General features: G+C 62.1%; 111 protein-coding genes and 1 tRNA gene (2 of these 112 running past the window's edge). 69 read left to right on the forward strand and 43 right to left on the reverse strand.

The annotated features are described in order from the left end of the window. Positions 1 to 233, reverse strand: the 5' portion of a protein-coding gene (gene kynU, locus AC2FMM_RS02755) for a kynureninase (protein ID WP_496795733.1). Its footprint begins 961 nt before the window's first position; 233 of the gene's 1194 nt are visible here — the first part of the coding sequence; its start codon is at positions 231 to 233; its stop codon lies off the left edge, out of view. A 200-nt stretch (positions 234 to 433) separates the two neighbouring features. Between kynU and AC2FMM_RS02760 the strand changes: the two genes are divergently transcribed. The 6 genes from AC2FMM_RS02760 (at position 434) to AC2FMM_RS02785 (ending at position 7095) form a co-directional block, all read left to right on the forward strand. Beyond that, positions 434 to 883 carry a methyltransferase family protein gene (locus AC2FMM_RS02760; protein ID WP_496686059.1) on the forward strand — a complete coding sequence of 150 codons (450 nt, stop codon included), beginning with the start codon at positions 434 to 436 and terminating at the stop codon, positions 881 to 883. Positions 884 to 1013: 130 nt separating this feature from the next. After that, positions 1014 to 2582 carry a Re/Si-specific NAD(P)(+) transhydrogenase subunit alpha gene (locus AC2FMM_RS02765; protein ID WP_496795734.1) on the forward strand — a complete coding sequence of 523 codons (1569 nt, stop codon included), beginning with the start codon at positions 1014 to 1016 and terminating at the stop codon, positions 2580 to 2582. A 13-nt stretch (positions 2583 to 2595) separates the two neighbouring features. Then, positions 2596 to 4050 carry an NAD(P)(+) transhydrogenase (Re/Si-specific) subunit beta gene (locus AC2FMM_RS02770; RefSeq protein ID WP_496795735.1) on the forward strand — a complete coding sequence of 485 codons (1455 nt, stop codon included), beginning with the start codon at positions 2596 to 2598 and terminating at the stop codon, positions 4048 to 4050. A 98-nt stretch (positions 4051 to 4148) separates the two neighbouring features. Continuing rightward, the gene (locus AC2FMM_RS02775; protein ID WP_496795736.1) at positions 4149 to 4505 is read left to right on the forward strand and encodes a VOC family protein; all 357 of its coding nucleotides are present in this window, start codon (positions 4149 to 4151) and stop codon (positions 4503 to 4505) included. Positions 4506 to 4611: 106 nt separating this feature from the next. Continuing rightward, on the forward strand, positions 4612 to 5889 hold the full coding sequence (locus AC2FMM_RS02780) for a DUF3422 family protein (RefSeq protein ID WP_496795737.1): 1278 nt from the start codon (positions 4612 to 4614) through the stop codon (positions 5887 to 5889). 69 nt (positions 5890 to 5958) lie between these two features. Beyond that, a complete protein-coding gene (locus AC2FMM_RS02785; protein ID WP_496795738.1) occupies positions 5959 to 7095 on the forward strand; it encodes an MFS transporter in 1137 nt (378 codons plus the stop codon). 7 nt (positions 7096 to 7102) lie between these two features. Here the strand turns inward: AC2FMM_RS02785 and AC2FMM_RS02790 are convergent, their stop codons facing one another. The 3 genes from AC2FMM_RS02790 to AC2FMM_RS02800 all read right to left on the reverse strand — a co-directional run bounded on the left by AC2FMM_RS02790 (position 7103) and on the right by AC2FMM_RS02800 (position 10876). Continuing rightward, on the reverse strand, positions 7103 to 8074 hold the full coding sequence (locus AC2FMM_RS02790; protein WP_496678899.1) for an ABC transporter permease: 972 nt from the start codon (positions 8072 to 8074) through the stop codon (positions 7103 to 7105). Continuing rightward, on the reverse strand, positions 8067 to 9074 hold the full coding sequence (locus tag AC2FMM_RS02795) for an ABC transporter permease (protein ID WP_496678900.1): 1008 nt from the start codon (positions 9072 to 9074) through the stop codon (positions 8067 to 8069). Before AC2FMM_RS02795 ends, AC2FMM_RS02790 begins: the two co-directional genes overlap by 8 nt. Before the next feature lie 95 nt (positions 9075 to 9169). Beyond that, positions 9170 to 10876: a peptide ABC transporter substrate-binding protein gene (locus AC2FMM_RS02800; RefSeq protein WP_496686066.1), complete on the reverse strand. Its 1707-nt coding sequence runs from the start codon at positions 10874 to 10876 to the stop codon at positions 9170 to 9172. A 283-nt stretch (positions 10877 to 11159) separates the two neighbouring features. Between AC2FMM_RS02800 and AC2FMM_RS02805 the strand changes: the two genes are divergently transcribed. From AC2FMM_RS02805 to AC2FMM_RS02820, 4 genes are read left to right on the forward strand one after another with little or no spacing between them, the layout of a single operon-like run. Continuing rightward, positions 11160 to 12980, forward strand: coding sequence for an ABC transporter ATP-binding protein (locus AC2FMM_RS02805; RefSeq protein WP_496795739.1), 1821 nt, complete (start codon positions 11160 to 11162; stop codon positions 12978 to 12980). Between the two features lie 5 nt (positions 12981 to 12985). Further along, on the forward strand, positions 12986 to 14152 hold the full coding sequence (argE, locus tag AC2FMM_RS02810) for an acetylornithine deacetylase (protein ID WP_496795740.1): 1167 nt from the start codon (positions 12986 to 12988) through the stop codon (positions 14150 to 14152). Positions 14153 to 14207: 55 nt separating this feature from the next. After that, positions 14208 to 15371 carry a M20 aminoacylase family protein gene (locus tag AC2FMM_RS02815; RefSeq protein WP_496795741.1) on the forward strand — a complete coding sequence of 388 codons (1164 nt, stop codon included), beginning with the start codon at positions 14208 to 14210 and terminating at the stop codon, positions 15369 to 15371. A 26-nt stretch (positions 15372 to 15397) separates the two neighbouring features. Further along, positions 15398 to 16561 carry a M20 aminoacylase family protein gene (locus AC2FMM_RS02820; protein ID WP_496686073.1) on the forward strand — a complete coding sequence of 388 codons (1164 nt, stop codon included), beginning with the start codon at positions 15398 to 15400 and terminating at the stop codon, positions 16559 to 16561. A gap of 39 nt (positions 16562 to 16600) precedes the next feature. On the opposite strand, the gene AC2FMM_RS02825 is transcribed toward AC2FMM_RS02820, so the two are convergent. Further along, a complete protein-coding gene (locus AC2FMM_RS02825; RefSeq protein ID WP_496795742.1) occupies positions 16601 to 17911 on the reverse strand; it encodes a 3-deoxy-D-manno-octulosonic acid transferase in 1311 nt (436 codons plus the stop codon). A gap of 1 nt (position 17912) precedes the next feature. Then, positions 17913 to 18920, reverse strand: coding sequence for a GTP 3',8-cyclase MoaA (gene moaA / locus AC2FMM_RS02830; RefSeq protein ID WP_496686078.1), 1008 nt, complete (start codon positions 18918 to 18920; stop codon positions 17913 to 17915). A gap of 91 nt (positions 18921 to 19011) precedes the next feature. On the opposite strand from moaA, the gene AC2FMM_RS02835 reads away from it, so the two are divergent. Continuing rightward, the gene (locus AC2FMM_RS02835) at positions 19012 to 19425 is read left to right on the forward strand and encodes a hypothetical protein (RefSeq protein WP_496712978.1); all 414 of its coding nucleotides are present in this window, start codon (positions 19012 to 19014) and stop codon (positions 19423 to 19425) included. On the opposite strand, the gene AC2FMM_RS02840 is transcribed toward AC2FMM_RS02835, so the two are convergent. The 3 genes from AC2FMM_RS02840 to glmU are packed head-to-tail and all read right to left on the reverse strand — an operon-like array spanning position 19413 to position 23286. Then, positions 19413 to 20099, reverse strand: coding sequence for a DNA alkylation repair protein (locus AC2FMM_RS02840; protein WP_496795743.1), 687 nt, complete (start codon positions 20097 to 20099; stop codon positions 19413 to 19415). The two genes, AC2FMM_RS02835 and AC2FMM_RS02840, sit on opposite strands and share 13 nt — an antisense overlap. Positions 20100 to 20105: 6 nt before the next feature. Next, on the reverse strand, positions 20106 to 21929 hold the full coding sequence (glmS, locus tag AC2FMM_RS02845; protein ID WP_496678917.1) for a glutamine--fructose-6-phosphate transaminase (isomerizing): 1824 nt from the start codon (positions 21927 to 21929) through the stop codon (positions 20106 to 20108). Between the two features lie 4 nt (positions 21930 to 21933). Beyond that, positions 21934 to 23286 (reverse strand): bifunctional UDP-N-acetylglucosamine diphosphorylase/glucosamine-1-phosphate N-acetyltransferase GlmU, encoded by a 1353-nt coding sequence (glmU, locus tag AC2FMM_RS02850; RefSeq protein ID WP_496795744.1) that lies wholly within the window; start codon positions 23284 to 23286, stop codon positions 21934 to 21936. 133 nt (positions 23287 to 23419) lie between these two features. On the opposite strand from glmU, the gene AC2FMM_RS02855 reads away from it, so the two are divergent. From AC2FMM_RS02855 to AC2FMM_RS02865, 3 genes are all read left to right on the forward strand, one after another. Beyond that, positions 23420 to 24091, forward strand: coding sequence for an HAD-IA family hydrolase (locus AC2FMM_RS02855; protein ID WP_496712982.1), 672 nt, complete (start codon positions 23420 to 23422; stop codon positions 24089 to 24091). 40 nt (positions 24092 to 24131) lie between these two features. Continuing rightward, on the forward strand, positions 24132 to 25322 hold the full coding sequence (locus tag AC2FMM_RS02860; protein WP_496795745.1) for a DegT/DnrJ/EryC1/StrS family aminotransferase: 1191 nt from the start codon (positions 24132 to 24134) through the stop codon (positions 25320 to 25322). A 157-nt stretch (positions 25323 to 25479) separates the two neighbouring features. Continuing rightward, positions 25480 to 26643 (forward strand): isovaleryl-CoA dehydrogenase, encoded by a 1164-nt coding sequence (locus AC2FMM_RS02865; protein WP_496795746.1) that lies wholly within the window; start codon positions 25480 to 25482, stop codon positions 26641 to 26643. A gap of 51 nt (positions 26644 to 26694) precedes the next feature. Here AC2FMM_RS02865 and AC2FMM_RS02870 read toward each other — a convergent pair whose 3' ends face one another. Then, positions 26695 to 27300 (reverse strand): OmpW/AlkL family protein, encoded by a 606-nt coding sequence (locus AC2FMM_RS02870; protein ID WP_496740896.1) that lies wholly within the window; start codon positions 27298 to 27300, stop codon positions 26695 to 26697. A gap of 205 nt (positions 27301 to 27505) precedes the next feature. On the opposite strand from AC2FMM_RS02870, the gene AC2FMM_RS02875 reads away from it, so the two are divergent. The 30 genes from AC2FMM_RS02875 to AC2FMM_RS03020 all read left to right on the forward strand — a co-directional run bounded on the left by AC2FMM_RS02875 (position 27506) and on the right by AC2FMM_RS03020 (position 56228). Further along, the gene (locus AC2FMM_RS02875) at positions 27506 to 28969 is read left to right on the forward strand and encodes an AMP-binding protein (protein WP_496795747.1); all 1464 of its coding nucleotides are present in this window, start codon (positions 27506 to 27508) and stop codon (positions 28967 to 28969) included. After that, positions 28959 to 29759 carry a hypothetical protein gene (locus AC2FMM_RS02880; protein WP_496712990.1) on the forward strand — a complete coding sequence of 267 codons (801 nt, stop codon included), beginning with the start codon at positions 28959 to 28961 and terminating at the stop codon, positions 29757 to 29759. The genes AC2FMM_RS02875 and AC2FMM_RS02880 overlap by 11 nt, the downstream gene beginning before the upstream one ends. Beyond that, complete coding sequence (locus AC2FMM_RS02885) at positions 29756 to 31360, forward strand: carboxyl transferase domain-containing protein (protein ID WP_496686102.1); 1605 nt, start codon at positions 29756 to 29758, stop codon at positions 31358 to 31360. Before AC2FMM_RS02880 ends, AC2FMM_RS02885 begins: the two co-directional genes overlap by 4 nt. Before the next feature lie 13 nt (positions 31361 to 31373). Further along, the gene (locus AC2FMM_RS02890; RefSeq protein ID WP_496795748.1) at positions 31374 to 31790 is read left to right on the forward strand and encodes an ASCH domain-containing protein; all 417 of its coding nucleotides are present in this window, start codon (positions 31374 to 31376) and stop codon (positions 31788 to 31790) included. Between the two features lie 5 nt (positions 31791 to 31795). Further along, positions 31796 to 33727, forward strand: coding sequence for an acetyl/propionyl/methylcrotonyl-CoA carboxylase subunit alpha (locus AC2FMM_RS02895; RefSeq protein ID WP_496795749.1), 1932 nt, complete (start codon positions 31796 to 31798; stop codon positions 33725 to 33727). A gap of 56 nt (positions 33728 to 33783) precedes the next feature. Continuing rightward, a complete protein-coding gene (locus AC2FMM_RS02900) occupies positions 33784 to 34638 on the forward strand; it encodes a hydroxymethylglutaryl-CoA lyase (protein ID WP_005984063.1) in 855 nt (284 codons plus the stop codon). A gap of 9 nt (positions 34639 to 34647) precedes the next feature. Further along, on the forward strand, positions 34648 to 35436 hold the full coding sequence (locus AC2FMM_RS02905) for a crotonase/enoyl-CoA hydratase family protein (RefSeq protein WP_496712997.1): 789 nt from the start codon (positions 34648 to 34650) through the stop codon (positions 35434 to 35436). A gap of 187 nt (positions 35437 to 35623) precedes the next feature. After that, positions 35624 to 35989, forward strand: a complete 366-nt coding sequence (locus tag AC2FMM_RS02910; protein WP_093964903.1) for an NADH-quinone oxidoreductase subunit A — start codon at positions 35624 to 35626, stop codon at positions 35987 to 35989. Continuing rightward, complete coding sequence (locus AC2FMM_RS02915; protein WP_093964904.1) at positions 35980 to 36513, forward strand: NuoB/complex I 20 kDa subunit family protein; 534 nt, start codon at positions 35980 to 35982, stop codon at positions 36511 to 36513. The genes AC2FMM_RS02910 and AC2FMM_RS02915 overlap by 10 nt, the downstream gene beginning before the upstream one ends. Before the next feature lie 12 nt (positions 36514 to 36525). Beyond that, the gene (locus tag AC2FMM_RS02920; protein WP_496795750.1) at positions 36526 to 37131 is read left to right on the forward strand and encodes an NADH-quinone oxidoreductase subunit C; all 606 of its coding nucleotides are present in this window, start codon (positions 36526 to 36528) and stop codon (positions 37129 to 37131) included. Continuing rightward, complete coding sequence (locus AC2FMM_RS02925) at positions 37132 to 37305, forward strand: NADH dehydrogenase (RefSeq protein WP_068347518.1); 174 nt, start codon at positions 37132 to 37134, stop codon at positions 37303 to 37305. Between the two features lie 213 nt (positions 37306 to 37518). Next, positions 37519 to 38733, forward strand: a complete 1215-nt coding sequence (locus AC2FMM_RS02930) for an NADH-quinone oxidoreductase subunit D (protein WP_496678951.1) — start codon at positions 37519 to 37521, stop codon at positions 38731 to 38733. Further along, positions 38733 to 39881: an NADH-quinone oxidoreductase subunit E gene (locus tag AC2FMM_RS02935; RefSeq protein WP_496795751.1), complete on the forward strand. Its 1149-nt coding sequence runs from the start codon at positions 38733 to 38735 to the stop codon at positions 39879 to 39881. Before AC2FMM_RS02930 ends, AC2FMM_RS02935 begins: the two co-directional genes overlap by 1 nt. Before the next feature lie 32 nt (positions 39882 to 39913). Then, the gene (locus AC2FMM_RS02940; RefSeq protein ID WP_496678937.1) at positions 39914 to 40141 is read left to right on the forward strand and encodes a DUF5337 domain-containing protein; all 228 of its coding nucleotides are present in this window, start codon (positions 39914 to 39916) and stop codon (positions 40139 to 40141) included. A 6-nt stretch (positions 40142 to 40147) separates the two neighbouring features. After that, on the forward strand, positions 40148 to 41446 hold the full coding sequence (nuoF, locus tag AC2FMM_RS02945; protein ID WP_496678939.1) for an NADH-quinone oxidoreductase subunit NuoF: 1299 nt from the start codon (positions 40148 to 40150) through the stop codon (positions 41444 to 41446). A 5-nt stretch (positions 41447 to 41451) separates the two neighbouring features. Then, positions 41452 to 41868, forward strand: coding sequence for an MAPEG family protein (locus AC2FMM_RS02950; protein ID WP_496678940.1), 417 nt, complete (start codon positions 41452 to 41454; stop codon positions 41866 to 41868). Then, positions 41868 to 42245, forward strand: coding sequence for a hypothetical protein (locus AC2FMM_RS02955; protein ID WP_496713554.1), 378 nt, complete (start codon positions 41868 to 41870; stop codon positions 42243 to 42245). Before AC2FMM_RS02950 ends, AC2FMM_RS02955 begins: the two co-directional genes overlap by 1 nt. After that, positions 42242 to 42748 (forward strand): DUF5333 domain-containing protein, encoded by a 507-nt coding sequence (locus AC2FMM_RS02960; protein WP_496678944.1) that lies wholly within the window; start codon positions 42242 to 42244, stop codon positions 42746 to 42748. The genes AC2FMM_RS02955 and AC2FMM_RS02960 overlap by 4 nt, the downstream gene beginning before the upstream one ends. Positions 42749 to 42751: 3 nt before the next feature. After that, a complete protein-coding gene (nuoG, locus tag AC2FMM_RS02965) occupies positions 42752 to 44737 on the forward strand; it encodes an NADH-quinone oxidoreductase subunit NuoG (RefSeq protein ID WP_496795752.1) in 1986 nt (661 codons plus the stop codon). A gap of 237 nt (positions 44738 to 44974) precedes the next feature. Then, the gene (gene nuoH / locus AC2FMM_RS02970) at positions 44975 to 46012 is read left to right on the forward strand and encodes an NADH-quinone oxidoreductase subunit NuoH (RefSeq protein ID WP_496686123.1); all 1038 of its coding nucleotides are present in this window, start codon (positions 44975 to 44977) and stop codon (positions 46010 to 46012) included. A 2-nt stretch (positions 46013 to 46014) separates the two neighbouring features. Further along, positions 46015 to 46509 carry an NADH-quinone oxidoreductase subunit NuoI gene (gene nuoI, locus AC2FMM_RS02975; RefSeq protein ID WP_496795753.1) on the forward strand — a complete coding sequence of 165 codons (495 nt, stop codon included), beginning with the start codon at positions 46015 to 46017 and terminating at the stop codon, positions 46507 to 46509. Further along, a complete protein-coding gene (locus tag AC2FMM_RS02980; RefSeq protein ID WP_496713560.1) occupies positions 46506 to 46928 on the forward strand; it encodes a carboxymuconolactone decarboxylase family protein in 423 nt (140 codons plus the stop codon). Before nuoI ends, AC2FMM_RS02980 begins: the two co-directional genes overlap by 4 nt. Beyond that, positions 46925 to 47527, forward strand: a complete 603-nt coding sequence (locus tag AC2FMM_RS02985; RefSeq protein ID WP_496682814.1) for an NADH-quinone oxidoreductase subunit J — start codon at positions 46925 to 46927, stop codon at positions 47525 to 47527. The genes AC2FMM_RS02980 and AC2FMM_RS02985 overlap by 4 nt, the downstream gene beginning before the upstream one ends. A gap of 4 nt (positions 47528 to 47531) precedes the next feature. Next, positions 47532 to 47837: an NADH-quinone oxidoreductase subunit NuoK gene (nuoK, locus tag AC2FMM_RS02990; protein WP_171096971.1), complete on the forward strand. Its 306-nt coding sequence runs from the start codon at positions 47532 to 47534 to the stop codon at positions 47835 to 47837. Positions 47838 to 47843: 6 nt separating this feature from the next. Continuing rightward, entirely contained in the window at positions 47844 to 49970 is a 2127-nt protein-coding gene (gene nuoL / locus AC2FMM_RS02995; RefSeq protein ID WP_496794535.1) for an NADH-quinone oxidoreductase subunit L, read from the forward strand. Continuing rightward, complete coding sequence (locus AC2FMM_RS03000) at positions 49970 to 51511, forward strand: NADH-quinone oxidoreductase subunit M (RefSeq protein ID WP_496682807.1); 1542 nt, start codon at positions 49970 to 49972, stop codon at positions 51509 to 51511. The genes nuoL and AC2FMM_RS03000 overlap by 1 nt, the downstream gene beginning before the upstream one ends. A gap of 15 nt (positions 51512 to 51526) precedes the next feature. Next, complete coding sequence (nuoN, locus tag AC2FMM_RS03005) at positions 51527 to 52969, forward strand: NADH-quinone oxidoreductase subunit NuoN (RefSeq protein WP_496686131.1); 1443 nt, start codon at positions 51527 to 51529, stop codon at positions 52967 to 52969. Positions 52970 to 53023: 54 nt separating this feature from the next. Then, positions 53024 to 53773, forward strand: coding sequence for a biotin--[acetyl-CoA-carboxylase] ligase (locus AC2FMM_RS03010; protein WP_496795754.1), 750 nt, complete (start codon positions 53024 to 53026; stop codon positions 53771 to 53773). An 11-nt stretch (positions 53774 to 53784) separates the two neighbouring features. Next, on the forward strand, positions 53785 to 54564 hold the full coding sequence (locus AC2FMM_RS03015) for a type III pantothenate kinase (RefSeq protein ID WP_496686135.1): 780 nt from the start codon (positions 53785 to 53787) through the stop codon (positions 54562 to 54564). Beyond that, a complete protein-coding gene (locus AC2FMM_RS03020; RefSeq protein ID WP_496795755.1) occupies positions 54561 to 56228 on the forward strand; it encodes a ribonuclease J in 1668 nt (555 codons plus the stop codon). The genes AC2FMM_RS03015 and AC2FMM_RS03020 overlap by 4 nt, the downstream gene beginning before the upstream one ends. Before the next feature lie 7 nt (positions 56229 to 56235). On the opposite strand, the gene AC2FMM_RS03025 is transcribed toward AC2FMM_RS03020, so the two are convergent. Next, positions 56236 to 56937, reverse strand: coding sequence for an NUDIX hydrolase (locus AC2FMM_RS03025; protein WP_496686140.1), 702 nt, complete (start codon positions 56935 to 56937; stop codon positions 56236 to 56238). Positions 56938 to 56961: 24 nt separating this feature from the next. Then, positions 56962 to 57360, reverse strand: a complete 399-nt coding sequence (locus AC2FMM_RS03030) for a DUF983 domain-containing protein (protein WP_496686141.1) — start codon at positions 57358 to 57360, stop codon at positions 56962 to 56964. A 219-nt stretch (positions 57361 to 57579) separates the two neighbouring features. On the opposite strand from AC2FMM_RS03030, the gene AC2FMM_RS03035 reads away from it, so the two are divergent. From AC2FMM_RS03035 to AC2FMM_RS03050, 4 genes are read left to right on the forward strand one after another with little or no spacing between them, the layout of a single operon-like run. Then, positions 57580 to 58047, forward strand: a complete 468-nt coding sequence (locus AC2FMM_RS03035; RefSeq protein ID WP_496795756.1) for an EF-hand domain-containing protein — start codon at positions 57580 to 57582, stop codon at positions 58045 to 58047. A 6-nt stretch (positions 58048 to 58053) separates the two neighbouring features. Next, positions 58054 to 58671: an RNA polymerase sigma factor gene (locus AC2FMM_RS03040; protein WP_496795757.1), complete on the forward strand. Its 618-nt coding sequence runs from the start codon at positions 58054 to 58056 to the stop codon at positions 58669 to 58671. Beyond that, on the forward strand, positions 58655 to 59014 hold the full coding sequence (locus AC2FMM_RS03045; RefSeq protein WP_496795758.1) for a hypothetical protein: 360 nt from the start codon (positions 58655 to 58657) through the stop codon (positions 59012 to 59014). Before AC2FMM_RS03040 ends, AC2FMM_RS03045 begins: the two co-directional genes overlap by 17 nt. Beyond that, positions 59011 to 59484 carry a periplasmic heavy metal sensor gene (locus AC2FMM_RS03050; protein WP_496795759.1) on the forward strand — a complete coding sequence of 158 codons (474 nt, stop codon included), beginning with the start codon at positions 59011 to 59013 and terminating at the stop codon, positions 59482 to 59484. Before AC2FMM_RS03045 ends, AC2FMM_RS03050 begins: the two co-directional genes overlap by 4 nt. A 5-nt stretch (positions 59485 to 59489) precedes the next feature. On the opposite strand, the gene AC2FMM_RS03055 is transcribed toward AC2FMM_RS03050, so the two are convergent. Then, positions 59490 to 60884: a diguanylate cyclase domain-containing protein gene (locus AC2FMM_RS03055; protein WP_496795760.1), complete on the reverse strand. Its 1395-nt coding sequence runs from the start codon at positions 60882 to 60884 to the stop codon at positions 59490 to 59492. A gap of 87 nt (positions 60885 to 60971) precedes the next feature. Here AC2FMM_RS03055 and AC2FMM_RS03060 point away from each other — a divergent pair, with 87 nt between their 5' ends. The 5 genes from AC2FMM_RS03060 (at position 60972) to AC2FMM_RS03080 (ending at position 65352) form a co-directional block, all read left to right on the forward strand. After that, positions 60972 to 61256 carry a DUF3572 domain-containing protein gene (locus tag AC2FMM_RS03060; protein WP_496686154.1) on the forward strand — a complete coding sequence of 95 codons (285 nt, stop codon included), beginning with the start codon at positions 60972 to 60974 and terminating at the stop codon, positions 61254 to 61256. A 26-nt stretch (positions 61257 to 61282) separates the two neighbouring features. After that, complete coding sequence (locus AC2FMM_RS03065) at positions 61283 to 61972, forward strand: HAD family hydrolase (RefSeq protein ID WP_496795761.1); 690 nt, start codon at positions 61283 to 61285, stop codon at positions 61970 to 61972. A 122-nt stretch (positions 61973 to 62094) separates the two neighbouring features. Then, a complete protein-coding gene (locus AC2FMM_RS03070; RefSeq protein WP_496795762.1) occupies positions 62095 to 63654 on the forward strand; it encodes a trimethylamine methyltransferase family protein in 1560 nt (519 codons plus the stop codon). Positions 63655 to 63775: 121 nt separating this feature from the next. Then, on the forward strand, positions 63776 to 64363 hold the full coding sequence (locus tag AC2FMM_RS03075) for a heme NO-binding domain-containing protein (RefSeq protein ID WP_496795763.1): 588 nt from the start codon (positions 63776 to 63778) through the stop codon (positions 64361 to 64363). Next, entirely contained in the window at positions 64363 to 65352 is a 990-nt protein-coding gene (locus AC2FMM_RS03080) for a diguanylate cyclase domain-containing protein (protein WP_496795764.1), read from the forward strand. The genes AC2FMM_RS03075 and AC2FMM_RS03080 overlap by 1 nt, the downstream gene beginning before the upstream one ends. Before the next feature lie 12 nt (positions 65353 to 65364). Here AC2FMM_RS03080 and AC2FMM_RS03085 read toward each other — a convergent pair whose 3' ends face one another. The 8 genes from AC2FMM_RS03085 to AC2FMM_RS03120 are packed head-to-tail and all read right to left on the reverse strand — an operon-like array spanning position 65365 to position 72813. Next, positions 65365 to 66060, reverse strand: a complete 696-nt coding sequence (locus AC2FMM_RS03085) for a CbiX/SirB N-terminal domain-containing protein (RefSeq protein ID WP_496795765.1) — start codon at positions 66058 to 66060, stop codon at positions 65365 to 65367. 60 nt (positions 66061 to 66120) lie between these two features. Further along, on the reverse strand, positions 66121 to 67053 hold the full coding sequence (locus tag AC2FMM_RS03090) for an AEC family transporter (protein WP_496795766.1): 933 nt from the start codon (positions 67051 to 67053) through the stop codon (positions 66121 to 66123). 52 nt (positions 67054 to 67105) lie between these two features. Then, entirely contained in the window at positions 67106 to 67912 is an 807-nt protein-coding gene (locus tag AC2FMM_RS03095; protein WP_496742780.1) for an MBL fold metallo-hydrolase, read from the reverse strand. Continuing rightward, positions 67909 to 68724: a TatD family hydrolase gene (locus tag AC2FMM_RS03100; RefSeq protein ID WP_496795767.1), complete on the reverse strand. Its 816-nt coding sequence runs from the start codon at positions 68722 to 68724 to the stop codon at positions 67909 to 67911. The genes AC2FMM_RS03095 and AC2FMM_RS03100 overlap by 4 nt, the downstream gene beginning before the upstream one ends. Continuing rightward, positions 68721 to 69842, reverse strand: coding sequence for a DNA polymerase III subunit delta' (locus AC2FMM_RS03105; RefSeq protein ID WP_496795768.1), 1122 nt, complete (start codon positions 69840 to 69842; stop codon positions 68721 to 68723). The genes AC2FMM_RS03100 and AC2FMM_RS03105 overlap by 4 nt, the downstream gene beginning before the upstream one ends. Further along, entirely contained in the window at positions 69839 to 70480 is a 642-nt protein-coding gene (gene tmk / locus AC2FMM_RS03110; protein WP_496686178.1) for a dTMP kinase, read from the reverse strand. Before tmk ends, AC2FMM_RS03105 begins: the two co-directional genes overlap by 4 nt. Next, positions 70477 to 71643, reverse strand: coding sequence for a D-alanyl-D-alanine carboxypeptidase family protein (locus AC2FMM_RS03115; RefSeq protein WP_496795769.1), 1167 nt, complete (start codon positions 71641 to 71643; stop codon positions 70477 to 70479). The genes tmk and AC2FMM_RS03115 overlap by 4 nt, the downstream gene beginning before the upstream one ends. A 15-nt stretch (positions 71644 to 71658) precedes the next feature. After that, positions 71659 to 72813, reverse strand: a complete 1155-nt coding sequence (locus AC2FMM_RS03120; RefSeq protein WP_496795770.1) for an SPOR domain-containing protein — start codon at positions 72811 to 72813, stop codon at positions 71659 to 71661. A gap of 205 nt (positions 72814 to 73018) precedes the next feature. Here AC2FMM_RS03120 and AC2FMM_RS03125 point away from each other — a divergent pair. Next, positions 73019 to 73108 (forward strand) — tRNA-Ser (locus AC2FMM_RS03125). Positions 73109 to 73487: 379 nt separating this feature from the next. On the opposite strand, the gene AC2FMM_RS03130 is transcribed toward AC2FMM_RS03125, so the two are convergent. The 3 genes from AC2FMM_RS03130 to AC2FMM_RS03140 are packed head-to-tail and all read right to left on the reverse strand — an operon-like array spanning position 73488 to position 75807. Further along, positions 73488 to 75167: a recombinase family protein gene (locus AC2FMM_RS03130; protein ID WP_496795771.1), complete on the reverse strand. Its 1680-nt coding sequence runs from the start codon at positions 75165 to 75167 to the stop codon at positions 73488 to 73490. Continuing rightward, complete coding sequence (locus AC2FMM_RS03135; protein WP_496742773.1) at positions 75164 to 75580, reverse strand: DUF2924 domain-containing protein; 417 nt, start codon at positions 75578 to 75580, stop codon at positions 75164 to 75166. Before AC2FMM_RS03135 ends, AC2FMM_RS03130 begins: the two co-directional genes overlap by 4 nt. Next, the gene (locus AC2FMM_RS03140) at positions 75577 to 75807 is read right to left on the reverse strand and encodes a DUF3489 domain-containing protein (RefSeq protein WP_170404272.1); all 231 of its coding nucleotides are present in this window, start codon (positions 75805 to 75807) and stop codon (positions 75577 to 75579) included. Before AC2FMM_RS03140 ends, AC2FMM_RS03135 begins: the two co-directional genes overlap by 4 nt. Positions 75808 to 76205: 398 nt before the next feature. On the opposite strand from AC2FMM_RS03140, the gene AC2FMM_RS03145 reads away from it, so the two are divergent. Genes AC2FMM_RS03145 through terL form a run of 3 tightly spaced genes read left to right on the forward strand, consistent with a single transcriptional unit; the run spans position 76206 to position 79486 of the window. Further along, entirely contained in the window at positions 76206 to 77600 is a 1395-nt protein-coding gene (locus AC2FMM_RS03145; protein ID WP_496795772.1) for a site-specific DNA-methyltransferase, read from the forward strand. Beyond that, positions 77593 to 78024, forward strand: a complete 432-nt coding sequence (locus AC2FMM_RS03150) for a DUF5681 domain-containing protein (RefSeq protein ID WP_496795773.1) — start codon at positions 77593 to 77595, stop codon at positions 78022 to 78024. The genes AC2FMM_RS03145 and AC2FMM_RS03150 overlap by 8 nt, the downstream gene beginning before the upstream one ends. Further along, complete coding sequence (gene terL / locus AC2FMM_RS03155) at positions 78011 to 79486, forward strand: phage terminase large subunit (protein WP_496795774.1); 1476 nt, start codon at positions 78011 to 78013, stop codon at positions 79484 to 79486. Before AC2FMM_RS03150 ends, terL begins: the two co-directional genes overlap by 14 nt. Before the next feature lie 314 nt (positions 79487 to 79800). Here the strand turns inward: terL and AC2FMM_RS03160 are convergent, their stop codons facing one another. From AC2FMM_RS03160 to AC2FMM_RS03170, 3 genes are read right to left on the reverse strand one after another with little or no spacing between them, the layout of a single operon-like run. Beyond that, positions 79801 to 80109 (reverse strand): HNH endonuclease, encoded by a 309-nt coding sequence (locus AC2FMM_RS03160; RefSeq protein WP_496795957.1) that lies wholly within the window; start codon positions 80107 to 80109, stop codon positions 79801 to 79803. 12 nt (positions 80110 to 80121) lie between these two features. Continuing rightward, complete coding sequence (locus tag AC2FMM_RS03165; RefSeq protein WP_170340456.1) at positions 80122 to 83172, reverse strand: efflux RND transporter permease subunit; 3051 nt, start codon at positions 83170 to 83172, stop codon at positions 80122 to 80124. Between the two features lie 3 nt (positions 83173 to 83175). Then, the gene (locus AC2FMM_RS03170; RefSeq protein ID WP_170368199.1) at positions 83176 to 84435 is read right to left on the reverse strand and encodes an efflux RND transporter periplasmic adaptor subunit; all 1260 of its coding nucleotides are present in this window, start codon (positions 84433 to 84435) and stop codon (positions 83176 to 83178) included. 312 nt (positions 84436 to 84747) lie between these two features. Between AC2FMM_RS03170 and AC2FMM_RS03175 the strand changes: the two genes are divergently transcribed. From AC2FMM_RS03175 to AC2FMM_RS03195, 5 genes are all read left to right on the forward strand, one after another. Beyond that, entirely contained in the window at positions 84748 to 86142 is a 1395-nt protein-coding gene (locus AC2FMM_RS03175; RefSeq protein ID WP_496795775.1) for an adenylate/guanylate cyclase domain-containing protein, read from the forward strand. A 68-nt stretch (positions 86143 to 86210) separates the two neighbouring features. Next, positions 86211 to 87470, forward strand: a complete 1260-nt coding sequence (locus AC2FMM_RS03180; protein WP_496795776.1) for an MFS transporter — start codon at positions 86211 to 86213, stop codon at positions 87468 to 87470. 40 nt (positions 87471 to 87510) lie between these two features. Next, the gene (locus tag AC2FMM_RS03185; protein ID WP_496795777.1) at positions 87511 to 88644 is read left to right on the forward strand and encodes a patatin-like phospholipase family protein; all 1134 of its coding nucleotides are present in this window, start codon (positions 87511 to 87513) and stop codon (positions 88642 to 88644) included. 127 nt (positions 88645 to 88771) lie between these two features. Next, positions 88772 to 89611: an SLC13 family permease gene (locus AC2FMM_RS03190; RefSeq protein ID WP_261391906.1), complete on the forward strand. Its 840-nt coding sequence runs from the start codon at positions 88772 to 88774 to the stop codon at positions 89609 to 89611. Beyond that, positions 89542 to 90504 carry an SLC13 family permease gene (locus AC2FMM_RS03195; protein ID WP_496795778.1) on the forward strand — a complete coding sequence of 321 codons (963 nt, stop codon included), beginning with the start codon at positions 89542 to 89544 and terminating at the stop codon, positions 90502 to 90504. Before AC2FMM_RS03190 ends, AC2FMM_RS03195 begins: the two co-directional genes overlap by 70 nt. A 1-nt stretch (position 90505) precedes the next feature. Here the strand turns inward: AC2FMM_RS03195 and AC2FMM_RS03200 are convergent, their stop codons facing one another. The 3 genes from AC2FMM_RS03200 to AC2FMM_RS03210 all read right to left on the reverse strand — a co-directional run bounded on the left by AC2FMM_RS03200 (position 90506) and on the right by AC2FMM_RS03210 (position 94891). Then, positions 90506 to 91960, reverse strand: a complete 1455-nt coding sequence (locus AC2FMM_RS03200; protein ID WP_315901672.1) for a GntP family permease — start codon at positions 91958 to 91960, stop codon at positions 90506 to 90508. After that, entirely contained in the window at positions 91957 to 93039 is a 1083-nt protein-coding gene (locus tag AC2FMM_RS03205; protein WP_170368202.1) for a patatin-like phospholipase family protein, read from the reverse strand. Before AC2FMM_RS03205 ends, AC2FMM_RS03200 begins: the two co-directional genes overlap by 4 nt. Before the next feature lie 79 nt (positions 93040 to 93118). After that, a complete protein-coding gene (locus AC2FMM_RS03210; RefSeq protein ID WP_170462261.1) occupies positions 93119 to 94891 on the reverse strand; it encodes a hypothetical protein in 1773 nt (590 codons plus the stop codon). A 534-nt stretch (positions 94892 to 95425) separates the two neighbouring features. Between AC2FMM_RS03210 and AC2FMM_RS03215 the strand changes: the two genes are divergently transcribed. Both AC2FMM_RS03215 and AC2FMM_RS03220 read left to right on the forward strand, forming a co-directional pair. Further along, complete coding sequence (locus AC2FMM_RS03215) at positions 95426 to 95866, forward strand: hypothetical protein (RefSeq protein WP_496795779.1); 441 nt, start codon at positions 95426 to 95428, stop codon at positions 95864 to 95866. Positions 95867 to 95935: 69 nt separating this feature from the next. After that, positions 95936 to 96796 carry an SDR family NAD(P)-dependent oxidoreductase gene (locus AC2FMM_RS03220; protein WP_170340473.1) on the forward strand — a complete coding sequence of 287 codons (861 nt, stop codon included), beginning with the start codon at positions 95936 to 95938 and terminating at the stop codon, positions 96794 to 96796. Between the two features lie 103 nt (positions 96797 to 96899). Here AC2FMM_RS03220 and AC2FMM_RS03225 read toward each other — a convergent pair whose 3' ends face one another. The 13 genes from AC2FMM_RS03225 to AC2FMM_RS03285 form a co-directional block, all read right to left on the reverse strand. Continuing rightward, complete coding sequence (locus AC2FMM_RS03225) at positions 96900 to 97346, reverse strand: hypothetical protein (RefSeq protein ID WP_496795780.1); 447 nt, start codon at positions 97344 to 97346, stop codon at positions 96900 to 96902. A 406-nt stretch (positions 97347 to 97752) separates the two neighbouring features. Next, positions 97753 to 98784, reverse strand: coding sequence for an FAD:protein FMN transferase (locus tag AC2FMM_RS03230; RefSeq protein WP_170404250.1), 1032 nt, complete (start codon positions 98782 to 98784; stop codon positions 97753 to 97755). 43 nt (positions 98785 to 98827) lie between these two features. Next, positions 98828 to 100156: an ethylbenzene dehydrogenase-related protein gene (locus tag AC2FMM_RS03235; RefSeq protein ID WP_170340479.1), complete on the reverse strand. Its 1329-nt coding sequence runs from the start codon at positions 100154 to 100156 to the stop codon at positions 98828 to 98830. Between the two features lie 94 nt (positions 100157 to 100250). Next, positions 100251 to 102050: an ammonia-forming cytochrome c nitrite reductase subunit c552 gene (locus tag AC2FMM_RS03240; RefSeq protein WP_496795781.1), complete on the reverse strand. Its 1800-nt coding sequence runs from the start codon at positions 102048 to 102050 to the stop codon at positions 100251 to 100253. A gap of 94 nt (positions 102051 to 102144) precedes the next feature. Further along, positions 102145 to 102795 carry a cytochrome c3 family protein gene (locus AC2FMM_RS03245; protein WP_170340483.1) on the reverse strand — a complete coding sequence of 217 codons (651 nt, stop codon included), beginning with the start codon at positions 102793 to 102795 and terminating at the stop codon, positions 102145 to 102147. A 10-nt stretch (positions 102796 to 102805) separates the two neighbouring features. Next, on the reverse strand, positions 102806 to 103201 hold the full coding sequence (locus tag AC2FMM_RS03250; protein WP_170340485.1) for a CBS domain-containing protein: 396 nt from the start codon (positions 103199 to 103201) through the stop codon (positions 102806 to 102808). Between the two features lie 2 nt (positions 103202 to 103203). Beyond that, positions 103204 to 103386, reverse strand: coding sequence for a hypothetical protein (locus AC2FMM_RS03255; protein ID WP_170340486.1), 183 nt, complete (start codon positions 103384 to 103386; stop codon positions 103204 to 103206). Between the two features lie 4 nt (positions 103387 to 103390). Next, a complete protein-coding gene (nqrF, locus tag AC2FMM_RS03260; protein WP_170340487.1) occupies positions 103391 to 104617 on the reverse strand; it encodes an NADH:ubiquinone reductase (Na(+)-transporting) subunit F in 1227 nt (408 codons plus the stop codon). A 1-nt stretch (position 104618) separates the two neighbouring features. Continuing rightward, positions 104619 to 105227, reverse strand: coding sequence for an NADH:ubiquinone reductase (Na(+)-transporting) subunit E (gene nqrE, locus AC2FMM_RS03265; protein ID WP_170340489.1), 609 nt, complete (start codon positions 105225 to 105227; stop codon positions 104619 to 104621). Continuing rightward, positions 105224 to 105904 carry an NADH:ubiquinone reductase (Na(+)-transporting) subunit D gene (locus tag AC2FMM_RS03270; RefSeq protein ID WP_170340491.1) on the reverse strand — a complete coding sequence of 227 codons (681 nt, stop codon included), beginning with the start codon at positions 105902 to 105904 and terminating at the stop codon, positions 105224 to 105226. The genes nqrE and AC2FMM_RS03270 overlap by 4 nt, the downstream gene beginning before the upstream one ends. A gap of 25 nt (positions 105905 to 105929) precedes the next feature. Continuing rightward, complete coding sequence (locus AC2FMM_RS03275; protein ID WP_170340493.1) at positions 105930 to 106712, reverse strand: Na(+)-translocating NADH-quinone reductase subunit C; 783 nt, start codon at positions 106710 to 106712, stop codon at positions 105930 to 105932. After that, on the reverse strand, positions 106709 to 107923 hold the full coding sequence (locus AC2FMM_RS03280) for an RnfABCDGE type electron transport complex subunit D (RefSeq protein WP_170340495.1): 1215 nt from the start codon (positions 107921 to 107923) through the stop codon (positions 106709 to 106711). Before AC2FMM_RS03280 ends, AC2FMM_RS03275 begins: the two co-directional genes overlap by 4 nt. A 5-nt stretch (positions 107924 to 107928) precedes the next feature. Next, entirely contained in the window at positions 107929 to 109272 is a 1344-nt protein-coding gene (locus AC2FMM_RS03285; RefSeq protein WP_170404241.1) for a Na(+)-translocating NADH-quinone reductase subunit A, read from the reverse strand. A 414-nt stretch (positions 109273 to 109686) separates the two neighbouring features. Between AC2FMM_RS03285 and AC2FMM_RS03290 the strand changes: the two genes are divergently transcribed. From AC2FMM_RS03290 to AC2FMM_RS03310, 5 genes are all read left to right on the forward strand, one after another. Next, positions 109687 to 110109 carry an ion channel gene (locus AC2FMM_RS03290; RefSeq protein WP_496795782.1) on the forward strand — a complete coding sequence of 141 codons (423 nt, stop codon included), beginning with the start codon at positions 109687 to 109689 and terminating at the stop codon, positions 110107 to 110109. 298 nt (positions 110110 to 110407) lie between these two features. Beyond that, entirely contained in the window at positions 110408 to 110926 is a 519-nt protein-coding gene (locus AC2FMM_RS03295) for a Na+/H+ antiporter subunit E (RefSeq protein WP_170368208.1), read from the forward strand. Positions 110927 to 110930: 4 nt separating this feature from the next. Continuing rightward, a complete protein-coding gene (locus tag AC2FMM_RS03300; protein WP_170340502.1) occupies positions 110931 to 111203 on the forward strand; it encodes an MrpF/PhaF family protein in 273 nt (90 codons plus the stop codon). Beyond that, positions 111193 to 111492, forward strand: a complete 300-nt coding sequence (gene mnhG / locus AC2FMM_RS03305) for a monovalent cation/H(+) antiporter subunit G (protein WP_170340504.1) — start codon at positions 111193 to 111195, stop codon at positions 111490 to 111492. Before AC2FMM_RS03300 ends, mnhG begins: the two co-directional genes overlap by 11 nt. Further along, on the forward strand, positions 111480 to 111555 hold the 5' end (the start) of the coding sequence (locus tag AC2FMM_RS03310) for a Na(+)/H(+) antiporter subunit B (RefSeq protein ID WP_170340506.1). It continues 200 nt past the right edge of the window; the window shows 76 of its 276 coding nt (coding positions 1–76); it begins with the start codon at positions 111480 to 111482; the stop codon falls past the right edge of the window. Before mnhG ends, AC2FMM_RS03310 begins: the two co-directional genes overlap by 13 nt.

Raw genomic sequence — 111555 nt, forward strand, 5'->3', positions numbered from 1 at the left:
GTGCCGGGCGCGGCGCCGATCAAGCGGCCGATCCGATCGCCCAGGTCGGTCGGCATACCCATCCATCCGGCCTTGTTCCACCCGGTGATCAGCATCTGGCCCCATTCCTCGGTCAGCATTTTCTGCACCTTTGAGGCCGCCGCCTTGGGCAGAGGGCCCAGCGAGTTGCCGTCCAGATACAGAACTCCTTCCGGCAGGTTGAACATGGCTTTGGTGGCGGCGAAATCGGTCATGCTGGATCCCTAGGGTTTTTCTTCTTCGATCTGGGGGTATCGGATCGACGCTGGACTGTCCATGATCGGGTGGTCAGGGGTCGATGGCCCGATTTCGGGTTGCGACACCTTGGGGTTTTGCCATCCTGTTCTGAAAACGGTAGGACGTAAGCCGGAAGCGACAATCTGCCCGTGATTGTCGCGACAACGAAGGGATGCGAATGCGCCGTATCGACTTACCGCCACTGTGGCTTGTGGGCTTTGCGGCACTGGCTTGGTTGCAGGGCCGCTATCTGTCGTTCGGCCTTTCGCTGGAAGGCTGGTTCACGGACCTGCTGAGCGGGCTGTTGATCGGTGCAGGCATCCTGCTGGCGGTTCTGGCAATCGTCGAATTCCGCCGCCACCGTACGACGGTCATTCCGCATGAAACACCCTCGGCGCTGGTGCAGTCGGGCATTTACAAGCGCAGCCGCAATCCGATCTATCTGGGCGATGTCCTGATCCTTGCCGGGTTGATCCTGCGCTTTGATGCCGTGTTGTCGATGGTGTTGGTTCCGGTCTTCGTCTGGGTGCTTGAACGGCGGTTCATCCTGCCCGAGGAAAACCGCCTTCGCCGCATCTTCCGTGCGGATTTCGCGCGCTACGAACGCAAAACCCGGCGCTGGATCTGAGATGCGCCGACCCGTGACACAACGTAATGAATGCTGCGCTTGCGAAATAATGTTGCGCGGGATACATGATTGCTTAACAGGAAATACCGATCAGCCGCTCGGACAGAGTGATAATTAGGGGGACTTGCCGGTGAAAATAGGCACGCCAAAGGAAATACTAAAGGGCGAGAACCGGGTCGCGATGACTCCGGAGTCGGCCGTTCAGTTGCAGAAACTGGGCTATGACTGCGCGATCGAGAAAGGGGCCGGCGCGGCCGCCGGGTTCTCGGACGAGGCTTACAAGGCCGTCGGGGTCGAAATCGTCAAGACCGCGGCTGCGCTGTGGAAAACGGCCGACATCATCGCCAAGGTGCGCGTGCCCACCGAAACCGAACTCAAGCGTCTGACCAAGGGCAAGACGCTGATCTCGTTCTTCAACCCGGCCGGGAACGAAGAAGGGATGGAACTGGCCAAGGAAAAGGGCGCGAACGTCATCGCGATGGAGATGGTGCCCCGCATCAGCCGCGCGCAGAAGATGGATGCGCTGTCGTCGATGGCCAACATCGCCGGCTATCGCGCCGTGATCGAGGCGGGCAACAATTTCGGCCGGTTCTTCACCGGTCAGGTCACCGCCGCGGGCAAGGTGCCGCCGGCCAAGGTTCTGGTCGTGGGCGCCGGCGTGGCCGGTCTGGCCGCGATCGGCACGGCCGTCAGCCTGGGTGCTGTGGTCTATGCGTTCGACGTGCGCCCCGAAGTGGCCGAACAGGTCGAATCCATGGGCGCCGAGTTCGTCTATCTGGATTTCCAGGACGATCAGGACGGCGCGGAAACCGGCGGCTATGCCAAGCCTTCCAGCCCCGAGTTCCGCGAGGCGCAGCTGGCCAAGTTCCGCGAGATGGCGCCCGAAATGGACATCGTCATCACCACGGCGCTGATCCCCAACCGCGAGGCGCCCGAGCTGTGGACCGAGGACATGGTTCAGTCGATGAAACGCGGCTCGGTCATCGTGGACCTCGCGGCCGAGAAGGGCGGCAACTGCAAGCTGACCGTTCCGGACGAAAAGATCGTCACCGACAATGGCGTCACCATCATCGGCTATACCGACTTCCCCAGCCGCATGGCGACGCAGGCCTCGATGCTGTACGCCACCAACATCCGGCACATGATGACCGATCTGACGCCCAACAAGGACGGGCAGATCGTTCACGACATGGAAGACGACGTGATCCGCGGAGCGACCGTGACCCATGAAGGGCAGATCACCTTCCCGCCGCCACCGCCCAAGGTGCAGGCCATCGCGGCCAAACCCAAGGCCGAGGTCAAGGAACTGACGCCTGAAGAAAAGCGCGCGCAAGAGATCGCGGCCTTCAAGTCGCAGACGAAACAGCAGGTGACGCTGCTGGGCGTGGGCGGTGCGCTGATGCTGTTGGTGGGGCTGGTGGCTCCGGCCAGCTTCATGCAGCACTTCATCGTTTTCGTGTTGTCGGTCTTCGTTGGCTTCCAGGTAATCTGGAACGTCAGCCACAGCCTGCACACGCCGTTGATGGCGATCACCAACGCGATTTCCTCGATCATCATCGTGGGAGCGTTGATGCAGATCGGGTCGGGGTCTTTCCTCGTCATTCTGCTGGCGGCGTTGTCGATCTTCATGGCCGGGATCAACATCTTCGGCGGTTTCCTCGTAACCCGGCGCATGCTCGCCATGTTCCAGAAATCTTAAGGAGGCCGGGCACATGGAATTTGGCTTCACCACCGCCGCCTATGTCGTTGCGGCTGTTCTGTTCATCCTTTCGCTCGGCGGTCTGTCGAACCAGGAAAGCGCCAAACGCGCGGTCTGGTACGGCATCGTCGGCATGGCGCTGGCGGTGTTCGCCACGCTGGTCGGCCCCGGATCGGGCCTTTGGCCACTGTCGCTCCTGCTGATCATCGGCGGCGGCCTGATCGGTCAATACGTGGCGCAGCGCGTCCAGATGACTGAGATGCCGCAGCTTGTGGCCGCCATGCACTCGCTGGTGGGTCTGGCGGCCGTATTCGTCGGCTACAATGCCCATTTCGAGATCAAGAACGTCGCCGAAGTCTTTGCGATCGTTGACGCGGCCAAGGATGCCGACCTGTCGGATCTGGGGGCCTTCGCGAAACTGATCGCCAAGAAAACCCCGGCCGAGCTGGCCATTCTGCATGTCGAGCTGTTCCTGGGCATCTTCATCGGTGCGATCACCTTTACCGGTTCGGTCGTGGCCTATGGAAAGCTGGCCGGCAAGGTCACCTCGGCGGCAACCAAGCTGCCGGGCGGGCATGTGCTGAACGCGGCGGCGGCCGGCCTCTCGTTGATCTGTCTGATCTGGTACACCGCTTCGGGTGGCTTCTTCCCGCTGTTCCTGATGACGCTGGCGGCGCTGTTCATCGGTTATCACCTGATCATGGGCATCGGCGGTGCCGACATGCCGGTGGTAGTGTCGATGCTGAACAGCTATTCGGGCTGGGCTGCGGCGGCTATCGGTTTCTCGCTGGGGAACGACCTGCTGATCGTGGTCGGCGCGCTGGTTGGCTCGTCGGGTGCGATCCTTTCCTACATCATGTGCAAGGCGATGAACCGCCATTTTGTCAGCGTGATCCTGGGCGGCTTCGGCGGCCCGCAGGGCGAACAGATGGCCGTGGAAGGCGAACAGGTGGCCATCGACGCCGAAGGTGTCGCCGCAGCACTGAACGATGCCGACAGCATCATCATCGTGCCGGGGTATGGCATGGCGGTGGCACAGGCGCAGCAGTCGGTTAGTGAACTGGTGCGCAAGCTGCGCGCCAAAGGCAAGAACGTGCGCTTTGCCATCCACCCCGTTGCGGGCCGCCTGCCGGGCCACATGAACGTGCTGCTGGCCGAGGCCAAGGTACCCTATGACATCGTGCTGGAGATGGATGAGATCAACGATGATTTCCCGGACACGGACGCTGTCATTGTCATCGGCTCGAACGACATCGTGAACCCGGCCGCGCAGGAAGACCCGAACTCGCCCATCGCGGGGATGCCGGTGCTCGAAGTGTGGAAGGCCAAGCAGGTGATCGTCTCGAAACGCGGGCAGGGCACCGGGTATTCGGGTATCGAAAACCCGCTGTTCTACAAGGAAAACACCCGCATGTTCTATGGCGACGCCAAGCAGTCGCTGGACAAGCTGCTGCCAATGATCGACTGATCCGCGGCCCATATCCTTGGAAAAGGCGCCCCTCGCGGGCGCCTTTTTCCGTTTCAGGGTATGATGCCACAGCAACCCCCAACGGCACGAGGTGTTCCATGCAGAAGGTAAACGGCATTGGCGGTGTGTTCTTTCGCGCCCGTGATCCGAAGGCTCTGTCGCAATGGTACGAGGCCCATCTGGGCGTCAACCACTATGACCCTGTCCCGTGGAAGCAGCGCGAAGGCTACACCGTTTTTGCCCCTTTCTCGGAAGATACGGACTATTTCGGTGATGCGGCGCAACAATGGATGATCAATTTCCGCGTCGACGATCTGGCGGCCATGGTCGACCAACTGCGCGCGGCTGGAATCGCGGTGGAGACCCGAGACGAATGGAACAGCGAGATCGGAACATTCGCCCGCTTGAACGACCCCGAGGGCAATCCGATCGAGCTCTGGCAGCCAAATCAATGAGATAGCTGGCTTGTATACCGCGGTATCCATGTAAGTACATGAAATAAAAAGAGAATTGATGAAATCAGCCGGTGTCGTATAGTGCCCGGAATACAAGGAGCCGTTCATGACGCCAATCGAGGATCATCCGCTGCGCTATACGTTGGCCAATGAATTGCACGCGCGGCCGTTCCCCGTTGCGCAGGCCCCGTGCACGGTTGTCTTCCTTGCGATCAAAAAACCGGTCGCCGCGGTGGCGCGCGACCGAGCCGAAGATATGGCCCACCTGATCGACCTGTTGGACCGCCATGCGGCGCAGCATCCGCAACCCGATGCCACCCACTATGCCGGCCAGATCGGGCGACATTGGTTGAAGTGGGAACACCACACGGAATTCGTGACCTACACGGCCATCACTCAGAATGTCAGCGAGCGCGCCTTCAACCCCGCCGATTTCGAGGTATTCCCCCCCGACTGGCTGCTGGCCAGTCCGGGGCAGCGTGTGACCTCGATCATGCTGCGGGTGGTGCCGCGCCCGGATGACGGGGCCACGCAAGCCGCGCTGGCGGACTGGTTCGAACCCGAAAGCTTGGCTGTGTCACAGGTGCTGGACGACTCGGCGATCTGCGCCAGCGATTTTCGCATCGACCCGGCGGGCCACATGCGGTTTGCCCTGTTCGTGTCCGAGGGCACCGGGCGTAGGCGCACCGGCCGGATCATCCAACGCCTGTGCGAGATCGAGACCTACAAGGCGATGTCCATGTTGGGCTTTGCCCGGGTCAAGGCCCTGATGCCCCAGATCGGCGAGTTGGACCGGCAACTGACCCAGCTGATGGGCGAGATGACCAAGGACAAGACCCATCCTGACGATCTGTTGCCGCAATTGCTGGCCACGTCGACCGAGCTCGAGACGCTGTCGGCGCGTTCGGCTTTTCGCTTTGCCGCGACGGGGGCCTATGAGGCCATCGTGCACCAGAGAATCGAGGCGCTGCGCGAGGATCGCTTTCACGGGCGTCAGACATTCGCCGATTTCATGATGCGCCGCTATGACCCGGCCATGCGCACGGTCAAGGCGACCGAACGGCGACTTCAGGCGCTTTCGGACCGGGCCATTCGCGCCGGTGACCTGCTGCGAACGCGCGTCGATGTCGAGCGCAGCGCGCAGAACCAGGCTTTGTTGGAGAGCATGGACCGCCGGGCGGATCTGGCCCTGCGTCTGCAGCACACGGTCGAGGGTCTTTCAGTGGTGGCCATCAGCTATTATGCCGTGTCACTGGTCAGTTACCTGCTGTATCCGTTGACCAAGGCGGGGATCAGCAAGGGGATGTTGACCGCAGGCGTGACGCTGCCTGTTGTGGCGCTTGTCTGGTTGGCCGTGCGCCGCATCCGCCGCAAGCTGGAATAGGGCGGCTTGCCAACCCGCACGGCGCCTGTATTGCTGCAAGGCAGGCAATTCACAGGTGGGGCAGGGCAAATGATCGGATTGGTTTCAGCCTGGCGGGCCGTGGCCGCCATGTTCATCCTGAACGGCGCCCTGTTCGGCATCTGGGCCTCGCGCATTCCGGCCGTCCGTGACCGTCTGGGGCTGAGCCACGAAGAGCTGGGCTATGGCCTGCTGTTCATGGCGGCTGGGGCGGTGTGTTCCTTTCCAGTCACCGGACGCCTGACCGACAGGTTCGGAGCGGTGACAGTGACGCGGGTGATCGCGGTTTTGTACACAGCATCACTGATCCTTCTTGCGGCCGCCGACAGCTTCGCCATGCTGGCTGCGTTCCTGTTCATCTTCGGGGCCTTACACGGCTCTATGGATGTGGCCATGAACGCCTGGGCCGCCGAGGTCGAGCAGGCCTACGCCAAACCGGTGATGTCCTCGTTCCACGCGATGTGGAGCCTCGGCGCCGGGTTGGGAGCGCTCAGCGGCTACGGCGCGGTTCAGCTGCAGCTTGCCGTGTTGCCACATTTCCTGCTGGCCGGCGGGGCAACCGTGGCGCTGGCGCTTGCCCTGTCCTGTGTCCGATGGACATCGCGGCGGGTGCAGTCCGACGGCAACGCGATCTTTGCCTTGCCCAGCGGAGTTCTGGTTCTGGTCGGGCTGACCGCGATGTGCGGCGCTTTGGGGGAAGGTGCGGTGGCCGATTGGAGCGCCATCTTTCTGCGGGATGTCACGGGTGTGGCTGAAAGCGTTGCGGCATTGGGCTATGCCGTCTTTTCGGTGTCCATGGTTGCAGTTCGGCTCCTGGGTGGGCTCGTGATAGCCCGGTTCGGCCCGGTGCCGGTGGCCCGGGTCAGCGGAGCCTGCGCGGCCTTGGGCGTGTTCCTGGTGGTATCGGCCGGGGGGGCGGTCGGGGCGCTGGCTGGATTCGCGATGATGGGCGTGGGCTATGCGGTGATCATGCCGCTGGCTTTCAGTCGGGCCGCGAATGACCCGCATGTCCCGCCGGGGCAGGCCATCGCCAGTGTCGCCACTTTGGGGTACGGAGGTCTGCTGATCGGTCCGCCGCTGATCGGGCTTCTGGCGGGGATCGTGTCACTGCGGCTGGCCTTTGGCGTCCTGCTGCCGCTGGCAGTTGTGATCGTTTTGTTGGCCGGCGCGCTTAGGCGCGCCGACTGACTTTTGTTCAGCGTCCGCGGATCCGCGGATCGAGCGCATCGCGCAAGCCGTCGCCCAGATAGTTCACGCTGAGAACGGTCAGCGAGATCGCCAGGCCGGGCCAGAACACACGCTCGGGGTATTGCTGCAGATAATCAACACCATCGAACAGCAGCCGGCCCCAGGTGGGGAAATCAGGCGGGAAGCCCAGCCCCAGGAAGGACAGCGCGCTTTCGGTGATGATCGCCGTGGCGATGCCCAGCGTGGCCGACACCATGATCGGAGACAGTACGTTCGGCAGGATGTGCCGGGTGATGATCTGCGTGTTGCTGGTGCCGATCGAGCGGGCGGCCAGAACGAATTCGCGTTCCTTGATCGCCAGAACGTCGCCGCGCACGATCCGCGCCGTAGGCATCCACGAGGTGATGCCGATGGCGCAGACGATCAGGATGAAGATCCCACGCTCGAGCCCGAACGCAGCGGACAGAGGCTCGCGGAACAGCAACATCATCACCAGCAGCAGCGGCAGCAGCGGCAGGGCCAGGAACAGGTCGGTCAGGCGCATCAGCGGCCCGTCTAACCGTTTGAAGAACCCGGCGACCACGCCGATGAACGACCCAAGAAACAGCGCCAGCAGCATCGCGGTGATGCCGACCGAGACCGAGGTCTGCCCCCCCGACATCATCCGGGCCAAGATGTCCCGGCCCAGCTGATCGGTACCGAACGGATGGGCCCAGCTGGGCCCCTGGTTGCGGGCACGGATGTCGATCTGGGTCGGGTCGATGGTCCACAGGAACGGGCCAAGATAGACGGCCGCGACGATGAAGATGAACAGCATCGCGCCGATCATGGCGCCCTTGTGGGTCTTGAACTGGTCCCACACATCGCGCCACTGGCTGCGGGGCGGGGCGGTGAATTCCTCGACCACGTCCGCGGCGGGCAGAGCGGTCGAAGCGGGCGCAAGCCCTTCGTCGGGGACAAAGCGATCCTTGTCAGTCATAGCGGATCCTCGGGTCCAGAATGCCATAGAGAACGTCGGCGATCAGGTTGAACAGGACGATCAGCACGGCAAAGATGAAGGTCAGGGTCTGCACCATCGGCAGGTCGTTGGCCTGGATGGCACCGATCAGCAGCTGTCCGATGCCGTTCACCTTGAATACCTGCTCGGTAATGATGGCGCCGCCGAAGATCGACGGAATCCCCAAGGCGATCACAGTGACCACCGGGATCATCGAGTTGCGCAGGACATGCACCATGACGACGGTGTACTCACTCAAGCCCTTGGCGCGGGCGGTACGGACGTAGTCCTGGTTCAAGTTGTCCAGCATCGAGGCGCGCATGAACCGGCTGAGCTGCGCGGTGATCTGCAGCGCCAGCACCATCACCGGCATGATCATCTGTTTAAGCTGAACGACGAAGCTGTCCCAGTCATTGACCACATGCGTCGTGTCATAGATCGACGGGAACCAGCCCAGCTGGACCGAAAAGATCACGATTACCAGCACTCCCGAGAAGAACGGCGGGACCGAGAAGCCGACCATCGACACGAAGGTGCCCATCTGGTCGAACCATGAATACTGGCGATAGGCCGAATAGATGCCGATGGGCAGCGCGATCAGGATGGCGACCACATAGGCGGTGCCGACAACCCACAGGGTCTGCGGGATGCGCTGAACGACGATGTCCATGACGGGCGAGCGGGTCTGCCACGAAATCACCCGCAGGTCACCTTCGGAAAAGGTAGTGCCAAAAATGTGATCGACCAGAACCTGAGGTTCAATCCAGAAGAACTGCACGATCCATTTCCAGAACCGGACATGCATCGGCTGGCCGAGGCCAAGCGCCTCGCGCATCTTCTCTTTGACTTCGGGCGGAACGGTCAGCGGAACCTGCGCCATCGGGTCGCCGGGGGCGAGTTCGAGCAGCAGGAAAATGACGAGACTGATGAACAACAGCGTCGGAACGGCCAGGATCAGTCGTCGAATGGTGAAGTTGAGCATTCAAAGGCGCCTTTGTGCATGCGTCTTTTCGTTGGGGTGGATGCAGGTAACCGCGCCCCGATAGACACCGGGGCGCGGCAGTGCAAGCCTGACGCTTAGGAACCGGTCTTGCGGTACCAGTCAGCGATGTTCCACAGCTCGCTGTCCCACACGTTCAGAACGACGCCACCCAGCGTGTTCGAATGTGCCGACAGGCGGCCACGGTGCACCAGCGGGATCATCGCGCCGCCCATTACGGCCATGTCGTTCAGCTTTTTCGCGATCTCGGCGCGGGCTTCCAGGCCGGCGGTCTGGGCCAGCTGGGCATGCAGCGCGTCATATTCCGGGTCGCACCAGCGCGAGATGTTCTCGCCCTGCCACTGAGTGTCCGGACGCGGAGCCTTGTCGCACAGCATGTTGCCCAGATACGACTGCGGATCTGTGCCGTTGAAGGTGTTGGCGTACATTTCAACGTCGGCATAGAACTTCTGGAACGTGTCGGGCGAGCCCGGATCACCACCGAAGAAGACCGAGGCGTTGATGTTGCGCAGTTCGGTTTCGATGCCGATCTGGCTCCACCATTCCTTGATCAGCGCCTGGAAGTCCTGACGGACGGCGTTGGTCGAGGTCTGGTATACAACTTTCAGCGGAACACCGTCTTTTTCGCGGATGCCGTCGCCGTTGGTATCGACGATCCCGGCATCATCCAGCAGCTTCTTCGCGCCTTCGATGTCCTGCTTGTCGCAGGTCATGGTGGTCGAGTTGAACGCGGCCGGAGCCGGCACCCAGTTGCAGGTAACTTTGCCTGCCTGGCCATAACCGATCTCAACCAGCAGCGGACGATCGATTGCCAGCGACATGGCGTTGTACACCGCCGGGTCGGTCAGGAACGGGTGCGGGTGCTTGGCCGTCGAACGTTCGCCTTCCGGCAGTTCGGGGGACGGGTTGGTCTGGTTCAGCATGATGCGCTCGACCAGCGGGCCAAAGCCTGCCACCGGAGTGCCCTTGCCGCCTTCTTGCATTTGCGCGATCACTTCGGGCGCCAGCTGCAGGTTCCAGGCATAGTCGAACTCGCCGGTTTCCATCACGGCGCGTCCGGCCGCGGTTGCATCGCCGCCGCCCTTGAACGTCACTGTCGCAAAGGCAGGCTTGTTCGGATCACGATAGTTGTCGTTGGCTTTGAAGGTGATCACGTCGTTCGGCTTGAACTCGGTGACGACAAACGGGCCGGTGCCGATCGGATTGAAGTTCTGTTCGGTGCATTCCGGCGCCTTGGCGCCCATGCAGTTTTCGAACTGGGCCTTCTGGATGATCGGGCTTTCCCCGCCAACGAACGGGCCATAGGGGAAGGGGGTCGGCTTGTCGAAGGTGACCTTGACGGTCAGATCGTCGAGCGCCTCGACGCTGGTGACGCCTTCGAACTTGGTCACCTGCGCACATCCGCCCTCAGGGTCCATGCAGTAGTCGGCGGTAAACTTGACGTCCGCCGCGGTGAAGGGCGAGCCGTCCGACCAGGTGATGCCGGGCGCGATCTTCCAGGTGATCGAGGTCAGATCCTCGCTAACACCGCCGTTTTCGACTGTGGGGATTTCGGCCGCCAGGTAGGGCACCATGTTGCCGTCCTGGTCATAGCGGGCCAGCGGTTCGATCACCAGCGAGGCCGCCTCGACATCCTTGGTGCCACCCGACAGGAACGGGTTCAGGATCGAGGGCGCCTGCCAATAGATGATGCTGACATTGCCGTCCGATCCGCGCTCGGCCATGGCCATCGGGGCCATCGCCGTGCTTGCAATCGCACCGAGCAAAAGGGCTTTGATTTTCATCATACACTCCATGTTGGACACATTCGTGTCTCGATTATTCCGCAAGGCCTGCGGACTTGGCGTTGCCGCGCGTGGGGCAAGCTGCTGTAACGAAAAGAAAAAAGGTTTCGCTTATTGCGGCCTGCACAGGTTTTCCGGCGCGGTTACGCGGGGTATCGAAACAGAGTTTTGGAAAATTGCAAGCCTTGCCGCAGCGAAATCGGGCAATGGGTTTGACTTTTCCCACTTCGCCGCCTTAGCGTTTGGCACTCAAATCGAACAAGCCCTCAAGGAGAGCGCGCGCGTGCTGGACCAGCCTATTGCCGATATCAGAAAACTTCGCGTCGAGTTTCAGACCAAGGATGGACCGGTCGTCGGGGTCGAGGATGTCTCGTTCGAGGTCCATCCGGGCGAAACCGTCTGCATCGTGGGCGAATCGGGGTCGGGCAAATCGGTGTCGTCGCTGTCGCTGATGCGGCTGGTGGAATTCGGCGGCGGCAAGATCGCGGGGGGCGAACTGCTGTTCGACCGACGCGACGGGCACAAGCTGGATCTGGCCAAGTCCGATCAGGACCTGATGAAGCAGATTCGTGGCAACGAGATCGGGATGATCTTCCAGGAACCGATGACCGCTTTGAACCCGGTCTTCACCGTGGGCCGACAGCTGACCGAGGGCCTGCGGATCCACAAAAACATGTCCAAGGCACAGGCCGAGGCGCGCGCGCTTGAGCTACTCAAGCAGGTCCGCATCCCCGAGCCCGAGCGGCGCCTCAAACAGTACCCGCACGAATTGTCAGGCGGGATGCGACAGCGGGTGGTGATCGCCATGGCGATGGCGTGCGAGCCGCGCCTGCTGATCGCCGACGAGCCGACTACGGCGCTGGACGTGACCATTCAGGCCGAGATCTTGGCCCTGATGGACCGGCTCAAGCGCGAAACCGGCACGGCGGTCATGTTCATCACCCATGACATGGCCGTGGTCGCCCAGATGGCCGACCGCGTCGTGGTCATGTATCGCGGCAACAAGGTCGAAGAGGGCACCGTCACCGAGATTTTCGAAAACCCCCGACACGACTACACCAAGGCCTTGCTGGCCGCGGTGCCCAAGCTGGGCGAGATGCGCGGCAAATCCGCGCCGGAACCGATGAAGCTGCTGGGAGTCGAGGGCCAGAACATCGCTCCGATTCCCGGAACCGAGGACGTGCTGCTGACGGTCCGCAACCTGACCACGCGCTTCCCCGTCAAGGGCGGGCTGCTGCGCCGCACGATCTCGAACGTGCACGCGGTCGAGGATGTATCGTTCACTCTGAACCGGGGTCAGACGCTGAGTCTGGTCGGTGAATCCGGCTGCGGAAAGTCCTCGGCGGGGCGGTCGATCCTGCGGTTGGTCGAGCCGCTGTCGGGCGAGGTGGACCTCGATGGCGTCGACATCATGAAACTGGACCAGAAGGGCCTGCGCAAGGCCCGGCTGGACATGCAGATGATCTTTCAGGACCCGTTCGCCTCGTTGAACCCGCAGATGCAGCTGGTCGATCAGGTCGCCGAGCCGATGCGCAATTATGGCGTGGCCTCGGGGTCGGAATTGCAGGACCGTGTGGCGCAGCTGTTCGACAAGGTGCACCTGCCGCGCAGCTTCATGCGCCGGTACCCGCACGAGATGTCGGGCGGCCAGCGCCAGCGTATCGCCATCGCGCGCGCCCTTGCGCTGAACCCCAAGCTGATCATCGCCGACGAGGCCGTTTCTGCACTAGACGTATCGGTGCAGGCGCAGGTGCTGAACTTGATGATGGAACTGCAGTCCGAACTGGGGCTCAGCTATCTGTTCATCAGCCACGACATGGCCGTGGTTGAACGCGTCAGCCACCATGTCGGGGTGATGTATCTGGGCCGGATCGTCGAACTGGGCCCGCGGGCGCGGGTGTTCGAGAACCCTCAGCATCCCTATACCCAGGCGCTGATGAAGGCGGTGCCGATCGCGGACCCGAACCAGCGAAAATCGGAAAAAGACCTGAATTTCAAACCGATCCCGTCGCCCATTCATCCGATCGACTATCAGCCTGCGCCGTCTGAGTACCGTGAGGTCGAGCCGGGGCATTTCATTCTGACCACCGACAGCGGGTATTGATCCCGATGGCGCGGCGCCTGACACCGCTCGAGATCATGACGCGGCTGATTGCGTTCCCGACGGTCAGCCGCGACAGCAACCTGCCTCTGATCGACTGGGTCGGGGACTATCTGGCAAGTCATGGCATCGAAGCCCACCGCTGGCCCGATCCCGACCAGCCGCACAAGGCGGCTCTGTTTGCCCATGTCGGGCCTTGGGACGAAGGTGCCGTCGTTCTGTCAGGTCATACCGACGTGGTGCCGGTGGACGGGCAGGCCTGGGAAAGCGATCCCTTCACGGTCACCGAGCGCGAAGGCAAGTATTTCGGGCGCGGCACCTGCGACATGAAAGGGTTCGACGCGCTGGCGATCTGGGCATTGGTCGAGGCGCATTACGCGGGCGTGGCTCGCCCGCTGCAACTGGCGTTGAGCTTTGACGAAGAGGTCGGCTGTACCGGCGCTCCGCCGATGATCGCGGCGATGCAGAAGGTTCTACCCAAGGGCTCGGCGGTGATCGTGGGGGAACCGTCGATGATGCAGGCGGTGACCGGGCACAAAGGCAGCTATGGCTATGACACGCATGTGGTGGGCTACGAGGTCCACAGCTCGCGCCTGCACGAAGGGGTGAATGCCATCATGCAGGCGGCCCCCTTGATCGACTGGGCCAATCAGCAGAATGCAAAGAACATGGCCGCGCAACCCGGCGCGCTGGCGGCGGTGTTCGACCCCCCTTGGACGACGTGCCATGTGGGCATGATCCGGGGTGGGACGGCGCATAACATCACGGCCAAGGATTGCTGGTTCATGATGGATTTCCGCGTGGTGCCCGGCGAAAGTGCCGCCGCATGGCGCGACGCCTATTTTGCGCAGGTGCGCGCGGTCGAGGCGCGGATGCAGCAGGTCCGCCCCGAGACGCGGATCGACGTGACGCCCAGCTTTGCCGTTCCCGCGCTGGTCCCCGAACCCGAGGGCGAGGCCGAGGCTCTGGTCCGCTCGCTGACCGGCGACAACGCGACCCATGTCGTCAGCTATGGCACCGAGGCGGGGCAGTTCCAGGAGGCCGGCTATTCGGCCGTGATCTGCGGGCCGGGCGACATCGCCCAGGCGCACAAGCCCGACGAATTCATAACCGTTGCCCAGTTCAATGCCGGGCACCAATTCATGCAGCGGTTGGTTCAGAAACTGGCCGCCTGATTTTTTTCCCAGCCCAAGGCTTTAGGCTTGGATGCTGGTAGTGGAGGAAACGTGCATGCCCGTCAGAAACCGTTTTGCCGAATTGCATCCCGAAATCACCGCGTGGCGGCGTGACATTCACCAGAACCCAGAGATCTTGTACGACACCCACCGCACCAGCGCGCTGGTTGCGGAAAAGCTGCAGGAATTCGGCTGCGACGAGGTGGTGACGGGGATTGGCCGCACCGGCGTGGTCGGCGTGATCAAAGGCAAGGTCGACACCAAGGGCCGGGTGATCGGCCTGCGGGCCGACATGGACGCGCTGCCCATGCAGGAGCAGACCGGGCTCGACTATGCCTCGCAAACACCGGGGGCTATGCATGCCTGCGGCCATGACGGACATACGGCAATGGTTCTAGGGGCCGCGAAATATCTGGCCGAGACGCGCAATTTTGACGGCACGGCGGTGGTGATCTTTCAACCGGCCGAAGAAGGCGGGAACGGCGCCGAAGCGATGTGTCGGGACGGGCTGATGGACCGTTTTGGCATCCAAGAGGTCTATGCCATGCACAACGTGCCGGGCCTGCCCACGGGGCAATTCGCCATCCGCTCGGGGCCGTTGCTGGCGGCGGCGGACGAGTTCGACATCCATCTGGAAGGGCGCGGCGGGCATGCGGCCAAGCCGCACGAAACGGTGGACACCACCGTCATGCTGTCGCACCTTGTGGTGGCGCTGCAGACCATCGTGGCGCGCAACGCCGATCCGACTCTGCAGGCGGTGCTGTCAGTCACCTCGGTCGAGACATCTTCGACCGCGTTCAACGTGATCCCGCAATCGGCGCGCGTGCGTGGCACGGTGCGTACCCATTCCAATGAGATGCGCGACCTGATCGAGCGCCGCCTGACCGAGGTGACGCAGAGCGTCGCGGCCGCGATGGGCGGAACTGCGCAGGTAACCTATACCCGTGGCGTGCCGGTGACGATCAACGCCGAAGTGCCCACACAGCACGCCGAGGCAGCAGCCATCGCCGTGGGCGGCAGCTGCCTCGAGGCACCGATGGTAATGGGCGGCGAGGATTTCTCGTTCATGTTGCAGGAACGGCCGGGTGCGTTCATAGTTCTGGGCAATGGTGACAGCGCCGGGCTGCATCACCCTGAATACGATTTCAATGACGAAATCATTCCGATTGGATGCTCATGGTTTGCCGAAATGGTCGAAAGCCGGATGCCGGCGGCCTGAGGCTTTGAAGGAGAGAGAAGACGAAAATGCCAGTCAAGAACCGATTTGCCGAATTGCAGGACGAAATCACCGCATGGCGACGAGATCTGCACGAAAACCCCGAAATCCTGTTCGAAACACACCGCACCAGCGCGGTGGTGGCGGAAAAGCTGAAGGAATTCGGCTGCGACGAAGTGGTCACGGGGATTGGCCGCACCGGGGTGGTCGGCGTGATCAAAGGCAAGGCCGACACCAAGGGCCGGGTGATCGGCCTGCGGGCCGACATGGACGCGCTGCCGATCCACGAGGCGACGGGCCTCGACTATGCTTCGAAAACACCGGGGGCAATGCATGCCTGCGGCCATGACGGACATACCGCCATGCTGCTCGGCGCGGCGAAATACCTGGCCGAGACCCGCAACTTCGATGGCACCGTGGTGGTGATCTTCCAGCCCGCCGAAGAGGGCGGAGGTGGCGGCCGCGAGATGTGCGAGGACGGCCTGATGGACCGCTGGAACATCCAGGAGGTTTACGGGATGCACAATTGGCCGGGCAAGCCGGTCGGCAGCTTTTCGATCCGGCCGGGGGCTTTCTTTGCGGCGACCGACCAGTTCGACATCACTTTCGAGGGGCGGGGCGGGCACGCAGCCAAGCCGCACGAGACGGTGGACACGACCGTAATGGCGGCGCAGGCCGTTCTGGCGTTGCAGACCATCGCGTCGCGCAATGCCGATCCGATCGATCAGGTCGTCGTCTCGGTCACCTCGTTCGAGACCTCGTCCAAGGCGTTCAACGTGATCCCGCAGAAGGTGCAGATCAAGGGCACCGTACGCACCATGAGCAGCGAAATGCGCGACCTGGCCGAAAAGCGGATCAAGGAAATCTGCGCGGGCGTCGCGGCCACGTTCGGCGGCACTGCCGACGTGACCTACATGCGCGGCTATCCCGTCATGGTGAACAGTGACGAACAGACCGATTTTGCGGCCCAAGTGGCCAAGTCGGTCTCGGGCGATTGCGAGGTCGCACCGTTGGTCATGGGCGGCGAGGATTTTGCCTACATGCTGGAAGAGCGCCCCGGAGCCTATATCCTGGTCGGCAATGGCGATACGGCGATGGTTCACCACCCGGAATACAATTTCAACGACGAGGCGATCCCTGCCGGGTGCAGTTGGTGGGCCGAGATCGTCGAACAGCGGATGCCCGCAGCCTGATTCCGTAGCGGGGGCGCAGGCCCCCGCTGCCGTTTGCGGTCAGGGGCCTGCGTCCTCCAGGCCCAGTTTGTCGCATAGCGTATCAACAACCGCGCTCAGCGCCGATTTCTGGGTATTCACGCAGGACTGCGCCGCCGTTTGCGCTGCTGCCAGCGCCGATCTGTCCGACAGCCAAAGCGCGACTGCCCCGCTCAGGTCCGAGGCCGAGAACACTTCGACCGCGCCACCGCTGTCCACCAGCGGGGCAAATGTCTCGGCGAAATTGTAGTAACCCCGTCCGGTGATCACCGCGGCCCCGGCCTGTGCGGGTTCGAACGGGTTGTGGCCGCCAATCTCTTTCAGCGACCCGCCCAGAAAAACGATCGGGCACAATGCGTACCACGTTCCGGTTTCGCCCAGCGTATCGGCCACATAGACCTGTGTGTCGCGGGTGATCGGCTGCCCGGCGCTGCGCAGAGCATGGCTTTGACCCGCCGCATCAACAAGGGCGCAGACCTCGCCCCGCCGTTCAGGGTGACGGGGGATCAGCAGCAGCAGCAGGTCGGGCCAGCGGTTCAGCAATTCGGCATGGGCGGCCAGAACGGTCTCTTCCTCGCCTGCATGGGTCGAGCTGGCGATCCAGACCGGCCGCGCGCCGATCTGGGCGCGGATCTGCGTCAGCATGTCTTGATCCACCGGCAGCGGATCGGACATGGCCTTGAGGTTGGTTCCGGGTTGCACCCGATCGACGGGCGCCCCCATGGCGATCAGGTTTGCGGCCGTGCGGTCGTTTTGCGTCAGGAACAGGCGGAACTGGCTCAGGACATAGCGGGCGGTGTCGGGGCGCTTCTTCCACCCGGCCACCGATTTCTCGGACAGGCGTGCGTTCAGCAGGGCCAGGGGCGTCCCGCGCCGGGCGGTCTCGACGATCAGTCGTGGCCAGATCTCGCTTTCGACAAAGACGCCGGCATCGGGCCGCCAGTGATCCAGAAACCGCGCCACCGGGCCGGCGCTGTCCAGCGGGGGGTATTGGTGGCGGGTGCGCGGCGGCAGACGTTTTTCCACCAGCGAAGCCGAGGTCGGGGTGCCAGAGGTGATCAGGAACTGCGCATCGTCGATCCGTTCGCTCATGCGCTTGATCAGGCTCAGAACCGACAGGCTCTCACCCACGCTGGCCGCATGAAACCAGATCAGCCGACCGTCGGGGCGGGGCTGGCTCGCATGGCCCAGCCGCTCGCGCTGACGGATTTCAGAAACACCCGCCGACTGCAGCTTGGCGCGAACGGTGCGCCAGGCCAGCGGCATTGCGAGGGATGTCAGCGCGCAGTACACGCGGTACAGCGCCGTGGGTCGCCCCGACAAGTCTGACATGTCAGCCGCCCGTGTGGCTCATGTGACGGCTCATCTGGCCATCGATCTTTTGGCGGGAATAGTCGAAATCATGGCCCTTGGGCTTGAGGGTGATCGCCGCCCGGATCGCCTGTTCCAACGGCTCTTCGCTGTCGGGGTGGTCGCGCAGGGGCGCGCGCAGGTCGGCCATGTCCTCTTGCCCCAGGCACATGTACAACTCGCCCGTACAGGTCAGGCGTACCCGGTTGCAGCTTTCGCAGAAATTATGGCTAAGCGGTGTGATGAAGCCGATCTTCTGCCCGGTTTCCTCCAACCGGACATAGCGCGCCGGGCCGCCCGTGCGCTCGGCCAGATCGGTAACAGTATAGTGGTTTTCGTACTCGGCCCGCACGTCTTTCAACGACCAGTATTGATCCAGCCGATCCTCGTTGCCGATGTCACCCATGGGCATGACCTCGATCCAAGTCAGGTCCATGTCGCGCTCGGCGCACCATCGTGTGATCTTGGGCAGTTCTTCCTCGTTGAACCCTTTCAGGGCCACCGCGTTGATCTTCACGCGCAACCCCGCCTTCTGCGCGGCATCGATTCCGCCCAAGACCTGTTTCAGCCGCCCCCAGCGGGTGATCTGGGCGAACTTGTCTTCGTCCAGCGTGTCGAGCGAGACATTCACCCGCCGCACCCCGGCGGCATACAGGTCGTCGGCGAACCGTGCCAGTTGCGAGCCATTGGTGGTCAGTGTCAGCTCTTTCAGCGCGCCGCTGTCCAGATGCCGGGTCATCGAGTCGAAGAAACTCATGATCCCACGGCGCACAAGCGGTTCGCCCCCGGTTATCCGCAGTTTTTCCACGCCCAGCCGGATGAAGGTCGAGCACATCCGGTCCAGTTCTTCCAGCGTCAGCAGCTCTTTCTTGGGCAGAAAGGTCATGTTTTCCGACATGCAATAGACACAGCGGAAATCGCAGCGGTCCGTGACGGAGACGCGGAGATAGGTGATTGCGCGGGCAAACGGATCGATCAGCGGAGCAGTCATGCTCAATAGGTAAAGCGGGCAACGCGATACGGCAAGTCGCAACTGCGCTCGAGGGGTGGAACACGGGCGCGGGCAGGGGTAGGTTGGTTGCATGCGATACCTGTTTATCCTCCTTCCTGCGTTTCTGACCGGCTGCGATGCGGTGCGGCAGACCTTGGACCGGTCGCCAGAAACGCCGACCGTTAAACCGGATGCGGTGGTCACGGAAACCGAGGTCGTCGCGGCACAGCCCGTTGCGGCGGCGCAACCCGGTTGGAGCGGTGCGAAACGCACGATCGCGGGGCTAGGCGATCCGAACAAACCGGGGCGCTGGCTGGAAACGCCATTGGTGCAGGCCGAGCGGAATGGCAGGGTCGTGGTGACGAAGACCGGGGCGCAGGCCTATGTGACGCTGGTTCCCGCGTCGGGCCCCGAGGGCGGCGGCGGGCGGCTCTCGCTCGAGGCGATGCGCGCTCTGCTGGTACCGTTTGACGAGCTGGTCGAGCTGGACGTCTATTCCGATTGACTTTTCAGGTACTTGCTGGCCTCTTTGCGGGCAAAGGGCTTCATCGCGTCACCGTGCGCGGCCAGAAAGGCCCGGACCCGGTCGGGGTCATGTTTCGACAGGTCGCGCAGCCACCAGGCCACCGCCTTCTGGATGAACCAGTCGCGATCGGGGACATAGCCGGCGGCCCAACTCAGAATACGGTCGCGGCGCTGCAGATCTTCGGGCTTGGGGTGGTTCTGCTTGGTCCAGGGCAGGGTGGCGACCAGTGCCGCGCGTCGGGTCCACATGTGATCCGAGTTGGTCCAGCTTTCGACCTGATCCAGCCGCGAAGGGTCAGCCCACAGGCGCTTTTGCATGGCCATGCTGGCATGATCGGCGACCGCCCAGGCGTCGAAATCGGGCAGCCAGATTTGCAGCAGGTCCCAAACCGCCTGATCGGGGCGGATGCGCGCCTGCGTCAGCAGCTTGGCGGCGGCCAGCCGCGCCTCGTGGATGTTGGTCTGCCACAGCTGATCGGCCAGCGCGACACGGGCGTCTACGTCCATCTGCTGCCGCCAGCTTTTGGTCAGATCATTCAGCACAGGGTTCGGTACGCCAAGATAGGGGCGATCGACCTTGTGATAGGCCGCCATCTGGGTGGCCCGGTCCGGGTCGGCATGCGCCTTGATCTGGTCCAGAGGGCTTTCCGGCATGACGGCTTACTCGACCGTGACGGATTTCGCCAGGTTACGCGGCTGGTCCACATCGGTGCCCTTGGCGACGGCCGTGTGATAGGCCAGCAGCTGCGCGGGCACCGAATACAGGATCGGCGCGACCGAGGCGTGGGCATGCGGCATACGGATCGTGCTCCAGACCCCGTCTTTGGCATCGGCGATCCCGTCGTCGTCCGAGACCAGAATGACCTTGCCCTTGCGCGCCATGACCTCTTGCATGTTCGACACGGTCTTGTCGAACACCGCATCGCGCGGGGCCATCACCACCACCGGCATGTGCTTGTCGATCAGGGCGATGGGGCCATGCTTCAGCTCGCCCGAGGCATAGCCTTCGGCGTGGATATAGCTGATTTCCTTGAGTTTCAGCGCGCCTTCGAGGGCCAGCGGGTACATCAGGCCGCGTCCCAGGAACAGAACGTCGCGCGCCTCGGACAGGCGCTGCGCGGATTTCCGGATCGCCTCCTCCTGGTCCAGCGCGGCGTTCAGCAGCGTCGGCAGGCCGCGCAGCGCGGCGGCGTGATCGGCCAGCGCATCGTCGTCCAGCGTGCCCCGGTCGGCCGCGGCCTTGAGCGCCAGCATCAGCAGAACGCTCAGCTGGCAGGTGAAGGCCTTGGTCGAGGCAACGCCAATCTCGACCCCGGCATGGATGGGCAGCGCCACGTCGCTTTCCCGCGCGATCGAGCTTTCGGGGACATTGACCACCGACACGATCTTGTCGGCCTTGCCCTCGCAATAGCGCAGCGCGGCCAGGGTGTCGGCGGTTTCGCCCGACTGGCTGACGAACAGCGCCAGCGTGCGGTCGGTGATCGGCGGTTCGCGATAGCGGAACTCGCTGGCGATATCGACCTCGACCGGCATCCGGGCCAGTTGCTCGAACCAGTATTTGGCGGTCAGGCAGGCATAGAAGGCCGTGCCGCAGGCCACCATGGTCAGGCGGTCCAGCTTGGAGAAATCAAGATCCGCATCCGGCAGAACCACCCGGTCGCTGCCGGTGGGCAGGTACGAGCGGATCGCCTCGGCCACCACCACCGGCTGTTCGGCGATTTCCTTGGCCATGAAATGCTTGTGTCCGCCCTTGTCGGTTCGGGTCTGATCCAGCTGGATCTTGCGGATCTCGCGATTTGCGATTTCGCCCGCCTCGTTGCGGATCTCGATCGAATTGCGGGTGACCACGGCGCGGTCGCCTTCCTCCAGATAGGTGATCCGGTCGGTCAGCGGCGCCAGCGCGATGGCGTCCGAGCCGACGAACATCTCGCCATCTCCGTGCCCGATGGCCAGCGGCGAGCCCTTGCGGGCGGCGACGATCAGGTCATCCTCGCCGTCGAACAGGAAGGCCAGCGCGAAGGCGCCTTGCAGCCGGTCGATGGTCTTGAAGGCGGCCTCGACCGGGCCCAGCCCCGATTTCATGTAGAATTCGGTCATCAACGCGACGGTTTCTGTGTCGGTCTCGGTCTGGAAATCGATTCCGTTCTCGGCCAGTTCGGCCCGCAGCTCGCGATAGTTTTCGACAATGCCGTTGTGGACCACGGCAACCGGTCCGGCCTGATGCGGGTGCGCGTTGCTGACCGAGGGTGCGCCATGGGTCGCCCACCGCGTGTGCCCGATGCCCGACTTGCCAGGCAGGGGGTCATGCACCAGCAGGTCGCTGAGATTGACCAGCTTGCCCACCGCGCGCCGACGGCCCAGCTTGCCGCCGTTTATGGTTGCGATGCCCGCACTGTCATAGCCGCGGTATTCCAGCCGTTTCAGTGCTTCGACCAGAATGGGCGCCGCTTCGTGCTTGCCCAATACGCCAACAATTCCACACATTTACTCAGGCTCCCTTGTCCCGGCGTGCCTTTTTCGCCTTCAGCATCTCGAACAGCTTGCGGGCATAGCCCGGCTTGTTTTCCTGTTTGGCGCGACCCACCGCCAGGGCGTCGGGTTCGACGTCGCGGGTCACGATGGTGCCGGTGGCCGTCATCGCGCCGCTGCCCACGGTGACCGGGGCCACCAGCATAGTGTTCGAACCGACAAAGACGTTCTCGCCGATCACCGTGCGGTGCTTCATCACGCCGTCATAGTTGCAGGTGATGGTGCCCGCGCCGATATTCGTGCCCGCGCCCACCGACGCATCGCCGATATAGCTGAGGTGATTGACCTTTGCGCCCTCGGCGATCTCGGTATTCTTGATCTCGACGAAATTGCCGATACGCGTGTTCTCGGCCAGTTCCGCCCCAGGGCGCAGCCGGGCGTAGGGGCCGACCACGGCGCCGCGGCTGACATGGCAGCCTTCCAGGTGCGAAAACGCCCGGATCGTCGCGCCGCTTTCGACGGTGACACCGGGGCCGAAGACCACGTTTGGTTCGATCACCGTGTCGCGACCGATCACCGTGTCGGCGGCCAGATAGACCGTCTCGGGGGCCATCAGGGTGACGCCCAGATCCAGCAACTCCGCCCGGGCGCGGGCCTGGAACACGGCGTCGGCGGCGGCCAGATCAGCGCGCGAGTTCACGCCCAGCGTCTGCGCCTCGTCGCACGAAACGGCGGTGACCTTCAGGCCGCGGTCGCGCGCGATCTCGACCACGTCGGTCAGATAGTATTCGCCCGAGGCGTTGTCGTTTCCGACCGCGTCGATCAGGTCGAACAGGGTGCCCGCGTCACAGGCCAGAAGGCCTGAGTTGCAGAAGGTTATGGCGCGTTCTTCATCTGAAGCATCCTTGAACTCGACGATCCGCTCCAGGGCGTCGCCGTTCATCACCAAACGGCCGTACCGGGCCGGGTCGGCGGCCTCGAAGCCAAGGATCACCAGATCGTTGTCAGCCCGCGCGGCGATCATGCGCTCCAGCGTGTCGGGCTGCAGAAACGGGGTGTCACCGTACAGAACGACCACGTCGCCGATGAACCCGTCCAGCGCCTCGCGCGCTTGGGCGACGGCATGGGCGGTGCCCAACTGTTGGTCCTGCACGACGATGCGCGCGTCTTCATCCTCGGCCTGCGCGACCTTGGCCACCGCCTGCGAGCCGTGGCCGGTGACGATGACCGTGCGTTCGGGTGCCAGGACCGAACCGGCGCGCATGGCGTGCACCAGCATCGGGACCTGGGCGATCGGGTGCAAAACCTTTGGGATGTCCGAATTCATCCGGGTGCCTTTTCCGGCGGCAAGGATGACAAGGGCAGTGCTCATGAATGCGTTTTCTCTTTTGTTTTGTCGAGGTCCGTTTTATCCGCTGGGGGCAGGGGCGCAAGCCGTTCGGCCATCAAACAAGATTGCCGTTTGCAACACGACATGGCGGAAAGCTGCCGAGCAAGGAGACAAAATGCGCACGGTCATCTTCGATCTGGACGGGACTTTGGCCGATACGTCGGGCGATCTGCTGGCGGCGGCGAACCATTGTTTCCGGCAGATGGGGCATGGTGATGTGCTGGTGCACGGGCAGGATGCTGCGGTGGCTTTGCGCGGCGGGCGGATGATGCTGACCCACGGGCTGAAACGCGTGGGCGCCTATAACGAAGAGACCGTGAACGCCTATTACCCGGTCCTGCTCGAGGCCTATGGACAGGCTATCGACACCCACACCACCTTCTATCCCGGCGCGCTGCAGGCGGTCGAAGCGCTGAAAGCCGCCGGATACGGTGTCGGCATCTGCACCAACAAGCCCGAGGCGCTGGCCGAGCTGCTGATGACGCGGCTGGGCGCGCGGGCGCTGTTCGGCTCGCTGGTGGGGGCGGATACGCTGCCGGTGCGCAAGCCCGACCCCGCGCCGCTGCGTGAAGCCGCGCGCCGGGCCGGGGGACATCCCGACCACTGCATCCTGGTGGGCGACTCGGATACCGACAGGAACACGGCCCGTGCCGCCGGGGTGCCGTCGATCCTTGTGACCTTCGGCCCGTCAGGCGATGACATGGCCGCGCTGCAGCCCGAGGCGCTGCTGCACCATTTCGACGATCTGCCCGCAATCGTTGCCGAGCTTGTGGGCGCGGCGGCCTGATCTCTTGACCCGCGCTGCGACTGGCCCCACAAACGACGCCATGACCGAGCGATTTTCTGGCAGTTTCACCCAGCAGGAGCCAATCCCCGACGCGGCGATCGAGGCGGCGCTGGCCGTTCTGCGCCACGGACGGCTGCACCGCTACAACGTGGCCCCCGGAGAGGTGAGCGAAACCGCCCTTCTGGAACAGGAATTTGCCGTGCAGATGGGGGCGAAATACTGTCTGGCCGTGTCGTCGGGCGGCTATGCGCTGGCTACGGCCCTGCGTGCCGTGGGTGTCCAGCCGGGGGACGCGGTTCTGACCAACGCCTTCACGCTGGCCCCTGTGCCGGGGGCGATTGCTTCGGTCAATGCGCGCCCGGTTTTTGTGGGCGTGACCGAGGGGCTGACCATCGATCTGGACGATCTGGCGGCCAAGCTGGACCGCGCCAAGGTTTTGATGCTCAGCCACATGCGCGGGCACCTGTGTGACATGGACCGGTTGATGCAGATGTGCGACGCAGCCGGGGTGACGGTGATCGAAGATTGCGCCCACACGATGGGCGCCGCCTGGCGTGGGCAGTTGTCCGGCCGGCAGGGAGCGATCGGCTGCTATTCCTGCCAGACCTACAAACATGTGAACTCGGGCGAGGGTGGTCTGTTGATCACCGATGACGAGATGCTGGCGGCCAAGGCCACGATGCTGTCGGGCTCGTACATGCTGTATGAACGCCACCTTGCGGCGCCGGCTCCCGAGGTTTTCGAGCGGATCAAGTACACCACGCCAAACGTGTCGGGGCGGATGGACAATCTACGCGCGGCGATCCTGCGCCCCCAGTTGCGCAATCTGGACCAGCAGGTACGGCGCTGGAACGAACGCTATGCCGAGATCGAAGCGGGCCTGCGCGGCACGCCCGGCCTGACCATCGTCGAGCGGCCTGCGGAGGAAAGATATGTAGGCTCGTCGTTCCAGTTCCTTCTGCTGGATTGGGCGTCTGAGCAGATCGCCGAGGTTTTGAGGCGCTGCGCCGATCGCGGGGTCGAGTTGAAGTGGTTCGGCGGGGCCGAGCCAACCGGGTTCACTTCGCGCTATGACAGCTGGCGTTATGCCGAGTCGGAACGGATGCCCGAGACCGACCGAATTTTGCGCGGGATCATCGACATGCGCGTTCCGCTCACCTTCTCGCTGGACGATTGCCGCCTGATTGCCGGCATCATCCGCGCCGAGGTCGGCGCCGTTTTCCAGCAATAATTCAATCGAGTGCGCCTTGCGGCGCACGCCCGAACCCTGCAAAAGCCGCCCGAGGGGCGGCTTTTTCATTTGGGTCACGCGATGATTGACCGCGAGGGGAAAGGTCTGTATCAGTTTATTGAACACCTGTTCATTAACGCGAGAGAGGAGAGCGCGGATGTTCACGGCGACAATGCAATTCGATCTGGGTGAAGATGTGAACGCGCTGCGCGAGATGGTGCACCGCTGGGCGCAGGAGCGGGTCAAGCCGATGGCGGCCGAGATCGACAAGACCAACGCCTTTCCCAACGAACTGTGGAAGGAAATGGGTGACTTGGGGCTGCTGGGCATCACCGTGCCCGAGGAATACGGCGGGGCGGGCATGTCTTACTTGGCCCATGTCGTGGCTGTCGAGGAGATCGCGCGGGCCTCGGCCTCGGTTTCGTTGTCCTACGGGGCGCATTCCAACCTGTGCGTCAACCAGATCAAGCTGAATGGCAACGAAGAGCAGAAGAAGAAATACCTGCCGCGCTTGGTTTCGGGCGACCATGTGGGCGCGCTGGCCATGTCCGAGGCCGGTGCCGGGTCGGACGTGGTCTCGATGAAGCTGCGCGCCGAAAAGCGCAATGACCATTACCGCCTGAACGGCAACAAATACTGGATCACGAATGGCCCGGATGCCGATACGCTGGTCGTCTATGCCAAGACCGACCCGGAGGCCGGGTCCAAGGGCATCACGGCCTTCCTCATCGAGAAAGAGATGAAAGGGTTCTCGACCTCGCCCCATTTCGACAAGCTGGGGATGCGCGGGTCGAACACGGCCGAGCTGATCTTTGAAGATGTCGAGGTGCCGTTCGAGAACGTTTTGGGCGAAGAGGGCAAGGGCGTTGCCGTGCTGATGTCAGGCCTCGACTATGAACGGGTGGTTCTGGCCGGGATCGGTACCGGAATCATGGCAGCCTGTCTGGACGAGATCATGCCTTATATGGCCGAGCGCAAGCAGTTCGGCAAACCGATCGGAACCTTCCAGCTGATGCAGGGCAAGATCGCCGACATGTACACCGCGATGAACTCGGCGCGGGCCTATATCTACGAGGTGGCCAAGGCCTGTGATCGGGGCGACGTGACCCGGCAGGATGCGGCGGCGTGCTGCCTCTATGCGTCCGAGCAGGCGATGGTTCAGGCCCATCAGGCGGTGCAGGCGATGGGTGGGGCCGGATTCCTGTCGGATGCGGCGGTCAGCCGGATCTTCCGCGATGCAAAGCTGATGGAGATCGGCGCGGGCACCAGCGAAATCCGCCGGATGCTGATCGGCCGCGAGTTGATGAACGAGATGCTATGAAGAAAAACGCCTCGCCGACGAGGTCACGGCGAGGCGTATCCGATCGAAGGATCAGAAGCGATGGACGTAGGACACGCCAACCAGCCACGGATCGACCTCGGCCTTGCCGATGTTCGCGCCGTTCAGCGTGACGTCCGAGTCGATGTCGAACCAGCGGACGTTCAGGCGAACCGCGCCCTTGTCCGTGACCATGTAGTCCAGACCGGCTTGCAGCGACACGCCGAACGAGTCGTCGACCTTGAGATCGCCCAGCGGCGATTCCTCGTCGAAGAAGATGGTGTAGTTCAGACCGGCACCGACATAGGGCTTCCAGGCACTGTTGGTCGGGAAGTGATAGTTCAGCGACAGGGTGGGCGGCAGGTGCTTGACGCTGCCGGCATCGACGCTTCCGCCCAGCGTGACGTCATGCTTGAACGGGGTTGCGGCCAGCAACTCGATGCCCAAGTTGTCGCGGATGAAATACTCGGCGGTGAAGATCGGGCGGGTGTCCGAGTCGATGTCGGTGCTAAATCCGGCCAGCGTACCGTTGTCGGATTTCGGGTCCAGGTACCCGATGCCGATACCCAAGGTCCAGTCGCCCTCCGACTGGGCGAAGGCGGGGGCCGACAGGGCGGCGACGGCGGTGGAAAGCGCGAGGATGGCGAGTTTCTTGGTCATTTTCATGCCTTTGGGTTAGTTGACGCGCCCAGTGTTTCAGGTCGGTCGGGTCGGGACACTGATCTGAGTCAAAATCTGCCTTTTGTTTTGTTTGAGAAAATGCGTTCAAGGCATAAGAAATTAAGGGGTAAATCCATTGCATCCCACTAGACGCATACCAGGTTTGCACCGGGGTGGGGGCTGGGTGATTCCGCCCGGGTTGAACATGGCGCGTCAGTGCCTCTCGCAGCCAGCCGAGCAGGTGGCTATCCTTGATCTATCTTCTGTGGTTACGACCGAGATCACCTATGGTGAACTTGAACAAATGACCGATCGGGTGGCGCGCGGGTTGCTCCGCAGAGTGCAACCCGGCGACCGGGTCGGCGTGCTGCTCAGTCAGTCACCGTGGTGCGCGGCCGCGCATCTGGCCATCTGGAAGATCGGGGCAATCTCGGTGCCGTTGTTCAAGCTGTTCAAGCGCGATGCCCTGGCCTCGCGCATCGGCGATGCGGGGGCCGGGTATGTGCTGACCGACGGCGAGGGCGCCGATATGTTGGGCGATCTGGCGCAGCCGCTGATCGTGTCAGAACTGGGGGCGGACGGGCCCGCCGTGGATTTTGCTGACACCGGTCCCGAGGACCCGGCGGTGCTGATCTATACCTCGGGCACGACGGGCAAGCCCAAGGGGGCGCTGCATGGGCACCGAGTGCTGACTGGGCATCTGCCGGGCGTGTCCATCAGCCACAACCACCTGCGTGCGGGCGACTGCCTGTGGACACCGGCCGACTGGGCCTGGATCGGCGGGTTGTTCGACGTGCTGATGCCGGGGCTGGCGCTGGGCATTCCGGTCGTCGCTGCGCGGCTCGACAAGTTCACCCCCGAGGCCTGCGCGGAGGTGATCAAGCGCGGCGGCGTGCGCAACGTGTTCTTTCCTCCCACGGCGCTGCGGATACTCAAGGCTGCGGATATAGATATCCCCGGCCTGCGGTCCGTGGCCTCGGGTGGCGAGCCACTCGGCGCGGAAATGTTGGCGTGGGGGCAGCGGGCCTTTGGCCTGACGATCAACGAATTCTACGGCCAGACCGAATGCAATATGGTCGTCTCGTCCTGTGCCGAGGATTTCCCCGCGCGCCTGGGCTGTATCGGCAAGCCAGTGCCGGGCCACGAGGTCGCGGTGATCGACGCCGCAGGCAAGCCGACCGACGCCGAGGGTGATGTGGCCATCCGGCGTGGCTCGGCCTCGATGCTGCTGGAATACTGGAACAACCCGCAGGCCACGGCCGAGAAGTTTCGCGGCGATTGGCTGGTCACCGGTGACCGCGGCGTGTGGGAGGGCGACTATCTGCGCTTTGTCGGCCGCGAGGATGACGTGATCACCTCGGCGGGATACCGCATCGGCCCGGCCGAGATCGAGGATTGCCTGCTGACCCATCCGGCGGTGGCCACCGTGGGCGTGGTCGGCAAACCCGACCCGCTGCGGACCGAGATCGTGAAGGCCTATGTGGTGCTGAAACCGGGGTCTGAGGCCTCGGAACAAGAGCTACAGGATTGGGTCAAGGACCGTCTGGCACATTATTCCTACCCGCGAGAGGTGGCTTTTGTGCAAGACTTGCCTTTGACCGTGACGGGGAAAGTCATTCGCAAGGAATTGAAACGTCGCGCGTCCGAGGAGATGTGCCATGGCAGATAAATCCAGCGTCCGGACCGGAGTCGAGTTCAGCGCGACCGTCATCGCGGTTATTGGGGCCTTTTGGGCCGGAAAGACCTATTTCGAAACCTGGATGCGCGACACGATCGACAAGGCGGTCGAAGAAAAGGTTGCCGTCATCGAAAAACTGCAAGTGGCTGATCTGCTGATTTTTTACGGCTACCCGGACGAGGCCATATCGGAATTGCGCAAGATCGCCGGTCGGGTCGCCAGGCTGGATGCCGAAGATAAACGCAGGATCGCGTTTTATGACAACTATCTGGATGCGGTGGCCGACTCGGAGGGCACACTGAAATACGAACCGGAAATCCGGATGCTGCACGACGTCTTCAGCAACGAGATGCAGACCGATGGCTGGCATGACGAGAAGCTGGCCTATGTCGCGATGTTCCTACCCGAGGCGCAGGCGGATGACGGGTATTTCGATCGTCAGGTCGTTGGGCGGCTCAAACTCGCGGTCAACCAATACGAGGCAGACGACGACTATGAGAGCCTTGGGAGCGCCTATCGCAACCTGTCGCTGGCCTATCTGTGCCGCGGAGAACAGGACAAGGCCGTCGAGGCGATGGAAATGGCGGCCGAGATGCAGCCGTTCGAATATTATTTCATGGTTCCGATGTGGGATCTTGAGGATTTCCTCGAAGAGCCGGAAATCAAGAAGCTGGACACGGTCTGCTCCAGCAACGTGTCGCAGGGCTATGCGCGCATCATGCAGAGCTTTGGCGTCAGCGAAAACCCCGTTCGCGAATTTCTGAGAGAGTATACCAGATGAAGCTGCGATCTTCCGCTTTGCCCTCGTCCGATGGCTTCAAGCAAAACCGTGCCGCGCACCTTGAGGCGTTGGCGCAGATCTCTGACGCCGCCGAGGCCGCGCGCATGGGCGGGGGCGAGAAATCGCGCGAACGCCATGTGTCGCGGGGCAAAATGCTGCCCCGGCGGCGGGTGGCGAACCTGCTGGACCCGGGCTCTCCGTTTCTCGAAATCGGCGCGACGGCGGCGCATGGCATGTATGACGGTGCGGCCCCTTGTGCCGGTGTCATCGCGGGCATCGGCCGGGTGCAGGGGCAAGAGGTCATGGTGGTCTGCAACGACGCCACCGTGAAAGGCGGCACCTATTATCCGATGACGGTCAAAAAGCACCTGCGCGCGCAGGAGATCGCCGAGGAAAACCATCTGCCCTGCATCTATCTGGTCGACAGCGGCGGCGCGAACCTGCCCAACCAGGATGAGGTCTTTCCCGACCGCGACCATTTCGGCCGCATCTTCTACAACCAGGCACGGATGAGCGCCAAGGGCATCCCGCAGATTGCTGTGGTGATGGGCTCGTGTACCGCGGGCGGCGCCTATGTGCCGGCCATGTCCGACGTCACGATCATCGTCAAGGAACAGGGCACGATCTTTCTGGCTGGCCCGCCGCTGGTCAAGGCGGCGACGGGCGAGGTCGTCAGCGCCGAGGACCTGGGCGGCGGCGACGTGCACACGCGCCTTTCGGGTGTGGCCGATTATCTGGCTGAGGATGATGCCCACGCGCTGGCTCTGGCCCGCCGGGCCGTTGGCTCGTTGAACCGGAACAAGCCGCAGACGGTGGATTGGGCCAGCCCCGAAGACCCGGCCTATGACCCCGAGGAAATCCTGGGCGTTGTCCCGGCCGATCTGCGCACGCCGTATGACATACGCGAGGTGATCGCGCGCTTGGTCGATGGCTCGCGTTTTGACGAGTTCAAGCCTCGGTTCGGCGAGACGCTGGTGACCGGCTTCGCCCATGTCAAAGGCTGCCCCGTCGGGATCATCGCCAACAACGGCGTGCTGTTTTCCGAGGCCGCGCAGAAAGGCGCGCATTTCGTGGAACTGTGCAGCCAGCGCAAGATCCCGCTGGTTTTCCTGCAAAACATCACCGGGTTCATGGTGGGCCGCAAGTACGAGAATGAAGGCATCGCGCGCCATGGCGCCAAGATGGTGACCGCCGTGGCCACCACAAGCGTGCCCAAGATCACCATGCTGGTGGGCGGCTCTTTCGGGGCCGGGAACTATGGCATGGCGGGGCGCGCCTATCAGCCCCGTTTCCTGTGGACGTGGCCGAATAGCCGTATCTCGGTCATGGGTGGCGAGCAGGCCGCCGGTGTTCTGGCAACGGTCAAACGCGACGGGATCGAACGGCAGGGCGGCACATGGTCGGCCGAGGAAGAGGCCGAATTCAAACGCCCAACGCTCGAGATGTTCGAAGAGCAGTCGCACCCGCTTTATGCCTCTGCCCGGTTGTGGGATGACGGCATTATTGACCCGCGCAAAAGTCGCGATGTACTGGCCCTGTCGCTGAGCGCCGCGTTGAACGCACCCATAGAGGACACGCGCTTTGGCGTGTTCCGGATGTAGAAGGGGCGGTTCGATGCTGGAAAGCTTGAAAGAAAGATACCCTGGGGCCGAGACTTTTCAGTTCGGCGACAGCCGGGCATTGTGCGACGACTTGCTGGCTCTGGTCCGCTCGGGGCGCAAGACCGCGACATGTGGCGCATTGCGTAACTTTGCGGCGGGTGGCGAGGCAATGCCGCAGGTTGGCCGCCGCGACATCGCTTTGGACTGGGACGGACAGCCCGCGCTGGTCATCGAAACGGTCGATGTGACGGTCCGGCGCTATTGCGAGGTGGACGAGGCGTTTGCCCTGGCCGAGGGCGAAAACGACAGCCTGAAAGGCTGGCGCGAGGATCATCGTAGATATTTCGAAAGAAACGGCGGCTTCGACCCAAAGATGGAGTTGGTCTGCGAACGGTTTCGCCTTGTGGAAGATCTGGCAGGGAAAGGGTAACGGCCATGTTTGACAAGATCCTGATCGCCAACCGGGGCGAGATTGCCTGCCGGGTCATCGAAACCGCGCACAAGATGGGCGTGGCCTGCGTCGCCGTGTATTCAGATGCGGACGCGGCCGCCAAGCATGTGCAGATGGCGGATGAGGCCGTGCATATCGGCGGAGCGGCTCCGGCCGACAGCTATCTGAAAGGCGACGTGATCATTCAGGCCGCGCTGGACACCGGCGCGCAGGCGATCCACCCAGGGTACGGGTTTCTGTCCGAGAACCCCGATTTCGTGGATGCAGTTCAGGCGGCGGGCCTGATCTTCATCGGCCCCTCGGCGGATGCAATCCGCAAAATGGGTCTGAAGGATGCCGCCAAGGCGTTGATGGAGCAGGCTGGCGTCCCGGTCGTGCCCGGCTATCACGGCGATAACCAGGACCCCGAGCATCTGGCCGGTGCGGCCGACACGATCGGCTATCCGGTTCTGATCAAGGCGGTGGCCGGCGGTGGTGGCAAGGGGATGCGGCTGGTCGAGAAACCCGCGGATTTCGCGGCCGCCCTGGACAGTGCCCGGGGCGAGGCCAAGACCGCCTTTGGCAATGATGCCGTTCTGGTCGAGAAATTCGTGGCCAAGCCCCGCCACATCGAGGTGCAGGTCTTTGGCGACGGCACCCATGCCGTGCATCTGTTCGAGCGTGACTGCTCGCTGCAGCGCCGCCACCAGAAGGTGATCGAGGAAGCACCGGCCCCCGGAATGACGCCCGAGATGCGCGAAGCGATGGGCCAGGCGGGCGTGCGCGCGGCCGAGGCCATCGGCTACAAGGGCGCAGGCACCGTGGAGTTCATCGTCGATGCCTCGGACGGTCTGCGCCCCGACCGCTTCTGGTTTATGGAGATGAACACCCGCCTGCAGGTCGAACACCCGGTGACCGAAGCCATAACCGGCATCGACCTGGTCGAATGGCAGTTGCGGGTTGCGGCGGGGGAAAGCCTCCCAAAACAGCAGAGCGAGTTGTCGATCAATGGCCATGCCTTCGAGGCCCGGTTATATGCAGAAGACGTACCCAAAGGGTTCCTGCCCGCGACGGGCACCCTAACCCATCTGGAGTTTCCGTATGGCTGCCGCGCCGACAGCGGCGTGCGGGCGGGTGACACGATCAGCCCGTGGTATGACCCGATGATCGCCAAGGTGATCGTGCACGGCCCGACTCGCGCGGTGGCGCTGGAACAACTGCACCGCGCGCTGCGCCGGACGCAGGTGGCGGGAACCGTCACCAACCTGTCCTTCCTGGGCGCACTGACCCGGCACGCCGGGTTTGAGGCGGGGGATGTGGATACCGGGTTGATCGGCCGCGATCTGGACGATCTGGTGCGCGAACCCGCCGTCACCCCGGCAATGACCGTTGCGGCCGCGATGGCCGCGACCGGACTGGACAAACCCGCCGAGGACACCGGGTTTACCCTCTGGGCCCCGCTGCACCGGGCGCTTCAGCTGAAGCGCGACGGCGAGGTTCTGGATCTGGACGTCCAGGTCGCAGGGCCGGACCGGCAGGACTGGCAGGTGGGCGGGACCACCGTGATCGCCGAACGGGTCAATGGCCGCTGGATCATCGACGGCCAGCCGATGCCGCCGGTTGCGATTGCAGGCCACGATGTCACCGTGTTCGACGCCTATGGCGTGAGCTTCGAGGTACTGGACCCGCTGGACCGCGACGTCAGCGCCGCCGGTGACACCAACGTGGTCGAGGCTCCGATGCCTGGGCTGGTCAAAGCGGTATTCGCCGCGCCGGGACAGGCGGTGAAGGAGGGCGACCGGCTGGCCATCCTCGAGGCGATGAAGATGGAGCATTCGCTGCTGGCCGCCCGCGACGGTGTCGTGGCCGAGGTTCTGGCCGAGGCCGGATCGCAGGTCGAGGCCGGCGCGGCGCTGGTCCGGCTGGAAGACGACTGAAACCCTGAACGCCCGCCCCAAACGAGGCGGGCCGGACTGAACAGGAGGGCACCGCGATGGCGGAACGTGTCGAGATTTTCGAAGTGGGGCCACGCGACGGGCTGCAGAACGAAAAGCGCGAAATCCCAGTTTCCGAGAAGATCGCGCTGGTCGACTGTCTCAGCCGGGCGGGGTTCAGCCGGATCGAGGTGGCCAGTTTCGTTTCGCCCAAATGGGTGCCGCAGATGGCCGGCAGCGCCGAGGTGCTGGCCGGGATCACCCGCGCCCCCGGCGTGCGCTATGCCGCGCTGACCCCGAACATGCGCGGCTATGAGGACGCGCTGGCTGCCGGGGCGGATGAAATCGCGGTGTTTGCCTCGGCATCCGAGGGGTTTTCCAAGGCCAACATCAACGCAACCATCGCCGAATCCATCGAGCGGTTCGTCCCGATCCTCGAGGCGGCGCGCCATATCGACCTGCCGGTACGCGGCTATGTTTCCTGCGTGACCGACTGCCCCTATGATGGGCCGACGCCACCCGCCAAAGTGGCCGAGGTGGCCGACCTGCTGTTTTCGCACGGCTGTTACGAGATCTCGCTGGGCGACACGATCGGGCAGGGGACACCCGACAGCATCGCGCGGATGCTGCTGGCGGTGCGTGAATATGTGCCCGCGACCCGCTTGGCCGGGCATTTTCATGACACCAACGGGCGCGCGATCGACAATATCGACGCGTCTCTTGCGCTGGGCGTCCGGGTGTTCGACGCCGCCGTGGGCGGATTGGGTGGCTGCCCCTACGCACCGGGCGCGGCCGGGAATGTGGCCACCGAAGCCGTGGCCGCGCATCTGGAGCGGCTGGGCTATGACACCGGACTGGACGCCGCCGTGCTGAACGAAGCGGCGGAAATGGCCCGCGCAATGCGGGCGGGATAAGAGGCTGACATGTTTGAGACCATCTCGATCTCCACCGACCCGCGCGGGGTTGCCACGCTGACGCTGAACCGGCCGGAAAAACACAACGCGATGTCGGCGCAGATGATCGCCGAACTGACCCAGGCCGCCGCGCAACTGGGGAAAACCGACGACGTGCGTGTCGTAGTTCTGACCGGCGCGGGCAAGAGCTTCTGCGCCGGGGGTGACTTGGGCTGGATGCAGGCCCAAATGGCCGCCGATCCCGAGACCCGCTTTGTCGAGGCACGCAAGCTGGCCGAGATGCTGAACGCCCTGAACACCCTGCAAAAACCGTTGATCGGCGCGCTTCAGGGCAACGCCTTTGGCGGTGGCGTGGGCATGGCCGCGGTCTGTGACGTGGCCGTCGGCGTGGACAGTCTGAAGATGGGGCTGACCGAAACCCGGCTGGGGCTGATCCCGGCCACCATCGGCCCCTATGTCATCGCCCGCATGGGCGAGGCCCGCGCGCGGCGCGTGTTCATGTCGGCCCGTCTGTTCGACGCGGCCGAGGCGGTGGATCTTGGCCTGCTCGCGCGGGCCGTTCCGGCGGATGAGTTGGATGCCGCGATCGAAGCCGAAGTGCAGCCCTATCTGTCCTGTGCGCCGGGCGCCGTGGCCTCGGCCAAGGCGTTGGTTCGGGACCTCGGGCCGCGCATCGACGACGCGGTGATCGACCACACGATCCGGGCGCTGGTCGACCGATGGGAAACGGACGAGGCGCATGAGGGAATCAGCGCTTTCTTCGACAAGCGAAAACCTTCATGGAATAGTGAGGTTTGACCGTCCGCGACCATTTGAAGCCAAGGGCTTGCGCCTAGTGCAGCGCTGGGCGTTGGCAAGCCGAATATTCGGTGCCATGCGCGCTTGTGCTCGGTTGACCCTCTGACCCCGCGCGGATAGAGAATGTCCAGTCAACACGCCAATTGACGGCGCGTCTCGTTCGGGATGCGCAGGAAAGGAGCCACTCGTGGAAGAGCTGTTGCGGGAATATCTCCCGATCCTGGTGTTTCTGGCCGTCGCCGTGGGCCTTGGAATCGTCCTGATTCTGGCCGCCGTCGTTCTGGCAGTCCGCAATCCCGACCCCGAAAAGGTCAGCGCCTATGAATGCGGGTTCAACGCGTTCGACGATGCGCGGATGAAGTTCGATGTCCGATTCTATCTGGTTTCGATCCTGTTCATCATCTTCGACCTTGAGATTGCGTTCCTGTTTCCCTGGGCCGTGGGCTTCAAGGATATCAGCGATGTCGGCTTCTGGTCGATGATGGTGTTCCTGGGCGTTCTGACCATCGGCTTTGCCTATGAATGGAAGAAGGGGGCCTTGGAATGGGAGTGATGACGGGTGCAAACACCGCGGGCGTTGACAAGGAAGTCGCCACCCAGGCCCTGAACGCCGAGTTGCAGGACAAAGGGTTCCTGCTGACCTCGTCCGAGGACATCATCAACTGGGCCCGTACCGGGTCGCTGCACTGGATGACCTTCGGCCTGGCCTGCTGCGCGGTCGAGATGATGCACACCTCGATGCCGCGCTACGATGCCGAACGCTTCGGCATCGCCCCGCGCGCATCCCCGCGCCAGTCTGACGTGATGATCGTGGCAGGCACTCTGACCAACAAGATGGCGCCGGCGCTGCGCAAGGTCTATGACCAGATGCCCGAGCCGCGCTATGTTATCTCGATGGGATCCTGCGCCAATGGCGGCGGGTATTACCACTATTCCTATTCGGTGGTGCGCGGCTGCGACCGCATCGTTCCGGTGGACATCTACGTTCCCGGCTGCCCGCCGACCGCCGAGGCGCTGCTGTATGGTCTGTTGCAACTGCAACGCAAGATCCGCCGCACCGGCACCATCGTGCGCTGAGGAGGAACCCTGATGAGCGAAGCACTCAAGGAACTTGGCGCACTGATCGAAATCAAGCGGCCCGACTGCGTGCTGTCATCGGACGTGAGCTTTGGTGAGTTGAGCGTCGATGTGGCCCCGTCGAACCTGGTCGAATTCGTCGAGTATCTGAAGTCTGACCAGAACTGTAAATTCTCGACCCTCGTCGACATCACCGCCGTGGACTATCCCGAGCGGGCCAAGCGGTTCGACGTCGTCTATCACTTCCTCTCGATGTATCAGAACCATCGCATCCGGCTGCGGGTCTCGGTCCGCGAGGACGAGATGGTGCCCTCGATCGTCGATGTGCACCCGTCCGCCAACTGGTTCGAGCGCGAAGTGTTCGACATGTTCGGCATCCTGTTCTCGGGCCACCCGGACCTGCGACGCATCCTGACCGACTACGGGTTCCGGGGATACCCACTGCGCAAGGATTTCCCGACCACCGGTTACACCGAGGTTCGCTATGACGAGGCGCAGAAGCGCGTGGTCTATGAGCCAGTCTCGCTGGTTCAGGAATACCGCCAGTTCGACTTCATGAGCCCGTGGGAGGGTGCGAATTACATTCTGCCGGGGGACGAAAAGCAGGAGACCAAGTAAATGGGCGGCATCTGGTGGCTGATCCTTTCGGCGCTGACCATCATCCCGATGGTCAAGCTTCTGCCGTTTTTCGGGATCAACAAATACTGGGCGCTGGCCTGTCTGGTTCCCTTCGGCACGATCGCCCTTTTGTGGTGGATGGGTCTGAAGCTGCAGGAACTGGAGCGCCGCTGAGATGCTGACGATGCTTGGAGAACTGGTTGTGATTGGGGCTCTGGGCGCGTTGTTGGCCGGGGCGGCGGTGAAAGCGGCAGACGCCGAAAGGGTCCGGGTTCGGGCCGAGGCAAAAAAGAAAAACCGGGGGCGGCGCTGAGGCCCTCGCTTGCCGGACCGGTCCGGCACGAACGGAACAGCCGGGGTTGATCCCCGGACAGGAGAGACACGATGATGGATGGCGGCAAGGGCTTCGAAGACGCTCTGACGGGCGAACAGAAGATCCGCAACTTCAACATCAACTTCGGCCCGCAGCACCCTGCGGCCCACGGCGTGCTGCGTCTGGTGCTGGAACTGGATGGCGAGATCGTCGAACGCTGCGACCCGCATATCGGCCTGCTGCACCGTGGCACCGAAAAGCTGATGGAAAGCCGGACCTATCTGCAGAACCTGCCGTATTTTGACCGTCTGGATTACGTGGCGCCGATGAACCAGGAACACGCCTGGTGCCTGGCCATCGAAAAGCTGACCGGGGTCGAGGTACCGCGCCGGGCCTCGCTGATCCGGGTTCTGTATTCCGAGATCGGGCGCATCCTGAACCACCTGTTGAACGTGACGACCCAGGCGATGGACGTTGGCGCGCTGACCCCGCCGCTATGGGGCTTCGAAGAGCGCGAAAAGCTGATGGTGTTCTATGAGCGCGCCTGCGGCGCCCGCCTGCACGCCGCCTATTTCCGCCCCGGTGGCGTTCACCAGGACCTGCCGCCCGAACTGCTTGACGATATCGAGGCCTGGAGCCATGCTTTCCCCGCTGTTCTGGATGATATCGACGGCCTGCTGACCGAGAACCGCATCTTCAAACAGCGCAACTGCGATATCGGTGTCGTAACCGAGGATGACATCCAGAAATACGGATTCTCGGGCGTGATGGTGCGCGGATCGGGCCTGGCCTGGGACCTGCGACGCGCGCAACCCTATGAATGCTACGACGAATTCGAGTTCCAGATTCCCGTCGGCAAGAATGGGGACTGCTATGACCGCTATCTCGTCCGCATGGAGGAGATGCGCCAGTCGGTGTCGATCATTCGTCAGGCCATCTCCAAGCTGCGCGACTGCCCCGGAGACGTTCTGGCGCGCGGCAAGATCACCCCGCCGAAACGCTCGGACATGAAGACCTCGATGGAAAGCCTGATCCATCACTTCAAGCTGTACACCGAAGGCTTCCACGTTCCGGCGGGCGAAGTCTATGCCGCCGTCGAAGCGCCCAAGGGCGAGTTCGGCGTCTATCTGGTCGCCGACGGCACCAACAAGCCGTACCGCGCCAAGCTGCGCGCGCCGGGCTATCTGCACCTGCAAGCCATGGACCACGTCGCCAAGGGCCACCAGCTGGCCGACGTCGCCGCCATCATCGGCACAATGGATGTCGTATTTGGAGAGATTGACCGCTAATGCTCCGCCGCCTGCACCCCGAACAACCCGAAAGCTTTGCCTTCACGCCCGCCAATCTGGACTGGGCCAAGGCTCAGATTAGCAAGTACCCCGAGGGCCGTCAGGCCAGCGCGGTCATCCCGCTGCTGTGGCGCGCGCAAGAGCAGGAGGGCTGGCTCAGCCGCCCGGCCATCGAATATGTGGCCGAGATGCTGGACATGTCCTACATCCGGGTGCTTGAAGTTGCATCCTTCTACTTCATGTTTCAACTGCAACCAGTTGGTTCCGTTGCGCATATTCAGGTTTGCGGCACCACGTCCTGCATGATCTGCGGGGCCGAGGATCTGATCGCGGTCTGCCGCGAAAAGATCGCGCCCAAGCCTCATCAGCTGTCGGCGGACGGCAAGCTGAGCTGGGAAGAGGTCGAATGCCTGGGGTCGTGCTCGAACGCGCCGATGGCGCAGATCGGCAAGGACTATTACGAGGATCTGACCGCCGAGAGCTTTGCCCGCATCATCGATGATCTGGCTGCCGGCAAGGCGCCGGTTCCGGGTCCGCAGAACGGGCGCTATGCCGCCGAGCCCAAGGGCGGCTTGACCAGCCTGAAACAGTACGAGGCCGGCAAGTCCAAGTACAATGCCAGCGTTCAACTGGCCGCCGATCTGGGTGATACGGTCAAGCGCATCGATGGGACCGAGGTTCCGATCCTGACGCCATGGCTGGGCAAGGACGGCAAGGCCGCCGGCGCGAAAGCCGCGCCCAAGCCGCCCAAGGCGGCGGACCCGGGCAAGCCCGCGGCCCGTCAGGCCGCGCCCAAGAAATCCGCCAAGGCCGAGCCATCTTCGCCCGAGGGCGCCGCAGCTAGGCCCGCAACCGCCGAGACTCAGCCCGAAACGCTGACTGGTCCTCGTGGCGGCAAACCCGACGATCTGAAGCTGCTGAAGGGCGTAGGCCCGAAGCTCGAGCAGACGCTGAACGAACTGGGCTTTTACCACTATGACCAGATCGCGGCCTGGACGCCCGAACAGGTGGCCTGGGTAGATGCACGGTTGAAATTCAAGGGCCGGATCGAACGCGACGGCTGGATCGAACAGGCGGCCAAGTTGGCGGCCGGCGAGGAAACCGAATTTGCCAAACGTGCCAAGAAAGAAGGCACTTACGAAGACTGAGAGACGGTGCCCGATACGGGCATCGGAGTGTGATGGACAAGGACAAGGAACAGGCCATCGCCCGCAAGGGCCGACATATCGGCGTGGTCATCGCAGTGACCATGCTGATGTGGCTTGCCGTGACCCTGTTCATCGGCCCGGCGCTGGAACTGCCGGGACGCTATGCGCTGCTGTTTGATTTCGCCGCGATCGCGGCCTTCATCTATGCAGGCGTCAACATTTTTCAACTCTGGCGCATGCGTCAGGACAGCCAAAGGTAACACGCGATGCTGAAGGATCAGGACCGGATCTTTACCAACATCTACGGGATGCACGAGCGCACGCTGAAGGGCGCCCAGGCCCGCGGGCATTGGGACGGCACCGCTGACCTGATCGCTAAAGGGCGCGACTGGATCATCCAGACGATGAAGGATTCGGGATTGCGCGGGCGTGGCGGCGCGGGCTTTCCGACCGGTCTGAAATGGTCGTTCATGCCAAAAGAAAGCGATGGCCGTCCGTCTTACCTTGTTGTGAACGCTGACGAATCCGAACCGGGCACCTGCAAGGACCGCGAGATCATGCGCCACGATCCGCACACGCTGATCGAAGGCTGCCTGATCGCGTCGTTCGCGATGAACGCGCATACCTGCTACATCTACATCCGGGGCGAGTACATCCGCGAGCGCGAGGCGCTGCAGGCCGCCATCGACGAGGCCTATGATGCCGGCCTGCTGGGCAAGAACGCCGCCGGCTCGGGCTGGGATTTCGACCTGTTCCTGCACCACGGCGCCGGCGCCTATATCTGCGGCGAGGAAACCGCGCTGCTGGAAAGCCTCGAAGGCAAGAAGGGCATGCCGCGCATGAAGCCGCCGTTCCCGGCGGGGGCGGGTCTGTATGGCTGCCCGACCACGGTGAACAACGTGGAATCCATTGCCGTCGTGCCCACGATCCTGCGCCGCGGTGCCGACTGGTTCGCCGGTTTCGGCCGCCAGAACAACGCGGGCACCAAGCTTTTTGCGATCTCGGGTCACGTCAACAACCCCTGCGTGGTCGAAGAGGCGATGTCGATCAGCTTCGAAGAATTGATCGAGACCCATTGCGGCGGCATCCGCGGTGGGTGGGACAACCTGTTGGCCGTGATCCCCGGTGGCTCGTCCGTGCCTTGCGTGCGCGGCGAGAACATGCGCGATGCGATCATGGATTTCGACTATCTGCGCAACGATCTGGGCTCGGGGCTTGGAACGGCGGCTGTGATCGTGATGGACAAGTCCACCGACATCATCAAGGCGATCTGGCGCCTATCGAAATTCTACAAGCACGAAAGCTGCGGCCAGTGCACGCCCTGCCGCGAAGGCACGGGCTGGATGATGCGTGTGATGGATCGCCTTGTCCGCGGCGAGGCCGAGCTGGAAGAGATCGACATGCTGTTCGAGGTGACCAAGCAGGTCGAAGGCCACACGATCTGTGCACTGGGGGACGCGGCCGCATGGCCGATCCAGGGCCTGATCCGCAACTTCCGCGAAGAAATCGAAGACCGCATCAAGGCCCGCAAATCGGGCCGTATGGGTGCGATGGCGGCGGAGTAGATCCGATGGAAGTATATTCCGAATACTCGCACGCGATTGCCGCGCTGGTGATCTTTACGCTGGTGGTCCTGCTGCTGGCGCCGTTCTCGGCGCTGGCCAAGCAGGGCAAGGGCCTGGCGCCAGGGGCGACGCCGGAACAGAACTATGCCGACAGTGCCTATCGTCTGAACCGCGCCTATCTTAACGGAACCGAAACTCTGCCCGCGTTCCTGACCGTGACTCTGGCGGCCATGCTGCTGGGGGTCAGCCCGGTCTGGGTGAACTGGCTGGCCTCGATCGCCTTGGTGGCGCGTCTGGTGATGCTGGTGGTTCATATCCGCGGCATTGGCAAACCGCACAGCGGCCTGCGAAGCGTTCTGTACGTTGTGGCCTGGGCATGCATGGCTGTGCTGGGCGTCATGGCTTTGGTGGCGGCGATCTGATGGCAAGGCTGATCCCTATTCTTGCCCGTGGTTGGGCCATTGCTCCGTTGACCGGTGTTTTGGCGGTTCTGGCGGTGCTTTCGGCCTGCGGTGGCAAGGCCGAGGATCGCGTGCTGTTCGATGGGCAGGCATTTCGCGCCAAGGCGAAGGCGGTCGACAAGAAAAGGTCGCCGGCCGATTTCACCGTGACGGTCAAGGGCGTGTCGGCTTCGTTGGACGGCGCGCGCGAAGCGGGGCGCTATGAGGCCACGCGGTTCTGTGTGCAGAATTTCGGGTCTTCTCGCATCGCCTGGAAAATCGGACCGGATGCCGAGCCGCAGACTCTGCGGATCGACAATGATAGCCTGACTTTTGCCGGGAAGTGTCAGCGGCCATGACCCATGCCATGTCATATCAGGTTCCGGCAGGCCGCGCGTTATTGCATAGCGGTCGAGGGAAGTGTCGTCTTGGGGAACCCAAGACGAAAGGATATGTCATGAAAGCTGCGAAACTTGCCGCCGTTGCCTGCGTCGTCGCGCTGCCTGCCGTGGCCGGAGCCAAACCGCCCTTGCGCGAAGTTAAAGAGATCGACGACTCGCTCTACTACATCGCCATCGCCAACGAGATTTCAGAAATCTGCCCGACAATCAGCGGGCGTCGTCTGAAGGCGATAGGCGTGATGTGGGGGCTGCGATCCAAAGCGAACCAGCTGGGATATTCGGATGCCGAGATCCGGGCCTATGTGGAATCGGATGCAGAAAAGGCGCGGATGCGCGCCAAGGGCGAGGCATACCTGGCTCAGAACGGCGTAAGCTATGCCGACACCGAAACTTTCTGTGCGCTGGGGCGCAGGGAAATCGAAAGAAACAGCGCCATTGGCGTGTATTTGAGGGCGAACTAGACCATGTCTGACCTCCGCAAGATCGTGATCGACGACAAGGAAATCGAAGTCGATGGTGCAATGACCCTGATCCAGGCCTGTGAACAGGCCGGGATCGAAGTGCCGCGTTTCTGCTATCACGAGCGCCTGTCGATCGCAGGCAACTGCCGCATGTGCCTTGTCGAGGTCGTGGGCGGCCCGCCCAAGCCCGCCGCCTCGTGCGCCATGCAGGTGCGCGATCTGCGCCCGGGGCCGGAAGGCCAGCCGCCGGTAGTCAAGACCAACTCGCCCATGGTCAAGAAGGCCCGCGAAGGCGTGATGGAGTTTCTGCTGATCAACCACCCGCTGGATTGCCCGATCTGCGACCAGGGCGGTGAATGCGATCTGCAGGATCAGGCGATGGCCTATGGCATCTCGGCCAGCCGGTTTCGCGAGGCCAAGCGCGCGGTGGACGATCTGGATCTTGGGCCGCTGGTGGGCACCGCCATGACCCGCTGCATCAGCTGCACCCGTTGCGTCCGCTTCACCACCGAGGTGGCGGGGGTCGATCAGATGGGGCAGACCGGTCGGGGCGAAGACGCCGAGATTACGACCTATCTGAACCAGACGTTGGACTCGAACCTTCAGGGCAACATCATCGACCTGTGTCCGGTGGGCGCGCTGACGTCGAAGCCTTATGCGTTCACCGCCCGTCCGTGGGAGCTGACCAAGACCGAATCAATCGACGTGATGGATGCTCTGGGCTCGAACATCCGGGTTGACACCAAGGGCCGCGTCGTGATGCGCATTCTGCCACGCAACCATGACGGCGTGAACGAAGAGTGGATTTCCGACAAGACACGCTTTGTCTGGGACGGGCTGCGCCGCCAGCGGCTGGACACGCCCTATATCCGCGAGAACGGCCTTTTGCGCCCGGCCAGCTGGACCGAGGCGCTTGCGGCCGCGGCGGACGCGATGAAGGGCAAGACCGTGGCCGGCCTTGTCGGCGACCTGGTTCCGGTCGAGGCCGCCTTTGCCCTGAAGCAGATGATCGAAGGGCTGGGTGGTAAGGTCGAGTGCCGAACCGACAATGCCCGCCTGCCCATCGGCAACCGCTCGGGCTATGTCGGAAATGTGGCGATCGAAGAGATCGATACCGCGAAAGAGATCATCCTGATCGGCACCAACCCGCGGCACGAAGCCCCGGTGCTGAACGCGCGCATCCGCAAGGCGTGGCTGGCCGGGGCCACGGTCAAGGTGATCGGTCCGGCGGTGGATCTGACCTATGACTATGACCATTTGGGTGAGGACCGCGCGGCTCTGGCCAAGGCAAAGGCAGGCAAGGATGCCATCGTGATCGTCGGGCAGGGCGCCGTGACCGAGGCCGACGGCCTGGCCGTTATGGCTGCGGCCCAGGCCTTGTCGGGCCGCCTGTTCGTGCTGCACACGGCTGCGGCGCGGGTTGGTGCGATGGATGTTGGCGCCGTCACCGAAGGAGGAATCGAGGCAGCGATCGATGGGGCCGAGGTGATCTACAACCTCGGGGCCGACGAAATCGAGATCGAGGACGGCCCCTTCGTGATCTATCAGGGCAGCCACGGTGACCGCGGTGCCCACCGCGCCGACATCATCCTGCCCGGAGCCGCCTATACTGAGGAAAACGGGCTGTTCGTGAACACCGAAGGCCGCCCGCAATTGGCGATGCGCGCCGGGTTCGCCCCGGGCGAGGCCAAGGAGAACTGGGCGATCCTGCGGGCGCTTTCGGCCGAGCTGGGGCAGGCGCTGCCCTACGACTCGCTGGCGCAGCTGCGCACGGCGCTGGTCGCGGCGGTGCCGCATCTGGCGCAGATCGACCAACTGCCCGAGAACGAAGTGCAGCCGCTCGAGCCCGGGCCGTTGGGGCAGGCGACCTTCCGAACAGTGATCAAGGATTTCTATCTGACCAACCCGATCGCGCGGGCGTCGCAGCTGATGGCAGAGCTTTCGGCGCTGGCCAAGGCACGCGGCAACCAGAAGATCGCGGCGGAATGAGTCTGGCGGCGTTCATACGGCAGCACAACGGCGCGCCGTTGCCCGCCGGCTCGTATGACGGGGCGGCGGCCGCGTCGTGTGCGCGACCGTTGAAAAGGAAGAAAAAAGGTGGCGTACGGGCGGCGGATGCTGTTTACACCGACACGCCAAACCAACCGCTTGCGGTGCGAGTCTCTGGCCGTCGGGCTGGGCTTGGCGGCCACGGCGGCAAACGGAATACCCACGGTGTGAGGACCAATGGCTGAATTCTTTGACACCCCGGGCGGAATAGCCCTGATCATACTGGCACAGGTGCTGGCCGTCGTCGCCTTCGTGATGATCTCGCTGCTGTTCCTGGTCTATGGCGACCGCAAGATCTGGGCGGCGGTCCAGATGCGTCGCGGCCCCAACGTCGTGGGCGCGTATGGTCTGCTGCAATCGGTGGCTGATGCGCTGAAATACGTGGTGAAAGAGGTGGTAATCCCCGCCGGGGCTGACCGGACGGTGTTTATCCTGGCGCCTCTGACATCCTTCGTGCTGGCCATGATCGCTTGGGCGGTCATTCCGTTCAACGATGGCTGGGTGCTGTCGGATATCAACGTGGCCATCTTGTACGTGTTCGCCGTATCCTCGCTCGAGGTTTACGGCGTGATCATGGGGGGCTGGGCGTCGAACTCGAAATACCCGTTCCTCGGGAGCCTGCGCTCGGCCGCGCAGATGATTTCCTACGAGGTTTCGATCGGCCTGATCATCATCGGGGTGATCATCTCGACCGGCTCGATGAATTTTGGCGACATCGTGCGGGCGCAGGACGGCGCGTTCGGGTTCTTCAGCTGGTACTGGCTGCCGCATTTCCCGATGGTGTTCCTGTTCTTCATCTCGGCGCTGGCCGAAACCAACCGCCCGCCGTTTGACCTGCCCGAGGCGGAATCGGAACTGGTTGCCGGCTACCAGGTGGAATATTCGGCCACGCCCTTCCTGCTGTTCATGGCGGGCGAATACATCGCCATCTTCCTGATGTGCGCGCTGACTTCGCTGCTGTTCTTCGGCGGCTGGCTGTCGCCTATCCCTGGCCTGCCGGATGGCGTGCTGTGGATGGTCGCCAAGATGGCGTTCTTCTTCTTCCTGTTCGCGATGGTCAAGGCGATCACGCCGCGCTACCGCTATGACCAGCTGATGCGGCTGGGCTGGAAAGTTTTCTTGCCGTTCAGTTTGGTTTGGGTGGTCTTCGTGGCTTTTGCTGCAAAATTCGATTGGTTCTGGGGCGCGTTTGCCCGCTGGAGCGTAGGAGGCTGACAATGACCCAGATCGACTATACCCGTGCGGCCAAGTATTTCCTGCTTCAGGACTTCTGGCAGGGTTTCAAGCTGGGGGTGAAGTATTTCTTCGCCCCCAAGGCCACGGTGAACTATCCGCATGAAAAGGGCCCGCTGTCGCCCCGGTTCCGGGGCGAACATGCTCTGCGTCGTTATCCGAACGGCGAGGAACGCTGTATCGCCTGCAAGCTGTGTGAGGCGATCTGCCCGGCCCAAGCCATCACCATCGACGCCGAACCGCGCGAAGACGGCAGCCGCCGCACCACGCGTTATGACATCGATATGACCAAGTGCATCTATTGCGGCTTCTGCCAGGAGGCCTGCCCGGTCGATGCGATCGTCGAAGGGCCGAATTTCGAATTCGCCACCGAGACCCGCGAAGAGCTGTTCTATGACAAGCAGAAACTGCTAGAGAACGGCGACCGCTGGGAAGCCGAGATCGCCCGCAACCTGGAACTGGACGCGCCGTACAGATGAGTGATCCGGTCAAGAACCCATTCGAGCAGATGCTGAAACAGGCACATGACATGGCCAAGGCGTTCAACCCGGCGCTCGAGAGCTATTCGCCCGTCGACGCGATGCGCGGCTTCGAGGCGCTGTGGCCGACCATGCCCAAAGAGGTCATGGAGATGATGTTCGGCAACACCGTCAATCCGGGCGGATTGGATGCCAAGACCCGCCTGTTGCTGACGCTGGCGGGGCTGACCTGTCAGGGCGCGCAGGCCGATACGGCCGTGCGCCAAACGGTGCGCCATGCCATCGAGGCAGGGGCCAAGAAACAAGAGATCGTGGAAACGATCGGTCAAATGTCGGTCTTTGCCGGCATCCCGGCCATGACCCGGGCGCTGGAACTGGCGCAGGAGGCCATGGGCGAAAACGAGGATGATGACCAATGAGCGTATTTGCCTTTTACCTCTTTGCCATCAGCGCCATCACCGGCGGGCTGTTCACCGTGATCAGCCGGCAACCGGTGCATTCGGTGCTGTGGCTGATTTTGGCCTTCCTGTCGTCTGCGGGGCTGTTCGTGCTGCTGGGGGCGGAATTCGTCGCCATGCTGCTGATCATCGTCTATGTCGGCGCGGTGGCGGTGCTGTTCCTGTTCGTGGTGATGATGCTGGACGTGGACTTTGCCGAGCTCAAGGCCGAGATGGCGCGCTACATGCCTTTGGCCCTGCTGATCGGTCTGGTCATCCTGATGCAGTTCGTCATGGCCTTTGGCGCCTGGGACAGCGCACAGGGCGCGGCGGCCAACCTGGCCCAGCCGATCCCGGCGGATCGCCACAACACCGAAGCGCTGGGTGTCATCCTTTACGATCAATACTTCCTTCTGTTCCAACTGGCGGGCCTGATCCTGTTGGTGGCCATGATCGGTGCCATTGTACTGACGCTGCGCCACCGCCAGGACATCAAGCGGCAGGACATCATCGCCCAGATGATGCGCGACCCGGCCAAGGCGCTGGAGTTGAAGGACGTGAAACCGGGGCAGGGACTTTGAGACCATGATCGGACTTGAGCACTATCTTACCGTCGCGACGACGCTGTTCGTCATCGGCATCTTCGGTCTCTTTCTAAACCGCAAGAACGTCATCATCCTGCTTATGAGCATCGAATTGATGCTGCTGGCGGTAAATATCAACCTCGTGGCGTTTTCCAGCTTTCTCGGCGATTTGGTCGGGCAGGTGTTCACGCTGTTTGTGTTGACCGTGGCCGCGGCCGAGGCGGCGATCGGGCTGGCTATTCTGGTCTGCTTCTTCCGCAACCGCGGCACTATTGCGGTTGAAGATGTCAACATGATGAAGGGGTAAGGGATCATGGAAACCACAATCCTCTTTGCCCCGCTCGTGGGCGCGCTGATCTGCGGCTTTGGCTGGAAATTCATCGGCGAAAAGGCCGCGCTGTGGACGGCCACGGGCCTGTTGTTCCTGGCCTGTCTGCTGTCGTGGATCGTCTTCTTCAGCTTTGATGGACAGACCCAGCAGATCGAGATCATGCGCTGGATCGAAAGCGGCTCGCTGTCGACCTCGTGGGCCATTCGTCTGGACCGGCTGACCGCCATTATGCTGATCGTGGTCACTACGGTGTCGGCGCTCGTGCACCTTTATTCGTTCGGCTACATGGATCACGACCCGCAGTGGCGCGAGGGCGAAAGCTATAAGCCGCGCTTCTTTGCCTATCTGTCCTTCTTCACCTTCGCCATGCTGATGCTGGTAACGGCGGACAACCTGGTGCAGATGTTCTTTGGCTGGGAAGGCGTGGGCGTCGCATCCTACCTGCTGATCGGTTTCTACTACCGCAAACCTTCGGCCAATGCGGCGGCGATGAAAGCGTTCATCGTCAACCGTGTGGGCGACTTCGGCTTTGCGCTGGGGATTTTTGCGCTGTTCTTCCTGACCGACAGCATCAACTTCTCGGATATCTTTGCTGCCGCACCCCAGCTGGCGGAAACGCAGCTGACTTTCCTGTGGGGCGAATGGTCTGCGGTCGAGGTCGTCTGCGTGCTGCTGTTCATCGGTGCGATGGGCAAATCTGCGCAGTTGATCCTGCACACCTGGTTGCCGGACGCGATGGAGGGCCCGACGCCCGTGTCGGCGCTGATCCACGCCGCCACCATGGTGACGGCCGGTGTGTTCCTGGTTTGCCGTATGTCGCCGCTGATGGAGTTCGCGCCGGGTGCGACCGGGTTCGTCACTGTGCTGGGGGCCTCGACCGCGTTCTTTGCCGCGACCGTGGGTCTGGTGCAGACCGACATCAAGCGCGTGATCGCCTATTCAACCTGTTCGCAGCTGGGCTACATGTTCGTGGCCGCGGGCGTGGGCATGTATTCGGCGGCGATGTTCCACCTGTTCACGCATGCCTTCTTCAAGGCGCTCTTGTTCCTTGGTGCGGGCTCGGTGATCCACGCCATGCATCACGAACAGGACATGATGAACTATGGCAACCTGCGCAAGAAAATCCCCTATACCTTCTGGGCGATGATGATCGGCACGCTGGCCATCACAGGCGTCGGCATCCCGCTGACCACGATCGGCTTTGCCGGCTTCCTGTCCAAGGACGCAATCATCGAAAGCGCCTATGCCGGCGGGTCGGCCTTTGGCTTCTGGGCGCTGGTGATCGCCGCCGCGATGACCTCGTTCTATAGCTGGCGCCTGATCTTCCTGACCTTCTATGGCGAGGAGCGGGGCGACAAGCACACGCATGAGCACGCGCATGAAAGCCCGATGGTCATGTTGGTGCCGCTGGGTGTTCTGTCGCTGGGCGCCGTGTTCGCGGGCATGATCTGGTACAACAACTTCTTCGGTCACGCCGATCAGGTGGGCAAGTTCTATGGCATTCCGGTTGCCGAGGCGCATGCCGAGGCCGGTGATCATTCCAAGGCCGATGATCATGGCGACGACACGCATGCCACAGAATCTCATGACGACGAAGCTGCGCACGGTGACAAGGCCAAGGGCGGCGACCACCACTATGCTTTTGTTGGCAAACCGGGCGAGGGCGCGCTGTACATCGCGCCGGACAACCATGTTTTGGACGACGCGCATGCTGCGCCGAAATGGGTCAAGATCTCGCCGTTCATCGCAATGGTTCTGGGCTTTGGACTGGCCTACCTGTTCTACATCGTGAACCCGGCGCTGCCGAGCCGCCTGGCCGAGAACCAGCGTCCGCTGTACCTGTTCCTCAAGAACAAGTGGTACTTTGACGAAATTTACGACGCGATCCTTGTCAAACCGACCGTGGCCCTGGGCCGGTTCCTGTGGAAGGGCGGTGACGGCAAGGTGATCGACGGTTTCCTGAACGGAGTAGCAATGGGCGTCGTTCCCTTCTTCACCCGCCTCGCAGGCAAGGCGCAGACGGGCTACATCTTCACTTACGCCTTCTGGATGGTTCTGGGCATCGCAGCCCTGGTCACCTGGATGTCGATCGGCGGAGGCGCACACTGATGGACAATATCCTATCCATTGTCACATTCATTCCGGCCATTTCCGCCGGTCTGATGGCGCTGTTCCTGCACGGGAAGGATGCGGCAGCTCAAAGCAATGCCAAGTGGATCGCGCTGGTAGCAACCACGGTCACCTTTCTGGTCTCGATCGGTATCTATACCGAGTTCGACCCCTCGAACACTGGCTTTCAAATGGTGGAAGAGGGCGAATGGCTGATGGGCCTGAAATACAAGATGGGCGTGGATGGCATCAGCGTACTGTTCGTGCTGCTGACCACCTTCATCATGCCGCTGACCATCCTGGCCAGCTGGAACGTGACCGACCGGGTCAAGGAATACATGATTGCCTTCCTGCTGCTGGAAACGCTGATGCTGGGCGTATTCATGGCTCTGGACCTGGTGCTGTTCTACCTGTTCTTTGAGGCCGGGCTGATCCCGATGTTCCTGATCATCGGGATTTGGGGCGGCAAGGACCGGATCTATGCCAGCTTCAAGTTCTTCCTCTATACCTTCCTCGGCTCGGTTCTGATGCTGGTGGCGATGGTGGCGATGTATGCCGACGCTGGCACCACCGACATTGCCGCGCTGATGACGCACCAGTTCTCGTCCGAGAGCTTCAGCGTGCTGGGCGTCCACATCGTCGGCGGCATGCAGACCTTGCTGTTCCTCGCGTTCTTCGCGTCCTTCGCGGTGAAGATGCCGATGTGGCCCGTGCACACCTGGCTGCCTGACGCCCACGTTCAGGCGCCGACGGCGGGCTCGGTCGTGCTGGCGGCGATCCTGCTGAAGATGGGTGGCTATGGCTTCCTGCGCTTCAGCTTGCCTATGTTCCCCGTCGGCTCGGCCGTGATGACCGATCTGGTCCTGTGGCTGTCGGCCATCGCCGTGGTCTACACCTCGTTGGTGGCGCTGGTGCAGGAGGACATGAAAAAGCTGATCGCCTATTCCTCGGTCGCGCATATGGGTTTTGTGACCATGGGCATCTTCGCCGCCAACCAGCAGGGCATCGACGGGGCGATCTTCCAGATGCTCAGCCACGGGTTCATTTCGGCCGCGCTGTTCCTTTGCGTCGGCGTGATCTACGACCGGATGCACACCCGCGACATCGAGGCCTATGGCGGCCTAGTGATCCGCATGCCGGCCTATGCGCTGGTGTTCATGCTGTTCACCATGGCAAATGTGGGCCTGCCGGGCACCAGTGGGTTCATCGGCGAATTCCTGACGCTGATGGGCACTTTCCAGGTCAACACCTGGGTGACAGCAGTGGCGGCCAGCGGTGTGATCTTCTCGGCAGCTTATGCGCTGTGGCTGTATCGCCGCGTGGTCTTTGGCGACCTGATCAAGGAAAGCCTCAAGTCGATCACCGACATGAGCACACGCGAACGCCTGATCTTTGCGCCGCTGATCGTCATGACCATTCTGCTGGGGGTCTACCCGTCACTGGTCACGGACGTGATCGGCAATTCGACCGCCGCGCTGATTTCGAACTATGACACGGCTCTGGCCGCGGCCGAGGCCGCGACCCAGGTCGCCTCGCACTAAGGGAGCTTTGGAGACATGATCCAGGCTGATCTGATTGTAATCCTGCCGGAAATCATTCTGGCGATCTATGCGATGGTGGCGCTGATCGGGGCGGTCTACACCTCGAAAGACGCGCTGGCCCCCGTGCTGATCTGGGCCACGGCGGGACTGATGGCCGTGCTGGCCTTCTGGATCGCGGCAAACGGTGAGGGCACGAACGTAGCCTTCAACGGAATGTTCGTCGATGACGGGTTCTCGCGCTTTGCCAAGGTTGCCATCCTGTTGTCGGCGGCCGCGGTTCTGGTCATGAGCCAGGACTATATGGCGCGCCGCAATATGCTGCGGTTCGAATATCCCCTGCTGGTGGCGCTGGCAGCGGTCGGCATGATGATGATGGTCAGCGCGGGCGATCTGATGTCGCTATACATGGGGCTCGAGCTGCAGTCTCTCTCGCTGTATGTCGTGGCCGCGCTGCGCCGCGACAGCGCCAAATCGACCGAGGCGGGCCTGAAATATTTCGTGCTGGGCGCGCTCAGTTCGGGCCTGCTGCTGTTCGGGGCGTCGCTGGTCTATGGCTTCTCCGGGACCACGCTGTTTTCGGGGATCGTGTCTACGGTGCATCATGGCGAGGTCTCGGTCGGCCTGCTGATCGGGCTGGTTCTGCTGATCTCGGGGCTGGCGTTCAAGGTGTCGGCCGTGCCGTTCCATATGTGGACGCCGGATGTCTACGAAGGCTCGCCCACGCCGGTCACGGCGTTTTTCGCCACTGCGCCCAAGGTTGCGGCCATGGGTCTGTTCGCGCGGGTGCTGCATGACGCCTTTGGCGGCGCGGTCGCCGACTGGCAGCAGGTGATCGTCCTGCTGTCGGTCCTGTCGATGCTGTTGGGCGCCATCGCGGCCATCGGTCAGCGCGACATCAAGCGGCTGATGGCCTATTCGTCGATTGCACATATGGGCTATGCGCTGATCGGTCTGGCGGCGGGCACGGCGCTGGGGATCAAGGCGATGCTGATGTATCTGGCGATCTACGTGACCATGAACATCGGCACCTTCGCCTTCATCCTGATGATGGAGCGCGACGGCAAGCCCGTGACCGACATCGACGCTCTGCGCCAGTTTTCTAAGCGTGACCCGGGCAAGGCGCTCGCCGTTCTGATCCTGATGTTCAGCCTGGCGGGTGTGCCGCCGATGCTGGGTTTCTTTGCCAAGCTGGGCGTCTGGCAGGCCGGTGTCGATGCCGACCTGATCGGGTTGGTCATCGTTTCGGCCATCTCGTCAGTCATCGGTGCGTTCTATTATCTACGGATCGTGTTCTACATGTATTTCGGGGACGAGAACGAAGACCCGATCGACACTCGGTCGTCGCCCGTTCTATGGGCGGCGCTGATGGGGTCGGCGGCGCTGATGTTGATCGGCGTATTCTATCAGTTCGGGATCGAGGGCGCGGCCACCGCCGCCGCGGCAACGCTTGTCAACTGATCTGCTGTCCGTACGAAACAGAGGGGCTCGGTCGCAGGACCGGGCCTTTTTGCGATGAGTGACTGGCCCAAGGGATATGGCCTGCACGTCGTGCAGGAGGTCGACAGCACCTTGAACGAGGCCGCCCGTATCGCGCCCACCGCAACCGGGCCGGTCTGGATCATGGCGCATCACCAGGCGGCCGCGCGGGGGCGGCGCGGCCGGGTCTGGGCCAACCCCAAGGGGAATTTGGCCGCAACCTTGCTGATGCGCCCCGAAGGCAACCCGGAACAGGCGGCGCTGCGCAGCTTTGTTGCGGCGCTTGCGCTGTTCGATGCTGTGGTCTCGGTGACCGGGCGGGCGGCGGGGATGTCGCTGAAATGGCCCAATGACGTGCTGCTGAACGGCGGCAAACTGGCGGGCATTCTGTTGGAAAGCACGGGGCAGGGGCGCGGCGTGTCGCATCTGGCGATCGGCATCGGGGTGAACCTGGCTGACGCTCCTGCGCCCGACACCGTCGAGCCCGGCGCACTGCGACCGGTCTCGCTGCTGTCGGAAACCGGCGCTCAGGTCCTGCCCGAGGATTTCCTGACGGAACTGGCCGCCGCCTATGCCCGATATGAGGCGCAGTTCAGTACCTATGGATTCGAGCCCATCCGCACGGCCTGGCTGTCTCGTGCCGCAAAGCTGGGCGAGGTCATCACGGCCCGTACCGCCACGTCCGAGACCGTCGGAACCTTTGAAACAGTGGACGCGGGCGGCAACCTTGTCCTAAACACCGCCAAGGGCCGGGTCAGCATTCCGGCGGCAGACGTCTATTTCTGAAAGGGGCGCAGATGCTTCTGGCCATTGATTGCGGCAATACCAACACCGTGTTCTCGATCTGGGATGGCGAGAAATTCCTGTGCACCTTGCGCACCTCGACCCACCATGCGCGCACGGCCGATGCCTATTTCACCTGGTATTCCACCCTGGTGAAACATTACGGGATCGAGGCCGACATTACCGATGTCATCATCGCCTCGACCGTGCCGCGGGTGGTGTTCAACCTGCGCGTCTTTGCCGACCGGTTCTTTGGATGCCGGCCGTTGGTCGTGGGCAAGCCCGATTGCCTGCTGCCGGTTCCGCCGCGGATTGATGAAGGCACGATTCCCGGCCCGGACCGGCTGGCCAATGCCGCGGGTGCCTTCGACCGTCATGGCGGCAACGTCGTGGTGGTGGATTTTGGCACCGCCACCAATTTTGACGTGGTCGCGGCTGATGGCGCCTATGTCGGCGGCGTGATCGCGCCGGGGGTGAACCTCAGCCTCGAGGCGCTACACCAAGGCGCTGCCGCGCTGCCGCATATCGATGTGTCGCGGCCCGACAAGGTGATCGGTACGAATACGGTTGGCTGTATCCAGTCGGGGGTGTATTGGGGATATTCCGGCCTGATCGAAGGCCTGATCGCCCGTATCAAGGCCGAATACGGCATGCCGATGAAGGTTGTCGGAACCGGCGGCCTAGCCCCGCTGTTCGATCAGGCCGATGTGGGTTTTGACGCAATTGAAGATGATCTGACGATGCACGGTCTAACCGTGATCCATCGCTACAACAAGGAAAATGGCTCGGCATGAGCAGTGAACGACTGATCTATTTGCCGCTGGGCGGCGCGGGTGAAATCGGCATGAACGCCTATGTCTACGGATATGGCGCGCCCGGCGAGGAACGGTTGATCCTGGTTGATCTGGGCGTGACCTTCCCCGACATGGACACCACGCCGGGCGTCGACCTGATCTATGCCGACATCTCGTGGCTGAAAGAACGCGCCGACCGGCTCGAGGCGATTTTCATCACCCACGCACACGAAGACCATGTCGGCGCCGGGGCGCTGTGCCATGAAATGCTGGGTGCGCCGATCCATGCGCGGGCGTTCACCGCCAACATCGCCCGCAAGAAGATGGAAGAGGCCGGCCACCCCGAGGATGCGGTGCGCACCGTTTCGGCCTGGCCCGAGCAGGTCAAAGCCGGGCCTTTCACCGTGGGGTTCCTGCCGGTGTCGCACTCGATCCCCGAAAGCGCCGCGCTGGTGATCGACACGCCCGCCGGTCGCATCGTACATTCGGGTGACTTCAAACTGGACACGAACCCCGTGGTCGGCGAGCCCTTTGACGAGGCCCTGTGGGGCGAGGTGGCAAAACCCGGCGTCAAGGCGCTGGTCTGCGACAGCACGAACGTGTTCTCGCCCCATCCCGGCCGGTCGGAATCCGAGGTCGGGCCCGCCATCACTCAATTGGTCGAGCAGGCCAGCGGGATGGTCGTGGCAACAACCTTCGCCTCGAACGTGGCGCGGGTGAAAACTCTCGCCGAGGCCGGCCACCGGGCCGGGCGGTCGGTCGTGCTGCTGGGTCGGGCCATGCGGCGGATGATCGAAGCGGCCACCGAAACCGGGATTCTGACCGATTTCCCGCGCGTGGTCAGCGCCGAAGAGGCGTTGGACCTGCCGCGCCAGAACTTGATGCTGATCGTCACCGGCAGCCAGGGGGAACGCCGTGCGGCCAGCGCACAGCTGGCGCGTGGAAAATACCGGGGGATCGAACTGAAAGAGGGCGACCTGTTCCTGTTCTCGTCCAAGACCATTCCGGGCAACGAACGTGGCGTGATCCGCATCATGAACCAGCTGAGCGAGAAAGGCGTGGACGTCGTCGATGACAGCAACGGGCTGTATCATGTATCCGGCCACGCCAACCGCCCGGATCTGGAACGGGTGCATGCGCTGATCGACCCGCAGGTGGTCATCCCGATGCATGGCGAACACCGGCACCTGCGCGAGCATGCCAAGCTGGCCGAGGCCGGTGGACGGGCCGGTGTGCTGGCCGTCAACGGCACCATGCTGGACCTGTCGGGGAACGCGCCGCAGGTGGTCGACTATGTCGAAACCGGGCGCACATATCTGGACGGATCGGTCAAGATCGGGGCACTGGACGGTGTGGTGCGCGACCGCATCCGCATGGCGCTGAACGGGCATGTGATCGTGACCGTCATCCTGGACGAAGACGACGAGCCCCTGGGCGAGCCCTGGTGCGATACGATGGGCCTGCCGGAAACCGGCGCGTCGCGTGCCGGGCTGGTCGAGGTGCTGGAAGAGGACCTGAATCAGTTCTTGATGCGGGCCGACGTCAAGACGCTGCGCGACGACGACAAGCTGGAAGAGGCCATGCGCCGCATCGTGCGCCAAAGCGCCCAGATCGAGATCGGCAAGAAGCCCGAAGTGACTGTGGTGATCAGCCGGATGAAGTGATCTGGCCTCAGCCCGTTTCGGGCATCGGGCGGCCTTTGAGACGCTGGAACAGGCTGGCTTCCTCGTTGTTGAGGAAGAAGGGCACCGAAGCTGGCGGGGCCGGGTCGGTGACCCGTGCTTCGACCTCGGCCAGCACCACCTCGGTGATGAAGGGCAGGTCGAAATCGCGGGCCTGATCCAGCGGGATCCACTGCAGGTGCGACAGCTCGTCAGAGGCTTGGCTGAAGTCGTCCGGGTCGTTGGCGATGGCGTCGGCATCCACCAAGAAGAACCGCGCGTCGAACCGGCGCGGCCGGCCCGGTGGCGTGACTGCCCGGAACACGAACTGCAAGGGCTGCGCCGAAGGCAGGAACCCGCGCTCAGCGAAGCTGATCCAGTCCTGCGGGGCAGGTCCGGGCCACTGCCCGGGAACCCCCAGGATCAGGCCGGTTTCTTCCCACAACTCGCGGATCGCGGCTGCTGCCAATGCTGTCTGCAGGCCGTTGGGGGCCTGATCGGCAAGGCGTTGGTGGCAGATATTTGGCAGGGGCGCGGCCAGCGGCACACGGGCATCCTCGGGGTCGACCGCGCCGCCGGGAAACACGAACTTGTTCGGCATGAAGGCCGCGGCTGCGCCGCGCTGGCCCATCAGGATCGCCGGCTTTTCATGGCGATCGCGCAGCACGATCACGGTTGCTGCGTCGCGAATGGCAGATTTGTCTACGGTCATGTTCGGATCAAGCCCGCGGCCAAATCATTTCGAGTCGCCGAACCCGTGCATCCGCCGAGCCCATTGAAACCCGACGACTGCGCCCTTGAGTCGCGGCAGCAGATACAAGGACAACGCCACACAGCCCACCGAGAACATCAGCGCCATGGTCAGCGGGTCCGGCCGGAAGTGGACATAGGACACGTGCAACGCCGGGGCCAGCAGGTGGCCGACGATCAGGATCGTCAGATAGGCCGGGCCGTCATCCGCCCGGTGGTGGAACAGGTCCTGACCGCACTCGTTGCAGGTGTCATTCACCTTCAGATAGCTGTGCAACAGCTGCCCTTTGCCGCAATTTGGACATTTGCAACGGAACCCCTTTACCAAGGCCGGCCAAGTTGGCCGATCGTCATGGGCCATGATTTCCACAGTTTGGTCTGTCATCTTGATACTCGCGCTCGGATTTGGATGAATATTGCGCTTGTTTGGGCCGCCCGGAAAGGGGGGTGCGTCGCTTTGCGCGTGCCATTTCCGAATATATGACCCCGCAATCCGAATTTTTCGACAAAAAATTTTCGTCAGCGCGACGGAAACCCCACGGCGCGGCGTTTGAACAGATGTAAGCAGCGGCACAGGGCCGCGGCAACATAAGGGAACCGAGCAATGAAAAGCGCAAAATTCATCTCTGCCATCGTTCTGTCTGCGGTTGCGATCACCGGGACATCGGCTCTGGCGAAAGGTCCGCGGGATCATGCCCCCATCAGTTTCCAGGACCTGGACGCGAACGGTGACGGCCAGGTGACCAAGGCCGAGATGGAAGAACATCGCACGCAAAAGTTCACCACGATGGATGCAGATGGGGATGGCAAGCTGAGCGTCGAGGAAATGCAGGCCGCGGCACAGGCCAAAGCCAACGCGCGCGTGACGGACATGTTCGCGCGTCATGATGCCGACAAGGACGGCTTTTTGACCGAGGATGAGTTGCCCAAGCCGCGCCGGGCTGACAAGATGTTCGACCGGATTGACGCGGACGGGAACGGCTCGCTGTCCGAAGAGGAGTTCGCGGATGCGCAGCACCGTATGGGACGACCACACAGGAAAGGTGGTCGCCCGGGCGCAGACAACAAGTGATGTGGGATGGAGGATCTGACCTCCTTAGCGCAAAAGTTCCGCGGCGACCGGGTCGCCGCGGAAGACCTGAGCGACGAGCGGTTGCTGAGGTTGTTCGCCGATGGCGACGCGGCGGCGGCGCGGGTGCTTACCGATCGGCTGGGGCCGCGCTGTTTCTCGGTGGCCTTGCGCATGTTGAACAACCGCGCCGAGGCCGAAGACGTGACCCAAGAGGCGATGATGCGCCTTTGGAAGGTCGCGCCGGATTGGGTGCCGGGGCAGGCAAGGGTTTCAACCTGGCTGTACCGGGTGACCCTGAACCTGTGCATCGACCTGCGTCGCAGAAAGTCGGCGGACGCGCTCGACGGTACCCCTGAACCTCAGGATGACAGCGCGGGCGCTGTCGAACGGATGCAGCAGAAGGCCCGGTTGGACGCCCTGAACGGGGCCTTGGCGCAATTGCCGGAACGCCAGCGTCAGGCAGTGATTCTGAGGCATATCGAAGAATTGTCGAACCCCGAGATTGCCCAGATCATGCGAATCTCGGTCGAAGCGGTGGAAAGCCTGGTGGCGCGGGGAAAACGGACGCTGACAGCAATCCTGTCGGGTCGACGAGAGGAGTTGGGATATGACGACTTCAGATGAGGGCACGGATCTGGACCTGCTGTTCGCCGAGGCGCGGCGGAGCAGCCCTGAATTGCCGGACGATCTGGCCGTTCGCATCCTGACCGATGCCGAGGCGGTACGTCTTGAACGGTCGCGACCGGCCGTGCCCGCAGACCGTGGTCTGATCCGCAGCCTGTACGACGGGCTGGGCGGGTGGCAGGGTCTGGGCGGGCTGATTGCTGCAAGCGTCGCAGGGGTCTGGGTGGGGTTTGCCGCGCCCTCGTACCTGCCTGATCCGGCAAGCTACTTCGTATCGCAGGACACATCCTACTTGGTGGCGAATATGGGGTTGGAACCCACCTTTCTGGAGGAATTGGAATGACCGAAACCGTCAAGCAACCGCGCCGCTGGATGACCATTCTTCTGGTGGCCTCGTTGGGTCTGAACCTGTTGGTTGCCGGTGTGTTGCTGGGCGCCGTCCTGCGGTTCCGTGGCGATCATGTCGATGTCCCCCCAGGGTTCGGGCCGGCTCTGTTCCGGGCTCTTCCCGAAACTGACCGAAAAGCCTTGCGAGATGAATTGTTCGATGAGCACAGGCGCGGGGCCAGGCAACGCGCCCAGGATTTTGCCGAGCTGGGCGAAGCCCTGCGCGCAGTTCCTTTCGATCCGGTCTTGGTCGAGAACGTTCTGAAAGAGCAGGCGGCCACAACTGTCCTGATCCAGTCGAACTTACAGAAAAAATGGCTGTCGCGTGTGACGAAAATGACCGACGCCGAGCGGAAGGCCTATGCCGATCGTCTCGAACAGGTGGTCAAGGATCGACGCTCGCGCAAGCCCGGTCGCGAACACTAGCCCCGTCAGGCGGCGCTCAGGCTCACTTGGTTGCGACCAGACCGTTTGGCGGCGTAGAGGGCTTGATCGGCGCACTTGATCAGACTGAGCGCTGCGCCGGGACCCTCAGCAATCGGATTGGTGTGTGGGTCGCACAGTTTCAGGCCGACGCTGACTGTAACGGTCAGCCGCGTGGGCACATCAGGCAGGACAAAAGGCGTGGCAGAAATGCGGGTGCAGATCTCGTCCGCTTTTCTTTTGGCCTCGGCCTCGGTAGTGTCGGGCATCCCGATCAGAAACTCTTCGCCGCCGATCCGGGCCAAAAAGGCGCCCGCGCCCAGGCTGCGCTTCATACGCTTCGCGGCCTCGATCAAAATCTGATCGCCGGCAGCATGGCCGAACCGATCATTGATCGATTTGAAATGATCCAGGTCGGCAAGCATGATCGCATAGCTCCGGCCGGTTTCCCTGGATCGCGCCATGATCCGCGCCAGAGCAGACAGTGCGAACCGGCGGTTGTTCAGCCCAGTCAGAGGGTCGATCAGAGAGTCTTCCAACCCGCGCCGAAGCGCCGCCCGCATGTGATCGTCCTGCGCTTTTCGCGCGATCAGCGCGCCGATCCGCAGCGAAACCTCGTGCGCGCAGAACCCGCCCATGCAGATCGCGTCGGCGCCCCGGTCCAGCGCGTCGGCGGCAAGAGCCGCGTTGTCATCCGCGATGACGCCGATCACCGCGGTCTTGCGGGTACCGTTGCGTGACTTGAGGTCGGTCAGAAGGTTCAAGCCCTGAGCGTCGCGATCCAGGTCCACGACGATGGCGTCCGGGATCGAACCCGACAGCAAGCCGCGCAGGTTGGGAATGGTGTGGGCCGAGATCGTCTGACCGGATAGCTCAGCCAGCGCGCGGCGCCATATCGCACCCCGTGAAGCCGAGCGAGCCAGAACGGCGATCCGGTCGGTGCGGGTACGCGCGACAAACGGGTCGGGCGCCTCGGAAAAGCCGATGGATTGCACGTCATTCCTGCCGCGCAGGTCCTGCGTTTCGGCGCGTGCACGCAGCAGGCTGCGGACCCGCGCCAATAGATATGTGTCCTTGAAGGGATACGGCAGAACGTCGTCGAGCCCGTCCGAAAGGGCGCGCAACCGGGCGGTCTTGTCATTCTGCTGCGCGATCGCGACGACGGGAACATCACGAAGCTGTGGATCGCACTGGACCAGTTTCTTCACCTCCGATGCGGTGCCGTCCGCCAATGTCATCGCCGTCAGAACCAGATCGGGCTGTACACGCCGCACCAAGGCGGGCAGGCCAGCCAGCTTGTTGCCCTGCGCCACCTGATACCAGGCAGCCGTCAGCTGCACCTTTAGCATGATGCGATTGGTCGAGACCCCATCAAGAACCAGGATGGTTCCCTGCACGGACATGGCTTTCACCGTTGGTTGAATGTGTTGCCAAAGTGTTTATGACTCTGGTTAACAAACCCTTTCCAACTGCCGCCGTTCGAGAGATTTATGACGATATCCTTCGAAAATGCCGAGACGCTGGCGTTGAATGCGCTGGGTTGGCTTGCCGGCAATGACGATTTGCTGCCAGTTTTTCTGGGTTCGACGGGGGCGTCGATCACAGATCTTCGTGACCGCGCCGCAGAGCCTGAATTCCTGATGTCTGTGCTCGAGTTTCTGATGCTTGACGATTCGTGGGTCATGGCGTTCTGTGACGACAATTCCGTGCCCTATGACAGTCCGGCGCAGGCCCGGACGGCCCTGGCGGGAGGGGCCGATATTCACTGGACGTGACCGGGCCTGAATCTGGAGAAAACGACATGCAGATCGAAGCCCTGGTGTTCGACAAAGACGGAACTCTGTTCGACTTTGCGGCCACTTGGGGCGCGTTCGGCGCGGCTGTTCTGCGGCGGCTGGGCGGCGGCGACGACGCGCGCGCCGCGCGGTTGGGCGAGGCGATCGGATTTGATCCGGTGCGCGGTACCTACGCGTCCGACAGCATCGTGGTCGCGGGTACGATCGACGAGATCGTGGATGTACTGGCCTCGCAACTGCCCGAATGGTCGCGGGCCGGTCTGATCGAGATGCTCAATGCCGAATCCGCATGCGCGACGCAGGTCGAGGCGGTTGCCTTGGCCCCGTTTCTGCGCGGTCTGAAACAGGCCGGCAAAAGGCTGGGGGTTGCCACTAATGACGGCGAGATGCCTGCACGGGAACACTTGGCTTCGGTCGGGGTCAATCATCTGTTCGACTTCGTCGCGGGCTATGACAGCGGCTACGGCTTCAAGCCCGCTCCGGGCCAGTTGCTGGCCTTTGCCGAACATATCGGCGTTGCGCCGTCGCAGACCGCCATGGTTGGTGACAGCCTGCACGACATGCAGGCCGGTCGGGCAGCCGGCATGACGACGATCGGTGTGCTGACGGGCATGACCTCGGCGCAGGACCTGGCGCCTCTGGCCGATGTGGTTCTGCCGGATATCGGCCACATTCCGGCCTGGCTGGGGATTTGACCGGAATGGCCGCCAAAAAATCGGCGTTTCATGATTTGAAACCGACCATCTCTGTCGCAGACAGAGCGGCTCAACGGCCGACTTCGGGGCTTGCTTGAGAAAAGCCATCGCCGGAGGACCACATGGCCGACACCAGGACTCAGAGGCGCCGCAGCGGCGGGCGCGCAGGTGCCGTCGCCCGCAGGGGCGCCGCCGTCATCGACCAGATGCCGTGGGATCCGCCGATCAATATCGACCACCCTACTGAGCCGCTGCCGCCCGAGGGAGTCGAAGCCATCCATGACGGCGCGATGCGCATTCTCGAGGAAATCGGGATCCAGTTTCTGAACGAAGAGGCCATCGCGATCTTTCGTCAGGCCGGTTGCGCGGTCGATGGCGATATCGTGCGGATGGGCCGCGACTTTGTGATGGAGATGGTCGGCAAGGCGCCGCCCACCTTCACAATCACGCCACGCAACCCGGACCACACAATCGAGATCGGCGGCAAACGGCTGCTGTTCGGAAACGTCTCCTCGCCGCCCAACTACTGGGACATGGAAATCGGCAAGAAGGTGCCCGGCAATCGCGAGATGTGCCGGAACCTGTTGAAGCTGACGCAGTATTTCAACTGCATCCACTTCGCAGGCGGCTATCCGGTCGAGCCAGTGGACATCCACGCCAGTGTGCGACACCTGGACGTGCTGTACGACAAGCTGACGCTGACCGACAAGGCCATGCACGCCTACTCTCTGGGCAAGGAGCGGGTCGAGGACGTGATGGAGATGGTCCGTATCGCCGGCGGCCTCAGCCACGAGGCGTTCGAGGCGACGCCCCGGATGTACACCAATATCAACTCGACCTCGCCCCTGAAACATGACCACCCGATGATCGACGGCTGCCTGCGGCTGGCGCGACGGGGGCAGGCGATCGTGGTGACGCCGTTCACGCTGGCCGGGGCAATGGCGCCGGTCACGCTGGCCGGTGCGGTGGCGCAGTCGGTGGCCGAGGCACTCAGCGCGATCGCCCTGTTCCAGTATGTTCGCCCCGGCATTCCTTGCGTGATCGGCACCTTCACGTCGAATGTCGACATGAAGTCCGGGGCACCGGCCTTTGGAACGCCGGAATACATGCGCGCGACACAGATGACCGGCCAGATGGCGCGGTTCTATGGGCTGCCTCTGCGGTCTTCGGGGGTATGCGCCGCCAACGTACCGGACGGGCAGGCGATCTGGGAGACCTCCAATTCTCTTTGGGCAGCGGTTCAGTCGGGGACCAACATGGTCTATCACGCCGCCGGCTGGCTGGAGGGCGGACTGATCGCCAGCCCCGAAAAGTTCATCATGGATTGCGAGATCCTGCAGCAGATCCAGCGCTACATGCAGCCCGAACTGTGCGCCACGGGCCCGGATGAAATCGCACTGGATGCGATCCGGTCGGTCGGCAACGATGGTCACTTCTTTGGCATCCAGCACACGCAGGACCGCTATACCACGGCCTTCTATCAGCCGTTCCTGAGTGACTGGAAGAACTATGAAGGCTGGGAGGCCGCCGGCGGCATCTGGACCGCCGAGCGCGCGCACCTGCTGTTCAAGGAGATCATCGGCAGTTTCGAAGCCCCCCCCATGGATGCGGCCATCCGCGAGGAGCTGGCCGATTTCGTGGCCCGACGCAAAGCCGAGGGCGGGGCGCCGACGGATTTCTGAACACTCTGCATTCGTATCAGGTTGAGATTGTTCTGCATTTGCAGAAACTTGGACGCGCGGATTCGACCTTTGTTAAGATTTCTGGGCTGTGATCGGACTCATACCAAGTCTGAGGCTGTTCATGCACGGATTGATAAACAAGGCCATTCAGTCGTTTGTCTGTGCGACCTACGGGCGCGAGTGCTGGCTGCGTGCCACCGCGGTGGCCGAGCTTGGCTTCGTCGAGTTCGAGGCCATGCTGGTCTATGACCGCGACAAGTCCTATCGCCTGCTCGATGCGCTGTGCGCCGAATTGAAGCGTGCGCGCGACGAATTTCTCGAGGATCTGGGCACCTATCTCGTGTCTCACCCCAACATGGAGGGGTTGCGGCGTTTGTTGCGGTTTGGCGGCGTCACCTATGTGGAATTCCTGCACTCGCTGGACGATCTGTCGGATCGGGTGCGCCTGGCGGTGGCCGATCTGACGCTGCCCGCTCTGGAATTGATCGAGTGTTCGCCCAACGAGTTCGAACTGCACTGTCAGCCCGGGCTGGACGGCTATTCCTGCGTCCTGACCGGCCTTTTAAGGGCGATGGCCGATGACTACGGCGCGCTGGTGTTTCTGACGCGCACTGGCACGAATGAAAAGGGAATCGACATCATGTCCATGACCCTTGTCGAAAGCGCATTCGCCGAGGGCCGAAATTTCGATCTGGGGGCACCAAGCTGATGTTGGATCACGATCAACTGGGGGTGTTGTTGGGAACCCTGTGCCCCATGTTCGTCCTGCTGGGTGGCGACGGAACCATCCGCCAGGCTGGGCCGACCCTGCAAAAGCTGCGTTCTGACCGGCCGATGCCGGGGCGCGCTTTCCTTGACGTTTTCGATCTGGTTCGCCCCCGGTCCATTACGTCGTTCCGCGACCTGATGGCAAGCGAAGGTGTGAAACTTTCGGTGAAATTTCGCGACGAGCCGCGAACGGCGCTCAAGGGCCTTGTCTCGCCGTTGCCGACAGGCGGGGCGGTCATCAACCTGTCATTCGGAATCTCGATCCTGGACGCGGTCCGCGACTATGCGCTGACAAGTTCGGACTTTTCGGGCACCGATCTGGCGATCGAACTGCTCTACCTGGTCGAGGCAAAATCGGCCGCTATGGAGGCGTCACGGTCTCTGAACCTGCGGTTGCAAGGCGCAATGCTGGCGGCGGAGGAGCAGGCCTATACCGACACCTTGACCGGTCTCAAAAACCGACGGGCAATGGACCACATTCTTGAACATCTCGTGTCCAGCAAGGCGACTTTTGCGCTGATGCACCTGGACCTCGATTTCTTCAAGGCCGTGAATGACGAACTGGGGCATGCGGCCGGCGACCATGTACTGAGCGAAGCCGCGCGCATCATGCTGGAAGAAACCCGCAACGACGATACGGTGGCCCGCATCGGCGGGGACGAGTTCGTACTGATCTTCCGTGGTCTGTCTGACCGAGACGTCCTGCAGCGCATCGCGGAACGGCTTATTTCACGGCTTCAACAGCCGATGGACTATCAGGGCCAGACCTGCGCTATTTCCGCAAGTATCGGCACCGCGCTCAGCGCGCAGATCCCGTCGGTGACGCCGGCCAACATTCTCAACGCAGCGGATATGGCCCTGTACGAGGCCAAGCGCAGCGGCCGGGGCTGTCACCGCTTCTATTGCGAGCAGGAAAAGGCCGGGCACTGAGCGCGACCGGTTTCACCGCGTGACCTCGGCCTCCAAGACCGTGGCAATGCGGTGTTTGACGGCACCCAGCTCACCCACGACCGGCAATTGCAGCCCGCGGAAACCCGCGCGAGCCAGCTCGGTCGGCACATCGTCCAGAACATGTCCGCCCGTACAGGCAAAGAACGGTAGGCACAGTGTGGTTTCGCGGGTGCCGCGGGCAGCCTCGGATATCGACGGCGCCTCTTCTACAAAGCCCGTTCGAACCGACTGGAAAGATATCAAACCGGCCAGTTTGTCTGCAAAGCTGTTGGCAACAACCGACGGGTTGCGGCTGCGGCCTGACCCGTGTGCGGCGATCACCAGGTCCGTCTCGGCCGCTCGCCAGCCGCGCTGGTCCAACTGCTCGGACAGGGCCGTGGCCACGATCCGGGGCAAGTCCGGGTCGGTTCCCAGCGGGTCGAGTATCCGCACATCGCGGCCGTCCACACGTTTGGGCAGGGCGCTGGTCACGAACCAGCCTTTCGCCATGAACAGCGGATAGATCGCCACTGCGTCGGTCAGGCCGTCCAGAACCCGCTCCAGCGCCCCCGGCGCGGCCAGCGTGGCCGAGGTTACATGGACCTGATCCGTCAACTGGTCGATTTCGTCGGCGAGCCGCGCCAAAGCCGCCTCGGCCGGAGCCGGATCCGAGGGTTGCCCGTGGGCGACGATGACGGCGTTCAGCATTGCGGTCTCCTGTCTTGCTCGGGGTTATGTGCGGCGCGCGACGTCGAAGTCAATCCGGCCTCAGCCCAAAACCACCAGCCACATCCAGACCGTCAGGATCGACGCCGCGGTTCCTATCAGCACGGACGAGGCGGCGACGCGTTTTGCGCGCCCATAGATGTTGGCAAAAATATAGGCGTTGAACCCCGGCGCCATCGCCGCGTTCAGAACGCCCGAGCGGAACAGGTCCTGCGGCAGGGCGGTCGCAGTTCCGAACAGCCAGACGAGGCTGGGATGCAGGATCAGCGACACGCAGCAGACATAGCCGATGGTCCGCAGATCGCCCTCGGGGCGATACATGACCAGCACGCCGCCCAGCGCGAACAGCGCGCCGGGCAGGGCAGCGCGAGTGATCAACCCCAGGGCCTCGTCCACGACCGCCGGGATGGCCAGACCCGTCAGGTTCACGATGAACCCAAGCGTGATGCCCAGGATGAGGGCGTTCTTGAACATCGCCGACAGGACGGACCGGACCATACGCAGGCCGCCTTGGCCGCGATTGCGGATGAACTCCATGACCGAGATGCCGACGCAGTAGCAGAACGGCGAATGGAAGGCGATGATGGCATAGTTACCGGTCAGGTTGTTCGCGCCATAGGCGCGCTCGGTGATCGGCAGGCCCAGCAGGACCGAGTTCGAGAACAGGCAGCAGAAGCCGATCGCCACGCAGTCTTCCCAGTCTCGCCCGAAGATGAACCGGGCGCCCAGCATGCCCGCGACAAAGCACAGACCCGCGGCCGAATAGAAGCTGCCCAGCAATCGTGGGTCGAAGCTGGCGCTCAGGTCCAGATGGGCGATGGCCAGAAACAGCAGGCACGGGATTGCAAAGCCTTGGGTGAATTTCATCAACCCGTCGACATGGTTTTCCTTGAAATAGCCCAGGCGGGTCGCAGCATATCCGGCGCCGATGACCAGGAAGACTGGTAAAATGACGTCGATCAGGCTTTGCAGCATCTCACGGTTCGCCTCGGTTCGTTCTGCGTCGTGCCTGTCGCGACGGGGGTGGTCATGCGCCCGGCAACGGCTGTTCGATCACCAATCCGTCATGGGCGGGGGTTACATGGTCGGGGGTTTCCCTGTCGACCGTGGCATAGTCCAGATCGATGTGCATGTTGGTCAGGATAGCCCGCTTGGGCTGCAACTGTTCGATCCAGCCCAGGGTCTTGTCCAGATGGGCATGGGTCGGATGCGGGCTGCGGCGCAGAGCGTCGATCACCAGGCAGTCCAGGCCTTCCAACTCGGGCCAGGCGTCGTCATAGATCTCGGCCACGTCCGGCAGATAGGCCAGATCACCGATCCTGAACCCCAGCGCGTCGATCGAGCCATGGTTGACCTTGAAGGGCCGGAACGGGATCGGCCCGCCGGGTCCGTCAACCGCGAACGGGCCATCGATGGTCTTGAGGTCGAGGATCGGCGGGTACGGCGACCCCTCGGGCTGGATGAAGGCATAGCCGAACCGCCCCAGCAGCGCGTTTTGCGTGTCGCCGTCGGCCCAGACCCGGACTCGGCTGCGCATGTTGAACACGATCATGCGCAGATCGTCGATGCCATGCACATGGTCGGCGTGCGAGTGGGTATAGACCACACCGTCCAGCCGCCCGGTGCCGGTATCCAGCAGTTGGCTGCGCATGTCGGGCGAGGTATCGATCAACACCGATGTGGTGCCGTCAGGCCCGTCGCGTTCGACCAGCATCGAGCAACGGCGGCGGCGGTTGCGCGGGTTTTCGGGATCGCATTCGCCCCAGTGTCCGCCGAGGCGCGGCACCCCGCCGGACGAGCCGCAACCAAGGATCGTGCAGCGCAGCGTGGTCATGCGGCGGCCTCGTGGGCGGCGGCCTTGGTGAACAGGCGGTCGAAATTGGCCTGGGTGCGGGCCGCGAATTCGGCATAGTCCAGCCCGAAAAGTTCGGCGCCGACGCGGGCGGTAAGGGCGGTGAAAGCCGGTTCGTTGCGTTTGCCGCGATGCGGCGGCGGGGCAAGATAGGGGGCGTCGGTTTCTACCAGAATTCGATCAATGGGCGCGGCGGCGAAGATTTCGCGCAGTTCGTGGCTTTTGGGAAAGGCCGCGATGCCCGACATCGACAGGTAGAACCCCAGATCCAGCGCCGCCTGGGCCAGTTCGGCCGAGGAGGAAAAGCAATGCATCACACAGGAATAGGGCGCGTTGCGAAACTCGGCGCCCAGAATGTCGGCCATGTCGGAATCGGCTGCGCGGGCGTGGATGATCAGCGGCAGACCGGTGCGCTGGGCGGCCTCGATATGGATGCGCAGTGACTTTTTCTGAACTTCGGCGCTGTCCGCGGTATAGTGATAGTCCAGCCCGGTTTCGCCGATGCCCACGAATTTCGGGTGCGCGGCCAGTGCGACCAGCTCGTCGACAGTGGCCATCGGCTCTTCGGCGGCACTCATGGGGTGGGTGCCGGCGGCATAGAATACCGGGGCATGCGCCTCGGCGATGGCGCGTACGGCCGGTTCGTTGCGCAGGCGGGTGCAGATCGTGACCATGCGGGTCACGCCGGCCTGTCGCGCGCGCGTGATGATCTCGTCCAACTGGCCCTCGAAGTCGGGAAAGTCCAGGTGGCAGTGACTGTCGGTGATCGCGGGTGGGGGGCTGGTGTCGTTCATCTGCTCGGGCCGGCGGAGTCCTGTATCTTGAACACCGTATCTAGGACCAGAGCGGCAGGGTCAAGGTTCACCGCCTGACCGTGACGGGCCCTTGCGGATACGGCCGCGGCAACCTCGGCCCACCGGCGGGCCATCCGCGGCGAATTCGACAGCCGCCGGAGCGTTTCCGACTCGTTCGGTGCGGCCTCGGGGCTGGGGGGTGCGCCGGTTGCGCCGGTCAGGGACAGGCGCGACAGCGCGATGTCGATCAGGTTCAGCAGCAGGTCGAACCGGTCCGCCGCTCCGCGCTGCGCGGCAGCCTCGGCCAAGGCCAGAGCGCGTTGCCGGTCCAGCCGGGGGAGGCTGCCCAGAATGCCGATCAGTTCGGCATAGATGTCAAGCCCGCCCAGGTTCAGCAGCCGGACTGCCTCGCCGACCGAGCCCGCCCCCAGGGCGGCCAGATGGTCGGGGTTGGGCGGCAGGTCGGCACCGGCCTGAGCCAGCGCCGCCTGCATGTCCGACGGCGACAGCGGCGACAGGCGCAGGGTCCGGCAACGCGACCGGATCGTCGGCAGCAGCCGCGAGGGCTGGTGCGAGACCAGTAGCAGCGTGGTACGGGCCGGCGGCTCTTCGAGCATCTTCAGCAGAGCGTTCGCCGCACTGGCATTCATGTCGTCGGCCGTATCCACGATCACGACACGGCGCCCGCCATCGGCGGCGGACAGCCCGAAAAAACGGCCGAGCTTTCGGATATCCTCGACCACGATTTCGTTGCGCATCTTGTCCTTTTCGTTCACCGAGCGGGTCACGACCGCAAGCCCGGGTTCAGCCCCGGCTAGCACGCGATGGGCCACCGGATGATCGGGCGCGATGTCCAAAGATGTGGGAGCCGGAGGGGCTTCGAACAGCCCGTCCTCCTGCGAGGCAGGGGTCGCCAGAAGGAAGCGGGCGATGCGCCAGGCCAGCGTCGCCTTGCCCACGCCACGCGGCCCGGTCAGAAGCCAGCCGTGATGCAGCCGCCCCGAGGCGAACGCCGACAGGAATTCGCGTTCGGCCGCGTCCTGACCGAACAGTTGTTGCGTCTGACGCGGGTGCGGCGCGCCGGGCACCTGATCCGGGGGAAGAATGTCGTCGGTCATGTCTGTTGCAGGGGGCGCAAGGTCTGATGCACGATGTCCGCCACGTCGCGGGCCACGCTGTCGACGTCGCGGTTGCCGTCTATGACGCGGAAGCGGTTCGGAAACTCTTTGGCAAGATCCAGAAAGCCCCCGCGCATCCGGCGTTGCAGGTCGGGACCGAAATCCTCGAACCGTTCTTCGGCGCCCTGCCGGCCCTTGGCCCGGGCCAGGCCGGTGTCTGGGTCCATGTCGATCAGCAGGGTCAGATCGGGTTCGCGCCGGATCATCAGGGCGTGCAACTTGTCCACCAGCGCGCGCAGATCGCCGCGCGACAGGCCCTGATACATCCGGGTGCTGTCCGCGAACCGATCGCAGATCACAATCTTGCCTGCCGCCAGGGCCGGCTCGATGGTACGCTCCAGATGGTCGCGGCGTGCGGCGGTGAACAGCAGGATCTCGGTTTCCGCCGACCAGCGGTCGGGATCGCCCTCAAGCACCAGCCGACGGATCTCCTCGGCGCCGGGTGAGCCGCCGGGTTCGCGGGTCAGCACCACGTCATGGCCTGCGGCGCGCAGGGCTTCCGCCAGCAGACGTGCCTGGGTGGATTTGCCCGATCCGTCGATCCCTTCGAAGGTCAGGAAAAGCCCGCGCCCGCTCACATCGACTCCAGCGGGGAATTGATAACATCCTTCAGCACGATGCCGCCAACTGCCATCAGACGCACCACGAATCCGCCCAGCGGTACGTCCTGGGACGCATAAAGAGGGCGACGGATCTCGGGCAGGCCTTCGGGCTTGACCACCAGTTCGGCCAGTTGCTGGCCTTTCCGGATCGGGGCGTTTACCGGCCCCTGATAGACCACTTCTGCCGGAACGTTCTGGTCGCCCAGCACCGGGAACAGCAGGGTCAGGTCGCCCTCTGGCACCAGGCCAACGGTCTTCTGGGCGCCCATCCAGACCTTGGCCTGGGCTATCGGCGTTTCGGCGGTGGCAACTTTCCTCTCGACAAAATTTCGAAACGACCAGTTAACCACGGCCTCGGCCTCCTCTGCGCGGCGGGCGGTGCTTTCCAGCCCGGACAGAACGAAGATCACTCGCCGGTCGCCCTGCTGGGCCGATCCGACAAGGCCATAGCCGGCCTCTTGCGTGTGGCCGGTCTTCAGCCCGTCAGCGCCGATGTCGAGCTTGAGAAGCGGGTTGCGGTTATTGACGTTCGACGGTGCGCGCCCGTCGAATTCAAAGGTTTCCTCTGCGAACAGCGGGTAATATTCCGGGAAATCGGTGATCAGGCGGTCCGCCAGGATGGCCAGATCCTTGACCGACATCATTTGACCGGCCGCGGGCCAGCCGTTGGAGTTGGCGAAGGTCGAGTTGGTCATGCCAAGTTGTTTGGCGCGCTGGGTCATGTAGCGGGCAAAGCCCGCCTCTGTTCCGTCCGGGCTGAGCGCTTCGGCAATGACGACGCAGGCATCGTTGCCCGACAGCACGATGATGCCCCGCAGCAGGTCCTCGACCCGGACGCGGTCCTGCGTGTTCAGGAACATGGTCGACCCGCCATAGCTCATGGCGTGTTCCGACACCGGCAGCTTTTCATCCAACGTCAGGCGGCCGTCGCGCAGCGCCTCGAACGCCACATAGAGCGTCATCAGCTTGGACATCGACGCGGGCGGCAGCGGCTCGTCGGCATTCTTGGCCAGCAGGACCGTCCCGGTGGTCTGGTCCATCACATAGGCCGCCCGCGCCGAGGTGTCGAAGGCCAGAGCGGGCAGCGCCGCCAGCATCAGGCCGATGGCAAGAAGGAGGGTTCGAATCAAAGTCGGCATCTTGGGCCTCCCTGTCTATTTCGCGGCGATGAAGGCGTCGGAGAACCCGAGATCCTTCATGTCGCCGAGGATTGCGCGGCGTTCCGCCCTTGTGGCAGCCGGACCCACGAGAACCCGCCAGACCTGTTTGTCGCCCGAACTCACTTGTTGAACCTGTGCCGACAGGCCGTTCTTGCTGACCTTGTCAGCGGCGGCCTTGGCATTTGCCTCTTCGCTGAACGTCCCGATCTGCACAAAGGGTTTTGTCAGGTTTGAACTGGCCGATTCCGAGCCGGTGCTGGCTGGTGTGGCTTCGGAGGCCTCGATCGCGGCAGCTGCGCCGGCAATCGGGTCCAGCGGGGTCTCCGTGATTTCATCCTTGGGCTTTTTCTGCCACCATTTTCGCTTGGCCGGTTTCTCGGCCGGCGGGGTCACGACGGGGTCGGCCAGGGCGGCGGTCGCGTCAGAGGCGGGGGGCGCCTGCTGGGGCGCCGTCGCGGCAACGGCCGCAGCGCCCGCCGCCACTTCGGCTGCCGCACCGGTCGCGGCGGTTTCGTCGGATTTATTCTTTTGCCACCATTTCCGCTTTGCGGGTTTTTCTTCCGGCGCAGTAGTCGCCTCCGAGTCGGTCTTGTCGGGCGTCTCGTCCTTGGTTGCGCTGTCTGCGGCGTCCGCGGCGACATCTTCAGCCGGTTCCGCTTCGGGTGCCGGGGGTTCGACCACCTCGCGGCGCAGAGCCACCACGGTCAGGCGCGCCGGCGCGCCAGCCAGCAACCCGAGTTTCTCGGCTGCCGCCGAGGACACCTGCAGCGCCGGACCGGGCAGATTCCGTTCGCGCCGGAACAACGCGCCCGTAACCGACTTGTCATTGGCCGTATTTGTGATTTTGACCCGTTCGGGTTGGACTACGTTGGGGTGGGCCACCCAGACGCCACCCAGTGACGGGCGTCCGTCCCACAGGCCGGCCTCGGTCACCTGAAAAACGTCCGGTGCTTCGACGTCGCGTTGCGAGGGGCCTGCTATGTCCGGAAGAAGCTCGGTTGCTCCGCCGTTGGGCTGTCCATCGGGCTTCGGCTTGCTTGCCTGGCCGCCAGACAGCAGCGCCTCATCACAACCGCTCAACGCCACCAAAGCCATTATCGCAACAGCCGCCGTCCACCGGCCAAAGCGTGTCTGTGTCGCAGTTTCCATGTTTTGCGTTCCCTTGCCTGTATGGCCGGGTCGGACCCCGTCCTAGCTGCCGCCCTCTGGTTCTGTTGCCAGTATGCCGCAGCCATATCGCGCGGATCATAGCCCGCGTGTATCGGCAAGAAAAGACAGAGGAACCGGGCTCGGCAAGAAATCCCTCTTTTTGCTTGCCACGGCCGGGTCTTGGCCTTAGACCGCTGCCTGCGCCGGGGAGGTGGCAGAGTGGTCGAATGCGGCGGTCTTGAAAACCGTTGGGCGTGAGAGCGTCCCCAGGGTTCGAATCCCTGTCTCCCCGCCACCCATTCCCGTCTCACTCTATTGATACTTTCTGCCCCGGATTTCTGCCGCGACATCAGCGGTTTACCATACCCGTTTTCTATCAGAGACGATCTAGCAAGCACAACTAGGCCACGGTTCTAACGCCAGTCTCAGTTCCGTATTTTCGCGGGGTCGCTTTGGGCGGATTTTCCCTGATAACAGGGAGTTTACAGCGAATTTCGGCATTTTTGGCGGAATTTCCTGATTTTGTCTTTGTGATAATGGCGTGATATCAATGATTTACGCCCCAAATTCCCTAAACTGTGGAACAGGGAAATTTTTTCACGGTAACAGGGAAGTTCTGCGCCGGAACAGGGACGTCACACCGGGTATCAGGGAAGCCGGAATTTTGGAGAGTTTCAGAAGCCGAAGATGCGCTCCTGCTCCGCCCAATCCAGCGGGTGGGTGACGCTGACCAGGCGCTTGAGGGTAAGCTCCGGCGGCTGGCTGCCGTCGAGAATCGCGGCGTGGATCTTCGGCGACAGGAAGGCGAGTTGGGCGCGGGTGCGGATGAAGGAGGCGGGCACCTGTTCCTCGCGCGCAATGTTGACCAGCTGGACGCCACTTTTCAGATTGCGGACCCAGCCATGGGCGCGGACCAGCATGGAGCGGAGATGCGGATCCGGGTGAGGCTGCACATCGCCGGCGATGATCTTGGCTTCGACGCCGCGGCGTCGCAGGTCGAAAGGCGCTTCGATTCTGAGCAGGTCCGGGTTCAGATCGTCTGGCGAATGGCCAAGCGCGCTTGCCAGGGCCTTGCCGTCCAGGTCGAGGCAGATCCGCCCGCGCTTGAGCGTGCCAGAGGCAAGCAGGCCGGCGCAAATCGTTCCGCCGGTGTCGCGGAGCCGGGTGGCCAGTTCTGCGACCGCGGACTTGATTACAGATGCGGACCCGGCCTCGGGCCGCGCGAGGATCCGGTGCGATGCGGATGCCTCCTGCAGATGTGTGATCACGATGTTGCTAACCGCCGTCTCCAATGCTGGTCCTGACAATCGCCAACCGGTGGGATCCGTGCCCCCGGAGATCAGCCTGTTGGAGACGTAGTAGCGTAGCCGTCGGCCCTTGCGGGTGGTGTGGGTCGGGGTGAGCCAATCGCCGGTGTCATCTCGCAGCTTGCCGGTCAGCCAGGCGCCGGGGGCCGTCCCTCTGGATGGAGTATCGGGTGAGGGTTGCGCGCGGGACCGTTTTGAGGCTTGCCGCATCCTCTCCTGCACCCGTTCCCACAGGTCCTCGTCGACGATCGCCGGGTGCTGGCCGGGCCAGAGCTTGTCCTTGTGGCGGATCTGGCCGCGATAGACCGGGTTGCGCAGCAGGTAGTAGATCTGGCCGCGCGACAGCAGGCGATTGCCCCTAACGGTGCCATCAGCTCGGACAACCCGTTTCGAGCGCAATCCCTCGGCAGCGGCCCGCTCCGCCACCCGGCGCAGGCAGCGCAGTTCCGCGTAGAGATCAAAGAGGCGCCGGACGGTGCTGGCCTCTTCCTGGTTCACCACCAGCGTGCGGGCTTTGGGATCAGGGTGGCGGTCGAAACCCAAGGGCAGGTTGCCGCCCATCCAGAGGCCTTTCTTCTTGGAGGCGGCGATCTTGTCGCGGATGCGCTCGGCCGTCACCTCGCGTTCGAACTGGGCAAAGGACAGCAGCACGTTCAGGGTCAGTCGACCCATGGATGACGAGGTGTTGAAGGACTGCGTCACCGAGACGAAGGAGCAGTTGGCCTGTTCGAGCCGCTCGACGAGCTTGGCGAAGTCGGTGAGTGAGCGGGTCAACCGGTCGATCTTGTAGACCACCACCATGTCGATGCGCCCGGCATCGATCTCTTCCAGAAGCCGCTGCAGGGCAGGGCGTTCGAGCGTGCCGCCGGAGAGGCCGCCATCGTCGTATCGCTGCGGCAGCAGTGACCAGCCCTCGTGACGCTGGCTAGAGACATAGGCGGCGCAGGCCTCGTGTTGCGCATCCAGCGAGTTGAAGTCCTGGTCCAGCCCGTCCTCGGAGGACTTGCGGGTGTAGATGGCGCAGCGGACTTTGCGACGCGGGCTCATCTGGCGCCCTTTCCAGTGAGACCGAAGAAACGGGGGCCGGACCAGTGCGCCCCGGTGATCTCGCGGGCGATGGCCGAAAGCGAGCGGTAGGACCGCCCGTTCCAGGCAAAGCCGTCCTCGGTGACATCGACCACATGGGTCACCCCGTTCCATTCGCGCAGCAGGCGTCCCCCGGGTTTGAGGGCCGGGGGCGTCGGCCGTGGCTTTTGGTCCGCCCCCTTGTCCAGCGCGGCCGTCACCTTCCGGGACAGCCCGCCGTGACGGCGGGCCTGCAGTTCGAAGGCGAGGAAGCGGCGTAGGAAGGGCTGGCTCAGCATTGCCGGGGCAGGGCGGTCGAACAGCTGCTGCCAGAGCAACAGCAAGCCCTTCCGATCCATCGCTTCCAGCTCGGCAATTTCCGCTGGGAAGGTCATGCCTGCGCCTCCGCCTCGGCAACGAGGTGGTAAGTGGCCGGCGCGCCCGGTTTATCCGATGCTCGGCGTTCGATCGTTGCGCCTTTCTTGCGCAACATGCTGAGGGCGGCCCGGGCCGAGTGTTGCTGCCAGCCGGTGGCCTTGCAGATGTCCGCGAGGCTGGCACCTGCGGGGCGGCGAAGCAGGGTTTGCACCCTATCGGTCTTGGTGTGTTTGGTTTTGGGCATGTCTGGTCTCTTCGTGTTCAGGGGGGCGGGATGCCGTGCCCCGGTACCGAGGTGAGCCCGAACATGTCGGGCGTGGGACCAGTGATGCGTGGTTCGCACCGGTAGTCCAGCCTGAATCCGCTGGCGCTAACGAAGAATCTTGGGTGTCTTAACGCACTGGAAAAAAACAAAAACTTGATTCTTTCTGGTTGGGTGGTTATATTCGGTGTGCCTCACGCAGGACCTTCAAATCCTGCCAGAAGCACACACCGGGCCCGAGCGCCCAAAGGGAGCATCGAAAGAGGCAATGAACCGGATCGCTGGATCCGGGGAGTTGCTGTTCGTGCTCTCTCCGAATTCCCCGAAGCGGTCCATTCGATCCCCGGCTGTTGCGACAGCCCAGATGAATGGAGGCGCGCATGCGTACCCAATCCCAACCCCGCGATGCCGCAGCATCGACCGCCCCTGTCTGGATGGCCGAAAAGGTTGTGCAGACGCCGATTGCAGACCTCAAGCCTTACGCCAAGAACAATCGCGTTCACACGGTAAAGAGCATCGACAAGCTGAAAGCCTCGGTACGACAGTTCGGCTTCGTCACCCCGATCCTGGTCGACGGCGACGGCGTGATCATTGCCGGTCATGGCCGGTTCGAGGCAGCGAAGGCGCTTGGCCTCACCACGGTACCGACCGTGGTGGCCGGTCACCTGAGCCCGGCCGAGGTGCGCGCCCTGCGCATCGCCGACAATAGGCTCGCGGAACTGTCCGACTGGAACCAGGCGGCGCTGCAGATCGAGTTTGCCGAGCTGATGGACCTGAGCCTGGATGGCGAGCTGGAGTTCGGTCTCGACATCACCGGCTTCGAGGTGGCGGAGATCGACCTCCTCATCAGCGGTGCCGGTGACACGGATGCGCGTCAGCCGGAAACCGTTGAAGAGCCGAACCCGGCACAAGTCGCCATCACCCGGCCCGGCGACATCTGGCTGCTCGGGGATCACCGCATCCTCTGCGGCAATGCATTGGAAGCGGACGGCTATGCCTCTGTGCTGGATGGTGATGTGCCGCGCATGGTCTTCACCGACCCGCCCTACAATGTGCCGGTGCAGGGGCATGTGCGCTTGGGCAAGGATGGCAGCCACCGCGAGTTCGCCATGGCCTCGGGCGAGATGACCGACACGGAGTTCCGCAGCTTTCTCCAGACGTTCCTGACCCATGTCGTGGCCAATCTGCCTGCAGGCGGCATCGCCATGGTCTGCATGGACTGGCGCCACATCGAGGACCTGATCGCAATGGGTAAGGCCGGCGGTCTCGACCTCATCAATCTCTGCGTCTGGAACAAGACCAATGGCGGCATGGGCAGCCTCTACCGCTCCAAGCACGAGATGGTTTGCATCTTCAAGAAGCCGGGTGCGCGGCACATCAACAACGTGGAGCTGGGCAAGCATGGCCGCAACCGCACCAATGTCTGGGACTATGCCGGGGTCAACAGCTTCGGCAAGGGGCGCGAGGCCGATTTGGCCGATCACCCCACGGTCAAGCCGACGGCGCTGGTGGCGGACGCGATCATGGATGTGAGCCATCGTGGTGACGTGGTGCTCGATGCCTTCGGCGGGTCCGGCGCCACGTTGCTGGCGGCCGAGAAGACCGGGCGCCGGGCGCGGCTGATCGAGTTGGACCCGGCTTACGTCGATGTCGCCATCCGTCGCTGGCAGGAGATGACGGGTGAACATGTCGTGCATGCGGTCACCGGCGAGACCTTTGACGGCCGGGCTGCTCAGGCAAATGCCGTCGTGGAAAAGGAGGTCCGCCATGTCTGATGACGAAAAGGACCACGAGGTGGGATATGGCGAGCCGCCGAAACACACGCGGTTCAAGAAAGGCCAGTCGGGCAATCCGAAAGGGCGGCCGAAAGGTGCCAGGGGGTTGGGTGCCAGCCTCAAGCGGGAGCTTGAATCGAAAATCACGGTCCGCGAGGGCAACCGCGAGATCCGGATCACCAAGGCGGAAGCCATGGCCAAGCGGCTGGCGGCCAGTGCCTTGAAGGGAGATTCGAAGGCGCTGTTGGCCCTTCTGAAGCTTGATGCGGACCTGTTTGGCGACAGCGAGGCTCACGATACTGAGGCTGGTCTCTCGGGCAGGCCCGAGCCGGTAGACTATGACATCCTCCGGGATTTCTTCTCCTCCCCGCAAGCGGGTCAAGAGGATGTCGAGGACCAGGAGGATGATTATGACGGTACCTGAACCGCGCATGGTTCGGCAGGCCGCCATCAATCTCTGCCGGGACAACTTCTTCCCGTTCGTGTGGAGGGTGTTCGACACCCTCCATCACGGGCCTAATGGTACGTTTGAGCCGGCTTGGCATGTGCGCGCGATGTGCCATGCGCTGGACGAAGTGCGCAGTGGCGAGAACAAGCGGCTGGTGATCAACATTCCGCCCCGCTGCCTGAAATCCGTAACCGTGGCGGTTTCCTACGTGGCCTTTCTGCTGGGACACCATCCGGGCGCCAAGATCATCGTGGCCAGCTATGGCCTTGATCTCGCCCGCAAGCATTCCGAGGATTGCCGGCGGGTGATGTCGTCGCGCTGGTACCGCGAGATGTTCCCCGGGACTCGGCTGGCGAAAAAGGGCAATACCGTGGAAGAAATCCGCACCACCGCGGGCGGCAGTCGCAAGGCGGTGTCCATCGGCAGTTCGGTGACCGGCCATGGCGCCGACTACATCATCATCGATGATCTCCTGAAGGCCGGGGACGCCAATTCCGAGGCGGAACTGATCCGGGCGCAGGAGTTCATCGAAGGCACGTTGCTGTCTCGCTTCGACAATCCGGCGGAGGGCAGGGTGGTGATGATCGCCCAGCGGCTGCACGAGATGGACCCACCGGGCTACCTCCTTGACAAGGGCACCTACCGGCACCTGAACCTGCCGGCCATCGCGGAAGAAAACGAGGTCATACCGATCGGGCGCGGGCAAGTGCATCGGCGCAGGCCGGGGGACCTGCTGTTCCCGGAAAGGCTAGACCGGGAGACACTCGATCGCATGCGCCGTGAAATGGGCACGGCGATCTTCAACTGCCAGTACCAGCAGAACCCGATCGCACCAGACGGATCTCCGCTGCGCTGGGAGTGGTTTGGCACCTTTGACGAGGTCCTGCCGCGGCACCACTATCACCTGGTCGTCCAGAGTTGGGATACCGGCACCTCATCAGATCCGCGGTCGGACTATTCCGTCTGCACGACCTGGGGGTTCCTGCCGCCTCACTGGCATCTGCTCGATCTCTGGCGCGGGCAACTGGACTACCCCGAACTGAAATCGAAGGTGCTGGCCCTGGTTGGGCAATGGGATCCTGAAAAGGTTCTGATCGAGGATGCCGCGACCGGTCGGCCGTTGTTCCAGGAGTTGTTCCAGGATGACAAGCGCTTCAAACGGGTGACCCCCGACAAGGACAAGGAGATCCGCTTCAACGCGGCCTGTGCCCCGGTGGAGGAGGGCAAGGTGTGTCTGCCGGCAGACTCCCCTTGGCTGGCAACCTTCAAGCGCGAGCTGCAGTCCTTCCCACGCGGACGGAACGATGACCAGGTCGACAGCTTCAGCCAGTTCCTGAACTGGTCAAAGGGCAACGGCTTCTATCGCGCCCTCGGTCGGGAACACCCGATCAACGTCGCGCGGCGTGAACAGAACCAAACGCGCGTGAGGCGGCGGTAACGCCGCCGTCCCGACAATTCGAATCCCTTCCGTTCCGCCACTTGCCCCCGAGAAAGCGTTCTCCCCATCCGGTTGCGGCCGGATTTTTCCGTTGTTTTAGAGGGTTATGCGGATGGGGCTGTTCACTTTGCCCGGCGTGAGGCGGCCGAGATCGGTCTCTCAGGGCCGATATTCTCTGAACCAATTGACTGCGCCGATTTGGTGAATTTTTTGCAAAGCACTGAAATCAAGCCATTATTTGGTAACGCAACCTAAACACTTCGATGTCGGATGCATTTGGCGAGATGGAACGGAACCCGAACCTTCGCATGCTATCATGCTTTGCTCCCGCCTGAGGACTCTCCGGCCTCAAGAAAAAGGCGTTTGATATCATCGACAGTGAAGGGCGGGTTTCTTCGATGGGCGACGGAATGGCAATTTGGACAGAGCGGAACGAGGTCCTCTTTCGGATTGATCACGTAATCTCTACCCAACTGGCTGACCGGCACGACGTGATGGACCTCGATGTACCCATCCACTTGAGGGCCGTATGTTCTTCCGAAATTTATGCCGCACGCAAGGCACGCATTACCGCGTATCGCAAGCGCAGCAGCTCGGTTGCGCCTACGCCACGGCAGCGGGATGGCTTCCGTCCGTCAGGAGGTCTGCGATATCTCGTCATCGCGAACCCGGAAGAAGATCGCGTAAAGCGTGGGTACGACGATCAACGTCAGGATGGTTGCAAAGCTCAGGCCACAAATGATGACGACTGCCAGAGACTCGAAAAACGGATCCCAGAGCAGAGGCATGACGCCCAGAACCGTCGTCAGTACGCCAAGAGACACCGGGCGCACACGCGAAACGGCGGAATCCACGACTGCCTGAAGTCTGGGTTTGCCGTCTCCTATCTGGGTGTCGGTCTCGTCGATCAGAACGATGGCATTCTTAATCAACATACCCGTCAACGACAGCACGCCCAATATGGCCATGAACTCCAGCGGCGTCCTTGTAAGCGCCAGCCCCCAGACCACCCCGATCAGGGCCAGCGGTACGGTCAGCCAGATGATCAGGGGTTGGCGGAAGGCGTTGAACAGTATGACCACGACGATGATCATGGCGCCAAACCCCAACGGCATCGTCGATGCCAACCCATCGTTGGCGTCCTGCGAGTCACCGTACTCGCCGCGCCACTCAAGGGAATATCCGCTTGGCATCTCGATGTCCTCGACCAGAGGCCGGACCTTGGCGAAAAGATCGCCCGACAGTTCGTCAGGGGCGTTGTCCGCCTGGGCGGTGATAGAGAGCCGCCGGTCGATGCGGCGCAGATTTCCGGATTCGAAGACCAACTCGAAACGGGTCACGACCTGAGAGATCGGGATGTAGCCACCGGCTACCTGGCTGAAGACCTGGATGTTGCGCAAATCGCCGATATCATCGCGGGCGTCTTCAAACGGGCGCATGACAATGGCCAGCAGGTCATCGCCTTCCCTGTAGATGCCGATATCGGCCCCGTTCAGATGCGCATAGATCGCCCGGGAAATCTCGCCCTGGGTCAGCCCAAGGCGTCGGGCGTTTTCCGTGTTGATGATCGGGCGGATGACCTGCACCTGTTCGCGCCAGTCGTCCTTGATCGCGATGCCGCCCTGCTCGGAGAAGACCTTTTTGGCTTCTTCAGCGAGCGACCGCAGCACGACCGGATCGGTTCCGGTGAACCGGGCTTCGATCTTTGAACCTCCGCCGGGTCCAAGCACGAACTTCCAGACCTTCGAGTAGGCCTCGGGATAGGTATGATCGATCCACGCCTGTATCTGGGGCTGGAGGTCGTCGATCTGCCGGTAGTCTTCGACGTCGACCAGAATCTGGCCGTATGCCGTATTCGCATCCTCGCTGGTGTAGACCAGCATGAACCGTAGATGGCCGCCTCCGACCGACAGGTTGGTAGAGGTCACGCCATCCAGGCTGCGGATGTGCTGGTCGATTTCCTTCAGATCCTGGCTGGTTCTGGTGATGTCCGTCCCTTCAGGCAGGTTGTAGTCCACGACGAACTGCGCCCGGGTGCTGTTGGGGAAGAAACCCGGCGGTACGAGGGCTATACCGACCACGGCAGAGGCGAACAGCGCGACAACCAGCACGACCGTGATGTAGCGGGCCCGGATCGCCAGGGCCAGAACTGTCCGGTATCCGCGCAGGATGGCGTTCTCCTTCGGTGCCGCGGTTTCGCTGGGCTTCAGCAGAAGCGTGCAGAAATACGGGGTCAGCCAGATCGCGACCAGCCATGAGAACAACAACGAGATCGATATCGTCCAGAACAGGCTGCCTGCATACTCACCGGTGTTGTCCGGTGAAAAGCCGATGGGCGAAAACGCCAGAAGTCCCACGACGGTTCCGCCAAGCAGCGGCCATTTCGTCTGGTTGACCACCGCAATCGCCGCATCTTTCGTGTCTTCGCCTCGCTGCACGCGGACCAGGGTACCTTCGACGACGACAATTGCGTTGTCGACCAGCATGCCAAGCGCAATGATCAGCGCGCCAAGGGAAATCCGCTGCATGTCCAGGCCGTACAGGTACATGCCTGCCAAGGTGCCTGCGACGGTAACAAGCAGGATGCCCCCCATCAGGATCCCCGACCGCAACCCCATGAAGACGAGCAGCGTACCGACGACGATGACAAGTGCCAGAACCACGTTCATCACGAAGTCGTCGACGGAATCCTTGACCGAAGCGGACTGGTCCGAGATCGGAAGAATTTCGATGCCGACCGGACGGGCGGATTCAAGCTCGGCAATACGTGCCTTCACGGCGTCGCCCATGTTCACGACATTGCCGCCAAGCGTGTTCGAGATGCCGATTCCGATGGCAGGCTGAGCGTCGCGAAAAAGCTGTCGACGGGGCGGATCAACATAGCCGCGCGACACCACGGCGATGTCCGAAAGCCGGAAAGACGCCCCTGTACCCGGCGCCGTGATGACAAGATCCTCGATCGACTGGATCGACTCCACGGCCGCCGTGGGGCGGATCTCGATCCTGCGGGAATCCGACTCGATGGAGCCACCGGGAATGACTAGGTTCTGCCCCTCCAGAACCTGCTGGATCTGCTGTGGTGTCAACCCGAGTTCGACCAGCCGGGCCGGTGAGTATTCTACATAGATGACCTCATCCTGTGTCCCGCTCAGCACGACCTTGGACACGCCCTCGACGGCGACCAGTTCCCGCTGAAGGTCCTTTGCGTAGTCGCGCAGTTCGGCAATGGTGTAGCCATCACCGACAATTGCGAAATACAGCGCGAACACATCGCCGAAGTCGTCGTAGACCTGAGTCGGAAGGGCGTTGGGCGGCAGATCTGGCTGCACGTCCAAGATTTTTGCGCGCATCTGCGCGAACCGTTCGTAGAGCGTGGGGAAGTCCGGTGTGGTCGGGATCGTGAATTCGACCGTAACGGTACTGACCCCCGGCGACGACACCGAGCGCACTTCTTTCACGCCCTGCAGTTCCTGCAATGCGTTTTCGACAACTTCGGTGACCTCTTCCGCCACTTCCTCGGCGGTTGCACCGGGATACGGGGTGATGATCTGCGCCTGCCGGATGATGAACTCGGGGTCCTCGAACCGAGGTAGGGTCATGTACGCGAAGTAACCGGCGATCAGGATAAGGATTGTGGACAGCGCCGAGATAACGCGCTTTTCGACTGCGAAACGGGCAAGATCCATGGCTTAGTCGCCGATCTTCGAAATGGGGCGGATCGCCATGCCTTCCTGAAGACCACTCAGTCCTGCGGTCACAACCACGGCCCCGGCCTCGAGCCCGGTATTGATGACGACGCCGCCTTCCGACACGTCGCCAAGCTCGACAGGCTGGCGTGACACCGTGTTGTCGCTGGTGTCGACGCGCCACACGAACGTGGATCCGTCCGGGCTGGAAGCCAGGGCGGAGAGCGGGACAGTCATTTGAGGCGCCTGCTGACGGTTGGCGCGCGAAATGACCCGCGCGACCATCCCCGGTAGGACGATCATCCCGTCAGGTGGCGTGACGGACAATCGACCCCGGTAGGTTTGGGTCGCGGCGTCTGCCTGAGTTGTGAACTCGACCAGTTCTGCAGGGACTTCGACGTCGGGCATCGACTCGAAGATGACGACGCTGGTGACGTTCTCTATGTCGAGACCCGACATGGCAATGATGTCCGCGCCCGGAAGATCGAAGCCGACTTCCACGGTCGAAAGGTTCTGAAGCAGGGCGATCGCCTCGCCTGCCTGAACGTTGCGGAAGTTCTCGACAAACCGGCTGGAAATGGTGCCGCTGAACGGTGCCCGCAACGTGGTGTCGGACAGGTTGTCACGAGCGCTTTGAACCTGGGCTTCGAGCCCGCGCAACTGGGCTTCGGCAGCAAGAATTTCTTCGGGGCGTCCACCGCTGCGGCCAATGGCCAACTGTTCCTGCTGTGATCTGAGTTCCGCCTGAGCCACGCGATAGGCCGCCAACCGCTGTTCGAACTGCGAGGCCGGCGCGACGCCGCGTTCGACCAGTCGCTGAGTCCTTTCAAAATCATCCCGAGCCTGATCAAGCTGAGCTTGTGCCGCTGCAACGGCGGCTTCGAGGGCGGCGATCTCTTCGGGTCGGGCACCGACGCGAAGCACGATGAGTTGTGCCTTTGCCTGGTCCATCTGGCTTTCCAGCCGCCGCACCTCGGCCTCGAAATCGCGGGTATCCAACTTTGCGACGACGTCACCTTGCGCTATGCTCATGGAGGCCCTGATCGGCAATTCCACGATCCGCCCGCTGACCCGAAAGGACAGCTCCACCTCCTGAGAGGGGTACACTATCGCGGGATAGGAACGTTGATACAACGTGTCGGTTTCAACAACCGTGTACACCTTTGCCGGACGTGCCGAACCGGTGCTTTCCTGTGCTTCAAGCACTGAGCCCTGTGCGAAGAAAACCAGTGCAGAGAAGAGGCTTAAGCTTTTGATATGCATCGCAATCCCTCGATAAGACATCGGCGGAACCGCAAGCTGCATTTCCGTTTAGACCAACGTTTTCCATCCCAATCTGCCCGCGCAGACCATACTTGACAAGCGACGCTGAGCCAAAATGGCTCAGTGTCTCGCGCACCTTGTGACCGGACATAGTACCAAACATACTCATGTCCGCCGAGGCGACGCGATCCGAACTGCAAGACCAGTCCAAAGGCCTGGGGGAAGAGCCACCAAACTGGGGGCAGGGAGGCCTCAAGGCTTGGGTGTGCTGCGGGGCTTAGACCTCGGGATCGCAAGCTTTTTTGTTGTGTTTTGGCCTTTGGAGTAGAGCCCCTGCCTTGGAAACCGGTCGATAAAATCGAACTTGGCGCCGCGCAGTCCAGTTCTTTTGCTGACGCGGCAATAGCGCGTGCAGACGCGAGTGCGGAAAAGCTGATCGGAGTGATCAGGCTTTCCGCCGCGCTGATCATTGGGCTTACGATTGTTGTCCTGACGGTTTCGGCTAACATCCTTTCCGAGGGTGAAGCGGGCGATGTGCTGCTGGCCGCGTGGATCGTGTTTTCGTATTTTCTGATCGGTGTTGCGTCTATCTCGGTCGTGCAACTCGGCTACTACAGGCTTTGGATGTCTTGGGCGTTCGGTATCGCGGACATAAGCATCGTGCTGTGCAACCTGCATTTCGGCGCCCGGATTCACTCTGCCGGATCGGTCGTGGCCTTCGCGGCGCCAGCGACGTTCTTCCTGTTTGTCGTGCTGGTCTCGCAGTTGATCCGGATTCGACCGGTGTTGCAGGTGACATTGACGCTTTGCCTCGTGTCTGGTCTGTTCTTCGTCACTTTGGTTGGAATGGAAGACAGTCTGTCTGACGCGGACATCGTCTACCTCACCAAGAACCACTCTCCCATGAGCAATGCGGTCCGGTTCCTTTTGGTCGTTCTGATCGGGATCATCTGTATCCTTGTCGTGTGGCGCGCCCGCAGGCTGGCCTATGAGGTGGCCCAACAAAAAGAGCGGGAGCGCAACGCGACGCGGTTTCTCTCCCCTGAACTTGCAGGAAACCTCAGCGACAGAAAACTGGACGAACTGCGCCAGGGAAGGGTAGTCTGGATCGTGGTCATGTTTGTCGACATCCGGGGGTTCACCGAGATATCCGAGGCCATCGGCGCCCATGCGACTACTGAACTGCTGACCGAATTCAGGTCCCGTATCGAGAGGGAAGTTACCGAGCACGACGGCGTCATCGACAAGTTCATCGGCGACGGCGCGATGATCGTGTTCGGCCTGAACGAGTCAATGGAGCGGGCAGCGCAACACGCGTTGAAAGCCGCAGAAGGCATATCCGCCACGGTGTCACGATGGTCGGAAGAACGCGAAGGCGCCGGGCGAACCAGGATCAACGTTGTCATGTCGCTTCATGCCGGAACCGCTGTCGCAGGCGCGATTGGCGACGCGCACTACTTGGAGTTCGGGGTCTTTGGCAGCGTCGTGAACGAGGCTTCACGGATCGAGACCTTTGCCAAGCAGCGAAACCTGCAAGTGGCCGTGTCAGATGCGGTTTTGTCTGCGGCAGGAGCGGACGCCGCAGACTGGGTGGAGTTTCCTCCGAAGAAGCTGCGAGGCCGAAGCGAGCCGATCAGGCTTTTTGGGTTGTCGAATGCAGAAATGCAGAAACGGGATCGGGCAAAGGCGTCCGGGCCCGAAATTTGATCGGCTTTCGGAATGGCCATAGTCTGCAAGCTACCGTAGACGAATACAGGACTAGAAAAGATGCGCAAATGTCCCTGAACAAACAACTTGTGACCCTGCGGTCGGTTTTTGTCGCGATGGCGTCCATTCAGCTGGCGACGGCAGCCGCAGGCACGCTTGTGCCTCTTGCTTTTGCCCAGTCCGGCGCGTCGCAGGAAGCAGCTTCGTTTGCCGCGTCGGCCTACTCGGCCGGTTTTCTGGTCGGGTGTTTTGTCGTCGCCAAGTCGATCGCGGATATCGGGCACATTCGCGCATTTGCGGCGGGCGCAGCGATAACAACCGCCGCTATCCTGTTGTTTTCGCAGGTCGACAGTGTTTCGTTTCTCATTCTTCTGCGTTTCCTGATGGGGCTCGCCACGGCGGGCCTGTTTTCCATCGGGGATGCCTGGATCAACGAAACGGCCGAGAAGTCCTCGCGGGGCAGGGTGCTGGCCATCTACGCAATTGTTGTCGGCATTGTTTCGGTTCTCAGCCAAGCCGTTGTCATTCTCGTCCCGGAAGAAAGTGACGATGCCTTCGTTCTCGTGGCCTTGATCTACTGTTTCTCTACCGTGGTCATTGCCTCCACCCGAACGAACCCGCCAGACCCCGGCTCCAAGGCCAAGGTTCGTATCAGAGGGCTGTTACAGGACGCGCCTGCAGCTGTCTTCGGGGTGATCGCCATGGGAATGGTGTCCACCACGATCCTGAGTGTGGCGCCTTACAGCGCCTCTCAACTGGGTATCAAGGTCTACGACATTGCCTACATTATCGGCGCGATCTACCTGGGGAGGGTCCTGTTCCAGTACCCGCTTGGCAGCCTGTCCGACAAAGTGGACCGGCGTGTGGTGATCTTCATCACGTCATCCATATGCGCAGCGGTGCTGTTGGCCATGGCTCTACTGGCCGACGCGCAGCCCGTTGAAATCGAGTTCGACTATCTTTCGCCGGGCTACCTTGTTCTGATGATCCTGATGGTTCTTCTCGGTGGCAGCCTTCTGACCATGTATTCTCTGCTGACAGCACACGCGATGGACAGAACGGTCCCTGTCTATGTTTCGGCCGCTGCGGTGACCATGCTGTTTGTCTGGACCTTGGGGTCGATCGCAGGGCCCATCATCACAAGCGTCTTCACGGGATTTTTTGGCGACAATGCAATGCACTGGGTGAACTTGGCGGTCATGTCCAGTTTCGTCGTCTACCTCGGGTTCCACATCCGGTCCTCCGAACCGGTGTCCCATGCCGAGCAGACCTCCCACACCGATCTCGTGCCGTCGAGCACCGAGATGGTGCCGTCAAAGAAGAGATGAGAATGCACCCCGAAACCCAGAAACTCCACCGGAGGCATAGATGAGAATTCTGGTCATCGTTGTTGTTTCCCTGACACTGTCCGCGTGCGGAACCACTATATCGCGAGATCCTGTCACCATCAGAGAGCTTGAAGCCCCGCAGGTTCCAGGTATCAAAAATGCCCGCTTCTGGGCCGACGACACGCCATACAACATCAACGAACTTCTGACCGAGCGGCAGCAGCAGGCGCGAGCGGCCGGACTGCCGGACCGGCAAACCGTCCTTACGTTGTCTGGCGGGGCAGAAAACGGCGCCTATGCCGCGGGTATCCTGACGGCGTGGAGCGAAGCTGGAACCCGCCCGCAATTCATAACCGTGACCGGCGTGTCGACGGGCGCCCTGGCCGCGCCGTTCGCCTTTCTGGGGTCCGACTACGACGACGAACTCAAACGAATTTATGGCGGCCTGCCGCCGGAGCAGATCTTTGAGCGCCGTCCGATCACTCAGATATTTTCCCAGGCGTCCGTGAAGAGCTCGGGACCGCTTCGGCGGTTGCTGGAAGAGTATATTACGGACGAATTCTTGAACGAAATCGCAGTGCAACACCGCCTGGGTCGCCGTTTACTGATCCAGACGGTCAGCCTGGACGCCCAACGCCCGGTGCTATGGGATCTTGGTCGGATTGCCGCAAGTGGTGCTCCGAACGCGCGGAAGGTTTTTCAGGATGCGTTGATGGCATCCGCAGCAATGCCCGGTGTGTTCCCACCGGTATTGATCGATGTCGAAACACCGTTGGGAATTCGTGACGAGCTTCATGTCGATGGTGGCGTAGTTTCGCAATCCATGTTTGTTCCCGGATGGCGCATACCCAGCCGGTTTGCGGGCGGGACCACGTTGTATGCAATCAGGAACGGCAAGATTGATCCCGAGGCCGAGATCACAAAGCCCGGTATCGCCGATATCTCGAAACGCTCGCTCGCCACTCTCATCAAGTATCAAGGCGCGGTCGATCTGGGCGTGGCCTACGCCATCGGGCAGCGCCAGGGCGTCAGGTACAATGCCACGTGGATCGGCCCGGATTTCAACGCGCCTTTGAATGAACCCTTCGATCCGGAATACATGCAGGCCTTGTTTGACTATGGCTACATGCGTTTCAAGTCTGGAACGGTTTGGAACAGAAAGCCACCTGGATGACGCCAGTGAACCTTAGAAAATGTTGGGCCGAAGCACCGTGAATCCCGAAGCCACCTTGGTCTTCGTTCTGATCGCGGTTGCCGGTGCGATGGTGGCCAGCAACCGGGTCAGGTAAGATCTGGTCGCCCTGATCGTCGTGATCGCGCTTATCCTTTCCGGCATATTGGCGTCTGGCCAGGCGATGTCGGGATTTGGCAGCCCGGTCGTGATCATGGTGGCCGCGCTTCTGATCATTGGTGAAATGCTGGATCGCACGGGTATTGCGCACAGCATCGGAAACCTGATCCTGCGCTACGGGGGTAACAGCGAGACTCGATTGCTTGTTTTCCTCATGGTCGGTGCCGGCATTCTGGGATCTGTCATGAGTTCTACGGCCATCGTGGCGATTTTCGTCCCTATCATCCTGCGCATTGCCGCCAAAACCGGTCTCCATCAGTCGCGCCTGCTGCTTCCGATGTCATATGCAGCTTTGATCAGTGGAATGCTGACCTTGATCGCGACGGCACCCAACCTCGTCGTCAGTGATACCTTGCAGGAGGGTGGATACGAGCCGCTCGGCTTCTTCAGCTTTTTCCCGATCGGGCTGTTTGTTCTAGTGGTCGCGATCCTTTACAGCCTTACGATTGCGCGGCCCATGCTGGCCGGAGACGACGCCGCGGTCGAGGCTGAACGACCGAGCGAAGGCACGGCGTCACGGCGGGCGTCGTCCCTGAAACTGCTCGAGACTTTCGCGCTACTCGACAAGTTTTACCTCGTTTCGGTGGTTCACAAACCTCAATCCGACCTCCGCTCGATCTTCAGTGGGATAAACGCGCGCGTTCTGGCGCGCAAGCGACCGCCGAAACGCAAGGCGGACGCCTTCGTTCCAGAAATGGAACTGATGACGAGGGACGCCTGTTGGTTGTCGGGGAACCGGCAGAGCTTGCCATACTGTCGGATCAATCCGCATTTCGCGTTGTCGGCGTGATCGAGGAAGAGACCACGGAATGGGGCACAGGCGTGGCATTGGCCGACATGCTTGTCCATCCGGAGGCCCGGATCATTGGGCGCACGGTCTCGGAATACGCATTTCGCGATATCCACGGTGTCGATGTCATTGGTGTGCTTCGGGGCGAAGACCGTCTGGACGACCCGTTTCGTACCGAACTCAAGGCCGGTGACCGGAGCCTGATCGCCGGACCGGTGAGTAACATCGACGCCTTCGCCGAATTGAACCATGATTTCGTGCTGTTGCACTTGCCAACCGAGCGCGAATATGTCCCGCTGGTCCCGGACAAATACCTGAGTTCCCTGGCCATTCTGGTCATGATGGTTGTCCTCAGCGTCTCTGGCCTGGTGCCGGTGGTTGTGGCCGTCTTGCTGGCGGCCATCGCAGCAGTTCTGTTTCGCACCATTTCGCCCGAACGTGCCTACGGGGCGATCCACTGGAGCAGCATCGTTCTGATCGCAGGCATGCTGCCCCTTGCCGATGCCTTGCAGGTCACCGGTGGCGCGGACCTTGTTGCAGACGCGCTGATTTCTTTCGTGGGGGACGGTTCGCCAAGGGCAATGATGGGAATGCTGTTCTTCCTGACAGCGGCCCAGGGGCTGGTCCTGTCCAATACCGCGACCTCAGTTCTGGTCGCACCGATTTCCGTGACCGCCGCCGAGACCATGGGAGTGTCGCCGTATCCATTCGTCATATGTGTCCTGCTGGCAGCGTCTTCGGCCTTTTCCACCCCGGTGTCGACGCCGGTGGTCACACTGGTCGTGGCACCGGGCGGCTACAGGTTTGCCGACTTCCTGAAAATCGGTTTGCCGCTGACCGTTCTTGTGGGTGTGATTGCTGTCGCGATCACACCAGTGTTCTTCCCGCTGTAGGTCAGAACCCTCCGAACGCGCCGGCAAGAAGAATGATGGCGACCAGCGCGAGGAACGGAATGACGACCGCAGTCACAAAGATATCGAAGTAGCTGTCCTTGTGAGTCAGTTTCGCGATCGCGAGAACCGTGATGACGGCCCCGTTATGGGGCAGCGCGTCCAAGGCGCCGGAAGAGACCGAAGTCACACGGTGCATGGCCTCCAACGAGGTGCCCGAGCTGTCCGCCATGGTACGGAAAGTGTCGCCGAGCGCGTCCAGCGCTATGCTCATCCCGCCCGAGGCGGACCCCGTCATGGCCGACAGGGTCGTGACCGACATCGCAACCGAAACCAGCGGGTTTCCCCCGCTGGCAGACATCAGGGCTTCGGTTACCAGGGCGAAAGCGGGCAGGGCGGCGACCACACCACCGAAACCCACCAGGCTGGCCGTGTTAAAGATCGGCAGCACTGACGCATCCGCCCCCTTGTTGAGCGTTTCGCGCAGGTCCCGGTATTGCCGCCAGTTCACCGCAATCAAGAACAGGATGGATGTGGTCAGCGCAACCACGATTGCCCAGACACCACCCACGGCTTCGACCGAGGTTTCCCCAAAAAGTGGCTTGGCCAGATAGTCGGTGTCGAGATGGGGAAGCAGAAAGGACACGAAGAGCAGGTTCACCGCCACCACGATCACGATGGGCGCCGTGGCGAGGATGATCCCCGGTGGGGTCAGGTCAGGATCGGCGGGGTCAATCTCGTTTACATCAAACCCTTCGTTTGACGTTTGCGCCCGCATGATGCTGTCAGGCTCGGGCACGGCGTCCTCGTGGGCGCCGTATCCTTCTGCGCTTGTTCTCGCCGACCGCTCGCGGAAATTGAGCCAGGCAATACCCAGGCCGAACATGATGATCGCGGCGAAGATGCCCAACCCGGGCGCGGCAAAGGCAGTGGTGCCGAAGTACGGCATCGGAATGGCATTCTGGATGGCGGGAGTGCCCGGCATCGCTGACATGGTGAAAGTGAATGCCCCCAAGGCGATCGCGCCTGGAATCAACCGTTTGGGCACGTCCGCATCACGAAACAACGCTGCGGCGATGGGAAAGATGGCAAAGGCCACCACGAAAAGCGACACCCCGCCATACGTCAGAACCGCACAGCAGATGACCACGGACAGGATCGCGTTGCCCTTGCCAAGCTTTGCGACGATCCATCGCGCAATCGCGTTTGCGGACCCGCTGTCGTCCATGAGCTTGCCGAAGATGGCCCCCAGAAAGAACAGGGGAAAGAAGGCAAAGATGAAGTCGGCCGCGTTCATCATGAAAACCTGGGTATAGGCCGCGATGGGCGGTAACCCACCGGTCAGGATCGCCGCAAGCAAGGCCATCAAAGGCGCCAGGATGAGCAACGTGATGCCTTTGAAGGCAAGGTACATCAGAAGGATCAGGGGCAGCAGGATGCCCAGCAATTCGTAACTCACAACGGCAGCTTTCGTTTGGTCCCCGGTTCAAGGTGCGCCGGTTCAAGGCTTTCTTCCCACAGCGGCTGTGGCGTCCATGTCGATTGTACGCCGATATGGGCGGCATTCTCGTCCAGCCAATCCGACGCAGCCTTGTGCCCAATGTCGAACAGGTGGCGCAGAAACGCCTCCTCGGCGTTCAGCTTGCTGGATGCGCCAAGGCCACAGAGATCGCGTTCGGCGCCGATGACGTGAAGTCGCGAATCCCTGTAGGCCTCGCGGTCGAGGTTCTCATGGTGGATGATCTCCCATAGGAAACCGAGCGCCCGCAGCTCTTTGACAAGGCTGCTGTTGAACGTGATTTCGTTGAGTCGGTTGTCAATCTCGGCGGCCGTCGTAGGAATCTCGTCCCGCTCGAACGGATTGATTTGGACAAGAATGACGTCGCGGGCCGTGGTTTCGTCAATGAGGGGAAAAAGCGGCGGGTTGCCCATGTATCCGCCATCCCAATAGGCTTCGCCGTCGATCTCCACAGCCTTGAACAGTTTTGGAAGGCAGGCCGATGCCATGACCGTGTCGACGCTGATGTCCGGTTGCCGAAAAATCTTGGGGCGCCCGGTCCGCACATTCGTTGCGCACAAGAAAAGCTTGATGTCCTCGGATCCGTTGACTAGGTCGAAGTCAAAGCACTTTGCCACGATGTCCCGCAGCGGGTTCACGTTGGCCGGGTTCAGTTGATAGGGCGAAAGCAACCGCCCGAAAATCTCGGAAGCAAGATAGGTCGGAGAATAGTCCAGCGACCAGCGACCCAAAAACCTGTCCAGCGGACCGCGTCGGATCGGGCTGAGCCGTGCAGCCCGGCTTACGTCCATCCAGTATTTCTCAAGCAGTTCCTGCGCGCGCGGGTTTCCACCCTCGAGGAGCCCTTGAACCAAAGCGACGGCATTCATCGCCCCGGCGCTGGTCCCCGAGACGCCCTGGATGTCAAGCCAGTCCTCTTCCAGAAGCCTGCTCAGCACGCCCCAGGTAAAGGCCCCGTGGGAACCGCCGCCCTGCAACGCGATGTCTACCTTCACCGCAGCCCTTTGTTCACTTGCCATGGTTTGTATCTCTGATTTCTGCGCTGTGGACGCGGCAATGCCGCCAGTATCGTTGCGATGATTGCTGTGCCTGGAGCTTTCATTGAACGGGTAGAATAGGTGACAAGGCTACAGGATGGGATGAAAAAAAGATCTGGCGGCCTGGCAGTCTGGCGCCAAAACAGCCGGGAAAGTGCTTGAATGCCCGAAAGCGCGGCATCTGGCAACGCTCTGGCAAGGGCCAGTCCGCTGTCGGTGAAAAACCTCGGACTTGCCCGAACCGGGTTTGCTTTATGGGATCGCTTACCTCAGAAACGGTACCAAGCATCGCGGTCAAACCTTCTCTGGTGTCGCCATAGGTGCCGGTAAGGGTAAACTCCATGTTGTTTCCGATCTGCTTGTAGATGCCAAACCGACCGGCCCATTCCTCATGCTCCATACCGATGTTGAAGTTCAGGTTGGGGCCACCCGGAATGGGAATGGTTCCGGCCATCTGGCTGTCGAGCTTGAGCCAGTCGGCACCGATCATCACGCGCAGGCGATGCCGCGGAAAATAGTATCCGATCTGGGGCGCAATCAAGTGTGATGTCGCTTTTGTGCCGGCTTCTTCGGTTGTTGTGGTCAACACTGTTCCGGTGACCGAGGCGAAGTAGTTGCGCCAGCCCCCCGCGAGCGTTGCGCCGCCACCGACCACAGTGGAATTGATGTCGATTTGTTCTTCGATGATTGGAGGCAGCCCAACCAGCTGACCAAGACCGGTCGTCCGGATCTTCAGGCTTCCGGTGGCTTCCAGCTTGCCAAAAAGGCCCATTAGGTTCAGGAATGGAAACGGAAACCAGTCGATCCGGACTTGGGGTGATTTCGCGTGGATGTCGATGCCTGACCCGTTGGGGTTGAAGATTGCCTCGATCGGCTCGCGTATCCCATTGATTTCAAAGCTTGAGAAAGTGAACCTTGTTGTGATGTCGTTGTACATCACGCTGACGCCGAACGGCTTGGGAAACTCGTAGCCGGCCGCCCTGGCCTGCCTGCCGAAGATCGGGAATGTCCGGTCAATGTTCACCCGCACCGGATTGTTGAACGAGGCGAGGTCCACGCGTCTCAGAGCTGCGGCACTTTTGGGTGTTACGTCGTTTCCGTCCTCATCGACATAGCTGATCGCAGTTGTCCGAACCGTCGTGACAAACTGCCCGCCATTTGGCACCAGGCCGAGGAACAAATCTCTTGCCACGATCACGTTGACCGAATCCTGGATAACATCTGTTTCGTTCTTCGCCCGAGAGAAACGGACATCCAGCGTGTAGTCTGACACGCGGGTGCCGTCGTGCAGGAAGGTGCGGCCTTCATCTAGCGTCAGAACAATCCGGGTTACGCGGTCGCCATCCACCCAGATCCGCCCCTGTAGGAAGCGGATCCACGCGATGTCTTGCGCCAGCGCAAACGGGCTGTAGCGAAACGTGTAGACGGCGGTTGACCCGTTGGAGGATTCCAGCCGGACGCTTTCAGGGTCGTATGACAGATCCAGCGATCTGATTTCGTGCTGAAGCCGCATCCTGGCTTCCAGGACACTGCGAAACCGGCGGGTCGAGGCGGTCGTCGGGGTCGGCTTGTCGAACTTCAGGACCAGATCGATCCCCGACGGGGTTCTGGGATCGAATTCAATCAACACGCGATCGCTAAGGGTTTCTTCCGCGGTACGGATCTCGATTTCGGCAAACCGGGTATAGCGCAGATCCGTTGACAATTCGGAAACCATAAGTTCCAGTGTCTTGGGATCGATCCCGCGGTCGGTTAGAGGATCGGCATTCGCGATCGCGGCGACACCGATGGCAAAGACCACAAGTGCTACGTTCGAGATCCAGCGCTTCAACATAGGAGTTGTCCTGGTTGTGTGTGCATTTGAAGGACGGGGTCGAACGGATCGCACATCGTTTGAAAGCCGATTGTCACTGCTATCGACGTCCTCTGGTTCAACGGGTTCCGACCGGGTTCTAGGGTCAAAAAACTCATGCCTTGGAAGAGAGACCTTTCCTCAACTGCAAGTATTGCTAAGGGACAAAACCTTGTCGCAAAAGTCCTGGGCCATTTTGGCTCACTTCGATTTGGACAAATCAAAGCCACCACCCATTATCAAAGCGCGTGCGAGGTCAAATCAGGGCGACAGTTTTTAGTAAACCAGTGCTGTGCACCGGGTTCTTGAGAGGTGGTTCAATTGCCAAACTACGATCAGAAGGGGGCCGTGGAGCACTTTCCCGATGGCGGAGTGCAATGCGCCGGCTCGGCTGGGACAGACGCCACGCACATGGTTGACGGCCCGATCGGCGCCTAGGTTCGGACGACGCATTCAGGAGCGGGGAAAGTGCAGGATCTACCATTCTGGAAAGCGGTTCTGATCACGCTTGGTGTTTTGGTCGCGGCCGGAAGCTATTTTTTTGTCACGTCGTTGTTTGGTCTCAAAAATCCCTGGATCGCCTTTGTTGCGGTCACCGTCTGGAGCGCCACCGGCATGAAATTGGATCAGGCGCCCGGGATCTTCGTCGGCGGTGCGGTTGGGCTTCTGATCTCCTGGTCGATTGCGGAGTTTCCTGCGCTTTTCGGCGATATCGCGGTGATCGTCCCGCTGATTGCAATCATTCTGGCCATTGCGTGCAAGATCAAGGACATGCTGCCGCTGGTCTGCAATTTCGGGCTTTTCGCCTTCCTGACCATCGGCACGGCGCCAGTCCTGTTGGAGCAGGACATGCATCTGATCTACCTGAGGGATCTGGCATTCGGCGCAGTTTGCTTCTGGTTGTTGCCATGGTTGGTCGTACGGCTGCGACCTGACCCCGCGGGACCGGAACGTTGAGGCTGCAACCACGTGAGGTCGGTCACGGGTAGTTTTCGATCGGCACGGAAAACATGGAGGATTTGAAAAATGGGACGCTGTAATAGCCGGGTGGCCTTTGTAACGGGCGCGAGCCGGGGGATCGGCAAGGCAATCGCCATGCGGCTGGCCTCGGAAGGGGCATCGGTGGTCTTGAACGCACCCGTGATGGGGGAAGAAGACGGCCTGCCGGGAACGCTCGAATCCGCCGTGGCGGATATCGAGGCAATGGGCGGCAAGGCGGCCGCGATTGCGTGCGACCTGGCGGACCCCGAGGCGCGTGCCGGGTTGATGGATCGGGCAAGCGCCTTCTTCGGACCCATCGACATTCTGGTGAACAACGCCGCCTACGGAATCATGAAGTCGCTCACCGAGATCGAAAACAGCGAGATGACCTTCATGTTCGAATTGAACGTCATCGCCCCGGTGGACCTTGCCCGGCAATGTCTGCCGGAAATGAAGAAGCGGGGGGCGGGGTGGATCCTGAACATCGGAAGCGGTTCGGCCCGGGTCGATGAACTTCCTGGTCGGGCGGGCATTCCAATCGAGGCGACGTATTCCATGGGCGGTTACGGAACGACCAAGGCCGCGCTGGACCGCGCGACTTTGGCCCTTGCCCGCGAGCTTCAACCACATGGCATTTTCGTCAATTCGATGCGCCCGACGGCCATCGTTCTGACCTCGGGGGCCGGCTTTACCCGGATGATCGCGAAGACCAATCCCGACATGCTGGAACCGGTCGAGGTGATGTCCGAAGGCGCGCTGGAGCTGTGCACGGGAAGGCATGCGGGTCGGGTGATCGCGAGCCGCGAAATCATCTTCTACGTCGGCGGCAAGGTTCACAGCCTGGACGGGAAGAAGGTCATCGGCGATGCCTTCTTGTTGGGCGACCCTGAAGGCACCACCGACTGACTACCGGCATTGATGATTCCGCTCCCGTAGCAAGCTTGCGGCTTCGGGACCTGCGGGCGGGCGGCAGTCTTGGTTGCTCATGCCCCGGAAAACACCGGCGGCGTCAAAAGATGCCGTTCTCTGCTTTCTTGATGACGGGCCACCACACGTGGTTCTCCAACATCTCGAAGTTAGCCGCTTCGGGGCCGAACCCTTGTTTGAACACCTTGAGCAGTTCCTTGTTCAGGTGGACCCCGCCGTGAACGTAATCGGCGATCGCCCGATGAAAGCTGGAGTTGAACGCAACCTGCATCTGGTTGATCTGCACACCGTGCTCGGTCCGCTCAATCGCGTTTCCCGCGTCCAGAAGGTCCAGCTGACGGCGGACAGATGTCTGGGGCATGTTGGTGTAGGTGGCCAGCGCCCGGGTGCTCCATGGCTGACGATGCACCAACAAGGCCTGGTGAACGCGTTGCAGGGGTTCGGGGTAGTTGAACCAGTCGAACGTGATTTTCCACCTTCGCCAGAGGCGCAGCTGGTCACGTTCGTCGTCGATGTAGTCAAGTTCCATCCGGAGCATTCCAAGCTGAAGCAGAGCGATACGCAAATAAGTGATTGCCGAAACATCAAATGTCAAACTGGCATAGCGAGTTCGGGGATCAAGCCGGCGCGCCGGCAGGAGAAATTTTGGTGAGATGCGAATACGAAAGCCCCCCGCATGGCACTCTCAGGCCAGTCTTGGACAGCTGCATGCTGTCATCTTTGACAGCAGGTGGCGAGTAAGGATCAAGAGCAGTTCAGTTGTTGACCCAATGCCGGCCCGATACTGGTATCTGCTGCGGCCGACGGATGTCAGTCTTGCCGACGCGCAGCCGATGGCTGGTTGAACATCACTGCAAAAGGCATGCAGGGACAGCATTCCATGGATATTTTCCGAACCCCTGTCCTTGTTCGGTCGTGCCGAATGGCCTACACGGTCAGGACTGCTTTTCCAGCCACGGCAGGATGGTGTCCGTGTGCCTGTCGGCCAATCCTCCCTCGGTCCGGAGAATGAAACTGGCCGCGATGCCATTTCGTTGTGCAAACTCGAACCCTTCGTCCGGCCCCATTACCATCAAGGCCGTCGAAAGCGCATCCGCGGTCATTGCTTGGCGATCGACAACGGTGACAGAGGCCAGAGTATGCGCGACTGGCCGCGCGGTGCGGGGATCAATGACGTGGCTGTAGTTTCGTTCCGCCACCGTGAAGAAGTCGCGATAGTCCCCAGATGTCGCTACCGCCTGATCCTGCAACTGAAGCACACGGTGAACCTTTCTTTCCGCCGGCTCGGGGCGTTCGATCCCGACACGCCACCCGGACTTGTCAGGCTTCTGCCCCTTGGCCCGCAGCTCGCCACCTATGTCGATGAGATAGCCGGGAACTTCCAGCGCATCCAGCATGGTCGCAAGCCGGTCCACCGCAAACCCCTTGGCAATACCGTTGAGGTCGATGGCAAGATCGGCGGTAGTCTTCCAGCAGCTGCCGTCCTTCAAGTGCAGCCCATCCATGCCGACGACACCCACCGTTTTCGAGACCTGGCGTGCACTGGGTACCTTGTGTGATCCACCAAGGGGGCCAAAACCCCAAAGGTTCACCAAGGGGCCGATCGTCGGATCGAAGGCGCCTTCGGTAAGGTCACGGATACGTCGTGCTTCTTCGACGACCTTGCAGGTGAGGTCCGAGAATGCCACCGGCGAGTTGGGCGCCGCGTCGTTGAACAATGAAACCTCGGAGTTCGCTTTGTAGGTGGACATAAGCCGGTCGACTTCGGCCAAGGTTCCAAGCACGTTCAGTTGAAGACCGTCGTCGAAGCCGAGGCCTTGGGGAAACACGATCCGGTAGTACGTGCCCATCACTCTGCCGGACAAGCTGTCCAACCCGGCTTCCTTGGCCCAAGCCGGGTAGGCGGAGCCGAGAGTCACGCCGTAAAGAACCCCGGCGGTTCCTGCTAGAAACGTCCGTCTGCTCATCATGTTATGTGCTCCGCTTTGGTGTGGTCGAACTGGGCCAATTCTAATGCTCAAGCTTCACCGGCTGAATGTCGGCTGCCACGCCGAGGCCTAGGCTGAACGGGAACGAGACATGGTGAAAGCGCGTCGTCACGTTGTCGTCATGCACTGCGAAACTGATCGTATAGGCGTTTCCGTCGCGCAGGATCTTGTCGTCCTGCGGGTGGCCGGTATCCAACGGGCGCGTCCAGGTCACGGTCCATTCTCCGTCTTTCCAAACGCCTTCCGAGCGGGCGTTGTCGGCGGCTGAACCGGTGGCGTCTTCGCGGCTGAGCAGCCGGCCCGGCAAGACATCGTCTGTCATCCAACCATGGCTTGCGTCATAGGGTTTGGCGTTTTCTTCCCGAATGATCGCAAAGGGTTTCGACAGGTCGCCCACGCTGTCCGTCGTCAGCGACAGAAGACCCGTCACCCCCTCATCGAACATGTAGATGGGGGTCATTGTCGACCGGTCGACATTCCAGCTGAACGGGCCTTTTCCTTCATCAAACAACCGGTATTCCAGAACATACCCGTCGTCTGACATGCCGACCGCATTGCTTCGCGCACCACGCCACTGCATCAGATCCAGAAAACCGCCGTCATTCTTGATTTGGGCGATTTCATCCGCCGACTTGGTCTGGTCCCAGCTCGAACCGTCATCGGTGCGGCTGGAGGGCAGGTACTTCCTTACGTCCCCGACATTCAGAACCGCGCCAAGCAGGTCATGACCGCGCACCTGTTCCGCTGTTGGGCGTTCCGGCATGTCGCGCTGGCCAAGATGACAGGTCAGCCAGCAACCCTGCTCCTGGTAGAGCGGCACCGTTCCGTCATCGATGATCATCGCGATCCGGTCTTCGTAGAGCGGTGGGGTGTCGCCGTTGCGCACCCGGTCGCTGGAACGCGGTCCGCCATAGAATTCCCACGCCTCGCCGTTGAAGCGCATGTAGTCATGCATCTGCCCGGGGCGATCCGCGTTGGTTTTCCACTGAAAACGCCAATACAGGTTTTCGGCGTCATAGGCGGCCTGAACGGCAAGGTCGATCACCCCGTTCTTGCCGTCGATGGGGTTCGGCTCGAGCCGTCCGCCGCCAACGATGCCGTCGCCAAGTGTCGCCTCGGCGTCTGTGTGGCAAGCCGAGCAGGGCTGCCCCTGCGCCACCATGAGGGCACCGACGCCGTGTTCTTCGCTGCGAAGCCATTGCGAGCTTGAAACCCCGGGATAGAACAGCTTAATCGTCGTGGTGGGTATGTTCGACCAATCGTCCGGCGGGGCGGCAGATATCGACGCCGGCACGGCAAGGCTCCCTGCCGCCAAGACGGCTGATCCGATAATTCCTGTAACTCTACTCATGAAACATCTCCCTGACACGTTCTGCCGACGCACCCGATCGGGCGGGTCGCTTGTTGGGTGATGGCCGCAAACGGTTCGCCGCCATCAGCGCAGATCACTTTGACGCCAGCCATTCCGCGACCGCCGACAGATCCGCGTCGCTTCCAGTCCAGGCAAGCGGATGAGGCGGCCCTGCGCGCAGATAGGCCTCGATGTTGGCCGCATCGCGGCGGCCGCCGATGCCATCGATCTCTAGCCCCATCATCGTCGCTGTGATGTCCTCGCTGCTGACGGAATGACACTGGCTGCAGTTTGCGTCGATAAAGGCCTGCTTTCCGTCAACCGATGGCATGGCGTCATTGCTCGTGGTTTCCGCCGCGGCCACGCGGGTCAGCCGGTCCTGAACCCTGCGGTCGGCGGCATGGGCGATTGCCGGCGGCAGCGAGCCGACAATGTCGTCGCCACGGATCGGGGCAGGGGCGTCCGGCAGGGTCGGGTTGATCGTCGGGACCAGCTCGATACCGTGCCGGGCCGCGACTTCGACCAACAGCGCCTGACCATCCTGGGCCATGTCGACAGCTTGATCGAGGACGCGCAGGGCTTCTCCGGGGCTGTGTGCACCTGTCGAATTGGACGCACCGATCCAGTCCCAACGCATGCTGGCGCGCCGGTGATAGTCGAGCACCAGTGACAGTTCTTCGCTGATTGCGCCTTCGCGCTCGGCTGCGTCCGCAATCTGCGAGAAGGGTTCCAGTCCGGCGAGGGTTTCGCGAACCGTCGCGACGTCTTCGATCAGGGCAAGCACCGCCTTTTCAGCCGTCAGATAGGCCGCGATCACGTCCACCTGAATGTCATAGACCCGCTGATACATCTCGTCGGCGGTCATGCTGTTGTGGCAGCTCAGGCAGTTTTCGATCTTCTTCAGCGGTGAACCCATCGTGTGATCGGTCACCTGTCGCCCGTTCCACTCGGTTTTCGGCATGTGGCAGTCGACGCATCCGATCATGCTGGAATGAACCCCGCTCGACACCACTTCGAATTCCGGGTGCTGCATCTTGAGCATCGGGGCCTTGGTTACCGCGTGGGTCCAGTCCTGCGCAAACACGCCGGATTCGCGCGCGGTGTCATAGTATTCCTCGACCATCTCGAAGCGCAGGGGCTGATCCTTTGGCCACTCGGTCCAGGGATAGGTCAGGATCGCGTCCTGACCCTGAAAGTAATATTCGACGTGGCATTGCGCGCACACATAGTCGCGCATCTCCCGCGGCGAACCTTTGAGCCCGCTCGCCGGGTCTTCTTCGTAGCCGCGCATCACCATGGCGTCGATGAATGCCTGCCTGTTCACGCGCAGACTCATGTCAGACGGGTTGTGGCAATCGTTGCAGGAACTGCCCAGTTGAGCGCCCTCGACACCATGCCCGTATTCACCGCGAAGTTTTTCGATCGTATCCCAATAGGGTGTGCGGTTGAACTCGGCCCAACCCATCTCTTCGGTGAGTATGGGGGACCAGCCGCTGTGGCAGTTCATGCATGCGCCGGGCTGGCCGTTGAAGGAGGGAAGACCATGAGCATTGAGATATTCCTTGTCGTTGCGCTTGGTCTCCATCTGGTCGATCTGCGTATAGTAGTGACCGCGATCTTCGTTGAAATCGACGGCAAAGGCATAGCCTGCCCAAAGAGCCTGCTTGCCCGGATAGCGGATCAGCTTGCTGTACGGGTAGTTGCCGCCAAAGGGGGTTGGATTGTCCATCTCTTTGGTGGTCATGTACATTTCAACGTAGTCCGGCCATTCCTCGGCCCAGGCTTCAATCCGGGGATCGTCCCCATCGGGTGAGGCAAAAACAATCGCCGCGGAAAGCGCCGAGGCAATGCCGGCTGCGGCGATCAAATCTGGTCTCGGCGTCTTCCAATCCATCAAATCTCCTCCCTTTGAACTGCAAAACTGCATTCAGTGGCTTTCTTCCACGGCTTCCGTACACCCGGCATTTGCGCGGATATCCGACGCTTGATCACAGATCATGCGGGTCGTGGCATGTTGCGCATTGCAGCGTTTCGATCTGTATCCCGTTGTTTTCGAAGTCTTCGTGCTTCGAATTTGTCAGCCCGTGACAACTTGCACAAAGGGCTCTTTGCCCTGCCAGCTCTGCCAACGGGTTCTCGGTCGCGTGAACCTCGTGACAGGTCGAGCAGGTCATGCCGCTGACATCATGAGAGCTGCCCAACCAACCTATGCCCAGGCGCCCCCCGGACGTGTTGGCGTGGCAACCCAGGCAGGTGTCGAACTGGCCCTCCTTGGGCCGCCCGGCATAGCTGAAATCGTTGAGAGGCGGGAACCCGACACCCCCCCGGGCACTTGAAACATGAAAGCTGCCCGGGCCGTGGCAGGACTCGCACCCCTGTTGACCATAGGGCGCATGGGGATTGTCCGCGTCCCCGTGCGGTGTCTCGGCCATAAGCGTCATCTCCGGGCCGCCGTGACAGGTCAGGCATGCCTCCGGCCCGCCGTCGGTGTGTTTTGCCTCCGGCAGGTTCCGAAGGCTTTGAGCCTGTGTTCCGTCCAGCCAGACACCCACCGAAAGGATGCTGACCACCGCAAACATCACGGCCGCCATCGGGCTTCGGACCGAGTTGAATTTCGAGATTTTGCGCCAGAATTTCATGCGTCACCCATCAACTCGACCACTGCCAGCGATCCGTCAATGCGGCGATGATGTCCCGCCGGCTGATCACGCCGACCAGATCGCCACCGGCAACGACCGGATAAAGCCGGTGCGGAAGGTGAAGCAGGCTGCGGGTGGCGCTGATCAGGCCTTCGTCCGGGCCCACGGTCTTGACATCGCTTGCCATAAAATCGCCGACGAGCCCCGCAAGTTCTGAATGGTAGGTGGCCTGCAGAACGCCCCTTATGCAGTCCCGGTCGCTGAGGATGCCGGTAAGCGCGCCCCTGTCGTCGACTACTGGCGCATTGGATATGTCGTGCGCGTGCATTAGGTGCAGAGCTCGCAAAATCTCTGTGTCCGGTTTGACCGAGATGACGGTCCGGGTCATGTAGTCGCGCACACGCATGATCAGCCCCTTTCCTCGTCGGTTCCTGAAGCCGACGCCGACTTGTTCGGACAATCCTTGCGGCAACGCTGGCACCCGCCGGGGGTGCAGCCGGTTGGCAGCTCACCGTTTCGAAGCACCTGGATGCCAACCAAGATCAGCATGCTGATGAAGAACAGGATGAATGTGGCCAGCAGGACTTCCATTCGATTACCCTCCGAAATCGTCCAGCATGATGTTCTCGGCGTCCACGCCTTGCGAGTCGAGCATGTCGATCACCGCTTCGTTCATGACCGGCGGGCCGCACATGTAGTACTCGCAGTCCTCGGGCTCGGGATGCTTAGACAGATACTCCTGATAGAGCACTTCGTGGACGAACCCCGTCAGCCCGGTCCAGTTGTCCTCGGGCAGCGGTTCGGACAGCACAAGATGCCACGAGAAGTTGTCATGTTCGCGGGCCAACTTGTCGAACATTTCGACGTAGAACGCCTCGCGCAGGCTGCGCGCGCCGTACCAGAAACTGATCTTCCGCTTTGTCTTCAGCGTGCGCAACTGGTGCAGAATGTGGGACCGCATCGGCGCCATGCCCGCCCCACCACCGATGAAGACCATCTCGGCGTCCGTCTCTTTTGCAAAGAACTCGCCATAGGGGCCGGATACGACAACCTTGTCCCCGGGCTTGCAGCCGAAGATGTAGGACGAGACGATTCCCGGTGGCGCGTCCGGCGCCTGTGGCGGCGGTGTCGCGATGCGGACGTTCAGGATGATGATGTCGTCTTCGGCAGGGTAGTTCGCCATCGAATAGGCGCGCAGCGTCGACTCGGTCACATTCGATTTCAGGTCGAGAAGCTTGTATTTTTCCCAGTCTTCCCTGTATTCGCCCGGAATATCGATCTGCCTGAAATCAAGGGAGTAGGGAGATGTTTCGATCTGGACGTAACCGCCGGCCCGGAAGTCGATCTTCTCACCTTTGGGCAGTTCAAGGACGAACTCCTTGATGAAGGTCGCCAGGTTCTCGTTCGAGCGAACCGTGCAGGTCCAGCGGTTCACCCCAAAGACGTCGTCGGGCACCTCGATCTTCATGTCGTTGTCGACGCTGACCTGACAGGCGAGGCGCAAACCGGTTGCAGCCTCCTTCTTGTTGATGAAGGACTTTTCGGTTGCCAGCAATTCGCCGCCGCCCTCGAGCACCCGCACCTTGCATTGGCCACACGTGCCGCCGCCGCCGCATGCAGACGCGAGAAACAGGTTGCTGTCGCCCAGGGCGACCAACAGCTTGCCCCCCGGATCCATCTTGATGTCACGGCTGTCGTTGATGTTCACCGTAATCTGGCCCTGGGGAACAAGGCGCGACCGGGCAAGGAGCACAAGGACCCCGAGGCTCGACACGATGACCATGAACAGCAGGACGGAGACGATGATTTCGGTGCCGGCCATCTTACAACTCAATCCCTGAAATGCCCAGGAACGCCAGCGACATGATCCCAACGGTGATGAAGGTCAGCCCCAATCCTTCAAGACCTTCGGGCGCTTCGCTATAGCGCATCTTCTCGCGCAGCCCGGCAAGCGCGACGATCGCGATCGCCCAGCCTGTTCCGACGCCGAACCCGTAGACCGTGCTTTCGACGAACGTGTAGTCGCGCTGCACCATGAACAGCGATGCCCCCAGGATCGCGCAGTTGACCGTCAGCAGTGGCAGGAAAATCCCCAGTGACGCATAAAGGGGCGGCGCGAACTTCTTCAGGACCATCTCGAGGATCTGGACCATGGCCGCGATGACGCTTATGTAGCTGATCAGTCCCAGATAGCTCATGTCCAGCTCGGGCAGCCCTGCCCAAGACAGCGCACCGGGTTTCAGGAACAGGCTGTAGATGAGGTTGTTGAGGGGGACGCTGATCGTCTCGACCACGACAACGGCGATCCCGAGACCGATGGTCGTGCGCACTTCCTTGGATACCGCCAGAAAAGTGCACATGCCTAAGAAGAACGAAAGCGCAAGGTTCTCGATCAGAACCGCACGAAGAAAGATGTCGAAGAGGTTGGTCATGATACGTGCCTCCTCGCGTGTTCGGGAAGCTGCTCGGGCCGGACCTTGGTTTCGTCGAACTCCGGGGCTTCCCTTTGCTCGCGTTTCCACGTCCGCAATCCCCAGATCAGGAAGCCGATGATGAAGAAGGCGCTTGGCGGCAACAGCATGAGCTGGTTGGGGACGAACAGGCCGCCATCTGCAGCCACCGGCCAGATCGTGACCCCAAGCAGTGTGCCGGCACCGAACAGCTCGCGGATGGTGCCCACGACGACCAGCACGGCGGTGTAGCCCAATCCGTTGCCGATGCCGTCAAGCACGCTCATGCCGACAGAGTTCTTGGCGGCAAAGGCTTCGGCGCGGCCAAGGACAATGCAGTTGGTGACGATGAGGCCGATGAAGACCGAAAGCGTTCGGGCCGCATCCGGCGCGTAGGCCTTCAATACCTGATCCACCACGACGACCCCGGTGGCGATGACGGTCATCTGAATGATGATCCTCAGGTTGCTTGGGATGAAGTGGCGCAGCGCCGAGATCACACCGTTCGAGAAGGTGCAAACCGCCGTCAGCGACACCCCCATGATCAGAGACGTGTAGAGCGAGTTGGTGATCGCAAGGGCCGAGCAGACACCGAGAACCTGAAGCAGAACCGGATTGTTTTCAAAGACCGGGTCCAAGAGTGTCGACCGAACCGTCATTCTCTGATCTCCCACATCGAACGCTTCATCGTTTTGGCGCGCCCACGCCGATTTGTTTCAGAAATGGCCCGTACCCGTGCGGGCCAAACCAGTAATCGGCCAAATTCGTCACGCCGGTCCCGGTTATCGTGGCACCGGTCAAGCCGTCGACTTCGTAGGCTGCTGCCGCAGAAGACGGGCTGACGACGCCACCGGCCACACGGAACCGTACCTCGCCGTTCGGGCCGTACATCTTCCGGCCCTGCCATTGGTCCTGCCAGTCCGGGTCCTCGATCTGGTCACCCAGCCCGGCGGTCTCCGCCTGTTCGTAGAAGCTGACTGCTGCAATGGTGTTCAGGTCATCTTCCAAGGCGATGAAGCCATAAATGGTGGACCACATCCCCTGACCGCTGATCGGGAAGATGATCCGGCTCAGGGTTTGATCCTGCCAGACGAGATAGACCACCTCGTGGTTGGGGCGGCGTCCCAACCGTGCGGTGTCTGCTTCGGCCGGAATGGCAGTGCTGCGGTCGGGATCGTTCACGGCGGACCGCGCATCGATGTCACCGGGCTCCAAATCCGAAGCGAACTCGCCCGTATCCAAGTCCACCACCCGCGCGTCAAGTTGTGCAACCACCTCGAGGATCGTGTCGTCATCTGCGCCGGGCGCCACGAGCCCGGTCAGCGACACAACGTTCCTGTACCTCTGCACGGCCTCGTTGCGTTCCTGAATGGGGCGCAACGTGATCGTCGAAACGCTGACGAGGATCGAACAGACCAGCGCGACGCCGACCAGGACCAAAAGGGATCGCAACGCATCGCGGTTCATGGTTCCCGCTCCAGCCGGGCCTGGCGCCGCTTGATGTTGCGCTCGACAACAAAGTGATCACACAGAGGGGCGAAAGTGCTCGCAAGCAGGATGGCGAAAATGACCCCCTCGAAGTAGGCGGGGTTGGTCAGGCGGACAATGATGGTCACGACGCCCATCAGGAAACCAAAGGCCCACCGCCCCGGACGTGTCGTGGCCGCGGCGGTCGGGTCCGTGGCAAGGAACACCGTACCAAAAGCCCAACCGCCCAGAACCACGTGCCAATACCACGGCGTCTGCAATGCGGCCTGATCTGCGGGCGCGATCAAGGCGATAAGGACAACCGAAATGATCAGCCCGGCCAGCGATCCGGCCATGATCCGCCACGAGGCCGAGCCGGTTGCAAGGAGGTACACGGCACCAAGCAGGCACCCCAGAACGGAGGTAACGCCGAACGGTCCGGGCTGGTTGCCCACGAACAACAGCCACCAGCTGTAGTCGACCGCGGTCAGGGCAGGCACGCCGCCTTCGAGGATGGCCAGTTCGAGGGTCGTCGGTTCCTGGTAGCCCGGAAGCGGAATCCAGACATCTGGCCCGTGCAGGACGCTGGAGTAGGAAAAAAACAGGATGCAAACCCCAAGGATCACCGGGCTGACAAGATACCGCCCGGTTCCGCCGAAAACCGCCTTCCCGACGATCATTGCGGCGGTCATCCCGTAGACGACCTGAAAGAATGTGACCGTTGGAGGCAAAATCAGGGCAAATATCCAGGCGATGCAGAGGACGCCTTCGTCCAGCGGGCGCCCGCGGCGGGCTGCGAACACGATCTCCCAGAACGCGCCGACGATCAGGGCGGTCAGGAATACAGGAAGGAAATAGAGGAACCCGTGAAGCCAGTTCGACACCAGGCTCTCGGGGTCGATCGACAGGCCGATCCCTTCGATCAGTGCTGCCCGCCACCCCGGCAAGTTGTCGATGCCGGCTATGTGCATTCCCACGGCGATTTGTTCACCGAGATTCCACATTCCGATCAGCCAGCAGGGCAGCGTGGCTATTATGAAGCGGTTTAGCAGTCGGTCGATACTGTTGGCATCCCGCACATGCGGTGCCGAAACCGTAGGGATCGTCCAACGCCACACCAACCGAAGGCGCAGCTCGTCGATCAGGTCGACCGTTTCCCGACTTGACCCGGCCCGTGCGTTGCCGCCTGTGTTTGATTTCGGTTCCGCCATCCCGATCAACCGTCCCTTTCGATCGCTTCGAGGTTGTGGCGCAGCACCGCGGCATAGTCGTTCTTGCCCGGGCAGATGAAGGAGCACAGAGCCAGGTCTTCTTCGTCCATCTCCAAGGCGCCCAAAGACTGCGCCTGGTCAGTATCCCGGATGAGCAGGGCCTTCAGAAGCGGCGCGACCAGCACATCCATGGGGATCACTCTTTCAAACGCGTCGATGGGCACCATGGCTGTTGCGCGGCCATTCTGGTCGGTGGTGAACCGAGGGGTGGAAAGGAACCCGGACAGGAAATTCCCGAACGAGAACCGGTTCTTGCTCGGTTCCGCCCACGGCCGCCAGCGACTGGGGCGCATCTGCGGAACAGCCGAAACCTGCAGGTGGTATCTTCCAAGGTAGGCTTCGGCGCCGCGTGCGTGGCGGCCGCTCAGAACGCAACCGGAAACGAGCCGGGCCGCATCGTTGCCCGGGTCTTCGGGGGCCAACTCTGCTGCCGTCAGCTCGATGACGTCCGCGCCAAGCCGGGTGCGCACCAAACGGGGCCTGCTGAAGCCGGTTCCGCCAAGCGCGACCACGCGTTCGGTCCAGATCACGCCCTCGCCAATCAGCTTTCCGATCGCGATGACATCCTGGTATCCGATGTGCCAGACCTCGGGTTCGGGGCCGACCGGGTCCAGACTGTGAATGTGGGTTCCCGGCAGTCCGGAAGGGTGCGGCCCGTCGAACACGACATGCCGAACTGACGCCGCGGTCCCGGTCGGACCGGACCATCCGGGACCGGTGCAAAGATAGACGTTTCCCGAGGCGAGTTTGGCAAGCTGGTCGAGCCCCAACGCGAAAGCACCAGCGTGTTCGGCAACCACGACCTGTGGGTCTGCGGACAGCGGGCGCGTATCGCAGGCGGTCACGAAGATCGACCGGGGCACCGCGTCGGACGCGGGAATGCGGCTGAACGGGCGGGTGCGGAACGCAACCCAAAGACCTGTCTTCAGCAACCGCGCCCGCAGCGTGTCGGGCGATGCATCGCTTCCGGTTTCATTGCGGGTGTCGGCGCCCGGGTCGCCGGCCCCGTCGACCGCGATGACGAAGGATTTGAGGGCGCGCCTTTCACCACGGTGGATGTTGGTAACGACACCGCTCGCCGGTGCGGTGAACTGGATCGACGGGTCTCTCTTCTGCTGGAAAAGCGGTTGGCCCAACACGACCCGATCTCCTTCCGAGACCAGCTTTTTCGGCTCCAAACCGTTGTAATCCGCCCCGAGAATGGCAACCGAGTGAACTTCTGGCCCATCTTCGATCAACTGCAGAGGCGCCCCGCCGATCGGCAAATCCAGGCCCTTCGTGCTTTTCACGTGATGTGGCAGCGTTCTTCTCCCCGCGCCCGATACTCAAGCCGGGCTGCAAAACTGACAATGCAGCGGGTAGTCACGCCGCGATACATCAAGGCTGTTCTTCAGTTCAATTAACTGGCTCCGGTCTTCTGCCGGAGTTCCTGAAAAGCGTATTTTTGGTGACGATACCGGTCAATGTGCGGGCGAGCCGATTTGGCTCGGGTGTTTGTCCAGCAGGAAAGAACGTTAAGGATGGGGTCCGAAAACGACGACTAGCAGGTTGGCCGGCTATGGCCGCCGTCCCTGAATCGGGCTCTTGCTCACTCAACATGACAAGTCCAGGCCGCCCGTTTCCTAGATGGTGCGAGAGTGCCCACAGGTCGCCGAGCGGATCTCGTCGCAGGGGGCAGGCATCGGTCCCGGAGGATGCAGTACATGATCTACCAGTTGATACTTGGTTCCTTCATCACCCTTGCATCGCTGATCTGTGGTGTCCTGGTTTGGTGGGCGATGGACAGGCTGATAGCGGCGATGGAGCCATGGCTGAGGCGCCCGACCTTTCCTGCCAAGCCATTGCTTGCCATCATGTTGATCATTCTTTCGGCCATGACGATGGTCACGTTGGGCGTATGGCTCTGGGCCTTCGTATTCACTTGGGCGGACGTGTTTGGAACGCTTGAAGAGGCCTTTTACTATTCGTTGATTGCATACACGACGCTTGGACTGGGCGATGTGCTTGTCCCGACTGAATACCGACTGTTAGGCGGGATGACGGGTGCAAACGGCTTCCTGATGTTCGGGCTGATGACCGCGGCTTTGACCGTCTCCTTGCGATACGTTAGGGACCTCGAACTCTGACGGCCGTTTCGCCGCATTGCCGGTCCGGGAACCGCCAATGAGCCATTTTGGCTCGCCTCCGAGTTGACCGGTGTTCTCGCTGAAAAATACGTTTCACGCACTGGATCATCGCCAGCCCGACCGCAGACAAGGAAATCGGCATGCCAAAGCTACCGGCTTCTTGCGACTTGGCGGATGGTTCGCACGAGTTCGCAGCAAGCGGGTGGGCGCAATTCGATCGGCCTCCGAGGGCCCGGAACTGCCGCGCTGATCGGTGCCAGAAGAACGAAACCGACAGTGTCCGGGCAAGATGGCGCCAATGTCGAAGAATGAAGGGATCTGCATGCAACAGGCGAGCTTTTCGGCGTGGCGCGGGTTCATGGCTCAGATCATGGTCTTTGCGGCGATCTGGTCGGTGCTAGCAGGTGGGGATCTGGCTTCATGTCTGATAGGTGCCCCGCTTGTCCTGTTCGTTGTGGTCGCGAACCATCGGCTTGGACGGCTGAATGGCCGTTGCGCGCGCTTGTCCGGGGTCCTTCGGTTCCTTCCCTATTTTCTGATCGGGTCTTTTCGCGGCGGTCTTGCAACCGCTACGCTGGTGCTGTTTCGAGGACGGGAAGTCCAACCCGCGATGGTCGAGTATCAGACCACCTTGCCCCCCGGGAGGGCGACGGCATTGTTCGTCGGGACGATAGGGTTGCTTCCGGGGACACTGACGGCGGATCTGAACGGACGTCTTTTGCATATCCATGTGCTGGACGGCAGCATGCCGGTCACTTCGGAGCTTCGAGAACTGGAAAGGCGGATAGCCGCCATTTTTCTGCAGGAGACGGGGTGAGGAAATGGGTTCGTTGTTGCTGCTGATTGCCCTGTTGCTTTTGCTGTTCCTGCTTGCTGGAATGTATCGGGTGTTTCGCGGTCCGAGCGATGCAGACCGGATGATGGCGGCGCAGCTGTTCGGCACGACAGCGGTTGCGGTATTGCTGGTGACCAGTTTCGCGACCGGGTTGCCCGCCTTGATAGACGCCGCGCTGGTCATGGCTCTGCTTGCTGCGATCACCACCATCGCCTTCGTGCGCGGCGAGACAAGCGGCGGAGCGACCGATGACAACTAGTTCGATGCTGGCGCTGCCCCTGCTTCTGATCGGGGTCTGTTTCTTTTTCGCCGGAACGGTGGGGATGCTTCGATTGCCGGACATCTTCACGCGGCTGCACGCGCTGACCAAAGCGGACAACGTCGGATTGGGGTTCATCGTCGCGGGGCTGGCGGTGATGTCCGGGCAGTTTCTGATTGCTCTGAAACTGGTGCTGATATGGGGCCTGGTGCTGGTGAGCGCAGCAACGACCGCCCATCTGATTGCCCAGTCAGCGGTTCGCAAGGGGGCGAAACCATGGAAGCGTTGAACTTGAGTTTCGACCTCGTTCTGGCGATGGCGTTGATCTGGTTGGCATGGAGAACACTTGCCA

Source organism: Ruegeria sp. BHSC043 (genome assembly GCF_059612985.1).

Excerpts from the sequence above, each read along its gene's own strand:
- AC2FMM_RS03205 (WP_170368202.1), bottom strand. The coding sequence starts at position 93,039 with ATGGCAAGTGAACAAAGGGCTGCGGTGAAGGTAGACATCGCGTTGCAG.
- AC2FMM_RS02880 (WP_496712990.1), top strand. The coding sequence starts at position 28,959 with ATGGCAGATAAATCCAGCGTCCGGACCGGAGTCGAGTTCAGCGCGACC.
- moaA (WP_496686078.1), bottom strand. The coding sequence starts at position 18,920 with ATGACTGCTCCGCTGATCGATCCGTTTGCCCGCGCAATCACCTATCTC.
- AC2FMM_RS03275 (WP_170340493.1), bottom strand. The coding sequence starts at position 106,712 with ATGAACCGCGATGCGTTGCGATCCCTTTTGGTCCTGGTCGGCGTCGCG.
- AC2FMM_RS03255 (WP_170340486.1), bottom strand. The coding sequence starts at position 103,386 with ATGGAAGTCCTGCTGGCCACATTCATCCTGTTCTTCATCAGCATGCTG.
- AC2FMM_RS03165 (WP_170340456.1), bottom strand. The coding sequence starts at position 83,172 with ATGGATCTTGCCCGTTTCGCAGTCGAAAAGCGCGTTATCTCGGCGCTG.
- AC2FMM_RS02935 (WP_496795751.1), top strand. The coding sequence starts at position 38,733 with ATGCTCCGCCGCCTGCACCCCGAACAACCCGAAAGCTTTGCCTTCACG.
- AC2FMM_RS02835 (WP_496712978.1), top strand. The coding sequence starts at position 19,012 with ATGCGATACCTGTTTATCCTCCTTCCTGCGTTTCTGACCGGCTGCGAT.
- AC2FMM_RS03095 (WP_496742780.1), bottom strand. The coding sequence starts at position 67,912 with ATGACCACGCTGCGCTGCACGATCCTTGGTTGCGGCTCGTCCGGCGGG.
- AC2FMM_RS02790 (WP_496678899.1), bottom strand. The coding sequence starts at position 8,074 with ATGACTGACAAGGATCGCTTTGTCCCCGACGAAGGGCTTGCGCCCGCT.
- AC2FMM_RS03115 (WP_496795769.1), bottom strand. The coding sequence starts at position 71,643 with ATGCCGACTTTGATTCGAACCCTCCTTCTTGCCATCGGCCTGATGCTG.
- mnhG (WP_170340504.1), top strand. The coding sequence starts at position 111,193 with ATGACAACTAGTTCGATGCTGGCGCTGCCCCTGCTTCTGATCGGGGTC.
- argE (WP_496795740.1), top strand. The coding sequence starts at position 12,986 with ATGGCGCGGCGCCTGACACCGCTCGAGATCATGACGCGGCTGATTGCG.
- AC2FMM_RS03105 (WP_496795768.1), bottom strand. The coding sequence starts at position 69,842 with ATGACCGACGACATTCTTCCCCCGGATCAGGTGCCCGGCGCGCCGCAC.
- AC2FMM_RS03245 (WP_170340483.1), bottom strand. The coding sequence starts at position 102,795 with ATGAAATTCTGGCGCAAAATCTCGAAATTCAACTCGGTCCGAAGCCCG.
- AC2FMM_RS03230 (WP_170404250.1), bottom strand. The coding sequence starts at position 98,784 with ATGAGCAGACGGACGTTTCTAGCAGGAACCGCCGGGGTTCTTTACGGC.
- AC2FMM_RS03135 (WP_496742773.1), bottom strand. The coding sequence starts at position 75,580 with ATGACCTTCCCAGCGGAAATTGCCGAGCTGGAAGCGATGGATCGGAAG.
- AC2FMM_RS03120 (WP_496795770.1), bottom strand. The coding sequence starts at position 72,813 with ATGGAAACTGCGACACAGACACGCTTTGGCCGGTGGACGGCGGCTGTT.
- AC2FMM_RS02950 (WP_496678940.1), top strand. The coding sequence starts at position 41,452 with ATGGAAGTATATTCCGAATACTCGCACGCGATTGCCGCGCTGGTGATC.
- AC2FMM_RS02905 (WP_496712997.1), top strand. The coding sequence starts at position 34,648 with ATGTTTGAGACCATCTCGATCTCCACCGACCCGCGCGGGGTTGCCACG.
- nqrF (WP_170340487.1), bottom strand. The coding sequence starts at position 104,617 with ATGGCCGGCACCGAAATCATCGTCTCCGTCCTGCTGTTCATGGTCATC.
- AC2FMM_RS03025 (WP_496686140.1), bottom strand. The coding sequence starts at position 56,937 with ATGACCGTAGACAAATCTGCCATTCGCGACGCAGCAACCGTGATCGTG.
- AC2FMM_RS02760 (WP_496686059.1), top strand. The coding sequence starts at position 434 with ATGCGCCGTATCGACTTACCGCCACTGTGGCTTGTGGGCTTTGCGGCA.
- AC2FMM_RS02780 (WP_496795737.1), top strand. The coding sequence starts at position 4,612 with ATGACGCCAATCGAGGATCATCCGCTGCGCTATACGTTGGCCAATGAA.
- AC2FMM_RS02865 (WP_496795746.1), top strand. The coding sequence starts at position 25,480 with ATGTTCACGGCGACAATGCAATTCGATCTGGGTGAAGATGTGAACGCG.
- AC2FMM_RS03140 (WP_170404272.1), bottom strand. The coding sequence starts at position 75,807 with ATGCCCAAAACCAAACACACCAAGACCGATAGGGTGCAAACCCTGCTT.
- glmS (WP_496678917.1), bottom strand. The coding sequence starts at position 21,929 with ATGTGTGGAATTGTTGGCGTATTGGGCAAGCACGAAGCGGCGCCCATT.
- AC2FMM_RS02875 (WP_496795747.1), top strand. The coding sequence starts at position 27,506 with ATGGCGCGTCAGTGCCTCTCGCAGCCAGCCGAGCAGGTGGCTATCCTT.
- AC2FMM_RS03180 (WP_496795776.1), top strand. The coding sequence starts at position 86,211 with ATGTCCCTGAACAAACAACTTGTGACCCTGCGGTCGGTTTTTGTCGCG.
- AC2FMM_RS02980 (WP_496713560.1), top strand. The coding sequence starts at position 46,506 with ATGAGTGATCCGGTCAAGAACCCATTCGAGCAGATGCTGAAACAGGCA.
- AC2FMM_RS03220 (WP_170340473.1), top strand. The coding sequence starts at position 95,936 with ATGGGACGCTGTAATAGCCGGGTGGCCTTTGTAACGGGCGCGAGCCGG.
- nuoG (WP_496795752.1), top strand. The coding sequence starts at position 42,752 with ATGTCTGACCTCCGCAAGATCGTGATCGACGACAAGGAAATCGAAGTC.
- AC2FMM_RS03130 (WP_496795771.1), bottom strand. The coding sequence starts at position 75,167 with ATGAGCCCGCGTCGCAAAGTCCGCTGCGCCATCTACACCCGCAAGTCC.
- nuoL (WP_496794535.1), top strand. The coding sequence starts at position 47,844 with ATGGAAACCACAATCCTCTTTGCCCCGCTCGTGGGCGCGCTGATCTGC.
- AC2FMM_RS02785 (WP_496795738.1), top strand. The coding sequence starts at position 5,959 with ATGATCGGATTGGTTTCAGCCTGGCGGGCCGTGGCCGCCATGTTCATC.
- AC2FMM_RS03020 (WP_496795755.1), top strand. The coding sequence starts at position 54,561 with ATGAGCAGTGAACGACTGATCTATTTGCCGCTGGGCGGCGCGGGTGAA.
- AC2FMM_RS03010 (WP_496795754.1), top strand. The coding sequence starts at position 53,024 with ATGAGTGACTGGCCCAAGGGATATGGCCTGCACGTCGTGCAGGAGGTC.
- nuoF (WP_496678939.1), top strand. The coding sequence starts at position 40,148 with ATGCTGAAGGATCAGGACCGGATCTTTACCAACATCTACGGGATGCAC.
- AC2FMM_RS02900 (WP_005984063.1), top strand. The coding sequence starts at position 33,784 with ATGGCGGAACGTGTCGAGATTTTCGAAGTGGGGCCACGCGACGGGCTG.
- nqrE (WP_170340489.1), bottom strand. The coding sequence starts at position 105,227 with ATGACCAACCTCTTCGACATCTTTCTTCGTGCGGTTCTGATCGAGAAC.
- AC2FMM_RS03300 (WP_170340502.1), top strand. The coding sequence starts at position 110,931 with ATGGGTTCGTTGTTGCTGCTGATTGCCCTGTTGCTTTTGCTGTTCCTG.
- AC2FMM_RS03050 (WP_496795759.1), top strand. The coding sequence starts at position 59,011 with ATGACCGAAACCGTCAAGCAACCGCGCCGCTGGATGACCATTCTTCTG.
- AC2FMM_RS03145 (WP_496795772.1), top strand. The coding sequence starts at position 76,206 with ATGCGTACCCAATCCCAACCCCGCGATGCCGCAGCATCGACCGCCCCT.
- AC2FMM_RS03075 (WP_496795763.1), top strand. The coding sequence starts at position 63,776 with ATGCACGGATTGATAAACAAGGCCATTCAGTCGTTTGTCTGTGCGACC.
- AC2FMM_RS02855 (WP_496712982.1), top strand. The coding sequence starts at position 23,420 with ATGCGCACGGTCATCTTCGATCTGGACGGGACTTTGGCCGATACGTCG.
- AC2FMM_RS03240 (WP_496795781.1), bottom strand. The coding sequence starts at position 102,050 with ATGGATTGGAAGACGCCGAGACCAGATTTGATCGCCGCAGCCGGCATT.
- AC2FMM_RS03170 (WP_170368199.1), bottom strand. The coding sequence starts at position 84,435 with ATGCATATCAAAAGCTTAAGCCTCTTCTCTGCACTGGTTTTCTTCGCA.
- nuoI (WP_496795753.1), top strand. The coding sequence starts at position 46,015 with ATGACCCAGATCGACTATACCCGTGCGGCCAAGTATTTCCTGCTTCAG.
- AC2FMM_RS03250 (WP_170340485.1), bottom strand. The coding sequence starts at position 103,201 with ATGCGTGTGCGCGACTACATGACCCGGACCGTCATCTCGGTCAAACCG.
- AC2FMM_RS02795 (WP_496678900.1), bottom strand. The coding sequence starts at position 9,074 with ATGCTCAACTTCACCATTCGACGACTGATCCTGGCCGTTCCGACGCTG.
- AC2FMM_RS02825 (WP_496795742.1), bottom strand. The coding sequence starts at position 17,911 with ATGTCAGACTTGTCGGGGCGACCCACGGCGCTGTACCGCGTGTACTGC.
- nuoH (WP_496686123.1), top strand. The coding sequence starts at position 44,975 with ATGGCTGAATTCTTTGACACCCCGGGCGGAATAGCCCTGATCATACTG.
- AC2FMM_RS03280 (WP_170340495.1), bottom strand. The coding sequence starts at position 107,923 with ATGGCGGAACCGAAATCAAACACAGGCGGCAACGCACGGGCCGGGTCA.
- AC2FMM_RS03150 (WP_496795773.1), top strand. The coding sequence starts at position 77,593 with ATGTCTGATGACGAAAAGGACCACGAGGTGGGATATGGCGAGCCGCCG.
- AC2FMM_RS03015 (WP_496686135.1), top strand. The coding sequence starts at position 53,785 with ATGCTTCTGGCCATTGATTGCGGCAATACCAACACCGTGTTCTCGATC.
- AC2FMM_RS03060 (WP_496686154.1), top strand. The coding sequence starts at position 60,972 with ATGACGATATCCTTCGAAAATGCCGAGACGCTGGCGTTGAATGCGCTG.
- AC2FMM_RS03085 (WP_496795765.1), bottom strand. The coding sequence starts at position 66,060 with ATGCTGAACGCCGTCATCGTCGCCCACGGGCAACCCTCGGATCCGGCT.
- glmU (WP_496795744.1), bottom strand. The coding sequence starts at position 23,286 with ATGAGCACTGCCCTTGTCATCCTTGCCGCCGGAAAAGGCACCCGGATG.
- AC2FMM_RS02860 (WP_496795745.1), top strand. The coding sequence starts at position 24,132 with ATGACCGAGCGATTTTCTGGCAGTTTCACCCAGCAGGAGCCAATCCCC.
- AC2FMM_RS03040 (WP_496795757.1), top strand. The coding sequence starts at position 58,054 with ATGGAGGATCTGACCTCCTTAGCGCAAAAGTTCCGCGGCGACCGGGTC.
- AC2FMM_RS02960 (WP_496678944.1), top strand. The coding sequence starts at position 42,242 with ATGACCCATGCCATGTCATATCAGGTTCCGGCAGGCCGCGCGTTATTG.
- AC2FMM_RS02925 (WP_068347518.1), top strand. The coding sequence starts at position 37,132 with ATGGGCGGCATCTGGTGGCTGATCCTTTCGGCGCTGACCATCATCCCG.
- AC2FMM_RS02820 (WP_496686073.1), top strand. The coding sequence starts at position 15,398 with ATGCCAGTCAAGAACCGATTTGCCGAATTGCAGGACGAAATCACCGCA.
- AC2FMM_RS02870 (WP_496740896.1), bottom strand. The coding sequence starts at position 27,300 with ATGACCAAGAAACTCGCCATCCTCGCGCTTTCCACCGCCGTCGCCGCC.
- AC2FMM_RS02770 (WP_496795735.1), top strand. The coding sequence starts at position 2,596 with ATGGAATTTGGCTTCACCACCGCCGCCTATGTCGTTGCGGCTGTTCTG.
- AC2FMM_RS02915 (WP_093964904.1), top strand. The coding sequence starts at position 35,980 with ATGGGAGTGATGACGGGTGCAAACACCGCGGGCGTTGACAAGGAAGTC.
- AC2FMM_RS02890 (WP_496795748.1), top strand. The coding sequence starts at position 31,374 with ATGCTGGAAAGCTTGAAAGAAAGATACCCTGGGGCCGAGACTTTTCAG.
- AC2FMM_RS03100 (WP_496795767.1), bottom strand. The coding sequence starts at position 68,724 with ATGAACGACACCAGCCCCCCACCCGCGATCACCGACAGTCACTGCCAC.
- AC2FMM_RS03030 (WP_496686141.1), bottom strand. The coding sequence starts at position 57,360 with ATGACAGACCAAACTGTGGAAATCATGGCCCATGACGATCGGCCAACT.
- AC2FMM_RS03000 (WP_496682807.1), top strand. The coding sequence starts at position 49,970 with ATGGACAATATCCTATCCATTGTCACATTCATTCCGGCCATTTCCGCC.
- AC2FMM_RS03045 (WP_496795758.1), top strand. The coding sequence starts at position 58,655 with ATGACGACTTCAGATGAGGGCACGGATCTGGACCTGCTGTTCGCCGAG.
- AC2FMM_RS03235 (WP_170340479.1), bottom strand. The coding sequence starts at position 100,156 with ATGAGTAGAGTTACAGGAATTATCGGATCAGCCGTCTTGGCGGCAGGG.
- AC2FMM_RS03090 (WP_496795766.1), bottom strand. The coding sequence starts at position 67,053 with ATGCTGCAAAGCCTGATCGACGTCATTTTACCAGTCTTCCTGGTCATC.
- AC2FMM_RS03290 (WP_496795782.1), top strand. The coding sequence starts at position 109,687 with ATGATCTACCAGTTGATACTTGGTTCCTTCATCACCCTTGCATCGCTG.
- AC2FMM_RS02955 (WP_496713554.1), top strand. The coding sequence starts at position 41,868 with ATGGCAAGGCTGATCCCTATTCTTGCCCGTGGTTGGGCCATTGCTCCG.
- AC2FMM_RS02985 (WP_496682814.1), top strand. The coding sequence starts at position 46,925 with ATGAGCGTATTTGCCTTTTACCTCTTTGCCATCAGCGCCATCACCGGC.
- AC2FMM_RS02895 (WP_496795749.1), top strand. The coding sequence starts at position 31,796 with ATGTTTGACAAGATCCTGATCGCCAACCGGGGCGAGATTGCCTGCCGG.
- AC2FMM_RS02940 (WP_496678937.1), top strand. The coding sequence starts at position 39,914 with ATGGACAAGGACAAGGAACAGGCCATCGCCCGCAAGGGCCGACATATC.
- AC2FMM_RS02775 (WP_496795736.1), top strand. The coding sequence starts at position 4,149 with ATGCAGAAGGTAAACGGCATTGGCGGTGTGTTCTTTCGCGCCCGTGAT.
- AC2FMM_RS03295 (WP_170368208.1), top strand. The coding sequence starts at position 110,408 with ATGTCGAAGAATGAAGGGATCTGCATGCAACAGGCGAGCTTTTCGGCG.
- AC2FMM_RS02815 (WP_496795741.1), top strand. The coding sequence starts at position 14,208 with ATGCCCGTCAGAAACCGTTTTGCCGAATTGCATCCCGAAATCACCGCG.
- nuoK (WP_171096971.1), top strand. The coding sequence starts at position 47,532 with ATGATCGGACTTGAGCACTATCTTACCGTCGCGACGACGCTGTTCGTC.
- AC2FMM_RS03225 (WP_496795780.1), bottom strand. The coding sequence starts at position 97,346 with ATGGAACTTGACTACATCGACGACGAACGTGACCAGCTGCGCCTCTGG.
- AC2FMM_RS03185 (WP_496795777.1), top strand. The coding sequence starts at position 87,511 with ATGAGAATTCTGGTCATCGTTGTTGTTTCCCTGACACTGTCCGCGTGC.
- AC2FMM_RS03055 (WP_496795760.1), bottom strand. The coding sequence starts at position 60,884 with ATGTCCGTGCAGGGAACCATCCTGGTTCTTGATGGGGTCTCGACCAAT.
- AC2FMM_RS03035 (WP_496795756.1), top strand. The coding sequence starts at position 57,580 with ATGAAAAGCGCAAAATTCATCTCTGCCATCGTTCTGTCTGCGGTTGCG.
- AC2FMM_RS03210 (WP_170462261.1), bottom strand. The coding sequence starts at position 94,891 with ATGTTGAAGCGCTGGATCTCGAACGTAGCACTTGTGGTCTTTGCCATC.
- AC2FMM_RS03270 (WP_170340491.1), bottom strand. The coding sequence starts at position 105,904 with ATGACGGTTCGGTCGACACTCTTGGACCCGGTCTTTGAAAACAATCCG.
- AC2FMM_RS02930 (WP_496678951.1), top strand. The coding sequence starts at position 37,519 with ATGGATGGCGGCAAGGGCTTCGAAGACGCTCTGACGGGCGAACAGAAG.
- terL (WP_496795774.1), top strand. The coding sequence starts at position 78,011 with ATGACGGTACCTGAACCGCGCATGGTTCGGCAGGCCGCCATCAATCTC.
- AC2FMM_RS02840 (WP_496795743.1), bottom strand. The coding sequence starts at position 20,099 with ATGCCGGAAAGCCCTCTGGACCAGATCAAGGCGCATGCCGACCCGGAC.
- AC2FMM_RS03080 (WP_496795764.1), top strand. The coding sequence starts at position 64,363 with ATGTTGGATCACGATCAACTGGGGGTGTTGTTGGGAACCCTGTGCCCC.
- AC2FMM_RS02800 (WP_496686066.1), bottom strand. The coding sequence starts at position 10,876 with ATGAAAATCAAAGCCCTTTTGCTCGGTGCGATTGCAAGCACGGCGATG.
- AC2FMM_RS02920 (WP_496795750.1), top strand. The coding sequence starts at position 36,526 with ATGAGCGAAGCACTCAAGGAACTTGGCGCACTGATCGAAATCAAGCGG.
- AC2FMM_RS02885 (WP_496686102.1), top strand. The coding sequence starts at position 29,756 with ATGAAGCTGCGATCTTCCGCTTTGCCCTCGTCCGATGGCTTCAAGCAA.
- AC2FMM_RS03065 (WP_496795761.1), top strand. The coding sequence starts at position 61,283 with ATGCAGATCGAAGCCCTGGTGTTCGACAAAGACGGAACTCTGTTCGAC.
- AC2FMM_RS03070 (WP_496795762.1), top strand. The coding sequence starts at position 62,095 with ATGGCCGACACCAGGACTCAGAGGCGCCGCAGCGGCGGGCGCGCAGGT.
- nuoN (WP_496686131.1), top strand. The coding sequence starts at position 51,527 with ATGATCCAGGCTGATCTGATTGTAATCCTGCCGGAAATCATTCTGGCG.